Genomic DNA, 115343 nt, shown 5'->3' on the forward strand with positions numbered 1-115343 from the left:
GCCGATGGTAGTGTGGGAGATCCCATGTGAGAGTAGGTCGTCGTCAAGCTTTAAACACTAGAAGCCCCACATAGCCAGCGCTGTGTGGGGTTTTTTATTGCAGACAAGCATGTGACATTAGGTTGTCTCAAGCTTTAAATACTAAGAAGCCCCACATAGCCAACGCTGTGTGGGGTTTTTTTATGCCTGAAATAATCCTATGCAGGTAACTCGCCTCTTGCTCAGCCATTGACTGGCGCCTGTCTCGTGCCTCGACGCGTCGGCGTCACTGGCAGAGTAAGAGGCTTATCAGATGAGATGGGTGGTTCCATCTGTGTCGGCGCAAGGCCTCAGAGCAGAGACGTTTCTGTTGTCATAGGTGTAATTTCTCAATGATTCTGTTTTCGATGTGATTCTTATGAACGAGTTTCTTGTTGTGTTATTTAGGCTGACGCGTCGAGGCACGAGACAGGCGCAAGTAAATGACATTACAAGAAGCTCGGCAGTGGTTGTCTCATATGACCTTGAGGAATGAGGCAGGCGCAAGTAAATGACATAACAAGAGGCACGCTAGCTGGGTTGTTCCAATTGCGTCAGTGTCAGAGGCTTATTGACCTGATTTGATGCGTAGGTATATTAAACAAATAAGATTATTTAAGTGCGATGAGAGCAGTTTGGTCGTGCAAGGGAGGTTTTCCGCTGCATCCATGCAGCTCGGGTTCATCATGAAAAGTGGACAGAGCCCCCGTCCTGGGGGAATCGCAAATCCCTTTGCCCTCTGTCTAGAAATAATTTAGTACAATAAAACATCAAATACAATACCTTTTTGCATGATATTTGACCTTTTTGTCCACATTAATTTTAATTTTTAATGAACCTATGAGGGGAGGAATATCTTAGTGTTGGTTAAAGTAGGCATATTTTTTGTATCAGCTCTGATCTTTACTCATTTTTGAAGTTGGGGTTGCGTATGTCATGGATGTATTTGTTGATTGCAGGTGTGCTTGAGTGCATGTGGGCAATTGGTTTGAAGCAGAGTAATGGTTTTACAAAATTTTGGCCTTCAGTAATTAGCGTTGTATTAATCATAGTAAGTTTATTTCTACTTTCCTTGGCCATGAGGACCATTCCCGTCGGCATGGCTTATGCTGTTTGGACTGGGATAGGAGCAACTTCGTTGGTTGTTATTGGTATGCTGTTTATGGGAGAGCCTGCAGGCATTGCTCGCATTGCGTGTTTGTTAATGATAGTTGGCGGTATTGTAGGTTTGCAGCTTATAGGCGAGACCTAGCCATTTTTCTTTTCTTATTTTCTAGAAGTTATGACAATAAATTTCATAACTTCTTATTTTTTTATTTCCCCTCAATCACGTTATTCTGTCTTTATATTCTAATGTGAAGTTAGCATGGCTCACTAAAAACCGCATTATTTCGCATCAATTCAGGGCGAATGGCCGTAGTCCGGTGCGTTTTTTCTCTTTCCTATCAAATTTACATCACTATTGATTTTTTAAAGTTTAAAAAAATCATATTTTTCAGTCTCTTAATTTTAAAGAATTTTAATTTCTCTTAAAGAATGAATTTGGCAGAGTTTTTGCTTTCTTATAAAGAAATTAATATTCCTTTTAGGTAACTCTTTTGTGCTTATTGAAGGTATTACGAGTGTAATGAAATTTCAGTTTCGTGGGCTTGAAGTCTATCGATCTGGTTTAGTTGTGAATTTTTAAACAATACAGGGAGCAGAACATGGCAACATCTTGGCGTTATTCAGCATTAGCAGAGAGACACCGACAGCTAGGGTCTAATCTTGAAGATTGGAATGGCATGGGTACAGCGTGGACTTATAACACTGATCTTGCTGCTTCACATGAGGCAATCAGAACGAAAGCAGGTTTGATGGATGTTTCAGGGCTAAAGAAAGTTCATTATGTAGGGCCTCATGCTGAGAGCCTGCTTGATTACGCGACGACACGCGACATATCTAAGTTATATCCAGGCAAATCCGTTTATGCGTCCATGTTAAACGAGAGCGGCAAGTTTATTGACGATTGTATTGTTTATCGCACTGGACCTAATGCTTTTATGGTGGTTCATGGTGCAGGTACAGGTTATGAAATGCTGATTCGGTCTGCTCAAGGTCGACAGGTAGCAGTGTTGTTTGATGATGATATGCACGATATTTCTTTGCAAGGCCCTGCTGCAGTAGACTTTCTTGCAGAACACGTCGAGGGCATTCGTGACTTACCTTACTTTCATCACACGCAAACGCGTTTATTTGGTTGCCCTGTGATGATTTCTCGAACAGGTTATACGGGTGAGCGCGGCTATGAGATTTTCTGCAAGACGGCGGATGTTGGTCTTCTTTGGGATACGATTCTAGAAAAAGGTGCCTCTTTTGGCATTATTCCATGTGCTTTTATGGCGTTGGACATGCTTCGTGTTGAAAGTTCTCTTCTTTTCTTCCCTGATGATAATTCTGAAACATTTGCTTTTGAAGATGAACCTGCTGGCGATACGTTATGGGAGCTTGGTTTGGACTTTACTGTGTCCAAAGATAAAACAGAGTTCCGTGGTGCAACCGAGCATTTTCGCTTAAAAAATAAAGAGCGTTTTAAAATATTCGGTGTGTTGTTAGAAGGCTCTACGGCTTCTCAAGCTGGCGATACTGTCTGGGCAGATGGAAAGCAAGTTGGCTTAATTACCTGTGGGATGTACTCAGGGTTGACTAAGAAATCGATGGCCATCGCTCGTTTTGATATAGATTACGCTGAGCAAGGTAAAGTTCTAGAGGTGAAAGGCAGTCTAAATGTACCTGCAATTGCTCATAACTTGCCATTTGATGATCCAGATAAGAAAAAGCGCACCGTGAAAGGGTAATTTTGCGGAGTGGTATTTCTTCACGCTATTGGCTGTGAATGACAGCCAATAGACGATGACTTTCTATTTTATCGTTCGATCATGTTATGAAGAGGAGGATGATCATGCAGTCCGAAGCGCCATCAGCAGTGACAAGTCGACCTGTTTACGCTCCCATTATTATTGATTCCTGTTCCGACAATGATGTTTTCATTTGTGAAAACCTTATGTCAGAGCAGATGCAATCCTTGTATTTAAAAAGCAAATGCCCAGCTAAGACTGCTCTGTGTATCACATCAGATGATACTGATATCGCTGTCGATGGTGTGGCTGAAAAACCAATAAAATTCCAAAAAATAAGCGATTTTCTTGGTTCTTTACCATCACTTGTAAAGCCAATGACGCTAAGAAGTCGAGTTTATTTAGAAGGTTCTGAGCCTTTTATGTGGCGACTATACGGTATGTTTTTAGCACAGGGGATGGTTGCAGAGCAGATAAATATGCAATCCCCCGTTAGTAATAAGCGAAGCCTGTTTTGTACGCATTGTTTTAGTGTGACAGACGATGTAACAACAACCGTTGCGCCTTGTTCAGGTTGTGGCCGCTTATTGCATGTGAGTGATCACTTTTCAAAACGCCACGCAGCGTACTTCTGTTATCAGGTAAACGCTGAAGACCCAAATGATGTTCCCCAAGTGCAGGAGTTGACGTGATGAGTGCCGATAAAATACAAGTCAAGGTAACTCGAATCGTTGATGTTGCCCCTAAAATTAAGGAATTCACTCTTGTCGGTGTAAACCGAACTTTGCCTGAGTTTTCTCCTGGTTCTCATGTCATGGTAGAAATGCAAGGGCAGGAGAAAACTTACCGTAATGCCTATTCACTGTTAAATGACGCGTTGGATTCTAGCGAATATCGAATTGCAGTGCGCTTGCAAGATGAGTCTCGTGGTGGCTCTGTTTATATGCATCAATCAGTAAAAGAAGGGGATGTGTTGTCCGTTACACCTCCGATGAATTTATTTGCACCATTGTGGCATGCAAAGAAACATCTGATATTTGCCGGCGGAGTGGGTATTACGCCTTTTATGTCTTACATTCCTGAGTTTCTTAGACAGGGAGTGAACTGTGAATTGCACTATATGTTCAGAGGATTACAAACCGGCGCATACCAAGAGGTTCTACAGCAAGAGTTGAAAACGACACTGTTCATTTACGATGCTGATAAAGAGCAACGATGTGATATAAAAGAGGTTTTGAAGTGTCAGCCATTGGGGACACATGTATACATTTGTGGACCCGAAAAGCTGGTTGAAGGGGTTGAGCAAGCCGCCATTGAGTTAGGCATTCCTCTGTCTGTTATTCATTCTGAAGCCTTTGCGGCGCCAAAGCCAGGCACACCTTTTAAAGTGGAAATTAAATCAACCGGTCAGGTTGTTCAAGTTGGTGAGCAAGACACCATGTTGGAAGCATTGGAAACGGCTGGACTGGCTATTCCCAACTTATGTCGTGCTGGCGTCTGTGGGCAATGTAGCTGTGCTGTTGAACAAGGTGATTTGGATCATAGAGATAATTATTTATCCGATAGCGAAAAGTCACTGGGTGCCATGGTCATGCCTTGTGTCTCTCGTGCCAACAGCGAACGAATTATCTTAGATATTTAGGAGTAAACAGGTCATGCGAGTAGCACCAAAACCAGTTCAAAGTTTCCGAGATGATTTCACTTACAGTAACAGTGACGAAGCAATAGAGCGCTTTCCGTTTCCTTTTGTTGAAGACGAATATCGTTACTCGGTAAACATCGAATCGCACACGCCCAAAGGCGGAACCGATTCTATCTATGAACATTTTATTGATATTGACGAGCATTATCTTTCTGAGATGGCGGAAAGAGCCATTGTGTTAGAAGAGAATCCGCGACGCTGTTTGTCTATGGGTCACATGGCATTGGCGGGCTGGGATTTTCTTGAAAGAATGATGGTGTCTCTATCAACCGACTACCCTCAGTATTTCTCTTTACGTCGTGATAAAGACCAATGGCATTGGGAAAATACGTTACTCGATATTCAGCAAGACTTTGTTTTTGGTGATGAAAGCACGTTACCAATGTCGCCTTTGGACTATATGGGGCGTCAGGTACAGGGCGATTTTGCTTTGCTTGATCAGCGCGATAACGATCTGTTCATGGATGCCGGCATGATTACCTGTCCTGCCGACTGGTCACTGGCGTTTGACGCCGGCATGAGTTTTAGCGAGTGGCATGGGCCAGTTCCCATGGCGCACAGTGCTGGTATTTTCGATAGAGCATTAAAATATCTGACTGCTATTCCTATTGGTAGTCCTGCTCGACGTCTCAATTGGACATTAACAGTGAACGCACGAATGGATACGTCGCCTGAAAAGTATCCAGATTGGGGGCATGAACGAACCACGGTAACCGCAGAGAATGTGGCTCAAAAAGTGTATCTGCGAGTCGAGTTACAGATTATGGACCGCATGCCACGCAGTAATGCACTCTTGTTCGTTATTCGTACTTATCTCATTAGCTTAGAAGACATTGCGACGAATCCCGAATGGGCGAAGCGTATGCACCGAGCAATGAAAACCTTACCTCAGCCACTGATTGACTATAAAGGCCTGACTCGTTATCACCATCTTGTTGTCGACTATCTTGCACAGTTTGACCGCTAACTGTATTGAGATATACGAATTAACTGTTGCTTATCGACCGTCTTTATTAGGGCGGTTTTTTTTCGTCCTAAAAAACTCGCTTGATTATAAAGCACACAATACGGGCAGGCTTGAAGGCGAGTGGTCATTAATTTGTCCATAATGGACCATTAATTAAGTATTTTTTCCTTTATTTAAAAGTCATGGCATCGTTTTACTTTTAAGTGTTTGATTTATTGTGACTTTTTATAATTGGCATAAAAAATGCTATTCTTTAAAAGAAATAAAAATTACTGATATGAATTTTTATTTAATAATTTCCAGTTAAGAAGAAACAGATCAGCAACACAAAAACCTACAAACAATTGCTTAAGAGGTATGTGTAATGGAACCAACAGCTCCAACAATCGAACAGTTGCAAGCTCTCATAGAGACGACAACAACAATTAATATGGAAGTCTTTTATTGGTGGTGTACCGCCTTTATGGTCATTATCCATGTGGGGTTTTTAGCTTATGAAATGGGAGCGTCACGATTAAAAAATACGCTCGCATCTGGTGTTAAAAATATTCTGGCTTTTGCCTTTATTATTCCTACCTTCTTCTTTTTCGGTTGGTGGATCTACCTAGCTATGTACAATGGCTTTACGCCAGATTTCGCAGCAGGGGCCGGTGGTTTGCCTTGGTCGACATCGATGGGTCCTAATATGTCTGATCACGCCAGTGGTATATTCTGGGGTGCATTTGTGCTATTTGCTGCGACCACAGCATCGGTTTTTTCTGGTGCCGTCATTGAGCGTATCAGAATGAGCTCTTTTCTTGTGTTAGCTATTATCCTTGGCTCAGTTGTTTGGATTTTAGGTGCATCTTGGGGATGGCACCCAGATGGTTGGTTAACCACAGAATGGGGTTTCCATGACTTTGGTGCGGCTGGTTGTGTTCATATGGTGGCCGGTTTCTTTGCATTAGGTGTCACCATGAATCTAGGGGCTCGAATTGGGCGCTTCGCTGAAGATGGTACCCCGGTTGATATCAAAGGGCACAATATGCCCATGACAGTAATCGGTCTGATGCTTATTATTGTTGGTTTCTTTGGTTTCCTTGGCGGCTGTATGATTTATAACGGCAGCGGTGAATGGACAACGATTTTCGGTACACCGGTTACGTTGTCTGCAGTTAGCTTCAATACACTAATGGCGGCGTCTGGCGGTATTATTGGTGCTTACTTTATTACGCGTCAACCATTTTGGATGATGTCCGGTGCTTTGGTCGGTGTTGTGTCTTGTGCTCCAGGCTTGGATCTATATTACCCACCCCTTGCTTTCTTAATCGCTTTGATTGCCAGTATGATTGCCCCATTAACAGATCGCTTCCTAACGAAACGATTTAAGTTAGATGACGCGGTTGGCGCATTTGCTGTCCATGGTATGGGTGGTTTTATCGGTCTTGTGGCATTAGGTATATTCAGCGGTTTTCCTAATATTGCAGAAGGAACGCCAAATATTTCTTTCTCAGGACAATTAATGAGTGCAGTAGTTATGGCGCTTCTTGGTTTTGTTCCTGGATTTGGGTTGTCGTATGTAATGGCGAAAATGGGCATGTTACGAGTACCGCCTAAAGCTGAAGTGGCAGGTCTTGATTTAGTAGAAGTTCCATTAGAAGCGTACCCTGAATCTAATCCTTCATCTAAAAACAATACGTTAACACCAACTTCTGCACCTACAGAACCAACTTCAACAGTTACCGCTTAATAAGGAGAACTATATGAATGCAAGTCCAATTACATCATGGGAAGGGGTAGCGGCTTACTTTACGTTTGCGAATAACCCAACGGCCATTTCTATTATTTTAACATTATCGATATTAGCAACCCTTGGCATCATTGTTGCCAGTGTTGTTCATGAAAATAAAACCTATATTGATTATAAATAAGAGTGTTTTATTATAAGAGTATAGATAGATACAAAAAAGGCCTCATATGAGGCCTTTTTTTATCTCTAATATCGTTAAGTGATTTATTTGCTTAGATTTTTTTGACTGTTATCTAACATGGTTTGAATTTTTTGTGTGGCCTCTTGAGTTTGCAAAGCCAGTTTTTTGACCTCGTGAGCTACAACAGCAAAGCCTCGACCTGCGTCACCGGCTCGGGCAGCTTCAATGGCGGCGTTCAACGCGAGTAAATTTGTACTGCTCGATATATGGGTGATGACTTCAACTATATGGGATATTTCTTGGTAGTTAGTTTGCATGTTTGTGTATTCTTGTTGCTGAGCTACTTCGGCTTTTTTCTCGGTAGAAATATCCCGTGCACTACCAACGACTCTCAGTAAAACACCGTTTTTATCACGAAGGCAAGCACCGCACTCTCTGAACCAAATATAGTGGCCAGCTTTGTGTTTCATACGGTATTCCGTGACATATTGATAATTAGAGTCATCACTTTGCATGAGTTGACCGAAAGCAGTCATGGTTGCATCAAGGTCATCGGGGTGAGCTACGGCAAAGTAGCTATCCCAGCCATTGGGAAATTCTGCCTCGTTATAACCAATAAGTTCGCGAAATTTAGACGACCAAGTAATGACGTTATCTTCGTGATCGGGGTCACCATTAATGACGCTAAGATCCCAGTACCCCTCAGAGATAACAGTCTGTGCCAGCGTCCAAGCGTTTTGGTTTTGCGTACTAATACGATACTGCTCAGATAAACGAGCCTGTTCTTGAATCAAGGTTTGAATTTGATGCTGTAGCTTGGTGTTATTATTTTCTTGCTCTTGTTGTTGTGCTTTTAAATAACGAATTTCATTCAGTCGCTGCTCTTTTTCCTGTTTATCGATGAGGTTTTTTTTATTAGCGTCTTCTGCTTTTGTTTTTTGATATTGAGAAAGCTGTTGTATCTTTTTTTCTAAATAAGACAGAGTTAGCTTTTCATGTTTTTGGGTTTGGTAATCTGGAGGAAGAAGTGAGTCAATTTTTTCAAATAAACTATTAAGGGAATGTTTTGATGGGCCAAATAAACGCATTTTATTTATCCTCATTAATGACTAATAATGTAAATATAATTCCTATTATTAAACCATAGATAAGAAATAAATTGAGATATTTAAGTGACCTTGATTGTAATTATTTAATGAAAAGTGCTAAACCAATTCTTAATGATGGTTTAGCACTTTTGGAAGGGAGTTAAATCATTTGTCGGATAAGTAAGCTTCTAAGGAATCGTCTAACGCATCAATCCAAGGTGTATGATGAGGTGGTGACATGGTTCCTGTCATTAATGAACGATAAGAGTAGTTTCTAAAGTTCATAATGTCGTCTTTCTTATGGTGCTTCCATTCAAGGAAAGTTTGACGGACACCCTCGATATCAAAAGTGGGATAGTCTGTAGCCTCAATAAGCTCAAGAATATAATCTCCTTGAAAAGTGAACATTTCTTCTGCTGTTTCCAGCGTTAATTCTCGTTCACGCCATGCCAGACTATTATCAATCATGTCTTGTTTAGATGTCGGTAAGGCAATCTTACCCATGATGATATCACGCACATACCAAGCCTGAGCATCAAACATATTGAATGTATACCATTGATCCTGCATACCAAGATAAAACATTTGCGTATTGTTTTCCCACACTACGCCTTTATATAGATCAAGAGGCCATAGGCGGTTATCTGTTTTTAGGCGTAGAGATTCTTCTAAGAAAGGGAAGTGATGCAAGTAACCCGTGCATAAAATGATGGCGTCAATTTGCTTACTTGTACCATCGACAAAGTGTGCAATATCACCCTCAACCTTAGTTAAAAGCGGTTTTTCTTCCCAGTTTTCAGGCCATTTATAACCCATTGGGGCGGAGCGATAACAAGATGTGATCGATTTAGCGCCATATTTGTAGCACTGAGACCCTATGTCTTCCGCTGAGTAGCTGCTGCCAACGATCAATAAATTTTTGTCTTTAAATTCAAGTGCATCACGGAAATCATGGGCATGAAGAATACGACCGCCAAAGCTTTCAAATCCTTCAAAAGAGGGCACACGTGGTGTTGAAAAGTGCCCAGAAGCAACGATCACGTTATCAAATATTTCTGAATACACCACGTCTTTGTTATTGTCATGTACGGTAACAGTAAACTGCTTTGTGGTGTCATCAAAGGTTATATTGTGTACAGGGGTATTGAAGCGAATGTATTTTCTGACGTCGGCTTTTTCAACTCGACCTTTAATGTAGTCCCACAATACTTCTCGTGGAGGATATGACGCTATGGGCTTGCCAAAATGCTCTTCGAAACTATAGTCTGCGAATTCAAGGCATTCTTTTGGCCCATTTGACCAAAGATAGCGGTACATACTGCTGTGAACAGGCTCTCCATTTTCATCCAATCCGGTACGCCAAGTATAATTCCATTGCCCACCCCAGTCATTTTGTTTTTCGAAACAAACAAGCTCAGGGATGGCTTCGCCTTTCGCTTCTGCTGATTGAAAGGCTCGTAATTGTGCTAAGCCACTTGGGCCTGCGCCAATAATGGCAATACGCTTTTTCATGCTTTTCTCCGACGGTAAGTTGGTTGCGATTTCATTCTCTGATTCGAGGAATAACATAAGGGTAACAATAAATGAGTGTGTCTTAAACACCTCAAAGAGAATACAACAAAAGGGGTAGTCTAAATTTACGGGTTAATATGATGTGTTTTCTGATAATATTGTGTCGATTTTTCCGGTTATTTTACCGTCATAACGTCTCCATAATTACCCCTTCAATACTCAGTACAGCCCCTGTTGCGGAATAAATACCTTGGCCTTTTTCAATGACATTCAAGTAATGACCATCAACATGCAGAAGGCGGTAATGTAACTCAAAGTAACGACATTCTTGTAAAGCGACTTGTACTTTCCCCCAGACTTTCTCGGCATCTTCTGGGTGGATTAGGTCACCAAAAGATAATTGTGGTTGATTAATCAGCTGACTAGGCTGATAGCCGGTTAATGCTTTACAACCTTCACTGATGTATTCCATTGACCAGTTATGATTGTTTCTTCCGCGATACAAAATGGCGGGCATACGGTCAACTAAACCAGACAAATTCCGATGATTGGCTTTACCTATTTCAGTTTTTTGTATGCGAGTCGTGACATCTCTGAGTGTAGCGGTGAGTGAGCCAAAAAAAGTATTGTATGAGTGCTGTAAGTGTATTTCGCACCATTTTATGTCCCCATCAGAGACCAATAACCGAATCAGCAGCTTGGATACACTGTGGTGTTTTGAGTGCTGGGGTTGAGTCATTCTATCAATGGCGTGCTGCCATTTCTGATGATCGTCTGGGTGAAGAAAGGCGGTAAAACGAGTTGTGGCGTTCAGTTTATGTTGAGCACTGAGTTGTCTCCAATAATCATTACTGTAATGAATAACCGAGTCTTGATCTAGCATTAGTACAGCGTCGGTTAAGCTATCAAGAATACGATCCGGTTCAAAGCCAAAACTAGATGGTTTTGTTGTCTGATTAAAAAAGCCTTTACCAAAAGTTAATTTATTCCAAAGAAAAGTCAGCATTTTTATGTGCCCAAGCAGCCAATGCGAGACGTGAACCAAGATTCAGTTTGCGCAGTAAATTTTTGACGTAAACTTTCACCGTACCATCGCTGATACCCAGTTCTCTGGCGATCAATTTATTGCTCATGCCTTTAGCTATTAACAAAAGTGTCTGTCGTTCTCTTTCTGTTAAATCGCCAGTGCTGGAGGTTGTCTGTAGAACGGGAGCCGCCTCTGAAATATGTCTTGCCAGCATGGTGACGCCAGCCGGATCAATAGCAATATTGCCAAGAATTACGGATTCTAATTTTTGCAAAATATCATCTGGGTCAGAATCTTTTAGCAAATAGCCATCGGCTCCAGAGGTAATCGCTTCAAAAAGCTCATTACTGTCATCAGATGCGGTAATAATGACTACTTTGAGAGCGTTGTTTCGCGCCTTAGCTTCTTTTAGCAATACCAAGCCAGACAATTTTGGCATGTGAAGATCAAGGAGCAACAGATCAATAGTCAGTGACGCCATGGTGTCTAGAAAATCATGGCCGTTATCAAAATCTGCAATGACTCGAAAAGCCGGACTGTCGTTTAAAAGCGCTACGATACCGCGACGAAATAAAGGATGATCGTCTACAACCACGACTTGGCTTGCTATTTGGTATTCTGTTAACTCGCTCACAATGTTGACCCTTTGATTAAGAGCTCTACGGAAGTGCCACCGTTTTTTCGCGCTGTAACAGTCAGTTGCGCCGGTATTTTATCTGCTCGCTCTTGCATGATAAGCATACCGAAGCGGCCTTTGTGCTGGTTGTTTTTGGGTATCCCTATGCCGTTGTCTTCAATTCTAATGATGAGGTCATTCTGAGGGGATTGCGTGATTTTGAGACGAGCATGGCTCGCATCAGAGTGGCGTACCACATTGCTTAAGGCTTCTCGGATGATATAAAGCACTTGAATGTCGGCAGCGGTGTGGGTGTGATGGCTGACGCGGTTATCCACTTCAAAGACAATACTGGAGCGTTGTTCGAATTCTTCCACCGCGATTAAAATGGATGGAATAAGCTGTCCTGTTTGTAAGTTAAGTCGAGAGGTTGCAATTAGGTCTCGAGACTGACGATAGGCTAGCTTCACCTGGGTGGCTATATCGTCACTGATGGTTTTGGCTGTTGGGTTGGTTTGCTCGTCACAAAGGTCAGCTAGTTGGCAAGATTTGATTCTAAGATAACTTAAGGTTTGTGCCAGCGTATCATGCAACTCTGCCGCATGGGAGGTCTGAGTTTTATCAATAGCATGCTCAATGCTCACTTGGTGCTGTTGCCAAATCGTCAGCCCTTTTTCCAGTGCTATCGCTAAGGGTTGTAAACAAGCGTCGATCTTTTCTTTGGATGGTGTGGCCTGATCAAAGCATACGATCAACCAAGCGTTTGAACTCAACTTTTGTTTGGTATTTTGGCAAGGAATTTTCTGCACATGCATAGGCGAATTTGATAATGGAGCAGGGCGATCAGCCGCATGGTGAGTTAATTGATAGCGCACTTTTTGGAGCAGAGACGGCGATGGATTGAGCTGATTAGCGTGTAGAAGTTGGGTGTGCTCTTTTCTACTAGAAGGCGACACAATATAGAGATCACCATTTAGCGTTTCTTTAATGATGACTTGCCAATTGGTCAACGCGTTCCTGAGCGTAGCGTCTACATCGGTGGTCACCGCCAATTCCAAAATCAAGCTGGTGACATCGTCACTGGGTTTGTGGTTGTGGACGATCGGTTTGAAGAACCACCAAGAAAGGCCATGCCACCAAGATAAAAAAGAATTCGCCATAATTTTGAAGACCATTTGTTAGAACACTTGGTTAAGAATAAAGTCTAATCATATTGATTCAAATGAGTAGCAGAGAGTGTGCCAATGTACTGCAACCTTGGCGGCCTTTGATCGATTACTCCCTAAGGAATACCCCTTTCTGACAATTGCACAAAAAAACACTATAAGTAAAAATTTTTCACTGTAGAGAATATGGCGGCGCTTTTTTTGAAGCATCATTGAAATGCACCAAATGTGTTCTCTTTAAGCTGAGTTGCACTTGAATCGTCCAGTATATGATCAATGCAACTATCTCTATTTAGCGTGTCTATTGTTTGGAGTGTCACCATGGATAAGCTGCAAAATGCGCTTATGGAACCAAAAGAACGCCACCAAGTGTATCGTGTGCAGGGTCAAGAAGCTTTAAGGCTGACCATCAAGCAGGGTGAATGTATCGAGATCACTTCCCCTGATCGTCAGCAAGGCTGTGAAATTCTGCTGATACCAGAGAGCATTTTGCCTACGTGTTTCACCGAGCACCCAACCGCGCCAGCGAGTCGTGCTCGTGCTCAGCTAGCCCAACAATCAACCAGTGCGCAACAACTGTCGACTCAACTGTCATCATGGGGCATCACTGATGCGCATCTTGAAAGCGCTTACTGTTTTGATGCCAATGAGTTACCCAACATGATATTCGATCAAGCGACCGCGCTTATTGTGTTGTGTTGTGGCGAAAATATGCCAGTTGACGAACAGCAACCGGTGACTGAGCTGTATGTAAAACACGGGTCAAGTGATCGAAACAATGACTTACCCGCTCCCTTAGCTGAGGTGAAAAATGAGTATCGCGTTCCGCGCTGTAATGCCGTCAGTTATCAAGTAAAAGCCGGTGAGTGGATACAAATTATCGATGTAGAAGGACGACAATGTTCTGATTTTGTGGCACTGGATTACCAGGCTTTGCAGCAAGGCAAAGAAATCATATTAGATGAGGTCGGAACACGAAGCGACACCGGACGAAGCACGCCGCTGCCTGGTATTTATTCTAAATTCACAGACCCATATCAACAAAATATGATGGAGCTGGTTCAAGATACGGTAGGTCGTCATGATACCTTTATGTACGCTTGCAATGCTAAGTTTTATGAAGAAAGTGGTTACTTTGGCCACGCTAATTGCACCGATAACATCAATCGGGTTCTCAAACCATTCGGCGTTAAATCGCGCTTTGGCTGGCCTGCTATTAACTTTTTCTTCAATACCGTCGCTAGCCAGTGTGGTGCGATTGGTTTTGCCGAACCTTACTCTCGAGCGGGCGATTATGTATTAGTGCGCGCGAGTCGAGACATGCTCTGTGTGTCGACGGCCTGCCCGGATGACATTGATCCTTCAAATGGCTGGAACCCAACAGACATTCACATTCGCATTTATGGCGCGGAGCACGATTTTCCTCGTGCAATTGGATACAGACTCACTCCAGAGGAACTACCTCGTATGACCAAGCAAACAGGTTTTCACCCTAGTACATCGCAATTAACCAAACAATTTACCGAGTACCGTGGATACTGGGTGGCATCAGAATATGATAATTGGGGGGCGAAAGCCGAATATCTTGCCTGTCGTGAACGTGTGGCCATGATAGATTTATCCCCGCTGCGCAAACTGGAAATACGTGGCCCAGATGCGGAAGATTTTTTGCAGTTAGCGCTCACTCGCAATGTGCGCCGAGTATCGGTGGGCGAAATTGTATATTCAGCCATGTGCCATGAAACAGGTGGGATGATTGACGACGGCACCTTATTTCGTCTTGGCGAGCAAACGTTTCGTTGGGTGTGCGGTGATTCATACGGTGCGATTTGGCTGCGAGAACTTGCCGAGAAAAGAGGTTTTAACGTCAGTATTCAAGAGTCGACCGACCAAATTCATAATGTTGCTGTGCAAGGTCCGCGTAGTCGAGAGCTGTTGCAAAAGCTCATTTGGACACGGGAATCGCAGATAGATTTTGTTGATCTTAAATGGTTTCATTTTTTAATTGGTCGATTGGGTGGTCCAGACGGTATCCCACTCATGGTGTCAAGAACGGGTTACACCGGAGAGTTGGGTTTTGAGGTTTGGTGTCATCCTGATCACGCGACAAAAGTGTGGGACGCTATTTGGCAAGCAGGGCAAGCGTTTGATATTGCGCCATTAGGGTTTGACGCTCTGGATATGCTGCGCATCGAAGCGGGACTTATTTTTGCTGAGCATGAATTTTGTCCTGAAACCAACCCTTTTGAGGCCGGCATTGGGTTTACCACACCGCTAAAAACACAGCAGGAGGACTTTATCGGACGCGCGGCTATTGAGCAGCAAAGTCCAGCGAGTAGAAAGAAGCTGGTCGGCTTGCGGCTTGAAAGTAACGACCTAGTTCACCACGGTGATCAAGTATTCAATGGGCGTTATCCTGTTGGGCTAGTCACCAGCTCTATGGTGTCGCCTTTGTTGAAAGGCCAATTAGCCATGTGCAGAGTTTCGCCTGCTTTTTCTGAAGTCGGCACAGAGCTAGAAATTGGCCAGCTAGACGGACAGCAAAAGCGTATTAAAGCGATTGTTACTGGTTTGCCTTTTTATGATCCAGAAAGAACAAAAGTAAGATCTTAGATCGCCACAAGTTGGCGTTTAAAAGATGAGAATAAATACCCATATACAGACAACAGTAACGAATAAATGAGGATGGTATGTCGACTTCTAAAGAGTTCATTTTAAAAGCATCGTGTGATGCAACCAGTGGTATTGTGGCGTCGGTGTCCACGTATTTGGCGGAGCATGATTGCTATATTTCTGAAATGCATCAGTTCGATGACGAAGAAAATCAACGTTTTTTCATGCGTGCTGTGTGTCGAATTGAAGGCGATGAGCAGACCATTGACTCGATCAAAGCCGATTTTGATGAACACGTAACGTCCTTCAACATGACATGGAACATCTACGATACCAATGAGCATGTGAAGGTGTTGCTCATGGTGAGTAAGTTTGATCACTGCTTGGACGATTTGTTATACCGCCATCGCAAAGGTGAATTGCCCATGGAAATTGTAGCAGTGGTTTCTAATCACAAAGATCTACGTCCGATGGCAGAGCGAGAAGGCATTCGTTTCGTTCACTTGCCTGTCACCAAAGAAAATAAACGTGAACAAGAGCTTGCCCTACTGGATATAATCGCCGAAACAGGCACTGAGTTGGTGGTACTTGCCCGTTACATGCAAATCTTGTCCGATTCTTTATGTCGCGAACTGAATGGTCGAGCGATCAATATTCACCATTCTTTCTTGCCCGGTTTTAAAGGTGCGAAGCCTTACCATCAAGCCCATGAGCGCGGGGTAAAACTGATCGGCGCAACGGCTCATTATGTAACGTCGGATCTGGACGAGGGGCCAATCATCGCGCAATCTGTGCAGCCTGTGGATCATACCTATTCCCCAGAACGATTGGTGGCCGTGGGTCGTGATACCGAAACCGTGGCTTTAGCGACGGCAGTGAAAATGCACCTTGAACACCGTGTTTTCATGCACAACAATAAGTCTATCGTATTTAAATAAATCGATTGTTTGTGTTAGCAGTGCTAGTGCGCACCGTGCTTTGGAAGGGTGCGCGCTTCTTGTGTTAGCCACTGATTAAGTTGACTGATGGCGTCCTCGTTCCTTCGGCTTTCTTTATAGGCAAGATTAAAGCGAACATTGGTTCTATAAGCGCGACAGGGAAGTTTAATCAGCGGCGTTTCGTCGTTTTTTTCGTTCATCATGTAGTCGTTCACCAAGGCGATGCCAAGTGAGTGCTTCGCCGCTTCATAAGCCAGCATAAGGTGACTGAAACGATGGAATTGAATCTGCTCTGGTAGGGGGAGGTTCATGTTAGCAAACCAGCGTTTCCAATCTTCAATGTGGCGATCATAAATACTGTATGAAGTGATCAGTGGAAATTGAGCCAGTAAATCAGGTGACTCTTTTAAGGCCTCTGATAATTCATGATCTGTGGTCACCCCCAGCTTGCTTTTGATCATGTCATAAAAAGGCACGCTGCAGACCGCAAACAATTCTTCCACATAAAAAGGCTCAAATTTAAAGCCACGTTTTTCTGTATCGACGGTGATAAAAAAGTCTGCCGTGCGATCAGACAATTCTGGCGTGCTGTGGCTCATTTCGATGCACAGTTCTAAGTGTGGGTATAAGTGCTTTAAGTCGGGCAACCTTGGAATCAACCAATACACGGCAAAAGAGCTGTACACCGCCAAGCGAATCTGGGTTTTTTGTTGCCCTTTCATTCGGTTCGTCGCGTCTTCAATTTGCGCCAAAGAATGGCTGATGGAATCCAGGTAGTATTTTCCCTCCTTTGTGAGCTCCAAACGTCGACCTTGGCGGTGAAACAAGCTCTCCCCAAGATGATTTTCTAGCAGGCGTATCTGGTGCGAAATCGCGCTTTGACTGACGTTTAACTCTAACGCCGCAAGGGAAAAGCTGTTTAAGCGAGCAACAGCTTCAAAGATGGGTAATGTTTTCAAAGGAGGGAGCATTTTTATTATCCAAATAACTAATACTAAATGTAAATATATCATTTTATCTAATAAAAAGAAGTGGCTAGACTGCACGCAAATTAAAGCAATAGGAAGGAGAGTCACAATGTCAGGTCGTACCGTCAGCAGCGCTATTTTAGTGTTGGTATTAGGCAGCTTTTTTGCCACCTTGTGCGATGTTTTTATCAAAATGGCAGGCCCAGATGTCGCTGTGTTTCAGTTGACGTTTTTTCGTGCCGTTTTTATGTGCATGATCTTGCTTCCAATCGCTTTGTTTAAATATCAACGAATGGAAAAATCAACGGCGCTCATAGGCATTAAACTGCATTTTTTACGTGGTAACTTATGGGTACTAGCTGGTGTGCTGTTGACGATTTCATTGGCCGCTTTGCCACTTGCCACCGCCAATGCGGTATTTTATACAGCGCCTATTTTTATCATGTTGCTGGGGGCTTTTTTCTACAAAGAACGTTTGAGCATTCATGTGATCGCAGCGGCATTGCTGGGCTTTGTGGGTATCTTGATCATTTTAAGGCCTACTGAGATCACCTTTGGCATGATCAGCGCGATATTGTTTGCCGTGGTGTTAGCAGCAAACAGTCTGTTGATCAAAAAAATACCGCAAGAGCAGAGCATGATGTATGGGTTATGCATCACTCAATTGTTTGCCTTGCCATCGGCGGGTGCACTGGCATGGTGGGAAGGAGCGAGCTTTGACCCTGATATTCTCATCTTCGCCGCCCTATCATCGGTGTGTTCTATTTCGTACAGCGTGGCATGCTTGGTTGGGTATCGTTATGTGGCGTCAAGCCAAGTTACCAGCGCGGAATACTCCGGTTTGATTTTTGCCTTTTTGCTTGGCTGGTGGTGGTTCGGTGAAACCCCAGATTGGGCGGTGTTTATCGGCTCTTTATTCGTGATTCTGCCTCTGTTGTATTTGAGCCACCAGGACATTAGGCGCATCCGCAGAAGTCAATCTATGACCAATACACGAGCCAATTTAAGTGCGGGTTAGTTCCCCGCACAGAGATTTTTGATCATTTGTTCGCGCATTTGCACTAAATCAGATTGGTCTAAATAGATACCATCAATGAACAGGCGAGCCAAACCATGCAGGCTCGCCCACGTGGTTTGACCGATTCTCAGGGGCGTGTTGTCGCTGGGAAGAACCGCTTCCTTTTGTAATTCTGCTACCCATTCTAACCATGTCTTAAAGGTTTGCTTTGAGGCGGCTTTTAATGATTCACTCGGTTCTCCTGCTTTCCACAGGGTTCTGCCATACATTAAATCGTAAGTTTCACTGTTCTCCAGAGCGTATTCTAAATAGCTTGCTACATAGTGTTCGAAGGCGTGTCTTGAGTTTTGTGCGCTCAATTGAGATTGGTTCAGTAACAACAGCAAGCGTTGCTCTTGTTCACGAAAGCTCATCTCAGCCAATGCGCACAGCAGAGCATTTTTGTCTTTAAAATGATGATAGGGCGCGGTACGAGATACGCCGACTCGATCAGCTAATTTGCGCATACTAAGACTTTCAACACCTTGCTCTTTAACGATCTGTGAGGCTGCGCTAAGTAATGAGGTGGTCAAATCACCATGATGATAGTTTTTCTTTGATGTCGTCATGCAGCGATTAAAGCGACAAATCTTGACAATGTCAAAATTGATATTTATCTTGACGGTGTCAACATAATAAAAAACATCATTTTGACCTTCTAAAAACAATAAATAAGGCGAGCCTCATTATGAAACCATCTGTTTATCCGCATCTCTTTCAGCCCCTCGATCTTGGTTTTACGCAATTAAAAAATCGTATCATCATGGGGTCCATGCACCTTGGCCTAGAGGAAGCAAAAGGCGGCTTTGAGCGCATGGCTGTATTCTATGCGGAGCGTGCCAGAGGCGGTGTGAGCTTGATTGTCACGGGTGGTATTGGGCCGAACGCAGAAGGCGGCGTGTATGCTGGGGCGGCTTTGATGGTCAGTGATGAAGATGTGAAGAGTCATCGTCTTGTTACCGACGCCGTACATGCCGAAGATGGAAAAATTTGTATGCAGATCCTTCATACCGGGCGCTATGCGTACAATCCTAAATTGGTTGCGCCGTCGCCCTTAAAAGCTCCCATTAACCCTTTTTCACCTCATGAATTGACGGCTGAAGAGATAGAGCAACAAATTGACGATTTTGTTCGTGCGGCAGTGTTGGCTCAAAAAGCGGGTTACGATGGTGTGGAAGTGATGGGCTCAGAAGGGTATCTGATTAACCAATTTGTCGCCACACGCACTAACCAAAGAGACGACGATTGGGGCGGCGATTACGATGATCGTATCCGTTTACCTTTAGAAATAGTACGACGAATTCGAGCGTCGGTGGGCGAGCATTTTATCATTATTTATCGTCTGTCCATGCTGGATTTGGTTGAGCAAGGCAGCAGTTTGGACGAGGTGATTGAGTTGGGGCTAGGAATCGAAAAAGCCGGCGCCACTTTGATCAATACCGGGATTGGCTGGCATGAAGCTCGCGTTCCGACCATAGCGACTAAGGTGCCAAGAGCAGCGTTTACTTGGGTGACGGCGAGATTACGACAAGCTTTACATGTGCCGCTGATCACCTCTAATCGAATTAACATGCCAGAAGTGGCAGAGGCCGTGTTGGCTCGAGGCGATGCGGATCTAGTGTCTATGGCTAGACCTTTTCTCGCTGACCCTGAATTTGTTGTGAAAGCCGAGCAAGATCGAGCCGACGAAATCAACACCTGCATTGCCTGTAACCAGGCCTGTTTAGACCACGTGTTTGATCACAAAATGACGTCTTGCTTGGTAAACCCCAGAGCCTGCCATGAAACCGAAATTATTCTTACGCCTACCGATACGCCAAAACGCATCGGCGTTATCGGCGCTGGCCCTGCTGGCTTGGCGTTTGCGGTCAACGCGGCGAAACGCGGTCATCATGTGACCTTGTTTGATGCTGCTGAAGAGATTGGTGGTCAATTTAATATCGCCAAACGCATTCCAGGCAAGGGTGAGTTTTACGAAACCCTGCGCTATTTTGCTCGTCAAATTGAATTGACGGGCGTAGAGCTACAACTCAACACCCGGATGGATGCGGATTTGCTCGCTGATTTGGCGTTTGACGAGGTAGTGATGGCGACGGGCATAGTGCCAAGACCATTAAGTATAGATGGTATCGATCACCCTAAAGTGCTGAGTTATCTTGATGTCATGCAGGGGCAGCCAGTTGGAAAGCGTGTGGCGGTTATTGGTGCGGGTGGCATTGGTTTTGATCTGTCTGAATACTTGATCCACTCCGCCAACAAGCAAGACGCGTCTATAGAAGCTTTTATGCACCAGTGGGGTGTCGACATGACGATGACGGCTCGTGGCGGTATGGAAGGAATCAAGCCGGTATTTAAACCGGCTACGCGTGAAGTGTTTTTGCTGCAACGTAAAAAGAAAAAAGTCGGTGCGACCTTAGGTAAAACGACTGGCTGGATTCATCGCACCGAACTACAGAAAAAAGGCGTTACCATGTTGTCCGACTGCGAGTACCTTAAAATTGACGATCAGGGCTTACATCTTTTGGTAGCGGGTGAAGCCCAGTGTTTAGAAGTCGATAATGTGGTGATTTGTGCTGGGCAGTTACCCAACAAGACTTTAGGTGAGCCGCTTGCAAGCCCAGTGCATTACATCGGTGGCGCGGATGTGGCGTCTGAATTAGACGCCAAGCGCGCGATTAAGCAAGGCACCTTGCTTGCTCTTGAACTTTAGCCGTATCTGCCATTAGCAGAAGGGTTAGCGAGCAGCATCACAGATATTACTGTGATGCTGTATCGTTTGGCTCGCCGGTTTTGAGAATGGCTAGCAAATCTTCTCGTTGAATACTGCCTTTTAATGCCAAGTCCAGTTGATACTGGTATTCGTTATTCCAGTCTGTGGTTCTTGGCACCAAGCTTGATAAATCCTCCATGGAAGACTTCATCACTTTTAAATACGCCTGAATGTTTTGCTCTTGATTGATTAAGATGTTTTTAAGCGCCGTGGCGCTACTGTGTCTCAAATAAAGCTTTAAAATGTCATTCTGTTCTTCGATGGCTTGGATTTTCTTATTTTGTTGTGCCATCGAGGTTTCGAGCCCTGTGAGCAGCTCACCTTGTTCAGTGACTGTTATTTCTAAAGGAGAGGCGTTTGCTGAGGGTTGCATTAAAAAGAAAGTCACCCCAGAAGAGGCGCCAACACTCAACAAAAAGCAAAGTACAAACCCAAGTGGTAGCATCAGCGACTTTTTCTTTTTGGGTGTGTCGTCTTCTGGTTTTTCGTCGACAGCAGGTTTTGATGCCATATTATTTCCCCCTTTATTGGACTCAATTTCTGTCGTAATTGTGTCCTTATTTACTTAAAAAGAACAAGGCTTTTATATCAGCAAAGTGTTTCTGATTTTTTTATATAAGATGTTCACAGTTTTGTTTTGGCGTAAGTCCACGTAAAATAGCGCACGATTTCTCGGAGTAATGTGAAAAAAGATGAATAACCTACTAATTTAGTCGGGTAAATACTTGATAAAAACAGTAGGGTTTGTGTACTATTTGTTCCAACAGAATAATCTCAATTGGATAGCTTATGCGCCTGACAACAAAAGGTCGTTATGCGGTAACCGCCATGCTGGATCTGGCATTGCATTCAGATCAAGGCCCCGTGTCTTTATCTGATATTTCAAGCCGCCAAGGAATATCTTTATCTTACCTTGAGCAGTTGTTTTCAAAACTTCGTAAAAAGTCTTTGGTGAACAGCGTTAGAGGTCCTGGTGGTGGGTATCGATTGAATCGCTCTAACAGTGACATTTATGTTGCACAAATAGTCGATGCTGTGAATGAGTCTGTCGACGCAACCGGATGTAAAGGGCGCAGTGATTGCCAAAGCGGCAATACTTGTTTGACCCATCATCTTTGGTGTGACTTGAGCGACCAGATTCACGATTTTTTAAATCAAATCAGTCTAGAACAGCTAGTGCGTCGTAGTGATGTACGCCAGGTTGCTGAGCGGCAACAATTTGAAAACCGACAACGAAGTATTGAGAGCGACAAAATCAGTGCTGCAATCCTTGATTGAGTAAAGAATTAATGAATTGAACATAATGCACTGAATTCACAGTGCGTTCGTTCCTTTGATAAGTGAGTTTTTATATGACTGAGCAGATAGATAAAGCGCTGGCACGGGAATACGAAGCGGGCTTTGTGTCTGATGTAGAATCAGAAACCTTTGCCCCTGGTCTAGATGAAGATGTCATTCGACGTATCTCTGCCATGAAGGGTGAGCCTGAGTGGATGCTAGAGTGGCGTTTGAGTGCGTTTCGTGAGTGGCTCGAAATGGAAGAACCTGATTGGGCGCTGGTGGATTACCCGAAAGTCGACTTTCAGGCTATTTCTTATTATTCCGCCCCTAAAAGCATGAAAGACAAGCCTAAATCGTTAGATGAAGTAGACCCTGAATTGCTTCGTACCTATGAAAAACTAGGTATTCCGCTTATTGAGCAACAAATGCTGGCGGGTATTGCGGTTGATGCTGTTTTCGATTCTGTGTCAGTTGTGACTACGTTCCGAGAGAAATTAGAAGAAGCGGGTGTCATCTTTTGTCCTATTTCAGAAGCGATTCACAAACACCCTGATTTGGTCAAAAAATACATTGGCAGTGTCGTGCCTAAAAAAGACAACTACTATGCAGCGCTTAACTGCGCCGTTTTCACGGATGGATCTTTTGTTTATATTCCAAAAGGCACTCGTTGCCCGATGGAGTTGTCCACTTACTTCCGTATTAATGAGCAAAACACAGGGCAGTTTGAGCGCACCTTAATTATTGCCGACGAAGGCAGCCATGTCAGCTATCTTGAAGGCTGCACCGCCCCTCAACGTGATGAAAATCAGTTGCACGCGGCCGTGGTTGAATTGGTGGCGATGGACAACGCCGAGATCAAATATTCGACCGTGCAAAACTGGTACCCTGGCGATGAAAATGGCAAGGGCGGTATCTACAACTTTGTGACCAAGCGTGGCATTTGTCACACCAGTGCCAAAATTTCTTGGACACAAGTGGAAACCGGTTCTTCAGTGACTTGGAAGTATCCAAGCTGCATCTTAAAAGGCGATAACAGCGTCGGTGAGTTTTATTCTGTCGCCTTGACTCGTGGACGCCAGCAAGCCGATACCGGTACTAAGATGATCCATCTAGGAAAAAACACCAAATCCACCATTATCACCAAAGGCATTTCGGCAGGTCGCAGTAATAACAGTTATCGCGGATTGGTCAGAATGAATCCAGGCGCACACGGAGCACGTAACTTTACTCAATGTGATTCCTTGTTGATTGGTGATCAATGTGGTGCTCACACCTTCCCCTATGTGGAAAGCCGTAACCCTTCGGCGATCATTGAGCATGAAGCCACTACCTCTAAAGTAAGCGACGAACAGATGTTCTTGTGTCGTCAGCGTGGTCTTGATCCTGAAAAAGCCGTGTCCATGATAGTGAACGGTTTTTGTAAGGAAGTATTCAAAGAACTGCCCATGGAATTTGCCGTTGAAGCGGGCAAATTACTAGAAATAAGCCTTGAAGGCTCTGTAGGTTAAGGAATTATTAAAAATGTCGAACACCAAGAGTTTGTTGACGATACAAGATTTGCACGCCAGCGTAGAAGAAAAGAAGATCATTAAAGGTCTGAACCTAGATGTAAAAGCTGGTGAAGTGCATGCCATTATGGGGCCAAATGGCGCCGGCAAAAGTACACTAGGCTATGTGTTATCCGGCCGTGATGGTTACAGCGTTGAAAGTGGCTCTGCTACGTTAGATGGAAAAGATCTGCTAGAGATGGAAACCGAAGAGCGCGCTCGCGCTGGTTTGTTTCTGGCTTTTCAATACCCAGTTGAGATTCCAGGCGTAAGCAATTTAGAGTTCCTGAAAGCGTCTGTAGATGCTCAGCGAGAAGCCCGTGGCGAAGATGCTATTACCTCTGCAGAATTTTTGAAAGAAGCCAAAGCCGCTTGCAAACAAGTGAATTTGCCGGTGTCTTTCTTAAAGCGTGGCGTTAACGAAGGCTTTTCAGGTGGTGAGAAAAAACGCAACGAGCTTATGCAGATGTTATTGCTTAAGCCAAAGCTTTGTATTCTTGATGAAACTGATTCTGGTCTGGACATCGATGCTCTTCAAGTGGTTGCCGAAGGGGTAAACAGTCAGCGTTCTGCCGATCGTAGTTTCATCGTCGTGACCCATTACCAGCGTCTGTTGGATTACATTAAGCCCGATTTTGTGCACGTATTATCCGATGGCAAAATCGTTAAAAGTGGCGATGCTTCTTTGGCGCTTGAGCTAGAAGCGCAAGGTTACGCTTGGTTGCAAAAAGAGCCAGCCGAAGACGAACTTGAGGGGTAAAGCATGAGTGAATGGTTAGACAGCGCCATCGCTCGAGCGCAGGGAATAGACGATTGGTTAGCACCAAAGCGTGCCCACGCCCTTGACCTTTTGGCGAAGACTTCATGGCCAACACGCAAAACAGAAGCGTGGCGTTACACGCCGCTTCGACCTGTTGAGCGTTCAACGGCCAAAGCAATTACTGATACGGTTACCTTGTTGCCTACTGCCATTGCAGACTTTTCTGCTATTGAATTGGTGTTTGCCAATGGTAGGTTTGACGCTTCACAATTGGAGTCAAACCTACCCGAAGGTTTGTCCGTATCCTTAGGTCGTGATCTGACAGAAGCAGAACAGTCTGCCGCGCTAGGTGTATTTTCTACTATCAAGCCAGAGCGTCATATTTTTGGTTTGGTGAATGATGCGCTAGCAGAAGACGTATTGGTTGTCTCTGTGGCCGAAGGCGTACAAATTGACCAGCCTATCCGCATCAGCAGTTTGCTAAGCGAAGGCGCTGAATCTCATACCCGAGTACAAGTTAATTTGGCGGCAGGCTCCTCGTTAACCGTTATCGAAGACGTGCAATCCCATGGCGACAGTTTGCTTACCGCGTTTGTTGAGTATCAGGTAGCGGCCAATGCCATACTTGAGCATTACCGTTTTGCCTTGCAAACCGGCAACAATATTGCCATTGGTGGTAGTCATTTTAATCTTCTCGATCATGCCAAAATGCACAGTACCATCGTAGGGTTTGGTAGTGATTTGTCTCGTTTGGATACCGACATTATTCATGCGGGAAAATACGCCGATGCTAAGCTGAATGCCATGTATCTGCTTGACGGCAAAGAATTATTTGACCTGCACGCCACGGTAGAGCACGCCAGTCCGAATGGCACCACGGAAGAAAACGTCCGTTGTATCGTAGCTGACCGTGCCCGTGCTGTGTTTAACGGTCGTATCCACATTCACCCAGATGCACAAAAAACCTTGGCTGAGCTGAATAACCGTAATTTGTTACTGTCTGACAAAGCAGAAATCAATACCAAGCCAGAGTTAGAAATTTATGCCGACGATGTGAAATGTGCCCACGGTGCTACCGTGGCGCAAATCGATAAGCAGGCGTTGTATTACTTGCAAACCCGTGGTGTAAGCCGAGCTAGAGCACAAGTTATGCTGAATTTTGGCTTCATTAACGAGTTGATTGATTTAATGCCAAATGCAGCGTTAGCGGAATGGGTTCGTCCTATGATTCGCGAACGTTTTCTGCAAATGGAAGTTAACTAAGGCGAGAATCGAATGAGTTTTGATGTAGCGGCTATCCGTGAACAGTTCCCGATTTTGAAGCGTGAGATCGATGGTAAACCTTTGGTGTATCTCGATAACGCGGCGACAACACAAAAACCACAATGTGTAATCGATGCTCTGGTGGATTATTACACCACGTGTAATTCGAACGTACACCGTGGCGCTCACCGTTTGGCGGATGAAGCAACACGTCGTTTTGAAAATGCGCGTGACATTGTGAAAGTCTTCTTGAACGCCCCTAAGCGTGAAGAAGTGATTTGGACCTCTGGAACCACGGAAAGTATTAATATTGTGGCCAATGGCTTGGGGCAGTTGTTGTCTCCAGGCGATGAAGTCATCACTACGGGCATGGATCATCATGCTAATTTGGTGACATGGCAGCAAGCTTGTAAGGCGTCTGGTGCGATTTTAAAAACCGTACCAGTAACCGACGATGGCGAGCTTGATCAAGCGGCTTACGACGCGCTACTCAATGATAAAACTAAATTCGTGGCTTTTCCTCATGTATCCAATGCATTGGGCACTGTGAATCCGGTTAAAGCCATGACCGCCAAAGCGAAGCAGGTGGGCGCTTGGGTTTTAGTTGATGGCGCACAAGGCGCGGCACATGGTTGGGCAGACGTTCAAGACATTGGCTGTGATTTCTATGTGTTCTCTGGCCATAAACTTTATGGCCCTATGGGTGTTGGTATTCTTTGGGGGCGTGAATCCGTTCTTGAAAGTTGGCCTGTATGGCGCACTGGTGGTGAGATGATTGCTACTGTGACCTTGCAAGAGTCTACATGGAATGTATTGCCTTACCGTTTTGAAGCGGGCACACCAAATGTGGGTGATGCCATTGCCCTAGGTGAAGCCATTCGTTGGTTTAGCGCTCTTGATCATGATGCGGTAATCGCTCATGAAGAAGCCTTGCTGGATCACGCTACGGCATTAGCAAAAGACTTTGATGGTCTGACGATTATCGGTAATGCCAAAGAAAAAATTGGTGTATTGAGTTTCGTGCTCGACCAAGGCCACCCTGCGGACATTGGTTTTCTGCTCGACCGCCAAGGTATTGCCGTGCGTACGGGCGATCACTGTGCGCAGCCGCTTATGGCGCGCTTTAATGTGCCTGGAACGGCTCGTGCGTCTTTCGCTATTTACAACACAATAGAAGAAGTTGATGCCTTATTTGTCGCATTGAGAAAAGTGCGATCCATGTTGGCTTAGGAGAGTATGATGACAGTCGCAACATTTGATCCTGTCTCTAGCGTGTCTTTAACCGCTTCTGCACAGAAATATTTTGCTTCAAAGCTAGTAAAACAACCCGGTAAATTGATCCGACTTAGTACCAAAGAAAGTGGCTGTACAGGGTTTGCTTATGTGCTGGACATCGTAGACGCCGCTTTACCAGAGGACACAGTGTTGGCTTTTGGTGAAATCAATCTTGCGGTAGCGTCCCAGTCTGTTGGCATGTTGCAAGGCACCGAAATTGACTTGGTACGCGAGGGCGTAAACGAAGTCGTCAAATTCAAAAACCCTAACGTTGTAGCTGAATGTGGCTGTGGCGAAAGCTTTAGTGTGAGTTAAGTCATGCAAAAAATGGTAGTGACAAATCGTGCTTGCCCAGCGCGAAGAGTGCCCAGCGGTGAGCCGACGAGCATTCCAGAAGGTCAGTTTATTACAATCAATCAAAGCCTAGGTGGTAATTATACCGTTACTTGGCAAGGTAATATGCTGCGCATCGATGGCACCGACGCTGAAGCCATTGGCCAAGAACCAGAAGTGTTAGATTTTGAAGATAAAGGCACAGGATCGATTGATGTCGAGCAAGTGTGGCAAGCTCTAGACAGCATTTATGACCCTGAAATCCCTATTAGCCTAGTGTCCCTTGGTCTGGTTTATAAAGTGTCCGTTGATCAAGTGGAAAATACGGTCGGCATCGATATGACGTTGACCGCACCAGGCTGCGGCATGGGGCCTGTATTAGTAGGTGATGTGAAATACCGTGTTGCTAAAGTGCCGAATGTGAAAAGTGTTTCGGTAGACTTAGTATTTGATCCACCTTGGTCTCGTGAAATGATGAGTGAAGAAGCGCAACTGGAAGCCGGACTTTTTTTCTAGTGGTCGCATTTTGATCGCTTCGGTCATTGCTTAAAATCGCATACAATAATAAACGGCCTTAGTGGTTTGCTAAGTGCCGTTTTTGTTTGAATAGACTCAGTGCAAAAGAGGTTCTCATGGCGTTACCTAGTACGGAAGACATCGTAGACGATTTGTCATTTTTTGACGATTGGGAAGATAAATATAAGTACATCATTGATTTAGGAAAATCCTTACCTGAATTTGATGAAGCATGGCGTACTCAAGAGCGTTTGGTTAAAGGTTGTCAAAGCAGCGTGTGGATTCAACCTGGTAACGAACAAGATCCGCTCAAGGGTGAAGTCTTGGTGTTTTCAGTTGACAGTGACGCCATCATTGTTCGAGGGTTGCTGGGTTTAGTGTTAGCGGCATTGAACAAAAAAACACCACAGGAGATTCTGGACTTTGATATAACGGCGTATTTTGAGGAATTGGATCTTGAAAGACACCTTAGCCCAACCCGTGGCAATGGTTTGCGTTCAATTGTGAATCGTATAAAAGGTATCGCACAAGCCGCGGTGTAAGGGTTCTGTTGATGGCTTGCTGTTTTTCTGTGTTAAAGATTGTTTTGGAGAGCGTTACATGAACACCCCGGTTTATCTTGATAATTCTGCCACTACGCCGGTTGACCCAAAGGTTGCTGAAAAAATGATGGCATGCCTGACCCAAGATGGGAACTTTGGAAACCCGGCGTCCCGTTCGCATTTGTTTGGTTGGCGTGCGGAAGAAGCGGTAGAAGAGGCTAGGTTGCAGGTCGCCAATCTTATCAAAGCCGACTCCCGTGAGATTGTTTGGACATCAGGGGCAACCGAAGCTAATAACTTGGCGCTTAAGGGTGTGGCGCATGCTTATCGTCAAAAAGGTCGACACATTATTACCTCGATGATCGAGCACAAGGCGGTGTTGGACCCTTGTAAACAGCTTGAAAAAGACGGTTTTGAGGTCACTTATTTACGGCCAGATGTGCATGGTGTGATTTCACCAAGTCAGGTTGAAGAGGCCTTGCGCGACGATACTATTTTGGTGTCCTTGATGCACGGCAATAACGAATTGGGTGTATTAACAGACATTGCAGCAATTGGTGAGATGACTCGAGCTCGTGGTGTGTTTTTCCATGTGGATGCGGCGCAGACCACAGGTAAGGTGGCTATCGATGTGAACGCCATGAAGGTCGATTTAATGTCCTTGACCGCCCATAAAACCTATGGGCCAAAAGGCGTTGGTGCCTTGTATGTTCGACGTGCCCCAAAAGTGAAGCTTGAGGCACAAATTCACGGTGGTGGCCATGAGCGCGGTATGCGTTCTGGTACATTAGCCACCCATCAAATTGTGGGTATGGGTGAGGCATTTTATTTAGCGTCTAAACACATGACAGAAGACTCTGCTCGAATTAGTGCGCTACGTGAGCGTCTATGGTCGTCTTTAAGTGAATTGCCAGGTGTTCATTTGAACGGCGATGCGCAACATCGAGTGGCGGGTGTGATCAATGTGGGCTTTGCGGACGTGGATGGCGAAGTTTTGTTGATGTCTTTGAGTGATGTGGCGGTGTCTTCGGGTTCTGCTTGTACATCGGCCAGCTTAGAGCCTTCTTACGTACTACGGGCGATTGGCTTATCAAATGAGTTAGCGCACAGCTCGTTGCGTTTGTCTGTTGGGCGCTTTACCACAGAAGAGGAAATTGATTTTGCGGCAGACACCATTAAAAACGCCGTCAAGGCCTTAAGGGCAACGAAGTGACAAGGTAAATACGCTTTTTATCGTACTGAAGATAAATAATCTTCGTTAGATCGTACAATTTTCATAAATAGCTGCGTATAATATGCGCGCTAAAGTTTTATGTCCTGAGTCATGCAAAGCGTGTCTCTTTTTTACTTATTTTGGAGTTATACCATGGCGTTAGAACGTACTCTATCTATCATCAAGCCAGATGCTGTTGCTAAAAACGTAATCGGTGAAATCTACACTCGTTTTGAGCGTGCTGGTTTTAAAATCGTTGAAGCGAAAATGATTCAACTAGACGACGAATTGGCTGGCGGTTTTTACGCTGAGCACAAAGAGCGCCCTTTCTACAAAGATTTGGTTGCTTTCATGACGTCTGGTCCTGTTGTTGTTTCTGTTCTTGAAGGTGAAGGCGCTGTTCTTCGTCACCGCGAACTAATGGGTGCAACTAACCCTAAAGAAGCGACTGCTGGTACTTTGCGTGCAGATTACGCAACGTCTATCGATGCAAACGCTGTTCACGGTTCTGATTCTGTTGAATCGGCAACTCGTGAAATCGCTTACTTCTTCGGTAAGTAATTGACAGCTAGGACCTTTATGTCCGAACTGATTTGTAAAAGCGGGCGTTAGCCCGCTTTTTTACAGAGGCTTCTGAAAAGACCGTTCTTTTCAGAGGCTTTTTTCGTTTACACTTAACGCTATACACAGCAAGCGACATTGAATTATGACTGACATCAAAAAAATAAACCTACTAGGTTTGTCCCCAGAAAAACTGATCGAGTTTTTCGAATCCATTGGCGAAAAGAAATTCCGCGCGACTCAGGTGATTAAATGGATTCACCAAAAAGGTGCGGAGAGTTTCGACGAAATGACCGATGTCAGTAAGGCTCTGCGCGCTAAGTTAGAGCAAATTTGTGAAATTCGTGGCCCAGAAGTGGTGTCGCAAAATATTTCCGCGGATGGCACCCGTAAATGGATTATTCGCACAGAAGGCGACAAAAACGACTGCGTTGAAGCTGTGCTGATTCCTGATGGAGACAGAGCGACCTTGTGCGTGTCGTCTCAAGTGGGTTGTTCATTGGATTGCAGTTTTTGCTCAACCGGTAAACAAGGGTTTAACCGTAACTTGACCCCTGCTGAGATCATTGGTCAGGTGTGGATAGCGATAAAATCCTTCGGCCCTATGGACCCCAATGGCCCTCGTCGTGTGACCAACGTGGTAATGATGGGTATGGGTGAGCCTTTGATGAATTTTGAACCCGTAGTCGATGCCATGATTCTAATGATGCACGATCATGCATACGGTTTGTCCAAGCGCCGTGTGACTTTGAGTACATCTGGAGTGGTGCCAAAAATTTATGAATTGGTCAAACGTACTGATGTCTCTCTGGCGGTATCTTTACACGCGCCGAATGACGCTCTGCGTAACGAATTGGTGCCAATTAATAAAAAATACCCGATTGCTGAATTACTCGAAGCGTGCCAGTTCTATTTGGCGAATCTGCCAGACAAACGTCACATCACCATCGAATATACCTTGATGTCTGGTGTGAACGATAACGAAGAGCAAGCTCATGAGTTGGCGGAATTGTTGCAAACATTGGAATGTAAAATCAACTTAATTCCGTTTAATCCTTTCCCGCATTCTGGTTATGAAAAGCCATCGAACAACCGCACACGTCGTTTTCAAAAGATTCTGGCCGATGCTGGTTATACTGTGACGGTAAGAACTACCCGTGGTGATGACATTGATGCAGCATGTGGTCAATTGGTTGGGGACTTTCACGACAAAACTCGCCGCAGCCAAAAATACATTGAACTAAGAGAGATCAATAGCTAGTGTAAATATTTACTATAATTCTGTGTAAGACAAGGATGTCTGTATGCGATTTAAGTGTTGGGTGCTGTTATTATTCAGCCTACTATGTGTTTCTTGTGCGTATCAAACCGTGCCTGCTCGGTCTTCAAATGTTGACGAATCCGAGCGATTATCGGTTGCTCAAGCGCATTTATTATTAGGGCAATGGTCCCTGGCCAAAAGTCAATTAGACAGAATAAAGCGATCCCGCCAGGATGCGTCTTATTGGCGGTTGCTGAGTTTGTATTGGTTGAGTGTCAAGCAATACGATGAAGCGCTTGCAGTTCATGAAACGGCGTTGCAAAAATACCCTGATGACGACTTTCTATGGAATAATTATGGGGTCGTATTGGGAGAGCAAAAACAGTGGCAAGCTTCTTGCGAGGCGTTTGAATTCGCCAATAAAAATAGCGCATTTAAGCGTCAATCGGTACAAATTAACCTTTCACGCTGCGCACTGCGTCAGGAACGCGTAAACTTAGCTGAAATCTATCTACAACACGCAAAAGAAATTGCCGATTTGCCCCTGATTGGTTTGATGACGGAGCTCAATCTTGTTTTAATACAGGGCAATATTGACAATGCTCGCCTACTTTTTAAAAACATCCAGGCTGATAAAGAAATTGCCCGAGGATCGGTGCATTTCGATGAATACAATTGTCTGTCGTGGCACTTAATAGCACACGAGACTGACCTTACACTGTATTCGTCTGCGAGCTATTTTACATGCCTGAACGGCTCAAGGTAACAACATGACAACTGAACCACAAACGGATTCTTCTATAGATGCTCTCTACACTGACGCGATAAATATTGGTGATACGCTAAAAGAGAAGCGCTTAACATTACAACTAGACGAAGAAGACATTGCCAAGGCACTGAAAATTCCACTTGATCAAGTTCGTGCCCTTGAGGCCAACCAGTTTAATTATTTTCGCTCAATAACCTTTGCTCGCGGCTTCCTAAAAAGCTACTGCCGAGTGCTCAGTATTGATTCTAATCCCATATTGGAAGCCTTTGATGCAGAACAAAAAACGCCTGAAACCACATTAAAACCCGTCGACAAAGTAAACAAGCAAACCAATTTGGGTGATCCCATTGTGATTTTGATCTCAGTGGTCATTGTAGCCGTGTTGGTCTTTTTGGTTTTTTGGTGGCCATTTCAAACCACAAAAAGCAGTGAGTCTGGTTTAGCTTCAGAGCAAATTAATGAGGCAGTGGAGCCTCAGATGGATACTGATGACCTTGCTTTAGAGGGGGAAGACTTAACATTACTGACTGAATCAAACGCGGCTGTCGAAAGTCAAGGTAGTGAAACGCTCGATAGTGACCTATTAGCGCCCAGTAAGCCATTGAGTCTGCTTGATAATGGTGATGTCGTGACGGGACTTTCTGCCGAGACCATGGCGATTTTAGAAGAAGCTGGGGTTAATCCAAGTGAAGTCGTGCGTGCAACCGCAAAAGTGGCGCCAGAACCCACTCCTATGGAACCTACACCACCTTCGTATTCTGAAGATATTGTCATTGCTTTTGAGGCGGACTGCTGGACTGAAATACGCGATGCAAGCGGGCGCATCTTGTTTTCTGGTGTGAAGACAGCTGGTAACGAATTGACGTTAACTGGTAAAGCCCCTTACCGCGTAGTATTAGGTTATACCGATGGTGTGACCTCTGTGATTTACAAAGGCGAAGAATTTGATTTTTCTTCTTTTACCCGCAATGGATTAGCTCGATTTGAGCTCAAGTAGAGACTCTTATGCATTTTGAATCCCCGATAAAACGCCGACATTCACGCCAAATTATGGTTGGGAATGTGCCTGTTGGTGGTGGCGCGCCAATCAGTGTTCAGAGTATGACCAACACAGAAACTTGTGATGTGGATGCTACTGTGGCGCAGATTCGCGCCATTGCTGATGCTGGTGCGGACATCGTTCGTGTGTCTGTTCCATCTATGGAGGCGGCGGAAGCTTTTAAGAAAATTCGCGAGTCAGTGTCTATCCCTTTGGTTGCAGACATTCATTTTGATTACAAAATTGCTTTAAAAGTAGCGGAATACGGTGTGGATTGTTTGCGTATCAATCCGGGTAATATTGGCAATAAAGACCGTATTCGAGCGGTTGTGGATTGTGCCCGTGATAAGAATATCCCTATTCGTATTGGCGTGAATGCTGGCTCGCTCGAAAAAGATCTGCAAAAGAAATACGGTGAGCCTACCGCGGACGCGCTTGTTGAATCAGCGTTTCGTCAAATACAGTATTTTGACGAGCTGGATTTTCATGAGTACAAACTTAGCTTAAAAGCGTCAGATATTTTTATGACAGTAGACGCGTACCGGAAAATTGCTAATCAGATTGATAACCCTTTGCACCTTGGCATCACCGAAGCCGGTGGTTTACGCTCCGGTACAGTGAAGTCTTCCATTGGTCTTGGTTTGCTGCTCATGGATGGCATTGGCGATACGTTACGAGTTTCTCTTGCCGCAGATCCTGTTCAGGAAATCAAAGTTGGCTGGGATATGTTGCGCAGTTTGAAACTACGTAATCGTGGTATTAACTTTATTGCGTGCCCGAGCTGTTCACGTCAAAATTTTGATGTGATCAAGACTATGAATCAGCTGGAAGAGCGATTAGAAGACATCGTCATTCCCATGGATGTGGCTGTTATTGGTTGCGTGGTGAATGGTCCAGGCGAAGCCAAAGAAGCCGATATAGGTTTGGCTGGTGGCTCACCAAATAACTTAATCTACCAAGACGGCAAACCGAACAGCAAAACCAAAAATGAAACATTGGTTGATGACTTAGAAAAAATGATTCGTAAAAAGGCCCTCCTTAAAGAACAGGAATTGGCCAATATTATTGTAAAAAATTAAGGATCCATTGTGGCTCGTAAAATTCAAGCGATCAGGGGCATGAACGACATTCTGCCTGATCAATCTTCGGTTTGGTTGTATTTAGAAAAAACCGTGGCGGAAGTGGTTAAGTCTTATGGATATCAGCAAATTCGCTTTCCAATAGTTGAAAATACGGATTTGTTTAAACGTGGCGTGGGTGAAACCACAGATATCGTTGAAAAAGAAATGTACACCTTTGAAGACCGCAATGGTGAGTCGTTGACTTTACGGCCTGAAGGCACGGCAAGTTGCGTGCGTGCGGCGGATCAAGCGGGTTTGTTGTTCAATCAAACACAACGTTTGTGGTACATGGGTCCTATGTTTCGTTATGAGCGTCCGCAAAAAGGCCGCTATCGCCAGTTTCATCAAATTGGTGTGGAATCTTTTGGTATCGCATCAGCGGATATAGACGCGGAATTGATTATTTTATCGGCGCGTTTGTGGAAAAAGCTGGGTTTGCTGGAGCATGTTGAGTTGCAACTTAACACCATCGGGCTAGCCTCTGAGCGTGAAGCTTATAAAGCGGCTTTAGTGGAATATTTAACTGAGTTCAAAGAGCAGTTAGACGAAGACAGTCAGCGCCGCTTGACCACAAATCCACTGCGCATTTTGGATTCTAAAGACGAGGCGACTCAAGCTGTATTGCAAAAAGCGCCTAATTTGGAAGATTTTATTGGCGAAGAATCTCAAGCGCACTTTGAGCGTTTGCGTGCTATTTTAGCGGCGAACGGCATTGCTTCCGTGATCAATCGTCGTCTGGTGCGTGGGCTTGATTACTACGGCAAAACGGTTTTTGAATGGGTAACTACGCATCTCGGTTCTCAGGCGACCGTATGTGCCGGTGGCCGTTACGATGGTTTGGTTGAGCAGTTAGGTGGTAAAGCCACACCGGGAGTGGGTTTTGCCATGGGCGTCGAGCGCCTTGTGTTGTTATTAGATACGCTGAATTTGATCCCTGATGAAGCGAAATTCTCAACCGACGTGTTTGTAATCAGCATGGGTGACGACGCTGAGTTGGCTTCTTTTGTAATGGCTGAGCAGTTGCGTCATGCCATTCCTAATTTGGTGGTATTGCGTCATTGCGGTGGCGGGAATTTTAAGAACCAAATGAAAAAGGCCGATAAATCGGCTGCACGCTTCACTATTATTTTGGGTCAAGATGAAGTCGAGCAGCAAGTGTGTCAGGTGAAAGATATGTCAAGCGGAGAGCAACAAACACAGCCGCTTGACAGCGTGGTTGAGTACATTCGCAGCAAACTGTAATACCTGTTGCTAACGCTATAATTGGATAGCATAGCGCGCTGTTTGTTTATGGATAAGCGGCGCCTTGAATGAGGAATTAATTGTGTCTGATTTGAAGACAGAAGAAGAACAAATCGAAGCGTTTAAAGCTTGGTGGAAGAAAAACGGTGTCATGCTGGTGATCGCTATCGCGCTTGGTTTAGGTGGTTATTTTGGCTTCCAAGCATGGAAAGCCAGTCAAGAGAACTATACCAGTGAGGCGTCTTCTTTGTACCAGAACTTGGTACAAGCCGCGGCGGATTTAAGCGATGAAGACAACCAACAAACGGTTACTTTTATCGCCAATCAACTGTCTGAAGACTATGGTGATACAGGTTATGCCATGTTTGCGCAATTGTTTCTAGCGCGAGTGGATGCAGAGCAAGGTAACTTTGATGGAGCGATTGACGCACTAGATAGCGCTATAGCGAAAACAGACGATGTGACCTTTGTGTCTATTGCTAACTTGCGTGTTGCTCGCCTGATGTTGCAAAAAGAAGCGTACGATAACGCCATGTCACGAGTCGAGAAAGTATCTGCCGATGAGTTTACTGTGCAAAAGCAGGAGTTGATTGGTGATGTATTACTGTCACAAGGCGATCGTGATGGTGCACGTGTCGCTTATGAAAAAGCCAGCCAAGCATTGGGTGCAGGTGTTAGTCATCCTCTACTTGAAATTAAACTTAAGGATTTGGTGAAAGGCTAATGATGAGCAAGTCTCTGTTTTCTGTCGTACTGCTTGCCGCTCTGGCGATCCAAGGTTGTTCCAATGCTCGTCCTGATTTGCCAAAACCACCTTCTGTAGAAAGCAAGGTGGACTTGAAAAAGTCATGGCGTACTGGTGTTGATGGTGACTTTGGTGAGACCAGTGAACGCTTTAATCTAGTGGCTGAAAGCGGCTCGCTTTTTTTGGTCACGCAAGAGGGTACTCTTTACGAACTTGGCCAAGAGAAAGGCAAGGAAAAAGACACTTATGAAACCGGGTTCAATGCCAGCTCAGGAGTGACGCGCCAGGGAGATACTCTGTACTTTGGTACATACGATGCTCAATTGCTTGCGGTATCAATGTCTAATAAAACTATATTATGGCAAAAAACGCTCAGTTCAGAAATTTTGTCTGAAGCCACCTACGCGGCAGGTAAATTGGCCGTGCAAACGGCTGATGGTTGGTTGAATGTGCTGGACGCAACAACAGGAGAAACGCTATGGCGTGCAAAGGAAGATTTGCCTTCGCTAACAGTTCGTGGTACAAGCGCACCGGTTATTGCACAAGGTAAGGTAATGGCTGGGTTTGCCAATGGCAAATTGAATGCCTATTCCTTGCAAGATGGCCGCACTCTCTGGAGTTATGAGGTGGGTAAGCCAGAAGGGCGTTATGAAATTGAGCGATTAAGCGACATTGATGGTCGTTTGGTCGTAAAAGAAAACGTTGTTTATGCGGTCGCTTATAATGGCACCTTGGTGGCTTTATCCATCGAAAGCGGTCGACCTCTGTGGCAACGCAGCATATCCAGTTCTGTTGGTGTAGCGGTAGAGGGCGAGTTGCTGATTGCCGTCGATATGAAGAGCAATGTGATGGCCCTGAATGCGAAAAATGGCACAGAAGTATGGGAAAATACCCAGCTTGTGGATCGCGATTTGATTACGCCGACGTTTTTTAGAGACTACGTGGCTGTGATGGATCGTGGTGGTTATGTGCATTTACTTGACCTGATCACAGGCGAAATCGCTGACCACAGAATGGCTGATAACGATGTTCCGCCTGGAAGCCGAATGGTGGCCAGTGATAAAAAATTGTTTATTCTTACGCCGAGCGCTAACGTGACGGCATTGAGCTATTGAAATCAGTCTTGATTTTCATATAGCGAATTTTTAAAGGGGCTGCCATCTCTTGTGAAAGGGATGGTGGCCGCTTTGGTATTTTTATAGGTAAAAAAATGATTCCAGTTATTGCATTGGTAGGTAGACCCAATGTTGGCAAATCCACGCTCTTCAATCAATTGACGAGATCCCGTGATGCTTTGGTTGCCGATTATCCAGGCTTAACCCGTGACCGTAAATACGGCGATGGTAAGCTTGGAGAACATGAATTCATTGTAATTGATACCGGTGGTATCAGCGGTGATGAGCAGGGCATTGACGAAAAAATGGCTCGACAGTCTTTATTGGCGATTGAAGAAGCCGACGCGGTTTTGTTCCTTGTTGATGGTCGTCATGGTTTGAATCCTGCGGATGAAATGATTGCCAATCATTTGCGTCGTTCCAATAAGCCTATTTCTCTAGTGGTTAACAAAACCGATGGTATTAACGAAGACATTGCGTTAGCCGATTTTTACTCTCTTGGTTTTGGAGAGTTACACCCAATTGCCGCCTCACATGGTAAAGGGGTTCATGTTCTGATTGATAAGGTTATGTTGCCTTTTGCCGAACAGGTTGAGGAGGCGAAAAGTCAAATCAGTCTGGAGTCACGAGGTATTCGTATTGGCGTGGTAGGCCGTCCAAACGTGGGCAAGTCCACCTTGGTGAACCGCATGTTAGGGGAAGACCGTGTTGTTGTGTACGACATGCCGGGCACCACACGAGACAGTGTGTATATTCCTTATATTCGCCACGACAAAGAATATACTTTGATTGATACAGCGGGTATTCGTCGTCGTAAGCATGTCAAAGAAGCGGTGGAAAAATTCTCCATTGTCAAAACCTTGCAGGCTATCCAGGATGCCAATGTGGTGATTGTGGTGATCGATTCCCATGAAGACTTAGTTGAGCAAGATTTGCACATGATTGGCTACGTGTTAGACGCGGGGCGCGGCGTGATCATTGCCATTAATAAATGGGACGGCCTGAAAAAAGACGACCGTGAACACATTAAGAGCGAAGTAGAACGCCGCCTAGGTTTTGTTCCTTATGCCAAAGTGCATTATATTTCTGCTCTACATGGTACTGGTGTGGGCGATTTGTACGATACTATTCAAAGCACTTACGACTCTTGTTATGCCAAATGGTCAACCAACCGTTTAACGCGGATTTTGGAAGATTCCGTGGCGGAGCATCAGCCGCCTATGGTCAACAGTCGTCGTATTAAGTTGCGCTATGCTCACCAAGGTGGGTCGAATCCGCCTCGCATTGTGGTGCATGGCAATCAGACAGATTCTTTGCCTGGCAGTTACAAACGCTATCTGGAAAACAAATTCCGTACCGTGCTCAATATTACTGGCACGCCGATTACGTTTGAATTTAAGTCGTCTGAAAACCCATACGCACCTAAAAAATAACACTCAATAGCAGCGTGCTTTTAAGTGCGTCATAAAAATCCTCAATGGCTTTTCTAAACTAAGCCCTTGGGGATTTTTTTGTGTTTTTTGCACATAAATATAGAAAATCGCTTTCTAATTGTAAGGTTATTTACTATTCTCGCGCCAAGGACATTCCCGTTTTTTTGAAGCGTTCTCGCTTTCTTCTTTTGTTCAAAGGACATCTATGAAAATCGCAATTCTTTCTCGTAATCCTCGACTTTACTCTACCCGTCGATTGGTTGAGGCAGGTGAAAAGCTTGGCCATGAAGTGGATGTCATCGACACAATGCACTGCTACATGGACATTACCAGCAGCAATCCATCAGTGCGATACGATGGTAAACCCTTACCAAAATACGATGCGGTGATTCCACGAATTGGTGCGTCTGTGACCTTTTATGGTACAGCTGTGGTCAGACAATTTGAAATGATGGGCACTTACAGTATCAACGAGTCGGTAGCGATCAGTCGCTCTCGCGATAAACTGCGCTCTTTACAGTTGATGTCTCGTAAAGGTTTAGGTTTGCCTAAAACGGGTTTTGCTCATCATCCTGATAAAATTGGCGACTTGCTGAAAAACGTCGGTGGTGCACCTGTAGTGATCAAGTTGCTAGAAGGAACACAGGGAATTGGTGTGGTATTGGCGGAATCGAATAAAACCGCTGAATCGATCATCGAAGCTTTCATGGGGTTAAAAGCCAACATTTTGGTGCAAGAATACATCAAAGAAGCCGGTGGGGCCGACATCCGCTGTTTGGTTGTTGGTGGTAAAGTGATCGCGGCGATGAAACGACAAGGAGCAGAAGGCGAGTTTCGCTCAAACTTACACCGTGGCGGCACGGCCTCACTGATTCGCTTATCGCCGGAAGAGCGTCGCACCGCCGTTGAAGCGGCCAAGGTCATGGGGCTAAACATGTGTGGCGTGGATATTTTACGTTCCAACAACGGGCCTTTAATCATGGAAGTGAACTCGTCACCTGGTCTAGAGGGGATTGAAACCGCCACAGGCAAAGACGTTGCTGAGATGATTATTCAACACATTGAGAAATCCGCCTTGCAGGGTAGCACCAAGACCAAAGGAAAAGGCTGATGAGCGACGATATTCTAACCATTGGTGACGTTGAGATTCCACTGGGTGGTACAGCGCGTATTAAACTGCCGATGGTGAAACTTTACACCGACACCAATATGTCCATGCCGGTGTTTGTGAAGCGCGGCAAACGTCCAGGCCCTACCTTGTTTATTAGTGCGGCCATTCATGGTGATGAGTTAAATGGCATCGAAATCATCAGTCGCATCATTCAGAGCAAATCCCTAGAAAATATTCGAGGCACCTTGATTGCGGTACCTGTGGTGAACGGTTATGGCGTGTTAAACCAAAGCCGCTATTTACCTGACCGCCGAGATCTTAACCGGTCTTTTCCTGGCTCTAAAAGAGGGTCATTAGCAGGACGCGTTGCCGATCGCTTTTTAAGTGAAATTGTCTCAAAAGCGGACTATGGCATCGACCTTCACACTGGCAGCTTGCATCGTACCAATTTGCCACAAGTGCGAGCCAACTTGGATGACGCGGAAACCCTAGCCATTGCGAAAGCCTTTGGGGTGCCGGTCTTGATGAACTCGAACCTACGTGATGGCTCTTTGCGAGAATGTGCCAACGACGTGGGCGCAAAAGTAATCTTATACGAAGCCGGTGAAGCGCTGCGCTTTGATGAGTTGTCAATCCGTGCTGGTGTGAAAGGCGTGGTCGGGGTGATGCGTTATTTGAGCATGTTGCCAAAATCGCGTAGTAAAAAGTCCTTATCCGAACCACGAATTGCTCGTAGCAGTAGCTGGGTGCGAGCCACTGACAGCGGTTTTACGTCTCACATTAAGGCTCTTGGGGATCTGGTGGAAGCGGGCGATGTATTGGCTGAAATCAAAGACCCATATGGCGCTATTTTAGACAAGGTCGTGTGTAAAAATGGCGGTATTATCATTGGCAAGCAAAATATTCCTTTGGTGCAAGAAGGCGAAGCCATGTATCACATTGCTCACTTTACCTCACCCGATGAAGTGGCTGGGCACGTGGAAACCATGCAAGACGAATTGATGGATCAAGGTTTGTCGTAGTTATTATCGAGCATAAAGGTAATTCCTTTATGCTATTTTTGCCATAACTTGTATGTTTACCTGCTCTAAAAGTGGATATATAAAGGCAAAATAAGCGAATAAAGTAATAATCTTGTCATTGCTTTCTGAACGTGTTTTTTTCATTTATTTTTCATTAAACTTCCCTGAATTAACCTTCAGGGAAGCATCATGTTTATTTTACGTAGTCTTATTTACCTTTTCGGCATGGCGGGTATCGCACATCTCATTTCGTTGGAGGGCTATCAGCTCTTGTCCGATGCTCAATACTCAGAACATTCCTTAACGGAGTACCTGCAAGACGGCTTTACTTTATTAAGCTGTGTGTTGTTTCTTATTGCAGCGAAAATGGATGAGAGGCTGCATATGTCATCCACCTTGCTAGCTTGTCTGATGGCGATGATGTTTGTACGTGAATCGGATGCCTTCTTAGATGCCCATGTTTTTGATGGTGCTTGGCAGCTTATTGTTACCTTGATTATTATTTACGCGATTGTGTTTGTGTGGGGGCGTATCCCAGCCGCTTATCAGTCACTAAAAGCGTATTCCATGCAGCCTAGCTTTGGCATTTTTGTCGCTGGGATTGTGGCGGTTGTCGCCTTTTCTCGCATGATGGGGCGGGGTTCTTTTTGGCAGGCAGTGATGGGCGACTCTTATATGCGAGTCGTGAAAAACATTGTTGAAGAAGGCATTGAAACCTTCGGTTATTCATTGATTGTGATTGCAGCAGTGGAATTAACGTTAGTCTGTGTTCGACTTCACAGTAAGAAGAAATCACCTTACTTCATGGCGAAACACGCCTAAGTAATTGCTTAAGTAAGCATTAACCTAAATAGACATTTAATAGACGAAAAAAACCTTATGAAATCGCTTTACATGAAGCGACCACATAAGGTTTTTTTATGGCTCAGATCTTTTCTGGCTCAGAAACGTCGCTGTTTAGCGAGATTTCACTTTTGATTTGCGGCGTTTGGCTTGGCTGGGTGCGGCTTGTTCACCTGTGGCTCGGCTACCAGCGGGTTTGCCTGAATGATGATTCTTACGACGGGCTTTTTCTGCCACCGCATTTTTTTCGATAGTCGGACGGTTTGAGGTATGAGACGCGCCTGTCGCTTGGCCTGGTTTGGCTTTTTGTGGACGCTGACGAACTTGTCGGTCTTTTTCTTCCGCGGGCACTAGCTTGTTAAGGCCGTAGCCAATCAAGTCAGTACGACCCATCTTGATCAAGGTATTGCGCAGATCTTGCCAGTTTCTTGGGTCGTGATAGCGTAAAAAGCCTTTTTGCACCGTGCGCTGTTTGGCGTCTTTTGGCGTGTACACGTCTTCGCTTTTGTAGGTAACTGGCTTGAGTGGATTTTTGCCCGAGTGGTACATGGCGGTGGCCAGCGACATCGGTGACGGATAAAAGGTTTGTACCTGATCCGGTTTGAAGTCATTGGTTTTTAACCATACGGCAAGGTTTAGCATGTCTTCGTCGGAGCTACCCGGGTGCGCCGCGATAAAGTAGGGAATCAAGTGCTGCTTTTTGCCGGCTTCTTTTGAGTACTTATCGAACATGCGTTTAAAGCGGTCATAGGTGCCCATACCCGGTTTCATCATTTTCGATAAGGTGTCTTTCTCGGAGTGCTCAGGGGCAATTTTTAACAAGCCGCCCACATGATGAGTCACCAACTCACGCACGTATTCTGGGTCTTCCACGGCCAAGTCATAACGCAAGCCAGAGGCAATCGATACGGTATGAATGCCTTCTATCGCGCGGGTTTTGCGGTAGAGTTCTGTGGTCGGACTGTGATCCGTGTTTAGATTTGAGCAAATAGTCGGGTACACACAAGACAATTTACGGCACGAGGCTTGGACCTCGTCGTCGTTGCAGTTCAAGGTGTACATGTTCGACGTCGGGCCGCCAAGGTCTGAAATATGACCAGTAAATCCTGGCACTTTCGCCTTAATGTCTTCAATCTCGTTGAGGATGGATTCGTGAGAACGGGACTGGATCACTCGACCTTCGTGCTCAGTTATTGAGCAGAAAGTGCAGCCACCAAAACAACCCCGCATGATGTTGATCGAGGTTTTGATCATGTCGTAAGCTGGAATACGCGCTTTTTTGTATTTTGGGTGCGGCACACGAGCGTAGGGAAGATCAAACACGCCATCCATCTCTGGTGTTTCCAATGGAATTGGTGGTGGGTTTACCCAAATTTCTTTTTTGCCGTGTTTTTGGATGAGCGCACGAGCGTTATGCGGGTTGGATTCAAGGTGCAAAATACGCGAAGTGTGGGCATATAGTACAGGGTCTTTAGAGACCTTTTCAAACGATGGTAAACGGATGTAGGTTTTTTCTGGATCGAGTTTTTCGCCGCGGCGTAACGGTGCGGGAATGACCCGAATCGGCATCACATCCGAGTCTTCGTCGTCTTTGGTTTGGCATTTGCCTTCTGGAATGTATTCATATGGACTGTAAATTTGATCGACCTTACCGGGCCAATCGACACGGGTTGAATCGATCTCAGTAAAGCCGCCAGGTGGGGTGTTACGAACAATGGTGGTGCCGCGAATGTCGGTAAGCTCATCAAGGTTTTTGCCCATGGCCATTTGGTGTGTTACCTCCAGCATGGCACGTTCGGCGTTGCCATACAGCAAAATGTCAGCCGTGGAGTCGATTAGCACTGAGCGGCGCACTTCGTCGCTCCAGTAATCGTACTGAGCAATACGACGTAAGCTGGCTTCAATGCCGCCGATCATCACAGGCACATCTTGGAAAGCTTCTTTACAACGCTGAGAATAAACAATCACCGCGCGATCAGGGCGCTTGCCACCCACACCATAAGGCGTGTAAGCGTCGTCGTTACGGACCTTTAAATCCGCCGTATAGCGGTTGATCAAAGAATCCATATTGCCTGCGGTCACGCCAAAATACAGATTAGGGCGACCTAGACGCATAAAGTCTTCTGTGTTGCGCCAATCGGGTTGATCAATAATACCAACACGGTAGCCCTTTGATTCTAATAAACGACCCAGTACTGCCATACCAAAACTGGGGTGATCTACATAAGCATCCCCCGACACAATAATTACATCACAACTGTCCCAACCTAAGATGTCCATTTCTTCTCGGGTAGTGGGTAAAAAAGGCGAAACCCCGTAGCACTCAGCCCAATAAAGTGGATAAGAGAAGAGTTCTTTGGCGGTTTTATGTCGTTTGGTCATTATGTGCTCTTGGTATTGGCTGTGATAATAGAGAATCACGGTTTGCCACGAAAGTGGTACATGGCGTATCGGTCAAAAAATGTGCCGTATTATCCCAGAAAACGTCTGGGGTAAACAGCCTAATCTTGGACTCTGTTGGCTTTAGGATTATTGATGAAGAGGCGAGATGCGCCACACACTTTCTTCAAATACCTTATGGCCGCGCTCTTGATAACGTTCATGGGTGAGGGCCAAGTTTTCAGAGGCAATTTTTTGTATCCTGTCTCCCCACATGGCACGAATAGCGTCGTTTTGTACGGAAAAAGGCGGCCCTTGCTGATTGCCATCATAATGCAAACCGATCAACAGCACCCAAGCAGAAGGCGATAAACGGGCTTGAGTATGACGCACATAATCCGCCCGCTTGCTGTCGGGCATGGCGACCATGGCGGCGCGATCATAGCAGGCATCAAAGTCGGTTTCGGTGAAGTGAAAATAGTCCCCTTCAACGATGCGTAATGGCAGGTCGTTTACCGTGTGTATTTTTAAGTCGCCTTCATGGTGCGTTTCATAAGTGAAATCGTTATCGCCTAGGAATTGCACCACAGCAAGTGACGACAACTCCACGCCGGTTACCTGGTAGCCTTGTTCTGCCAGCCAAATCATATCGTTCGACTTGCCGCATAAAGGCACTAACACACGGCTGCCTTTTGCTAATGTAGGCCAAAACTCGATGAGTTTAGGGTTGATGTCGTCTTTATGAAAACCAATTTGTCCGGCTTTCCAGCGGTCGAGCCAAAATTCATTTGTAATCACGCTAACCTCATTATTTGTGGCGTTATGTTTTGTTAAACCCGCGTCGTCGATTATTGGATCAAAAGGGTGCTAGACTTAGCGCTAAATGTTGAGTCTTATTAGACCCATTATTTCACCCATTCTATTCGTTTTCATTACGGAATTATTATGTCTTTAGACCAAGCACCAGAGCACATTAAATTGGCTGTGGATCTAATTGAGCTACTTGAAGAGAATAACATCGCGCCTAGTGTGGCGGTGGATGCGCTTACCATTGTATTGCGCGATTTCCAGCAAAAACTTGAATCAATAGACTCGGACGATAGCAAATAGTTTCTTGATTGCCAGTTCGTTTAGTCTAACACCTTGCTTATAAAGTCTGTTTTGATACTTATCTTCATAACCTTTTACCCAGTAAAAAGAGCGTAATTTTGCACACACTTGACCAATTACACCGTGGCGAACTAAAGGGCATTGTTCGCCTACAACTTAGTGACAATTTAACCGACTTCCCTGAGGCAATCTATGACCTTGCCGATTCGCTGGAAGTATTAGACCTGTCAAACAACGCCTTGAGCCGTTTACCTGACGATTTATGTCGACTCAAAAAACTGCGCATTGTGTTCTGCTCGAACAATCTTTTTACCGAATTGCCCTCTTGTCTAGGGCGTTGTCCACAACTTGAGATGATTGGATTTAAAAGCAATCAAATCACACAAGTCTCATCGTCGTCGTTACCAACACACACTCGCTGGTTGATTCTAACGGATAATCAAATAACCGACTTACCCGATGATATGGGTCGACTCACGCGATTACAAAAATTGGCGTTGGCAGGAAATCAACTGCAAGCATTGCCCGACAGTATGGTCGATTGTAAGCGTTTGGAGTTGATTCGCTTGTCGGCTAATCAATTTGCCACTTTCCCCGATGTTTTACTGACGCTACCGCGCTTGGCTTGGCTAGCCTTCTCTGGCAACCCTTTTTGTGCGCCGCGCGATTCACATGATGAATTCAAAACCGTCGCCTTTGGGGATTTGGCTTTGCATCAGGTATTAGGGCAGGGCGCTTCGGGGGTGATTTCCTTAGCCACTTGGCAGCGCAACCTCTTTGGTTTTGATGACAAGGTCGCGGTGAAAGTTTTCAAAGGTCAAGTCACCAGTGACGGCTTCCCTGAAGACGAGTTAGACGCTTGTTTGGCTGTGGGTTATCACGAGAATTTGGTGACACCGTTAGCGAAAGTGCATAAGCCGGATTGTTCTGCCTTGGTAATGGGATTGATTCCGCCCCATTATACCAATCTGGGATTGCCGCCGAGTTTGGCGTCGTGCACACGGGATACGTTTGCAGAAGGTCAGATTTTATCGATTGCAACCATTGCCCGCATTGTCGAGCAGGTTGAACATCTTGTTGCGCATTTTTGCCAACAAAAAGTCAGCCACGGAGATTTATACGCCCATAACACCTTAATCAACGAAGAAGGGCATGTGTTGTTTGGCGACTTTGGTGCGGCGTCAAAATACGGCAATTTATCGACAGAGCGGCAGCTGGGCATAGAGCGGGTTGAGCGTCGTGCATTGGCTTTCTTTATTGATGATATGCTGAGTATTTGCGCTGAGAAAGACAAACAAAGCGAGGCTTATCGCACCTTAAGTGAGAAAGCGGATTTGCAGATTTAATAAGCAGAATAAAAAAGCCCTGTCGGCCACTTGTTATAAAATAGCATGACAGGGCTTTTAAAAAGAAATGAGTTTTACGCTAGGCTTTTGGCTTTTTCAGTCAAGCGAATGCTTTGGTCGCAAGCGTTGGCCAATTCTATGCCTTTTTTCACGAAGTGACGGCTAAAGTATTCTTTGTGCTCGTCGTGTTCGTGGAAGTTATGTGGCGTTAAAACGGCTGTTAGCACAGGAATTTCAGTTTCAAGTTGCACTTGCATCAAACCACTACAAACGGCTTGAGCGACGAAATCATGGCGATAAATACCACCGTCTACTACCAAGGCCGTGCCGGCAATGGCTGAGTAAAGGCCGCTTTTCGCTAATAGCTTGGCTTGTAATGGAATTTCGTAACCGCCAGGAACTGGAATAACATCGATTAAATCGAGGCTGTAGCCACGCTCGATTAACTCGGCTTTAAAACCTTCAACACAGTTTAAGACAATGTCTTCATGCCAAGAGGCGTGAAGAATAGCGATGCGTTTTGTTGCTGGTGTGAATTCAATATTCGTTGAGCTCTGATTCATTGTGTAATCCTAAAGTAACTAAGGTGAATCAGGGCGAACGGACAGGCAAAAACCCCACGATTAAATGAGATACCTAAATAGACACACACTGAAAAACAGCGAGTGGCTGAGGACTTGTCTGACGCGCTCTCTATCATCCGGACTGTAACCGTCGGCTCTGGAATCACACCAGATCTGCTGGACCCTAAAAGGAAGACTCCTTGAAGGCGCTCGCGGGCTTAGAGAGGCTATTTAGCCATCATCTTTACCGCCGGTGGGGAATTTCACCCCGCCCCGAGAACGAAGTCGGAATAAACCGACAAACGCAATATACTCGCTTTTTGCGGCGCCTGTCAAAGCGAGTTTTTGGTAAAATTAACCCTATTCATTTTACAAACCCTTGTTGTAATATTAAACAGCCGTTCAACATTAATGAATCAACAGCGGAGTGAGAATGGGGTCTTATACAGAGCAGGCACTAAAGCGTACAATAGAGCGTCCAATTGCTAAAATGCTTGTTCTTGGCAGTTGTTTGTTGCTGTCCGCGTGCAGCGTCATCGAGAAAGGTTCACCAGTAGAATCTATTATATCTGAAGAAATCGCTGAGATTTCTAATCTAGATCAAACCAATGTTGCTGCTTATTCCTGTGACGGACAAACTCTTGATATTCATTTTCATAGCAATCAAGCTCAGCTTTCTTGGCAGGGCGACGAGTACTTTTTGACCCAAGCGGTCAGCGCATCAGGTGCGTATTTTCTGGGTGAAGGCTTATCTTTTTGGGTGCATGGCGACCATGCTGTGTTGTCTTTTCATCATGCTAACAAGCAAGCGTGCCAGCTGATCCAAGTAAATTCCTAAATCGTCCTGAACAGCTCTCATCTTAAATCCCAGTGTTTTCATCCCGCCGGTTTTGCAATCCGTGTACAATGGCACCATTCGCGCTAAATGGCGCCTGAGCAAATTGTAGAGACAGTATGAGTAAGTTATTTGTAATGGGCATGGGGCCTGGGGACCTTGGTTTGGTTGCGCCCAATGCCACCAAAGCGTTGTCGGTTTGTAGCGATTGGGTTGCCTATGGTTATTATTTGGATTTATTAGGTGAACTCAGCGAAGGTAAGACCTTTCATAATCTACCCTTGGGGGAAGAAATAGGTCGTGCTCGATTGGCGTTAGACCTTGCTGCGCAGGGTAAAAATACCGCGCTTATTTCCAGTGGTGACATTGGTATTTACGCCATGGCAACCTTGGTATTTGAACTGCTTGATATGCAATTGCAAGGCAAAGAAGACCACCCAGAATGGCTCAATGTAGACATTGAAGTGATCCCTGGAATTTCGGCGATGCAAGCCGGTGCCAGCCGCGTTGGTGCCATGTTAGGCCATGATTTCTGCACCATTTCCTTATCCGATTTATTAACGCCATGGGAGACCATCGACAAGCGCTTGCACGCCTGCGGCGCAGGGGATTTTGTCGTGTCGTTTTACAATCCCGTATCGAAAAAGCGCGACTGGCAATTGAATCACGCTCGCGATGTCTTGTTGCAATATCGTCCTGCCAGCACACCGGTGATGATTGGTCGTCAATTAACACGTCCTGAAGAAGTCATTACCTTTACCACCTTGGGCCAACTCGACGCCAAAGACGTTGATATGTTTACCATGGTCAGTGTGGGAAATTCAGACACCAAACACATCGTCAATGGCGACAAGTCTTGGATTTACACCCCTCGCGGTTACTCGAAAAAGCTATAAATATTGAGCAAGGTTAATAGTATGACAGTGTATTTTATTGGCGCAGGGCCGGGCGACCCAGACTTGATGACGGTAAAAGCCGTTAAGTTAATAGAGCGATGCCCCATCATTCTTTATGCGGGGTCTTTGATTCCCACGCAAATTATCGACAGCGTACGTCATTCAGCCGAAGCCATTTACGACACGGCACAAATGAACCTAGACGAAACCACTGCCGTGATCGAAAAGGCCGCGCAAGAAGGCAAAGACGTGGCGCGTTTGCAGTCTGGCGATCCTGCTTTGTATGGAGCGATTGGCGAGCAGATTCGTCGCCTTGAGGGTTTGGATATTGACTACGAAGTGGTTCCTGGCGTCAGCGCTGTTGCTGCCTCTGCCGCCATGTTGCGCAAAGAATTGACCTTGTCGGGTGTGTCGCAAACTGTGATTATGACCCGTTACGAAGGCAAAACACCGTTTCCTGAGCGCGAGCGCTTGCCGGCGTTAGCGCAAAGTGGTGCAACCTTGGCGATACATTTGGGCATCACCCGTATACATAAAATCGTCGACGAATTGCTTCCACACTATGGCGCAGATTGCCCAGTGGCTGTGTGCTATCGCGTCGGTTGGCCAGACCAAGATTACGTGGTGGGCACTTTGGCGGATATTGTGGTCAAAGTACGTGAGAAAAAATTTACACGCACCAGTCTTATTTTGGTCGGCCGAGTGTTAGATACTGACGACTTCGCCGATTCTTATCTTTACGATAAAAGTCAGGCGCACATTTTTCGAAAAATTCATCGTCATCGTGACGAACAAAAATAAGAGCAAGGATTCATTATGCAGCTGAATAAAATCCCTACGACCATAGTTACTGGCTTTTTGGGCAGTGGTAAAACCACCTTATTATCCAATGTGCTTAAGCAAGCCGCAGGCAAACGCATCGCGGTGATCGTCAATGAATTTGGCGAATTAGACATAGACTCAGACTTGCTACGTTCTTGTCCGATTGACTGCGCCGATGATGGCCAAGAAGGCGGTCAACGCAGCGACGACGGCTTTTACGAACTGGCAAACGGTTGTATTTGTTGTACGGTAGAAGAAGAATTTTTGCCCGTTATGCAACAGCTCGTGGCGCGCCGCGCCGACATCGATCATATTCTGATTGAAACCAGCGGCTTGGCGTTGCCAAAGCCTTTGGTGCAGGCCTTTAACTGGCCAGGCATTAAAGAGCATTGTACTGTGGATGCGGTGATTACCGTAGTCGACGGCGCCGCCGTGGCCGCCGGTCGCTTTGCCGATGACGAAGACAAGGTGCAGGCTCAACGTCAAGCGGACGAAAGTCTAGATCACGACCCGAGTTTGCAAGAACTACTGGATGATCAGTTAAGCGCCGCGGATTTAGTGGTCGTCAGCAAAAACGATCTGTTAAACGATGAACAACGCACCCGCGTGCAAAAAATCATCACTAATGAAGTACCCGATACGGTGAAAACCGTGTACATCGAAAATGGCGAAACAGCGCTGGATGTTTTGTTAGGCATAGACGCCGAAAGTGAAAGCCGCATCGACGAAGTGCACAACCATCACGATCATCATCATGCTCATGGTGCACATCACGATCACGCCCACGACCATTTCGATTCTTTCGTCGTGACGTTAGGCGAAGTGCAATCGGACTTGTTGCAAGAAACCTTGTCGGAGCTGGTGGAGAAGAACAATATTTTCCGTATCAAAGGCTTTGCGGCCGTGCATGGCAAGCCTATGCGTCAGGTTTTTCAAGTGGTCGGAACCCGTTTAGATCGTTATTTCGATCGTTTATGGCAGCCGGACGAAGTGCGTAAAACGCAATTGGTCTTTATCGGCAAAGGCATCGAAAAAGAGCAAATTGAAAACGTATTACACGACGCGTTAAGCGCTTAGTTGCTTCGTGCATTTATTAGCCGCCAAACCGGGTGGATTTGTTGACGACGAAGGCATTGTCGATTTAGGGCAAACGCCGGCCGATTTGGTGATCTTGGCCGCGGCCGACAGCGTTCTTGGTGCGCTCGGTAGCGCCTTAGATCATGGCATCAATACCTTATCTGAAGGCGCTTTTCCGAGTGTTCGACTGGCCAATTGGATGCAGTTGGTTAAACCCGCTGCGTTCGATTTGTATGAGCACAAGGTGCTCGACCACGCTCGCGTCGTGGTCGTTTCCTTGTTAGGTGGCGAGCATTACTGGGCCTATGGTTTCCAACAATTGCAGTATTGGGCAAAGGCCAAACCGGATCGAACCCTGATTATTGTGCCCGGTGACGACGCTCCTGATCCTTCCTTAACCAAGGCTTCCACTGCGCAGCCTGAAGACGTGCATCGGGTGTGGCGATATTTGCGTGAAAGTGGCCAAGCCAATTCCTTACAGCTGTTTCATTTCCTTGCGGATCAGTATTTTAATCTGTCCACTGAGTGGCAAGAGCCTGCGCCTTTGCCCAGTGCATTGATCTACCACGCAGGTCACGCGTCGAGCTTTTTAACATGGCAACAGCATTACGCCGAGTCGATCCAAAACGGTCTTCCTGTGGTGGTTGTGGCGTTTTATCGCTCTCATTTACAAAGCGGTAATACCCAGATGTTCGATGGTTTGCTAAGCGTGCTAGAGCAAGAAAATATGGTGCCGTTGGCGGTGGCGGTGAGCTCGTTAAAAGACGATGTGTCGGTGGGCTTGATTGAATCGCTGGTGGAACGAACCCATGCCAAGGTGATTCTGAACACCACAGGCTTTGCCGCAAATCGAGTGGGCAGCCCCGATTTGGCCTCGGAGCCGACGGATTTTCAGTCGGCCTTTGCGTCGCCGATTCCCGTACTGCAGCTGATCCTATCCGGCAGCACTGAAGAAGATTGGCAAGCACAAACTCAAGGGTTGCGCAGTCGAGACGTGGCGATGCAAATCGTCTTGCCCGAAATGGACGGACGCATCATTACCCGCGCGATCAGTTTTAAAGCGTTGAGTCATTACAACGACACCGCACAAGTGGACTTGGTGCGCTATGAATTGCACGAAGAGCGCGCTCGCTTTGTCGCACAACTCGCCAAGCGTTTTGCCAACCTCGCCATCAAGCCTAATCATGAAAAACGCATCGCCTTTGTGTTGGCGAATTACCCCACCAAAGATGGCCGCATTGGTAACGGCGTAGGGCTAGACACGCCTGCCTCGACAATCAATTTACTCAAGGCGTTGGAACACGCCGGTTATCCCATCGCCGATGTGCCAGAACATGGCAACGCCTTAATTGAAGCCTTGCTTGGCGCGGTAACGAATAACCCAAACACCTTGCACGAAAGAGGGTGCTGGCAAAGTTTGGCGTTGGACGATTACCTTCACTATTTTTACCAGTTGCCATTAGAAAGCCAAAACGCGGTGTGGGATCGTTGGGGAGCGCCAGAAAACGACCACAAATGCCGCGAGCAAAACGGCGAACGCCGCATCATGTTGGCGGGCATTCGCCTTGGCGAAACCTTTGTTGGTATTCAGCCCGCGCGGGGTTTTAACCTCGATTTGGCAGCCAATTACCACGATCCAGATTTGATTCCGCCCCACAGTTATTTGGCGTTTTATTTCTGGCTGCGTCATGTTTATAAAGTAGATGCCTTTGTGCACGTGGGCAAACACGGCAATCTAGAATGGCTGCCGGGCAAGGGCACAGCGTTATCCGACCAATGTTGGCCAGACATCGCCTTGGGGCCCATGCCGAATTTTTACCCTTTTATTGTTAATGATCCAGGTGAGGGCGCACAAGCCAAGCGTCGCACACAAGCCACCATTATTGATCATTTAATGCCGCCGATGACACGCGCCGAAACGTACGGTGACATGGCCGAGCTGGAAAACTTGGTGGACGAATATTATCAAGCCATGGGTATGGATATTCGTCGAGAAACTTGGTTGCGCGAACAAATTCTTGAAAAAGTCCAAACGACGCATTTGCTGGAAGAGTTAATCGGTATTGAATCGGACAATGACGATTCGGTGCTGGAAGGCTTAGATACCTATTTGTGCGAGATAAAAGAAGCGCAAATTCGCCACGGCTTGCATCGCCTTGGCGAATTACCAGAGAAAGACAAACTGGCTGATACGCTGGTGGCCTTGTTGCGTTTACCTCGTGGTAAAGAGGCGACCAGCCAGGGCATTCTTCATGCGCTGGTAGAAGACTTGAGTTTATCGCAAGACGATTTTGATCCCATGCAAAGCCTACGCATTCCTTGGCTTGGCAAGCAACCAGACGCGTTATCAGCGATCAGTGAGGCTCCATGGCGAACTCATGCCGACACCAAAGAGCGGTTAGAGCTTTTCGCTAAATCTCTCGTTATGAGTTATTTATTGGGTAATGGAGCCATAGCGTCGTTAGCTCAAGAGTGCCCAAAAACAGCGATACTTTTATCGCACAGTAAAAAAACTCTTTTGCGCGCTTTAGAACAAAGCGCTCATGACGAAATTCATGCTTTGCTAACCGGATTAGAAGGCGGTTTTATTCCTCCCGGCCCCAGTGGCGCGCCGACAAGAGGGCGGTTGGATACCTTGCCAACCGGGCGTAACTTCTTCTCCGTGGATAACCGCGCCATTCCGTCACCTGCGGCGTGGGCGATTGGCCAACAGTCTGCCGAAGCCCTGATTCAGCGGCATCTTCAAGAGCACGGCGATTACCCGAAAGATTTAGGGCTGTCCGTGTGGGGAACCGCCACCATGCGAACCGGTGGCGACGACATTGCACAAGCGTTTGCACTGATGGGAGTACGTCCGATTTGGGCGCCGGGGTCAAACCGTGTGACCGATTTTGAAGTCCTGTCTTGTATGCAGCTTGGTCGCCCGCGAGTAGATGTAACACTTCGAGTATCCGGTTTTTTCCGTGACGCTTTCGCGAATGTCATGCGACTCTACGACGCAGCGGTGCAAGCCATTGTCGACTTTGAAGAGCCGGGCACAGGCAACACCATTCGAGCCAATGTACAAGCGCGCAAACAAACCTTGCTTGATCAAGGCATGGACGAAGAGCTCGCGAACCGTCAAGCGACGTATCGTGTTTTTGGCAGCAAGCCCGGTGCGTATGGCGCAGGCTTACAAGGCTTAATTGACGAACGCTGCTGGGACACCAAAGCCGATTTAGCGGAAGCCTACGTAAACTGGGGCGGCTATGCCTACGATGGCAACACCTACAATAAAGAGCAAGATGGTGTGGAAGCGAAATCCGCCTTTGTTGAACGCTTGTCTCAGCTTGATGCCGTGGTGCAAAACCAAGACAACCGTGAACACGATATTTTAGATTCCGACGATTATTATCAATTTCAAGGCGGCATGACCAACGCGGTGATGGAATTCAGCGGCCAAGCGCCGAGCGTGTATCACAGCGATCATTCCAATCCCAGCGCACCGAAAATTCGTACTTTAAAAGAAGAGCTGAATCGCGTGGTGCGTTCGCGGGTGTTGAATCCGAAATGGATCGACGCTATGCAAAGCCACGGCTACAAGGGCGCGTTTGAAATGACCGCCACGGTAGATTATTTGTTCGCTTACGGTGCGACAACGGACTTGGTTGCGGATTATCAGTATGAGCAAGTAACCGATCGCTTATTGCTTGATCCAGACAATCAGGCGTTTATGCGCGATAATAATCCTCATGCGTTAGAAGAAATGGGCGAGCGTTTATTAGAAGCGATTCAGCGCGGTATGTGGCAAAACGCCGAAATACATCGTCAAAAAATACAGTCCTTGTTGCTTGATTTAGATCAGCAGCAGGAGCAAGAAGATAAACGTCAGTAACCTTGGGCAGAGGCTTGCTGGTAACCTTATGGGCATTCAGTAGTTGAACGCCGATCAGAGTCGACAAAGAGAGAGACAATGAGCAAGACAGAATCAGTCAAAAAACAGGGCATCATGATTTGTGGTCATGGCAGCCGAGACAAAGACGCCGAACGCGAATTCGGCTTGGTGGCAAAAGGACTAAAAGAGCGTTTTCCCCATTTGCCAGTAGAATATGGCTTCTTAGAGTTTTCCGCGCCGAACATTCACATGGGGTTAGACAGCTTATTGAAGCAAGGGGTAGAAGAAATTTACGCTGTGCCGGGTATGTTGTTCGCGGCGACCCACGCAAAAAACGACATTCCTTCCGTATTGACCACCTACGAAGAAAAGAACCCAGGATTGACCGTCACTTACGGCCGTGAGCTTGGCTTGCAAGACGACATGATCGAAGCGTTTCAAGCGCGTATTTATGAATCCCTTGGCTTAGATCCAGAGAATCCCCCCGCCAACTTATACGACACCTTGTTGGTCGTGGTTGGCCGCGGCACATCAGACACAGGTGCCAACGCAGAAGCCGCGAAACTGACCCGCATTGTTAATGAAAACATGGGCTTTGGTTGGGCCGACACCGTGTATTCTGGCGTGACTTACCCATCGGTGGGTGTTGGTTTAGAGAACCTCATGAAACTGGGCTACAAACGCATCGTGATTGCGCCTTATTTCTTATTTACCGGTCGATTGATTAAGCGTATTCAAGGTTATGTGAACAAGGTGGCCGAGGCGAATCCGGCCATTGAATTTATTCAAACGCCTTATTTGAGCGACCATTCAAGAGTCATCGATGCCTTCCAAAATCGTGTGGAAGAAATCATGCAGGGTGAAGAGCCGACCGGTGAAGAAACCTTAATGAATTCATTTAAACGCCGCTTAGCCGCCGGCGAAGTAGACGTTCATCATCACCACGCGGAATTTGTCGACCCACTAGACGACACGCAGGGCTTATCCGACTTTGATGCGAAACACGCCACCTTCACTGCGACAGACAACAAGCCATCGTCTGTTCTTAGTGCGCATGGCCATTCACATTCTCATGGACACAGTCACGATCATTCGCACGGCCATAGCCATTCACACGGTCATTCTCATGGTCACAGTCATGGTGTTTACAAACACATTGGCCACCCAATGGGACCAAGAACTATGATCGGCGAAGGCATTTGCTGCTGCTTCATGGGGCAGTTCACCGATGAGATTCTAGAAGAAGAAAAGCACAAAATAGACGGCGACTGCACCAAAACAGCGTTTGCTCATAGGTCATAATCAGGCGTCACTCCATTTATCCTCAGCATTGCTAAAGGGATAAGTGGAGTTAACTTCTTTCTCATGACTGCCAAAGTCAATGTTTAAACCATTGTGCTAGTCTTCGAGCGACTAAGCGTGCAGCCGCGTCATGTGCTTCAGATTCACGAATTAAAGCTGACCAATCTAAGGTGAGCTTTTCTTTTCCCAAACTAACGGCCATGACGGTGTTGTTTTTAATCGCTGATTGAACCGCCCAGCGAGATAAAATGCTCACGCCAAAGTTGGACGCGATTAATTCGATGACCGCGTCGGTGACTTCAACCACTGTGACTAAATGCGGAACGACCCCAGAGGGACGAATGAAGCGTTCATATTCAAAACCTGGTTGGGCCGTTTTGCTGTAAGTTAAATAGTCTTCACTCTCTAGGTCGGTTGCGTCTACAAAGGCTTTGCTTGCCAAAGGATGTGTCGGGTGAGTGATTAAAACAAGCTCGTCTTGAAAAACGGGAACAGAGTCGATGCTGGGTGTTGCTAAGTGCCCTGGAGCTAAAATCACATCTACGTCGCCATGTTGAAGGTTCCGGAGCGGATTTTGCGTTGCAGACGCCACTAATTCTAATTGAATGTGGGGTTCTTTTTCCGACATCATTTTTAAAAACGCGGGTAGCCAGTGATAGCAGCTGTAAGCAGCGATGCCAATACGAACAACGGTGGTTTTATTGCTCGCCATTTGTTGGAAATCGAACTCCGCTCGTTGTAATGCTGGGATAATCTGTTTGGCCGTTTGTGTCATAGCACGGCCAGAAGGTGTTTGCTTTAAGCGACGACCTTCGCGCTCAAATAGTAACCCACCCAAACGTCTCTCCGCCTCAGCAAGTCTGTGACTCAATGCGGACTGTGTGACACCAAGTGCATCGGCAGCTTGTCGTATAGTGCCAGTCTGATCGATCGCATTGAGCATTTCCCAGTGTTTTATATCAAGTCTCATTGTCTTATCTCGTTTTATTCGACTCTTCATTTGATATGGGTTTGATGAGATTTACATGAATACTATTAATCAATATCTTATATTATTCATTATTTTCTTCATCAGCTTTCTATTATGGTTGCGCCATTAACCAAATGGAATACGAAAAATATGAAAAATCAATCAAACATAGGTGGCCAATATTTTGTGCTGCTGTCGGCCTGCTTTTATGGATTGAATCCCTTTTTTGCCCAGCAGTTGTTTGAAGATGGATTGGGGGCAGCAATGGTCAGTTTGTATCGTTTTATTTTGCCGGCCTTGTTCTTCATGTTTTGTTTGCGTACGCCACGAGAAAATAGACTTGAGGTGTTCAGAAGTCTGGTATTGGGGGTGGCGAGTGGTGTGGCGATTTTTGGTTACTTCCATGCCCTAGAAACGATTCCTGCGGCTACGGCGATTTTAATTTACTACAGCTATCCTTTTTTTAGTGTCTTGATTGGCTGGTGGCTTTTTAAACGAACGCCATCGCAAAACACGCTGGTGTCAGCTGCTTTAATACTGATTGCAGTGTCATTAACCATAAGGCCGGAGTCTTTGCCAGCAGGGGTTTGGTTGTCAGTTGCTGCTTGTTTTTTGGCGCCTGTGGCGGTGGCGACACAAGTTCAATATTTGTCGAATCCGAAGCAAACGATACCAACACGCAGTCGAGTAGCCTGGATTACCATGGGTCATGTGTTGGTGCTCTTTCCCATTGCGGTGTGGCATGAGCCAGAACAAATATTGCCTGTGTCCATGGTGGGTGTTGTTTCTGTGTTTGGTATCGCTTTATTAGCGGCAGCGTTGCCTCAGATACTGTTTATGCTGGGAGCGCCAAGGTCATGCGCGGATAGAAATGCGTTAACAGGATCACTTGAGTTAGTCGTCGCTTTCCTAACCGGGGCGTTGTTATTAGGTGACCCTTTGGATCGATTTGAATTAACCGCTATGGCGCTGATTGTACTGGCGCTGTTCATTAAGCAAGGACAAGCAAAGTCAACCACATATTCGACAGTTCACAATACTGCTTAATAAAACACCTTGGATGCTTGTTTTTTCACGTAGCCATTTCTCATGCTGGAAGAGTGGGATAGACTAATAGTCGCTTTGGCATTGAGAACACGCGCCATTAATTGCCGTCGATTAGGAGACGCAATTTGACTAAAAAATCGTTTATATTTTCTCCACAAACTCTGCAGAAAATCGGTGGTGTTAGCCAGTTATCTTACGGTATTCGCGTTTTTATCGCCCTGTGCGGCGCGATGGCGTTGAGTTGGAGTATCGACAAAATTGATTGGGTGATTCCGCTTTTTTTAGGCGTTATTGCCAGTGCTTTAGCGGAAACCGAAGACGGTTGGCAGGCACGTGTTCGTACTCTTTTAATCACCTTGGTGTTGTTCCTTTTAACTGCGTTTGGCGTGCAGGCCTTAATGCCTTATCCGTGGGCCTTTGGCAGCTGCCTTGCCGTCGTCGCGTTTTCTTTGACTATGACCGGGGCGCTGGGTCGGCATTATTCGGTGATTGCTCAGGCAACGCTGATTTTGGCAGTTTACACCATGATAGGTTTGAACCAAGCCACCCACGAGATGCCCATATGGTATGAGCCTGCGTTGTTGACGCTAGGGGCTTTGTGGTACGGGATTTTGTCGATTATCTGGGCCGCGCTTTTTGTCCACGTTACCTTGCGTCAGGCTCTGTCATCGCTCTATGTGGAGATTGGTTTATACCTGAAGCTAAAGTCGAAATTCTTTCCTCCGCCGTCCAGTGCTGCAGTGGATACGTTACGACTGGAATTGGCGCAGCAGCACGGTCAAGTCGTGGTGGCGCTCAATAAGGTGCGTGAAATCTTAGTCAGTCGCATTGGCAGCAGCCCAGGCAATCCGCGTTTGGGACGCTATATTCGCTTTTATTTCATCGCTCAAAGCATCCATGAGCGGGCGAGCTCTTCCCATTATAATTATGCCGATTTGGCTGATACGTTTTTTCACAGTGATATCTTGTTTCGTTTACAGCGCCAGTTGTCTGAGTCGGGCACCAGTTGTCGAAAAATAGGCGAAGCAATTCGAGGCGAACACGCGATCGATCTACGAGACAGCGAAGAAGCAGTGGCGGGCGTGTTGAAATCGATGGCATACCTTGAGCGTGAGGCGCAGCCAGTTCAGTGGCGTTTATTTCGTTCGTTAAGGCAATTGACCGACAACGTGGTGGGATTGCAACAAGAGCTTGATAAGATTCCGAAATTAGAAGATGAATCCTTGACCGACGCGTCAGTGCAAATCCCTCAGCCGAGAGTGACATTACGATCCATCTGGGCGCAAATAACCGACCAATTCACACCTAAATCTCAAGTGTTCCGACACGCTGTGCGCATGTCCATTGCCCTAACATGCGGTTATGCCATTATTCAAAACGTGGACATCGATGTGGGTTATTGGGTGCTATTAACCACCTTATTTGTTTGTCTGCCGACCTTTGGTTCAACGCGAAAACGCTTATATGAACGTATTGCGGGCACGGTCGTGGGCTTGGTCGCGGCCTGGTGTTTGATTACCTTATTTCCCATGCAACCGGTTCAGTTGGTGTTGACCGTAGTGGCGGGGGTGGTGTTTTTCGTGACTCGAACGAATCGCTATGTGTTGGCAACGGCCGCTATTACGCTCATGGTCATTTGTTGTTTTAACCAAGTGTCGGATGGTTATGATGTGATTTTACCGCGCCTTATCGATACCCTGATTGGCAGCACCATTTCTTGGCTGGCGGTGTTCTTTATCTTACCAGATTGGTCTTACCGACAACTGCCGATGACCTTTGCCGAAGGCATGCGTCGTAGTGCGGAATATCTACGAGAGCTGATGCGTTTCTACCAAGAAGACAGTGTTGACGAGCAGGTATATCGTCGCAGTCGCCGGCGGGCTTACAACGCTGATGCATTGCTCACCTCGACGCTGGTGAACATGCAACAGGAGCCGGGTCATTATCGTACCGATACCGAATTGTGGCAGCGCTTGGTGATCCGCAGCCACACCTTGTTTAATTACATTGCGGCTTTTAGCGCACATCGTGGCAAGTTGATCGAGCAACCAAGTAATCGCATTTTGGCAGAGGCCAGCGCCTATATTGTTAAGAGTTTGGAAGACATAGCCCAATGCTTAGAAGACAAACACTTGGTGACCTTTAATCTGGCCGTGTTCGAGGAATGGCAGGCGAAATTAGAAGTCGGTGCTGCAGAAGAAGATGAGCGCCATTATTTTGTGCAATCGCAGTTACAATCGCTTTTTGATCAATTAAAAGAAGTGCGGCGATTAACGCACGAGCTTCAACTGCAAGTACACGGCGATAAGCTCAAAACCATATCGTAGCGACTTTTCGTTGTTAGCTTTTTATCGTTCGCTATTTATTTTAAATAAAGTCAAACAAGACAACCGCCAAGGAAAACGCCTACAATAGAGGCGTTTTTACGTTTAGTTTCAAGCGTTTGTTCTCGACTTTAGGATGCAGGTAGCCCCATGACATGTCTCGCCCATAGCAACTTTCCTTTTACTGCGGTAGCGGGGCAGGACACCCTCAAATTGGCGCTGATTTTATGCGCGATTAACCCACACATCGGCGGTGTGTTAATCAGCGGTCCCCGTGGTTCTGCGAAAACCACGTTAGCGCGAGGTTTATCTGGTGTGATGCCAGCGCTAACTATAGACGGTGAAGCGGTTCCTTTTGCGACCTTGCCCTTGGGGGCGAGCGAAGATCGGTTGCTCGGTTCTCTAGATCTAGAGCAGGTATTACAAGACAAGCAAACGGTGTTTAAACCAGGTTTATTAAGCCAAGCCAATGGCGGTGTTTTGTATGTGGATGAAGTGAATTTACTCGCTGACAATCTAGTAGATCAACTGTTGGATGTGTCGGCCAGCGGTGTGAATCGCATTGAGCGCGATGGCATCAGTCATCAACACGAGGCGCGCTTTTTGCTGGTCGGCACCATGAACCCTGACGAAGGGGAGTTACGCCCCCAGTTACAAGATCGCTTTGGATTAATGGTTGAATTGAGCAATCAATACAGCTTGGAAGAGCGGGTCCAGATTGTGCGTTTGCGGGAAGAATTCGACCAAGATCCGAGCGCATTTTGCGAGGCGTTTAAATACAAACAACGTAATCTAAAAAACAGCATTCGCTTGGCAAGAGAGGCACTTCGCCACCTTCGTTGCAGTGACGAACTGCGCATGGACATTGCGCGGCGCTGTCAAGCGGCCAATATCGACGGCGTTCGCGGCGACATCGTTTGGGTGCGTGCCGCCATGGCGCATGCCGCATGGCGTGGAACGGCGGCGGTATCGATGAGCGATGTGAACGCAGTGGAAAACCTTGTCTTAGCCCATCGTCGTCAAGTAAAGACGCCGCCACAAAATACGCCACCACTCAGCCCAGCGCCGTCACGTCGTCCTGACGCGAGTAAAGCGCAGCCGCCTTCTCCTTCACCGACTCCTTCAGAGCAGTCAAATCAGTCTGAACAAGCCAGCCAAGGGGATTGGGGGAATATGCCGCCGCAAACCATGGCTAGTCGTGCGCCGATTACCGTATCAGTCAACGAGCCGAAACAAACGTCATTAAGCCAGAATCGATTGGGCGAGGTGACGCCGGGAAAGCGTAAAGGGCATCAGATGGGAGGTTATCGACCGGATAGCGCAACAAAAGGTCAAGGCGTTGATTGGTTTCGTAGCGTGATCACTCAGCCGCAGGATTGGCCGCCGAAACACCTCGCTTACAAGCCAGGGAAAACGGGTCAAAGTGTCTTGCATTTGGTGTTGCTCGATACGTCCGCTTCGACCTTGAGCCAAGGGGTATTTGCTAACGCCAAAGGGGTAATTTTAGACATCGCTCAGCGCGCGTATTTGGCGCGGGAGCAGTTGGCGATTATCGGCTTTGGCCAAGACAATGTGTCGTCGATTTTGCCCAAGGTACGCGCGCCCAAAGACATCGCCGATTTACTTGATAATATACAAGCCGGTGGCGGTACGCCGTTTCGTGTTGCTATAAAAAATGCCAGTGAGTATTTAATCAAGCAACACAAAACCAGCCCTGAACTTCACAGCCAAACCTATTTATTGACCGATGGGCGTACCCAAGCGGACGTATCCGACTTGAATTTACCAGGGCACACTGTGCTTATCGACACAGAGCAGGCTGCGATCAAACGCGGTCGCGGCCAAGACATCGCCCAGCATTTGGGCGCTCAATATGTATCACTGACTTCGCTTTTAGAGACTGCTTTATGACTGCTACTGTTGCCCATTGCCCCGCGTTATTCTTAACGGCGCCGGCATCGAATCAAGGTAAAACGACCATCACAGCGGCGTTAGCGCGTTACTTCACCCATCAAGGCAAGGTGGTTCGGGTGTTCAAAACCGGGCCTGATTACCTTGATCCGCAAATTCTTGCTCAAGCGTCGAAACAGCCAGTTGAGCAGCTCGATATTTGGATGGCGGGGGACGACTACTGCCAAGACAAACTTTATCAAGCGGCGCAGGTCGCGGATTTGATTTTAGTCGAAGGCGCCATGGGCATGTTCGATGGCGAGCCGTCGAGCGCCGATTTAGCGGCGCGTTTTGGCATTCCCATGGCGATTGTCATGGACGTAAAAGGCATGGCGCAAACCGCTGCCGCCCTTGCTACTGGCTTGGCGAATTTTCGCGACGATGTCAAAGTGGCAGGGTTAATTGCCAACCGTTGCGGCAGCGAACGCCATGCGGAATTGATCCGCGATGCGTTACCGGCGAATCTGCCACTGTTAGCGACGCTTAAACGGGATGAAGAGATCTGCTTACCGGAACGTCATTTGGGGTTGGTGCAAGCGGAAGAAGTGAAAGACGAGCTTGAAGTTCGTTTTGAAGCCGCCGTGGAATGGCTAAAAGAAACTCGCGATGACGGCTTATTGACCTTGCCGGCTCCCGTGGCGTTTTATCCTGCTCAGCAGCAAGAGGAATCGAATCACGACGCAGCAAGCGCATTAAAAGGCAAGACCATTGCTGTGGCTCGTGATGCGGCGTTCAGTTTTATTTACGATGCGAATCTCATAGCGTTAAAAAACATGGGCGCTAAAGTGGTGTTTTTCTCACCATTAACAGACCAAGCCTTACCAGAGGCCGACGCCCTTTGGCTGCCGGGCGGTTATCCTGAACTACACGCCAAAGCCTTGTCGGACAACACAGCGATGCGCGCAGCGATCCACACGTTTTATGAAACTGGCAAAGGCATTTTGGCCGAATGCGGCGGCATGTTGTACAGCTTGGACGATCTGACCGATTTAGACGATGCTTGCTACCCCATGGTTGGCATCTTGCCCGGTCAAGGAGCAATGCGCGGCAAACGCGGTTGCCAAGGCATGCAAACCGCGGTTTTGCCGCAAGGGGATATTCGCGGTCATGCCCATCACAGATCTCGCAGTGCCAATACGCCAGAGCCGGTCGGTTACGGCCGTCGCCAGCGTCATCCTGCACCGGGGGAAGCGATTTATCAGCAAAAAGGCTTAACCGCGAGCTATCTGCATTTGTTTTTCCCGTCCAATCTTGACGCCACGGCGAAGCTTTTCTTAGCCAGTCATAAGGCGCACTAATACTCATGTGGCCTGAAAGCGCAGAAACGCCCGCCCCATTACGCAGTGGTTTAACCACAGGTACCTGCGCAACCGCCTGTTGCGTGGCAGCGGCTCAGGCGCTCTTTGCCGATCAACAAATGACCACGGTAAGTGTGACCTTGCCCAAAGGTAAAATCGTCGAATTGCCTATTATCTTGTATCAACCGCTTGACGATTCACAGCTTAAAAAAGCCATAAAAACAGCGACTATTAAAGACGCCGGCGATGACCCCGATGCCACTCACGGCGCAACGGTGTTTGTTGAACTTCGTCTGGCGGCAGAAAAAGGCGTGCGTTTTCATGCGGCAGAAGGGGTAGGAACTGTGACGCGCACGGGTTTATTACTGGACGTTGGCGAACCGGCGATTAACCCCGTACCGCGCAAAATGATGACTGAACACTTAGAAGGTTTCGCTGCCACCTACGGGTATCAAGGTGGCTTTGACGTGTCGGTGGGCGTGGTGAATGGCGAACAGATCGCACAAAAAACCATGAATCCTCGGCTTGGCATTGTAGGTGGTTTGTCGATTTTAGGCACTACGGGCATAGTGCGACCATTTTCGTGCGCGGCGTATATTGCCTCGATTCATCAGGGTATCGACGTGGCACGATCGAATAAATTAACGCATTTGGCCGCCACCACAGGCAACGCCAGTGAAGACGCCATTAAGCGCCATTATCAGCTCGATGACATGGCGCTGATTGAAATGGGGGATTTTGTTGGCGCTGTGTTGAAGCACATTCGAAAAGTTGAGCAGGCCCATTCGATTCAGTTACACAAGCTCAGCCTCTGCGGCGGCTTCGGGAAAATCAGCAAGCTTGCTCAACATCATATGGATCTAAACAGCCGAGTATCGAGTATTGATCTGGGGGCGTTGGCTGAATTGGCCGCCTGCTTAGGCGCAAGCGTTGAACTGCAAGCACGCATGAGCCACGCCAACACCAGCGTGGAAGCGCTTGCTTTTGCTCTAGAGGAAGCCATACCGCTGGCCGATGCCGTGTGTCAGCAAGCTTGCGACTTTGCACGGCAATACATTCCAGCGCACATGGCGTTAGAGGTGTGGGCGATTGATCGAAAAGGGCGTTTTGTGGGCTTTGCAACCGACCGTCAGCCAAAAGACAGCGAATTAAAAAACGGCCAGGAGTCAGATTAATGAAAGTATTATTGCTCGGTGGCACCGCCGATGCGCGACGTTTGGTCGATGCTTTACACAAAGACGGGTTACACCAAACCGGTTTGCAGGTCATTTATAGCCTAGCGGGCTTGGTTCGTATTCCCAAAGTGGACTGTCAGCTTGTGGTCGGCGGTTTTACGCAATTTGGTGGTTTAGCAACCTATTTACGAGACAACGACATTGGCGCTATCCTCGATGTAACCCACCCTTATGCCCAAACCATGAGCCAAAAAGCCGTCGATGCCGCTTGTGCAGTGGGCATTCTTTGCTGGCGTTTTCATCGTCCTGCTTGGGAAAAAGAAGCGCAAGACAATTGGACAGAATACAACACCGACGAGGATGTTTTAGCACAGCTTTCCCATTACCGAGTGCCGTTATTAAGTGCAGGTCAAATGAGTGAAGACTTACTTGAAAAGATTATCCAATTACCCAGTATTAAGCGTGCTGTATGGCGAACGGCTGTGGCTCCGACATTTTCTATGCCAGATAACATCACGTGGATAAAAGCCATTGGGCCGTTTTCCTTAGACGATGAACGCCAGTTGTTAATAGAACAGGGCATTGATGTGATCGTCACCAAGAACAGCGGCGGCCAAGCCACGTTCGCCAAATTAGAGGCCGCCCGTGCCTTGTCGATTCCCGTATTGTTACAGCGTCGTCCGGTGTTGCCAGCGGCGGATCGAGAATTCAGTGACCTAGAAACCTGCCTGCAAGCCTGTTTAGCGGCTTGGGGCTCGGCTTCTCTTCGTCAACGCCAACAAAAAGACAGTCAACAATGATAAAAACAGACATAACCACCCGCCATTATCAATACGAAAACAACCCGCAAGCCATCGAGCAAGACAGCTTTCGTCAAATTCGCGCTTTAACCGATTTGTCGGCGTGGAGCCAAGATCAGCAGCAAGTGGTCATGCGCATCGTGCACAGCCTAGGCTTGCCTGATGTGGCCACTCAAGTGCGTTTTAGCGCCAATGCGACTCAAGCTGGGCGAGAGGCGTTAGCGAACCATAAAGCGATTTTGTGCGATGTGGAAATGGTGAAACAAGGCGTGACCAAACGCATGATCACGAAAGAGCCTTTGTGTTTTTTGAACGACCCACGCACAGCGAATCTTGCGAAACAACAGGGCGAGACTCGCTCTATGGCGGCGTTGAATTTGTGGCAAAACGATCTCGCGGGTAGCGTGGTGTTGATCGGTAATGCTCCGACAGCCTTGTTTCGTTTGTTGGAAATGATTGAACAGGGCGCTCCTAAGCCAGCGTTAATTATCGGCATGCCGGTTGGTTTTGTTGGCGCGGCTGAATCGAAAGACGCCCTGTGGCAGGCCCATGAAAAGTTAGGGGTTGAGTGCATCACCTTACTGGGACGAATGGGCGGCAGCGCGGTCACTTCGGCCAGTTGCAACGCCTTATTGCGCTGTAATCTGGGTGAATATTATTAATGATTCTCAAGGGTGAAAGCATGAAAATTCATGTCATCGGCCTTGGGGTCAATGAACACGCCAACCTAGATGCGATGGTACAGGCTGTGTTGGCCAGTTTGTCTGCTCAAGACATAGTACTGGGTGCGCCTCGCCAGCACGAAACCTTGGTGGAGCATAAACATCAGGCGCAATCTTGTGATTTGCCTAAGCTGAGTGAGTTGGACAACCATTTTGCTCAGTGGCATCAAGAAGGGGTTCGACAGGTAGTGGTGTTGGCGTCGGGCGACCCTTTATTTTATGGCATTGGCGCTTGGCTTAAACGCACCTTTGCGGCAGAGAACCTGTGCTTTTATCCGAATGTGTCTAGCGTGCAAGTGGCGTGTCATCGTTTAGGTTTATCTTTGCAAGACGTGCAAGTGGTGAGTTTGCATGGTCGTCCATTGGCGACGTTGCGTCGGTATTTGCAATCCAACAAAACGCTGGTGCTACTGACCGACCAACACAGCCAACCCCATCATATTGCACAAGAATGCGTGCAAGCGGGTTTGGGTGAAAGTGAGTTATCGGTCTGTGAAGCCTTGGGTTATGAGCAAGAAAAAGTACGCTCTTTTTTGGTTAAAACCTTGCTTGATGAGACATTCGACTTCGATCCGCTCAATGTTGTGGTGGTAAAAACCAGTTCGCAGAAGTCATTTTATCCCAGCTCGGTGGGCATTCCTGATGGATCTTTCGTGACCGACAAGGGCGAAGGAAAGGGCATGATTACCAAGCGCGAAGTGCGGTTGGCGATTTTGTCGTACATGACTATCGAGCAAGGCGATACGGTGTGGGACATAGGTGCGGGCTGTGGCGGCGTGAGCGTAGAATTCGCCTATTGGCATCCGCGTAGTCAGATTGTCGCCATTGAACATCACCCTGAGCGTTTAGCCTGTTTGGCGGCGAACCAAGATCGTTTTGGCGTTATGCAGAATTTGTCGATCGTGTCAGGTCGAGCGCCAGAGGTCTTTGCCGATGTACTTGCCAATCAAAAGTATCGTCCTAATAAGGTTTTTATCGGCGGCAGCGACGGTGAACTGGCGCAGCTAATGGCACAAGTCTGGGCGCTATTGCCCCTTGGCGGTGGCTTGATGGTCAGCGCGGTGACCGAGGACACCAAATATCAGGTGATGCAATTTGCGCAAACACGCGAAAGCGCCCAAGACGCCGAGGAACAAAGCCTGCAAGTAGCCGTTGCCAAAGGCGAGCGGTTGGCAGGGCAGCGCGTATTTCGCCCTAATCTGCCTGTGACACTTCATCATTTTATCAAGACAAACCATAAGGAAAACGCACAATGAGTGCCTCTGTGACAGTACAAAAAACAGGTCGATTCATTGGTGTGGGCGTTGGCCCCGGTGATCCTGAATTGATCACCTTAAAAGCCTTGCGCCTGATTCAAAGAGCGTCTGTGGTGAGTTATCTTGCCAATGCAGAAGGAGGCTCTCAAGCTAAGAATATTGCCGTGGAAGCCTTTGATGGTGTCACCCACGAACAAACGCATATTGCTATTGTGATGCCCATGTCGACCGATCGCTCCCAAGCGAATGAAGCCTATGATGGCGGTGCCAAGGCCATTGCCGCTGAGTTGGACAATGGGCGTGATGTGGTGTTTTTATGCGAAGGCGACCCATTATTTTTCGGCTCTTTTGCCTATCTATTAGAGCGCTTGGAAGGCAATTTTGAATGCCAAGTGGTGCCGGGTGTGTCGTCTATTAATGCCGCGTCGTCCGCATTGAATCATCCATTGACCGTGTTGAAAGAATCCTTTGCTGTGGTCAGTGGTCGTCATTCTGCAGCGCAAATTGATACCGCTTTAGAACAGCATGACAGCGTGGTGATTATGAAAGCGGGTCGGGCGCGCCCTCGTATTCTTGCCGCGCTGCGCAAAACCAATCGTGTGCAAGACGCCAAATATTTAGAATACATTGGCCGCGACAACGAGCGCATTGTGCGTGATGTCACCACCTTGGAAGACAAAGCGGGACCGTACTTTTCTTTGTTTGTGGTGACGAAAAGCGAGCGAGGCACACGGTGATACGCATTATTGCCCTGACGCCCGCAGGTCATCAACTTGCTCAACGTATAGAAGCTAACTATTGTCACCTTAACGGGCTAGAAGCCAAAGTAGATTACAAGCCAAAGCCGTTTGCTGAATCCGTGCAGGCAGCGTTTCAACGGGGCGAGCGTTTGGTGTTTATTTGTGCTACCGGCATCGTAATGCGCACCTTGGCGCCGGTGATTGCCAGCAAGTATCAAGACCCGCCTGTTTTGGTTTTAGACGAAGAAGGTAAATTTGTGATTCCGCTGTTATCCGGCCATGAAGGCGGCGCCAATGAGTGGGGCGCACAAGTGGCGAGTCATCTTGGCGCACAATTGGTGGTGACCACAGCCAAGCCTTACCTGAACCCTGTTTATACTTTGGGAATGGGTTGCGAACGAGATTGTCCATTAGACTTTTTAGAATCTCTGATGCTCGATGCGTTAGCGCAAAAAAACCTTACTCCAGCCGACATTCAGTCACTCAATAGCATCGACATCAAAGCAGACGAAACCCACTTAATCGCCTTAGCGGAAAAATACCACTGGCCTTTTCAGACTTACAGTACTGAGCAACTTACTCCGATGGAACCCCTGCTGAGCACGCGATCTGACTATGTTTATAAGACAGTTGGTGTCTACGGCGTGGCCGAATCCGCCGCTCTGCTAGCAGCTCACAAAGTGGCTAGCAAAACAAACGACACAGAACCAGAATTGATACTAAATAAAATCAAAAACGCCAAAGCAACCTGTGCTTTGGCGAGAGGGTTTGCTGGTTAAATAAGAAAAAAGGCATTACGACGAGGTAGGCGGAAGTTTCGAGGAAGAATGCCTTTTTTTAGGTCGCTGAAAAAGGCAAGGATGGGTTACTCATAGTTCTTTTTCGCTTTGGTGACTTTTTCTAAATAATATTGTGATTCCGCTCTTGGGTGGTCGTAGCGCAGTTTTCGGTAGACTTCGCTGGTGGAGGTTCTGTTCAGTTTGCTCATGGCGGTGGTGCGGTTGCTGTCGAAGGTTTTGAGTACGTTGCCCGTGCCGCCATTGTAAGCAGAGATCATCGAGTATTCTTGGCTGAGCTTGTTGTTAACTTTGGCGAGGTAGCGGGTTTGCAGTATGTATAGGTAGGCGCTACCGATGTCGATGTTTTGCTCAGGGGAAAAGAGCACATCTTTAGTGGGTTGGCCGGATTTTTTCTTCACTAAATTGTACACATCTTTGCCGGCGGTGGCGGGTACGACTTGCATTAATCCATAGGCGTTAGCGGGGCTTACAGCGTAAGGGTTGAACGAGCTTTCTGTTTCTATGATGCCGTAAATCAGTGCGGGCGACAGGTTATAACGATTCGCCGCGGCGATCACATAGTCGCTGTATTTTTCTTGACGCAAATGCTGATGCTGTTCGACCAAATTAAACTGTACCGAGTACACGGTTTTGCCATTTTCTTGGCTGGTTTTCAGCCGATTTGCTACTAGGTATTTGGCGTAACGTTCGGCGCGCCAGCGATATTTTACCAACTTACCGTCGTGATCCATGACTTGTGGGTACAAAAAAGGCACGCCATCCACATCGGGTGCTGAACTGGAAAATATATCTGTTTTGCTTGGATCAGAAGTGGTGAGCAATGTGGTGGTCACCGCGTCCACTAAAGCGTCTCTTGAGCCATTGGTGGTTAAGGTTTCAACCTGAACGGTGCCGCCGTCAAAATCCACTATGGTTCTGGCTTGGTAATTGTTGGTGTATTTTACGTACTGTTTTTTGGCTGGTAACGCGGCGTTGTTTTTGCCCCAGCGTTGGTTCACTTCGTCACCAAGATTGCGATATAGGGTGCGAATCATCTTGATATCGGCGTTGATGAAGCTTTGGGTGATTTTTGCTTGTTTGGCGATTGCCTTGAGGTCGTCTAGATCGTCGGCACTTTTCACCTGATCAGACAATTGATTTACGGACTCGACTGAGTCGAACGACAGCAAAGACTGGCAGCCGGTTAATGTGAGCAATAGAAAACTCGCCGTGAGCGTGGCGGTGGTTCGAGTTTTTATCATTAACATGTTTAAAGTTACCTGTCTTTTTTGTCGTTCTGTTAAAAGTTAATCTAGTGTTGCTAGCTTGTCTGTATAGATGCCTTTCGCGCTTGATGCAGTTTTTTGTAGCTTTCTATTAAACGCAAATGAGGTTCTATGCCTTCTAGTGCCATGCTGGTTTTGCTTAATCCGTAGAAGCGAACTGTGCCGTTAACGGAGCCGACCACGTTATTCATTACTTGATCGCCAAACATACGGCGGAAGTTGTGAATAAAGTCGTCCAGTTCTAATTCGTCATCTAGGGTGACTTCTAGCACCGCGCTCATGGCTTGATAAAACAGACCGCGCTCGACGGTATTGTCGTTGAATTGTAAGAATTCACCGACCAGTTCCATGGCGTCTTCGTGTGCTCCCAAGGCCAGATAGCTGAGGATTTTCAGTTCCATAATCGTGAGTTGACCCCACACAGTGTTTTCATCGAAAACGATGCCGATCAGCGTTGGGATATCGGTGTAGTTATCCAGCTGGCTCTCTTCAAGACGATTGACTAGGTCTGTCAGCTGTTCGTCGTCTAGAATATGGAGATTGAGAATGTCTTCACGGTAGTCCAGCGCCTTGTTAGTGTTGTCCCAAACAAGGTCTTCTACTGGATACACTTCGGAGTAATCCGGCACCAGAATACGACACGCCGATGCGCCCAGCTCGGTAAACTCTGCCACGTACACTTCTTTGCCCATCTCTTCGAGAATGCCAAACAGTGCGGCGGCTTCTTCTTCGTTACTGCCAGAAAAGTCCCATTCGCAGAATTCGTAGTCGTGTTTGCTGCTAAAGAAGCGCCACGAAATGACGCCCGTTGAGTCGATAAAATGCTCGACGAAGTTTTCCGGCTCGCTCACCGCCATGCTGTTAAAGGTCGGCTTGGGAACGTCGTTTAGACCTTCGAAACTGCGACCCTGCATGAGTTCCGTCAAGCTGCGTTCAAGAGCTACTTCAAGGCTTGGGTGTGCACCAAAAGACGCAAACACACCGCCGGTTTTAGGGTTCATCAAGGTGACATTCATTACGGGAAATTGGCCGCCAAGAGAGGCGTCTTTGACGACAATCGGGAAGCCTTGAGCTTCAAGCCCTTGAATACCGGCGAGGATATTGGGGTATTTTTCCAGCACCGACATGGGCACATCAGGTAAGACGATTTCTTCTTCGATGATTTGGCGTTTTACGGCGCGCTCAAAAATCTCTGACAAGCATTGTACGTGGGCTTCTTGCAAATTATTGCCCGCGCTCATGCCGTTGCTAAGAAATAAGTTTTCGATCAAGTTCGATGGAAAATACACGGTTTCGCCATCGGAATGACGCGTGTAGGGAATCGCACAAATACCCCGTTCGGCGTTGCCTGAGTTGGTATCGATCAGGTGCGAGCCAAAAAGTTCGTCGTCAGGGTTGTAAATATCGAGGCAGTAATCGTCTAACAAACCCGCTGGTAAGGCGTCGTCGTCTTCGAGGAGAAACCATTTTTCGCTTGGGTAATGCACGAAATCGCTGTTGGCAATCTCGGTGCCGAAGAATTGGTCGTTGTAGAAAAAATTATTGCTCAAGCGTTCGATAAATTCACCGAGGGCAGAACACAAGGCGCTTTCTTTGGTGGCACCTTTGCCGTTGGTGAAACACATGGGCGAGGCCGCATCACGAATGTGCAGCGACCAGACGTTGGGGACGATGTTGCGCCACGAGGAGATTTCGATCTTCATACCAAGATCGGCCAGCATGGCGGTCATGTTGGCGATGGTTTGTTCGACCGGTAAGTCTTTGCCCAAAATAAAGGTGCTTGAAGCGCCATCGGGTTGGCCCATGAGCATGGCATTGGCATCGGCGTTTAAATTGGCGACGGCGTCGATTTTGAATTCAGGGCCAGTCTGCACGACTTTTTTGACCGTACAACGGTCGATCGAGCGTAAAATGCCGGTTCGGTCTTTTTCGGATAAGTCGTCAGGCAATTCGACTTGAATCTGAAAAATCTGATTGTAACGGTCTTCAGGATCGACAATGTTGTTTTGCGACAGGCGAATGTTATCGGTAGAGATGTCGCGAGATTTACAGTACACCTTAACGAAGTACGCTGCACATAACGCCGAAGAGGCGAGGAAATAATCGAATGGACTGGGGGCTGAGCCGTCGCCTTTGTAACGAATAGGCTGGTCGGCGGTGACCGTAAAATCATCAAACTTGGCTTCCAGTCTGAGATTGTCGAGAAAGTTAACATTGATTTCCATTGAATAGTATTTCCACAAAATTGGCGATGGTGCGGCTCATGAGTTTGAGTGCGATGGTGTGTCATGAGTTGGTAAAGACAATTATCGGTGATAGGTGGGGGCCGAGTAAAATCAAATCGCTGTTTGTTAACGGTTTTAAACAAAAACACCAAAAGACACATTGAGCCACAATAGCGGTTTACAGACATCGATCTATGCTTTGTAATGGGTTTTTAGCTGCGTATGTGCAGCATTGATGAGGGATCTTGGGTTATGGGGCGTTATTTGTGTGTTGCCATCTTGGCATCGGTGTTTACTAGCGGATGCGCTTTTTCAGACGACGTGTCGGAGCATCGCTCTTTGGCGTCGTTTAAGGGTGAATCGGCTTGTTATGACCGAAAAACGGAACCTTACACCGCCGTGGTAGACACGCATTTGCACTATCGCCCTTTTGATGGTCGCGCTATCCCGTTTAACGAAATGAACGATTATCTGTCTCGTACTACGGTGCGGTTCGCTAATGTGTATGGCATCGGCCAGATGTTGCCGTCGAACTCCAGTTGTTCCAATTATTTAAAATGTCCTGGCACGCCGGTGGCGCCAACCACCCGCAACGATTTTGTCAACGCGGCTAATATGATCGAGCATAAACCAGAAGGATTGCATCTTACCTTGTCGATGACCTTTACGGATTTGTCTAACCCTGAACCGACGGTCGCGCTGATGGAGTTTTACGACAAAGAATACCCAGGGCTATTTCATTGGATGGGTGAAGTGAACTTGGTGAAACAGGCGCAATTTTTTAATCGTCACCAAGCCGCAACGCCCAAAGACATCACCAAATGGGAAGGTTTTATGGCGCAATTACGCTTGAGAAACGACCCCATCACCATTCATTCGGATTTAGGCAATGACGATGACCCCACGATGTATTTGCCCCTGATGGAAAGGGCGCTGGCTTTGTATCCAGATAACAAAATTGTGTGGGCGCACATGGGGATGTCTCACGAATTGACGACCATGAAGGCGACTCAGCACATTGGGATTATGTCGCGCTTATTAGACGCCTATCCGAATCTCATGATCGATATTTCATGGCGTATTTTGGACGATTATTACTTTAGTAAACGAGGCAATCAGGATTTGTACGTGGCCTTTATGAATGACTATTCCGAGCGTATTTTGCCTGGTTCGGACTTTGTTGCTTTTCGGGGTAATAATTTTCATGTGTATCAGCAAGAGCTAAATGCGACGAGTCGTATTCATCAGTTCTTGGACGACAACGCGTTTCGGAATATTGCCCTTGGGCAGAACTATTTTGACCTACTCAAACTGGATTATCAGGCACCACAAATATGCCCATGACCATCGCGTTAAAAGACGTTAGTGCGGTCGAAGTGACTTGCTCAAACTGTCAGGCCTGTTGTTGTCGGTTGGAGGTGATGATCATCACCGATACGGGTGTGCCAGACAAACACATTTCAGTCGACGAGTGGGGCGGCGAAACCATGTTACGCCTCGAGGATGGGTGGTGTTCTGCGGTGGACAGAGATACTTTTCGCTGCACGATTTATGAGAATCGCCCATGGATTTGTCGAGAGTTTGAAATGGGGTCAGATGAATGCAAAGACGAATTTAATGTAATTCGGTAATAAGCCTCATCCGGTGTGTCGGCACGACGTACCGGATGAGGTGTCACAAATTGGTTATTCAGTGACCGGACAAAGGACACAAATTTTATTACCAGAAGGATCTCTTAAATACGCTAGGTAAAGCTTCATTCGGCCTAGGTCACGAACGCCCGGCGCGTCTTCACAAGCCGTGCCGCCACTTTCAAGTCCTGCTTTATGCCAAGCGTCGGCCATTTCTGGTGTGGCGGCAGAAAAACCAATGGTTGAACCGTTTCCATGTGTAGCCGCTTCGCCGTTGAGTGGCTTGGTGATCATAAACAAGCCAGTATCGGTTTGGTTAATATATCGACCTTTGCGATCAATCGTGCCTGCTTTGTAACCCAAGGCTTTAAAGGTAGCGTCGTAAAATGTTTGCGATGCTTGAAGGTCGTTGGCGCCTAGCATAATGTGACTGAACATAGTGGCTTATCCTTACTCTTAGCGAGCGTATTAAAATGATTCGTTATTATTGTCATTGAGCGTCTTGTTATCGCACAGGACCAAGCTTTATTCAAATACAAAAAAGAGGCAAAAAGATGCAAGCCATGAGTATGGGATTTAACGAAGAATACGCCGAAGACGCGCCCAGTATTGACGAGGTGACGGCCTTAGCAGGCGTAGCTGTGCTGGAGTTCGGTGCGCCTTGGTGCGGTCATTGTCAGGCGGCGAGTGCGGCGATAAAAGCGGTGTTGTCTCAGTACCCTGAACAGGTGCACATTAAAGTTTTTGATGGCAAAGGCAAGCGTTTGGGGCGACAGTTTGGCGTCAAATTGTGGCCAACCTTGATTTTATTAAAAGAGGGAGAAGAAATAGGACGGTTAGTGCGTTGTACCACGGAACAAGAAGTGAGGGATTTGTTGGCGCTTACGCCATAATATCGATGATGCTGCCGAGGGTTTTGTCGTATGAGCCCAGTACCTTGGCATTGGCTTGCGCTTCGGTCACGCTGCTGTTGGCGTCGAGTAGACCATTGCGAATATCGGCGTCTGTATTTGTCATTTCGTTGGCTTGATTCGCCCTTGGCAAAGACGCACTGGCAACCTGCTGGCTCGCCTGATCCAACTTTTGCTGACTGCGTTGTAAGCCTTGCTGGCTATAGGTAAGTGCCGAATTGTTAATTTGCATAAAATGACTCTTATTGACGAATAAAAACAGCATACCATTGATGTGTGCTCTTTTCGATCGAAGACTGTTAAAGCCGATCGAAGTCTGTGTTGAATGCTTTTTTGCAACGTCTATTTGCGTTGTTAAAAGATCAGAAAATAACCATTGTATCCATGTGACTTCCTCTTATAATGCGCCTACTTTTATGAGGTGCTGACGGCAGCACTTCTCTTCTTAATCCGCTCTCCTTGAATAGAGTGTCAATTCAGCCCAATGCGGCAAAGTGGTATCAAAATGAGTGATGTTTTCAGTATCGGCTTTTTAATCATTGCTGGTGCTTTATTTGCCATGTCTGAAATCGGCATGGCCGCAGCGCGAAAAATAAAGTTGCGAGTGTTGGCAGACGAGGGCAATGTCAAAGCCTTAGCCGTACTAAAGTTACAGCAAAAGCCGGGCGCGTTTTTTGCGATGATTCAAATCGCACTGAATGCGATTGCGATTTTGGGCGGTATTATTGGTGAACAAACACTCACGCCTTACATCAAGCAAGTGGTGATTTTGGTGTATTCCGGCCCTTTGTTAGAGCAAATCAGTTTTGTGTTGTCGTTTTTGAGCCTTACTTCTTTGTTTATTTTGTTTGCGGATTTACTGCCAAAACGTTTGGCCATTATTATGCCCGAAGCTGTGGCGATTCGAATGGTCACGCCCATGCTGTGGGTGACCTTTTTATTAACGCCCGTGGTGTTCTTGTTCAACGGCCTTACCAATATGATTTTACGTTTGTTTAATGTGCCAATTGAGCGTGAAGAAATTGTCACTACAGAAGACATTGTTGCCATGATGGACGCGGGCGCGGAGGATGGCAGTTTACAAAGTCAGGAATATCAATTAATCGGCAATGTGTTCGAGCTCGAAACACGCAATATCGCCAGCACCATGACGCCACGTGATCAGATTATTTATTTTGATATTGATGATAGCAGCGAAGAGATCAGCCAGAAAATCATCGATCATCCACACAATGACTTTTTAGTGTGTAATGGCAGTTTGGATAAAATTGAAGGGATTATCGAGTCGAAAGAAATTCTACGTTTGGTGTTAAAAGGCGAGAAGGCGCAAATTAAGCCAGAGAAAGTCGATAAGGAAGTGTTTTATTTACCGGAGACACTCACTCTGTCGGAAGCACTAAACGCGTTTCGCGTCGCGCCGCAGGCTTTTGCGGTGATCGTTAATGAATACGCCACCATTGTGGGCATTGTGACGGTGAAAGATCTACTCGGTGGCTTTATGGGCGGCTTGCTAACGCCACACGACGAGGAACAAATTGTACAGCGCGACGAAAGCTCTTGGTTGATTGAAGGGTTAACGCCAATTAACGATGTGATGCGCCGCCTTGATATTGAAGAGTTCCCCGATCGTAGCCAGTACGAAACTTTGGGCGGTTTTATTACTTATAGCCTGAAACGCTTGCCAAAACGCACGGATTTTTTTGTCCATGAGGGCTATAAATTCGAAGTGTTGGATTTGGAAGGGGTTCGCGTTGAGCAACTTTTAGTGACCAAACTCAAATAAGCCGGGGTCAATCCTCGACTTTTCGGCGCTAAATCACTATATTCGCCCCACTTTATGTTTATACTTTTTTTCTTTTTTTAAGGCTTTCTTTTGATTTCCACGGCAAATATCACCATGCAATTTGGCGCAACGCCATTGTTCGAAAACATCTCAGCAAAATTTGGTAACGGTAATCGTTATGGCCTAATTGGCGCTAACGGCTGTGGCAAATCCACCTTTATGAAAATCTTGAGCGGTGCGCTTACACCAACGTCTGGCAATGTGTCGATTACGCCGGGTGAAAAAGTCGGTACTTTGAGCCAAGACCAGTTTGCGTTTGAAGAATACACCGTGGTGGATGCTGTGATCATGGGCGATGTGGCCCTTTGGAAAGTCAAACAAGAACGCGATGCGATCTATGCCAAGCCAGAAATGAGCGAAGAAGACGGCATGCGCGCGGGTGAATTGGAAGCCGAGTTTGCTGAAATGGACGGCTACAGTGCAGAAAGTCGCGCTGGCGATATTTTGCTTGAAGCTGGCATCGAAGAAGCGTTTCACTTTGGTTTAATGAGTCAAGTTGCGCCAGGTTGGAAATTGCGTGTGTTATTGGCGCAGGCGTTGTTTGCTAATCCGGATATTTTGTTACTTGATGAGCCTACCAACAACCTAGACATCCATACGATCAATTGGTTAGCTGGTGTATTGAATCAGCGTAAATGCACCATGATCATTATTTCCCATGACCGTCACTTTTTGAATTCTGTGTGTACTCACATGGCAGACATCGATTTTGGTGAGCTGCGTATTTATCCGGGTAACTATGAATATTTCATGGAAGCCTCGTCTTTGATTCGTGAACAGCAGTTGATTGAAAACGCGAAGAAAAGTGCCGAAATGGACGATCTTCAGGCGTTTGTTAACCGCTTTTCTGCCAATGCTTCAAAAGCCAAACAAGCCAGCTCTCGGGCGAAAAAGTTAGAGAAAATCGAGTTGTCGGAAGTTAAACAGTCAAGCCGTATGACACCGTCGTTGAACTTCAAGCAAGACAAAAAATTGCATCGTCATGCCCTGATTTTGGAAGATTTAGGTCACGGTTACGATGAACTTTTGTTTTCTGGTGGCGACATGATTCTGGAAGCGGGTTCGCGTTTGGCGATCATCGGTGAAAACGGCGCGGGGAAAACCACCTTTTTGCGTTGCCTAATGAGCGAGTTAGAAGCTAAGCAAGGTGAAATCAAATGGGCGGAAAACGCGGTCATTGGTTATTGCCCTCAGGACAGTACGAAGGATTTTGACTGTGATCTGACCCTGTTCGATTGGATGTCTAAATGGCGTACCGTCAAGCATGACGATCTAAAAGTCCGCGCCATGTTGGGTCGCTTGTTGTTTACTGCCGATGACTTCAACAAAAAAGTACGCGTTTGCTCTGGTGGTGAAAAGAACCGCCTGTTGTTTGGCAAATTGATGATGGCCGATTTAAATGTACTGGTCATGGACGAACCGACCAACCACATGGACATGGAAGCGATCGAAGCGTTAAACAACGCGTTGATGGATTTTGACGGCACGCTGATTTTCGTCAGCCATGACCGTGCTTTTGTGTCTTCCTTGGCAAACCGTGTGATTGAAATCAAAGGCCAGAAAGTCATCGACTTCCAAGGCACTTACGATGAGTACCTTGCTCACCAAGGTTAATCATCGAATTTATTTTATTCGCTGTATCAAACCGCTGATAACGTTATGTTGTCAGCGGTTTTTTTATTTCAACGTTCTGCCATTTAACTGCCATCTCATTGTAATCGCAATGTCATCTTGTACCAGTAAATTCTTCTGCAGCTTCCTTTTGCAGGGGGGAGCAATTGACTCGTATTTCATACAAAAAATTCAGCCATTCGTTGGCTCTCTCTTAAAGATAATAGGGCAGTGTTATGAGCATTAAAGTGCATGCAAAATTAGGTTTTGATGAATTAGATGAATTGGTCCGTCCAGCACCCGAAGTGGTTGAATTTGAGCAAGTGGCGAACAAAATGGTTTCTCGTCGTGGCTTTTTAGGTGGCGGTGCGGCCGTTGGTGCCGGCGCTTTCGTGATGGGGTCTACTACTTTAGCGGCAAGTAACGCCTTGGCAGCGGGCAGCTCAGAGTCTCGTCTTGCTTTTGACATGGTGAAAGCCAACTCACTGGACACCATTACAGTACCAACCGGTTATAAGTGGGACCTAGTGGCATCTTGGGGTGACCCACTGTTCAGCAATGCGCCAGCTTTTAATGGCATGACCGGTGGTTCTGGTGCGTCTCAAGAATTGGCGTTTGGCGATCACAACGACGGTATGGCGTTTTTTGCTAAAAACGGTAAGCAAGTATTGGCAGTGAACAACGAGTACACCAATGAATTTACGCTTCATCCAAATCGTGATGGCGGTATGCCAACCACAGCGGATGATGTGCGCAAAAACAAAGCCGCGCACGGTGTGTCTATTGTGGAAATCGATCAACGCGGTGGCAAATGGGGCATTGTTCAAGATTCGCCTTACAACCGTCGTATTACCGCCGACACAGAAATGGACATTACTGGGCCTGCTCGTGGTCACAAGTGGATGCAAACCTCTGAAGACCCTAAAGGTCTTGTGGCAAAAGGTACTTGGAACAACTGTGGTAATGGCCAAACCCCTTGGGGCACTTACCTGACGTGTGAAGAGAACTTCAATGGTTACTTCACCGCCAATGATAAGAATTATGTGATGCCAGACGCTTTTAAACGCTACGGTATCAGCACGGAAGGACGTTATAATTGGGCGATGGCAGACAGCCGCTTCGACCTTGTTAAAGAGCCGAATGAGCCAAACCGCTTTGGTTATGTGGTAGAGATCGATCCGATGGATCCTACTTCTCGTCCAAAAAAGCGTACGGCACTCGGTCGTTTTAAACACGAAAACGCTGAGGTAACCATTGCGTCAAATGGCCATGTTGTGGTGTATTTAGGCGATGATGAGCGCGGTGAGTTCTTGTACCGTTTTGTGTCTAAACACAAGTATTTAGCCGGTGGTAATAACCTAGATTTATTGGAAGAGGGCACCTTGTATGTGGCTAAATTCCACGATAATAATCGCGGCGAATGGTTGCCATTGACACCTAAAACTACCGGTATGACAGACGCAGAAATTGCGATTCATACTCGTATGGCGGCGTCTAAAGTGGGCGCGACGACCATGGATCGTCCTGAGTGGGTGGCTGCTCATCCTCATAAAGCAGAAGTGTATTGTTCATTGACGAATAACAAAAACCGCGGCGTAAAACCAAACGCGGGTGGTGATGCAACGCCAGCCTCTGGTGTGAATCCTCGTGTGAAAAACAACTTCGGACAAATCGTGCGTTGGATGCCAATGAGTGGCGATCATACTCATACGGAATTCAAATGGGATTTATTTGTCTTGGCGGGTAACCCAGCCGTATATGACGATGCCTACGCTGGTTCTAGCAATTTGAATCAAGACAACATGTTCAACTCACCAGATGGTTTGAAATTCGACTCGAAGGGACTGTTGTGGATTCAAACCGACGGCAACTACTCAAACGAGAAAGAATTTAAAGGCCAAGGTAATAACCAAATGTTGGTGGGCGATCCTGAAACTGGTGAAATTCGTCGTTTCCTTGTGGGGCCAAAAGAGTGTGAAATTACCGGTGCGGCATGGAATGCTAGCCGCACGACTATGTTTATTAGTGTTCAGCATCCTGGTGAAAAAGGTAACTCCCATTGGCCAAATGGCGGTATGACTGTACCGCGTTCCAGTGTGATTGCTATTTCTCGTGAAGACGGTGCTGTAATCGGGTAACTTTCCTACAACAGAGTATGTTTCAAAGCTGGCACGATGCATCGTGCCAGCTTTTTCGTTTATGCGTCTTAGCAAACGAAATAACTGTGCGGTTTTTATGGTATATCGAGGTTTTAAGGGCGAATGCGTTTATTGATGTTCACATATTTGCGTTTAATACACTGATATACATCATAGAAAGGTATAAAATATATTTATGACTTCTTGTTTTGCTATGAAGAGTAGACCAGTCTTGATAACGTGTGTGTTACATATAGAAACATTTCTGTTTTCAATGTTTTGACGATCTATGTATCTTTTTTGCAGATTACCTCTATTGGTGTGTACTTTTTTGGTGAGTACCACAAAGGGCTAACGAATTAAAATGACAAGCGAGCATTAATGGGTGTTGTATTCTCTAAATCGTTGTTTCTAAAACAGGCTGCTTTGACCCTGGTGCTTGCTGTTGTGTTGAGCTTAATTAGCAGTGCTATTCAGTTTTTTGAAGGGGCACAACTACAAAAAACTCAGATAAATCAAGATTTTGAAGAGTTGTTAGCGGTTGTTGAAAAGCCTTTATCAGAAGCCGTGTTTCGTTTAGACATTGAATACGCACAACAGCAAATTGACAGTCTCATTATCATTCCTTCGATTGCTCAGGTAGAGGTGTTTGACGATGCTGGTTTACTGTTCGTAAAAGCAGGCTCGATTGATCAATCTTGTTCTTCTACCTGCCTTTTTTTAAGCGATTATTTTTTGTCAGATTTGCCGCTTTACCAACGTCAATTGCGTGTAGTCAATCCTACTTTTCAAGCAGGGCATTTAGCGATCACACCATATAAGCCCCATTTACTCGATGCCATATTTAGTGAGCATTCCCATATCCTTGTTTATAATTTAGGCAAGGATTTACTACTTGCATCGCTCATTTCTTTTGTATTTTATTTTCTTGTTACCTTTCCTTTAATGCGCTTAACCGATTCTTTAACTAAGGTGAAACGTAATGAGGGGTTACCCTTACCTGCTTCATTCCATCGTCAACACAGGTTTGACGAGCTTGGCAATCTTCATGCTACATTCGATGCTATGTGGCGCAAGCTAAACACCGCGTTAAGTGACTTAGAACGCAGCGACAGCCATACCAAAGCCATGATAGAACACGCGGCGGATGGTATTTTGTTGTTAGACGAACATAACAACATCATCTTAGCGAATAGTGCCGCTCAGGCGATGCTAAAGCGGGACAGCGCAGAGTTTCAATCCAGTTCCCTAAATGATTTACACACCACGGACACTTGGCCTGTCTTTGCAGATGTATTAAGTGGACTAAAAATCGATCAGCCTTTAACTGTCGAAGCCACTTATCAAATTGAAGCGATTGAATTGCCCGTAGAGATTCGCTTGGCGAAATATCAATTGCAAAATAAAGTAGAAATTCTGCTATTGATTCGCGATATATCTGAACGCAGAGAAGCCGAGGCGCACATACATCATCTTGCCTATTATGATTCGGTGACGGGATTGCCCAATCGTCAATATTTGGCTAAGCGACTTGAAGCCACTTTGCACAATAAACAGGGGAAGTCATCGCTTAGTTGCTCCGCAGTGATTTTTATGGATCTTGATCGCTTTAAAACCATCAATGATTCTTTAGGGCATAATGTAGGGGACCAGTTATTGATAAGCGTGGCATCCCAGTTATCGTCTCTTTTAGAGGACAACATAGTGTTTGCGCGCATGGGCGGAGACGAGTTTGCTTTTTTACTTACTAAGTTAGGCAGTAACAGGGAGCAGGTCGAAAAAGACGTGAAAGGTTTTGCCGACAGTATTATGTTTGCTTGTCAGCAAGTGAAAAAAGCGGGACACCACGAAGTACATATTACTGCCAGTTTAGGGGCAACGATTTTCATAGATACTGAGAGGTCCGCTGAAGCTATTTTAAAACAAGCCGACACTGCGCTCTATCGGGCAAAAGAGTCTGGACGAAATACCTTTGCGATTTATAAAGCAGAAATGCAGGCCGTGTCGGATGCGCGGTTAGAAATGGAAAAAGCCCTTCACCATGCTACTGAGTTCAAGTTATTCGAACTCTACTACCAGCCTCAAACGAACCACAAAAACGAACTGATTGGCGCAGAAGCCTTGATACGTTGGAAAGACGCTAAACGAGGCTTTATTTCCCCTGCTGAGTTTATTCCTGTGGCGGAAGAAATTGGCTTAATCGTTGAGATTGGTCACTGGGTGCTCAATCAAGCGTTATCTCAAGTGGCAATTTGGCTTAAAGAAGGAAAATGGCACCCTTCCTGGCGTATGTCGATTAATGTTAGCCCGATACAGTTCCAGCAAGCGGGCTTTTTGCCTATGCTCAAAGAGCAGTTAAGTAAACACAAGGTGCCAACAAGCTGTGTGGACCTAGAAATTACAGAAAATATGCTGCTCAATGATTTATCTTCTTCTCTTGAAAAAATGCACGCTATAAAAGGCATGGGAGTGCATCTTTCCATTGACGATTTTGGCACCGGCTATTCATCGCTGAAATACTTAAAATCATTGCCTATAGATCGCTTGAAAATCGACCAGTCTTTTGTAAGAGATTTATTAACTGATAAAAGTGATGAAGCCATTGTTCACGCTGTGATTGCCATGGCTAAAGCTCTACATATCAGTGTTTTAGCAGAGGGTGTGGAAACATTGGCGCATTTTGAGCGTTTATGTGAGGTAAATTGTTTCTATTATCAGGGCTATTATTTTGGTCGTCCTGTGCCCCCCAGCGAGTTTGAGGTCGCTTTCATTCAAGGCTCGAATCAACTTAAGACTCCTTTATAACTGAATGCCATCAGCGTACTATTGAAGGCTATTTTTTTTAAGGTTGATTCATGAGTACCCACCTTATACCCTTTGTAAGCCGTGCAGACGATAAAGAGCAGCGTCATTGGATCGCGACCTTGTCGGCTGCTATGCCGGAAGAAACCATTGTTCACCTCTCGGACCTTACGCAAGCGCAAAAGCAAGATTGCGATTTTGCGATTGTGGCAGACCCTGATCCCAAAGATTTAAATACTTTACCCGGGCTTAAGTGGGTTCACAGCTTGTGGGCTGGCGTAGAAAGAATGGTGAATGAGATGCCCTCAGCGCCATTTTCGATTGTGCGTTTAGTCGATGAGAACCTGTCAAACACCATGTCTGAAGCCGTGCTTGCTTGGACCTTATATTTGCACCGAGAAATGCCGATTTATGCAAAACAGCAAAAAGAACGCGCTTGGGTGCAACATCCGATTGTGCTCGCGAAAGAACGTCGAATTGGTGTTTTGGGGTTGGGTGCCTTAGGGCAAGCCAGTGCCGAGCGTCTTGTCGACAATGGCTTTTCAGTATCAGGTTGGAGTCGCACTAAAAAAACACTAAAGGGCGTTGACTGTTTTGATGGGGAAGATGGTTTAAACGCCATGTTAAGCCAGTCGGATATTTTAGTGTGCTTATTGCCGTTAACGCCGCAAACCGAAGGCTTGCTAAATCGCGATCGATTGGCTCTGTTACCAGCAGATGCCAAGTTAATCAATTTTGCCCGCGGTCCCATTATCGACGATGGAGCTTTGCTTCAGCTGCTAGATGAAGGGACTATTGCCCACGCCGTGCTGGATGTCTTTATGCATGAGCCTTTGCCTAAAGAACACGTTTATTGGCAACATGAATCGGTGACCGTGTTGCCTCACATTTCTGCGCCTTCTCATCCGGGCAGTGCCAGCGAAAGAGTGGCGGCGAATGTCCGTCAATATCGTCTTACGGGTATTGTTCCCGACGCAGTGGATTTTTCACGCGGATATTGAGTATTTTTAACGAATCTTCATCTAAATAAGTCTAATAAAGGAGCGTCATATGCCACATTGTATTGTTGAATACAGCCAAAATTTAGAGCAAGAAGTGCCACCAGCGGATTTACTCGAAGCGGTAAAAGAAGCGTGTATTGCTTCGGCATTGTTTTCCCCTCAAGACATTAAACTGCGCAGTTTTCCTTTTAAAAGTTTTCTTTCGGTGGGGCAAGAAGATGCTTTTATTCACGTCACTTTGCGAGTGTTATCTGGCCGTACAGAAGAGCAAAAAAAGCAACTTTCTCATTTGGTGCTAGAAGCCTTAACACAGTTTTCACTGAACAATGTAAGCTTGTCCGTTGAGGTGTGTGACATGGATAGAGCCACCTACGCAAAACAGGTTGTACTGTCCCAATAATAATGGTGCTAACACTCACCAAAAAGGTCGTAAATAATGAAAACCATTCTGTGCTCAATGATGCTTCTTCCAAGTTTGATTTGGGCGCAAGTTGACTCCAGTGACATTGTCGATACAGCGTCAGCGTTACAAACATCACAAAGTGATGAATTCCTTTCGAGCAAGAACGACACCCTTGTTGGGGAAGAGCTATCTTCAGACATCAGCGCTGAAGAGGAGTATTCGCCAGAAGAACCCGAAGTGCCGGATTCGATTGCAACGCGTGCTCGTGCAGCCAATGGGCTTTTTCAGCAGCGAGAAAACAGAGAGATTGCCACAGTGAGCAATCCGTTTGTTTTAACGCCTCATAAGCCTAATTATTTTTTACCCATCGCGTATACCTCTAGCCCAAACGATCGAGCTTTTCTGGGTGATGCAGACAGCACAGAAAGTTTAGATAACATAGAATTTAAATTTCAACTCAGTGTGAAATTTCCTGTGGCCTACGATGTGGTGGGCCGCAACACCAGTCTTTGGTTTGCCTATACGCAGCAAGCCTATTGGCAGGCGTACAACAGTGATATATCCGCGCCGTTTCGTGATACCAATCACGAGCCTGAAGTCTTTATCGTGACCAAACCAAAGCACAGCTTTTTGGGCATCAAACCCAGTTATGTGTCCTATGGTTTTAACCATCAATCCAATGGTCAAACCGATGAGTTGTCTCGATCTTGGAATCGTTTTTATGTGGATTTCATGTTTGAGCAGGGCGACACCATTTTTTCCATCAAGCCTTGGTATCGTATTCCAGAGAGCGCTGAGATAGACGACAACCCTAATATCGAAAACTATTATGGCTATGGGGAATTTAACCTTATTCATGTGATCGACGACTACACGGTTGAAGTGATGTTACGAAACAACCTAAAAGCCGATGACAACCGTGGTGCCATTCAGCTTGGTTTTACCTTCCCTTTATGGGGTAAAACTCGAGGGTATGTTCAGTATTTTAATGGCTACGGACAGTCGTTATTAGACTACGATCATCAGACGCAATCCTTGGGTGTAGGTCTTATGCTGACAAATTGGTTGTAACTCCATTTCTGTCACTGAGTTGTCATCAGAGTGACACGGAACGGACATTTTACTGGTCTATGTTGAAATAACGACAAAACAGTAGGGTGACCGTGATGAACATACTGCAAAATATCCACGCCTTTGATGTGCAAACGTTTTATTGGTGTATGGCACGCAAACGCAGAATGCTGCTTACCCGAATCGGACGAACCGTGTCTTTCTCGGCTGATGGCCCCTTGTATGCATTGGCCGCTTTTGCGTTTTGGTTGCTTGGCTACGATACCCTGGTTTGGGTCTTACTGATGGGCTTTTCTCTTGAGCGCCTTGTGTATTTTATTTTAAAACGGGGTTTTAAGCGCAATCGACCTGCTGATGCACTGGACAATTTTAGCAGTTTTATCATTCCTTCCGATCAATTCTCTTTTCCTTCTGGGCATACCTCGGGTGCCTTCTTCATGGCTTTTTGCGTAAGTGAATGGTTCCCTAGTATGAACCTGATGTTGTATTTTTGGGCCGCTAATGTGGGCTTGTCTCGTATTTTTCTCGGGGTACATTTCCCTACCGATACGGTTATTGGCGCACTGTTGGGCTGTTTTTGTGCGGCGGTTGCCATTGGGGTTCTGGTATGAAAATACTCTATGGCGTTCAAGGTACTGGCAATGGTCATATCACTAGGGCGAGAGCCATGGCCGAAGAAATGCATCGTGTTGGAATGGAAGTGGACTTTGTTTTCTCAGGGCGTTCGCCACAGGATTATTTTGACATGTCTGTGTTTGGCGAATATAGGACATTCCAAGGGCTGAGCTTTGTCGCGCGAAATGGGCAATTGGACTTGTATGCCACCGTTAAAAAAGCCAATTTTAGGCGTTTTTATCAAGACGTGAGAGCCTTGAACACCCGAGGCTACGATTTAGTCATAACCGATTATGAACCTATTGTGTCATGGGCGGCAAAACGTCAGGGTGTTCCTTGTATTGGATTTGGGCACCAATATGCCTTTGCTTACGACATTCCACGCTACAAAAAAAATCTTATTGCGCAATGGGTTATGTCTCATTTTGCGCCTGCCGTGACTCAGTTGGGCGCTCATTGGCACCATTTCGGACACCCAATTTTACCTCCTTTGATTCATTCATCGTCTCTGGTAAACGCGCCCGATGCTTCGTCAGTGTTAGTGTATCTGCCGTTTGAAAACAGCGAAGCGGTACTGGAGTGGTTAGAAGCTGTACCCGATTATCGCTTTCGAGTGCACTGCAAAGACATCGAGCCGGGCGTGTACGACAACATAGAAGTCTTTCCTTTTGATCGGGAGATTTTCCAGAAAAACCTCAGTGAATGCGAATCCGTCTTGTGCAATGCAGGGTTTGAACTAAATTCTGAAGCCTTGCAGCTAGGGCGTCGAATTTTAGCCAAGCCGTTACAAGGTCAGATTGAGCAACATTCTAATGCGATTGCGATGGAAAAACTGGGTATTGGCAGCACCACCAATAAACTTAATGACACCATTATTGCCAACTGGCTTGAAACCAGTCGAGTAGTGCAGATTACTTATCCGAACGTCGCCGCGGCGGTTGTCGATTGGTTACAGTCTGGTTACGACGTCAGCTTAGCCGATTTATGCAAATCCTTGTGGCAACAAACGCCTAATGTACGTGGCATCGATTTTTCATTAGCGCCTTCATTAGCAAGCAAACCCGCTAAGTCGGGTCCAATAAAAAGCCTTACTGCTTAGTGTTCAGGCAGTAAGGCTTTACAGTCAATTTTGTAAAAGCGATGTTATGACGCTGTATTAAGCGCTTAACGTTTCTTTGAAGAAACTTACGGTTCTATCCCACGCCAGTTCAGCATTTTTTTCTTGATAACGAGCTGTCGAGTCGTTATGGAAACCATGGTTCGCCGTTGGGTAAATGTACGCTGTGTAATCTACCTTGTTGGCTTTGAGCGCTTTTTCGTAGTCTGGCCAAGTGGCGTTCACTCGTTGATCAAGCTCGGCAAAGTGCAATTGCAGCGGGGCTTTTATCTGGTCTAAATTGCCTTTTGCTGGGGTTCCATAAAAAGGTGCGCCGGCGTGAATGGTGTCTGGCATGGCCGCGGCTAAGGCGTTGGTTAAATACCCTCCGAAACAAAATCCTACCATACCGACTTTTCCTGTGGTCAGTTCATGATTTTTGAGTAGAGTGGCCGCATCCATGAAGTCACCTTCAATTTTGGCACCATCGAGTTCTTTTTGCATGGCTCGACCTTGGTCGTCGTTACCTGGGTAACCGCCGAGTGGGAATAGGGCATCGGGGGCAAAGGCCACAAAACCTACTTTAGCCAAACGTCGTGCAACGTCTTCAATATAAGGGTTCAATCCACGGTTTTCATGAGCAACGAGTACCGCAGGCGCTTTATTATCTACATTTACACCTTTTGGTATAACCAAATAGCCACGTGCTTTACCATGACCATTTGGCGAATCGTATTCCACATAGCTGGCAGTGATATCTGGATCATTAAATGAAATTTGTTCGGCGAGCGCGTAGTTTGGCGTGAGCGCACCGGCCACAACAGACAGAGTCAATCCTGTTACACTTAACGTGCCAAGACGGGAAAGGAAAGTACGACGGTCTATATCACCATGAGCATATTCGTCGTACCAATCGAAGGCTTCTTGAGGGATGGCTTTCACCGTAGCGGCTTCATTATGAGATTGATCTGTTGGTAAATTCATTGCATATCCTTCTTTTCGTAGTGAGTAAAAAACGGAATAAAAATAAGTAACGCCTTGTTTATATTAGAACTTATTTATCTTTTATAACTGAATTGATACGAAGTAAGAGCAAGCAGAGATGACATTTATTGATCTTTTTCAAATATCATCGCGTATCCAAAGCTATCAGTAATAAATGACAATTAATAGGCTTTAACGTGATTGCCTTTTTTCATCTACCCCATAAATAGAGCGCAATAGGAAGGGACAGTGATGACGCGTAAAATGCCCATTATTATTACCGGTGCGGGACAAAGATTAGGCCTTGCTAGTGCCAAGGCTTTGGTAGCTAAAGGTTACCAAGTCATAATCACTTATCGTAAGAAACGCGAAGACATTCACGTATTAGAAAGTTTAGGTGTGGTGTGTATACCTGCTGATTTTTCTACTTTAAGTGGTGTTGATGCTTTTATCGAACAGATTCAAAACCAATACACGGCGTTGGGTGGTATCATACACAATGCTTCAGAATGGGATTCAGAAGAGAGCAGTACAGACACTGCGCTTTTGATGGAAAAAATGTGGCAAGTGCATGTTTTAGCGCCGTATCGTATAAATCTTGCTTTTGAGACATTACTACGTGCGGGTGCAACCCAAGATGGTCAAGCAGACATCATCCATATGACTGATTATGTGGTGGAAAAAGGCAGCGATAAGCATATTGCTTATGCATCGAGTAAAGCGGGCTTAGCCAATTTGACTTTGTCTTTTGCCAAACGTTTTGCTCCACACATAAGTGTTAATTCGATTGCGCCTTCGCTATTGATGTTTAATCACGATGACGAACCAGAATATCGCACTAAAGCTTTGAATAAGTCTTTATTGCGCAAAGAGCCCGGTGAACAGGAAGGCGTTCTCGCCGTGCAATACATATTAAATAGTCGCTATATGACAGGTAGAACCTTGTCACTGGATGGAGGCAGACATTTGGTTTAGTGAAGCAAATGTCATTTCCTTTTTAAACGCCTCCAGATCATGAGGCAGGGTTAAGCAACGTAGGACAAAAAATGAAAGCCAATACAGCAGAACAAATTAACATCAATCGTCTTGTGTTGTCTGATGAGGCGGAAAAAGTACGCAATGCACTGATCAACAGTGGTTTAGAAACACCGATGATAGACAACGGTTTAACCACTGAAGAAAAATATCAGCGCATTAAAAACGCCTTTGAAGATGTGGTGACCACATTAGGGTTAGATTTAACCGATGACAGTTTGGCAGAAACGCCACATCGTATTGCTAAAATGTATGTCAAAGAGATTTTCTCTGGTTTAGATTACAGTGTGTTTCCAAAGATCACTGTGATCGAGAACAAAATGAAAGTAGATGAAATGGTAAAAGTCAGCGATATCAGCTTTACCAGTACTTGTGAGCATCATTTTGTTACGATCGATGGGTTGGCAAAAGTCGCTTATTTGCCAAAAGATAAAATCATTGGCTTGTCTAAGATTAATCGTATTGTGCGTTTCTTTGCCCAGCGTCCGCAGGTACAAGAGCGTCTTACGCAACAAATTTTAGTTACACTGCAAACCTTGCTAGAAACCGACAACGTGGCGGTAAGCATCAGTGCTGTGCATTATTGTGTAAAAGCACGCGGTGTGATGGACGCCAGTTCATCGACTCAAACCACAGCATTAGGTGGCTTATTTAAGCGCAGTGACAAAACCCGTGGCGAATTCTTAATGTCTTAATATATTCACGAGTGGATGTATTGGATTGTCAAAAAAGGGTCTGTTTTTACAGGCTCTTTTTTTATGTGCAAATCTCCTACGGAATGACACAATACGACCTATGAACATCAAATGCCTTTGTTTGGCTTAAAAATAGGTTTTAGGAACGACTATGTCAGAGAACAAAAACGTGTGGTTTCCAGCAAAGAAAAACGGCTGGGGGTGGGGTAAACCTTGCGCATGGCAAGGTTGGCTGGTCATGGTGGTGTACTTGGTAACCATCATCATTCTAAGCTATGTTATTGACCCTAAAGTGGAATTGACGAGATGGTCTATATCAATCGGTGTTAGCACGGCATTATTGATTTTAATGTATATCTGGAAAGGCGAAGCGCCGAATTGGCAATGGAAAGCCATCGATAAAAAGAAACGCCGCTTGTTTAAATAGCAACGGCTAAGATACTTGCTTTTTCTGGGCTGAGATTTGCCTTGGTGATACGCCAAAATGCTGATGGAAGCGTCGGCTGAAATGGCTCAAGCTTAAATAGCCCAATTCATAGCTCACCTCTGTTACCGAACGCTTTTCTTGTAGTCGCTGATAAGCGCGTCCCATACGACGTTGATGTTGATATTCTACGGGCGTGCAGCCGAGTTGCTTTTTAAAGCTGTCATAAAAGCGGCTGCGGCTCATGCAGGCCATTTTCGCCAATTCATTGGTATCGAGTGGTTGTGATAAGTGCGTTTCGATCCACTGCAGAACGCAGGTTAAACCACTGGCATCGGGCTCGTTTTGAGTAAATCTTAATAGTGCGTCTCGGCCATGGTGTCGAAGAATCCGCGTTACCAGTTCACTCACACCAAAGTCCACCAAAAGATCACGGTCTGGGTCGTTACGAATGAAGTCGCTGGTGAGTCGATCGATCACCTGTTGAGTCGCTTGCGTGTGCAATGTGTGTAGGTGCTGGTTTGGGTCGATAATGTGATTGGTAGGTAGGCTATTAACCATTATGTCGTTCATGCGGTCGCAAATTTGTGCGACCCTTTCTTTCGATATAGCAATGGTTAAGCAGGTCGTTGGTTTATGGTAATCGGCTTCAGGGAAGTCAATAAAGACTTCTTCTTGCGGCGCTAAAATAAAAGATTCATGGGGCAAAAAAGGAATATTATCATGAGCTTGGGTGTGCATTACCTTAGCTCCTGTCACCATACCGCAATACAATAATGTATCGGTTTTTAGACTGACTTTTTGAGCTTGTTCGTAGGTATCATAAATACTGAGCTCAGAATTGGGCCCAGCAAAACACACACGATTTTCCACTAACTGAATGGGCGCGCGTTTGTAACCTGACAGCGTTCTTTCTGTCGATGCAGATGTATCCATTTACCCACCTCTTTTTATCTTATTGTTTGGCGTGGTGCATTATTATACAAACATAATCACGCTTGTTTGTGCTGGGGTCAAGACTCTCAGGCGAATAGAAATGGATAGGGAGACAAGTTTCATGGACTCACAGGCAAGTTTTTTTCATTTTATGTTTTACAGTTATAGACAAGGTCAAACCTTGATATAAAAAAAACAATAATGGAGATGATGATATGATTTACGCACAGCCTGGTACTAATGGAAGCCTGATTTCATTTGAAGCTGAGTACGGAAACTTTATTGGAGGCGAATGGGTCGCCCCTGTTAAAGGCGAGTACTTTGATAATATCAGCCCAGTGAATGGCGAAGTATTTTGCCGCATTCCTCGCTCTACCGAAGAAGACATCAACCTAGCGCTAGACGCCGCGCACGCTGCTCGCGCGGCATGGGGCAAAACATCGGTTACCAATCGATCTAACATCTTATTGAAAATAGCCGATCGTATCGAACAGCATTTAGAAGCTTTGGCTGTGGCCGAAACTTGGGACAACGGTAAAGCGATCCGCGAAACCCTTAACGCCGATATTCCACTGGCTGCAGACCATTTCCGTTATTTTGCCGGTTGTCTGCGTGCGCAAGAAGGCAGTACCGCCGAGCTGGACGAACACACAGTCGCATATCACTTCCATGAGCCATTGGGTGTTGTGGGGCAAATTATCCCTTGGAACTTCCCGATTTTAATGGCTGCTTGGAAATTGGCGCCCGCCTTGGCTGCTGGTAACTGTGTGGTACTTAAACCTGCAGAGCAAACACCAGCATCGATTCTTGAATTGGTCAAAGTGATTCAAGATCTACTACCACCAGGTGTGTTAAACATCGTCAATGGCTACGGCAAAGAGGCGGGTCAGGCTTTGGCAACCAGTAAACGCATCGCCAAAATTGCCTTTACCGGTTCTACGCCAGTAGGGTCACACATTCTAAAATGCGCCGCAGAAAACATCATTCCTTCTACGGTTGAGTTAGGTGGTAAGTCGCCAAACATTTATTTTGCCGATATTATGAATCACGAGAAAGAGTTCGTCAGCAAGTGTGTTGAAGGTTTGGTATTAGCCTTCTTCAACCAAGGAGAAGTGTGTACTTGTCCGTCTCGTGCCCTAGTGCATGAATCCATCTACGACGAATTTATGGCGTTGGTAGTAGAACGTACTAAAACCATCAAACGTGGTAATCCACTAGATACCGATGTTCAAGTAGGTGCGCAAGCATCGCAAGAGCAATATGAAAAAATCCTGAGCTACATTGATATTGGTAAAGAAGAAGGTGCCGAGTTGTTAACTGGCGGTGGCGTTGAGACCATAGAAGGCTTGGATAAAGGCTTCTATGTGCAGCCTACCTTGTTTAAAGGCTCCAATGATATGCGTATTTTCCAAGAGGAAATTTTTGGCCCAGTAGTCAGTGTAACGACGTTCAAAGACGAAGCGGAAGCTCTGGCGATTGCCAACGATAGTGAGTTTGGCTTGGGAGCAGGAGTGTGGACACGAGATACTAATCTTGCCTATCGCATGGGACGCAACTTAGAAGCAGGTCGTGTATGGATGAACTGCTATCACCAATACCCAGCGCACTCTGCGTTTGGTGGCTACAAAAAATCCGGTGTCGGTCGTGAAACCCATAAAATTGCCCTTGAGCATTATCAACAAACGAAAAACATGCTGGTCAGTTACGATGTGAATCCGTTGGGTTTCTTCTAACCACTTAAGCCTTATTTTTAAAAACAGCTTAAAACTGTTCAAAGCCAAAAGACAGCAATCGTCTTTTGGCTTTTTTTGTGCTGAACAAAGGTCAATCACGCTGAGGGCCTTACTCGACTAGCCTCGTTGCGGCATTTACTTGACTGTTTGCTCACTTAGATTTGATTTCACAGAGAAAAAATAAGTTTCCTATTGGAAACTTAATCTCATAAATGATAATTTTTAAGCCAGTTGTTACTCGCTGTTTTTTTAAATTACGGGCATAAACGCTTGTTGTAGAGGAAATTCGTATGGCCATCAGTTTATTTGATCTTTTTAAAGTAGGAATTGGACCTTCAAGTTCGCACACCGTAGGGCCTATGGTTGCCGCGAACCAGTTTGCTCATCAATTACTCGAACGTGGTCTGATCGACGAAGTCAATAGAATCAAGGTTGATCTTTATGGTTCCTTGGGGGCAACCGGAAAAGGACATGGCACGGGAACAGCGGTACTGATGGGGTTAGAGGGCGAATTACCAGAAAGCATTGATCCAAGCGGTGTTAATCAGCGTGTACAAGATATAGAACAGGCTTCAAAGTTGGTTTTGTTATCTACTCACTCAATCGAAATTCAGGTTCAAGAGGACCTGATATATCACAGAATCGATCGATTAGACTTTCACGCCAATGGTATGGTGTTAGTCGCTTTTGATGAGCAACAAGCTATTCTTCATCAGGCGACGTTTTATTCCGTGGGCGGTGGTTTTATCGTCGAAGAAGACGAGGACGGTAAAGTAGCTTTGGTAGAAGATACCACCTTGTTGTCGTATGAGTTCAATGACGCAGAAACCTTGATTCAGCTTTGTAAAAAGCATGATAAAAGCATTGCACAAATTATGTTGGAAAATGAACAGCACTGGCGCAGCGAGGCCGAGATCAAGCAAGGCATATTGTCTATTTGGTCGACCATGAAAGAGTGCGTGCAAAACGGTATGCAAAATGAAGGCATTTTGCCGGGTGGTTTAAAAGTGAAGCGCAGAGCGGCCAGCTTGTATCAAGATTTAAGCAGTAAAACGAGAATGGACATGATCACGCCGTCGTTAGGCGCAATGGATTGGGTCAACCTATATGCCTTGGCAGTAAACGAAGAAAACGCGGCAGGTGGCCGTGTGGTAACCGCACCAACGAACGGTGCAGCAGGGATTATTCCAGCGGTTTTGCACTATTACTGGGAGTTTTGTCCTCGCTCTAGCGAAGAAGGAGTGATTACTTTTTTTCTTACGGCAGCAGCGATTGGCATGTTGTTTAAAAAGAATGCTTCCATTTCTGGTGCAGAAGTTGGATGCCAAGGTGAAGTGGGTTCTGCTTGCGCTATGGCAGCGGCAGGTTTGGCAGCCGCTACTGGAGGAACGCCAGAACAAGTGGAAAACGCCGCAGAAATCGGCATGGAGCACAATTTAGGGTTAACCTGCGACCCAATAGGCGGCTTAGTACAAGTGCCTTGTATTGAACGCAATGCCATGGGAGCGATTAAAGCTATTAATTCCGCCAGCATGGCGTTGCGTGGTGACGGAACCCATTATGTTTCCCTTGATAAAGTTATTCGCACCATGCGTGAAACCGGTAAGGATATGAACGATAAATACAAAGAGACGTCTCGTGGTGGCTTAGCCGTTAATGTGATCGAGTGCTAAAAAAGTGTGGCGAATTGAGTAGTATTTTTCTCGTAACATTTCTGTCATAAAAATGTAGTATATTTTGTTTTCAGTGTCTTTTAGAGGCACTTTTTTTGACATATTTTTAGTCTGTTGGTCAAACGTTATCAGGGGTTTTTATCTATAGAGTCCCAGTGTAGAATGACGCGAAATTAACATATTACAAATATGTGACGGGACGAATTGAGAGCCAAATACAATTTAGTGCGAGGAATAGCATCTCGTTGTGCTTTACTGATCAAACAGTAGTGAGCCAACGGTTTGGCATAGTTAAATTATTGAAAGAAGAGCCCTAATGGATCTTACAAATAACCCTAAAGATAAAACCTCTTTATTAGATGGTAATGAATTTGTTCGTGTTTTAATTGCCTTAGCGTTTGTGCTTGCTGCTGGCTTTTATGCCTCAATGAGTGGAATGGAAGTCTCCAATTTGTCAATTTTGGCGATTGCGGCTTCGATCGGCGCTTATATGGCTGTCAATATCGGTGCGAATGACGTGGCCAACAATGTTGGTCCGGCCGTTGGTTCCAAAGCCTTGTCTATGGGCGGTGCCATACTGATTGCTGCGATTTTTGAGGCGTCTGGTGCATTGATCGCTGGCGGGAGTGTGGTTGGAACTATCAAAAATGGCATAATTAACCCGAATGCCATTGGTGAAGCTGAAACCTTTGTTTGGGTTATGATGGCTGCGCTATTGGCAGGAGCTATCTGGCTTAATTTAGCGACATATCTTGGCGCCCCTGTGTCAACCACACACTCTATTGTAGGTGGTGTACTGGGAGCGGGAATTGCCGCGGGCGGTTGGGATATCGCCAATTGGGATAAAATGATCGCCATTGTGGCAAGCTGGGTTATTTCACCTGTAATGGGAGGTGTGATTGCCGCTTTATTTCTAATGTACATCAAGCGTTCTGTTACTTACAAAAACGATATGATTGATGCCGCTAAAAAAGTTGTGCCTTTGTTGGTTGGCGTAATGGTATGGTCTTTCTCAACCTATCTAATTCTTAAAGGTTTGAAGAAAATATGGCAACTCGATTTTATTACGGCTGCACTGGTTGGCTTTGCTATTGCTTTAACGGCGTATTTTCTTGTTAGACCTATGGTTGACAAAGCCGCTTCGGCATTGAAAAACGACAAAGACTCGGTGAATAGTTTATTTACTTTGCCATTAATTGTGTCTGCGGCGTTGTTGAGTTTTGCCCATGGCGCAAATGATGTAGCGAACGCTATAGGGCCTTTGGCTGCGATTAACGATGCTTTGATGACAGGGATTGTGCATGGTAAGGCGTCTATTCCTCTTTGGATTATGTTGATTGGTGGCATTGGTATCGCTTTTGGTTTGGCTTTATTTGGCCCTAAGATGATCAAAACCGTAGGCTCAGAAATTACCGAGTTGGATAAAACACGTGCGTTTTGTGTTGCAATGGCTGCTGCGATCACTGTTATCATTGCATCTCAATTGGGTCTGCCGGTGAGCTCTACTCACATTGCCGTTGGTGGGATCTTTGGGGTAGGCTTCCTTCGTGAATATCTAAAACTGTCTTATGATAAGAAGTTGGCGTCTATTGTGTCTCACTCTGAGTCAGCCGGTCACGATGGCATACAGACCCAAGAGTTCGTTAAGCGCTTTAAGTTAGCTGATGTCGAAGAAAAGCGTGCCATTCTGCGAGAATTAAAAGCAGCGCAAGCCGCTTCTCCTATTTCGTCTAGAGAACGCAAAGGATTGAAAAAAGCCACCAAGAAGGAATTGGTTAAACGTTCTGCTTTATTGCGAATTGCCGCGGCTTGGGTGATCACTGTGCCTGCCTCTGCAACATTGTCGGCCGTATTGTTTTACATGTTGTTGGGCTTTTCTGTTTCTTGATAACCCCAATCTCATAACACAAGAAAGACCAGTTCTCTGGTCTTTCTTTGTTTCTAACGTCGCTTCTATGTTATAAGAATCATGGCTGCTCGTTTGATTGCCAGATTTTGGTGAAGTATCACGCCTTATTAGTCCGTTAAGCCTAACCAATGGAACCAGTATGTGGATTGTATTCGGTGTTATTGTTTTCATCGTTGGTGTGTCCGTTCTGCCATTTTTAAAGTGGCGACGAGAACAAAAAGAGCGTAGAGAAAAGCTATTTTCGCGTTTGTCTAAACGAGGTGACAACATTCTTAATGCACTTGACAAGGTGTCGGATCGCTACCTTACACGAGACACGAAAATCTTCATATTAGACCATCTTATTTCTGTTATTTCTGTTATTTCTGAATTAATAAAAGCCAACTATGAGTCTAGCTTCGTACTGCGAAAAGAAGAGTTGGTTCGTATGGCAACTGAGCTTAGCTTAGGTCAGCAAGTAACTTCGAAAGATATGGTTGCCAATCAAGAGCAGCTTGATCAAACTAATGAAGCGCTAGAATATTTGCTGAAAGAAGTACGTATAATGCCAGACAATTTTGGTGTGAGTCGTTCCGTAGTGAGGCATCATTTGTTACTGATTCGTTATGCTAACGCTTTGGTGTATCGAGATTTATTAGTTAGGCAAGCCAGACAAGATCTAGATAACGATAGGAAAAGTCAGGCACTGGAGAAGTATCGAGATGCTTTAGCGTTAATCGAAAAAAATGGCTCGGTTGCCAGCTCCAAGCGAGAAAAAGTAAGACTGAAGAAAATGATAAAAGACGTAGAGACTTTGCTGTTTAAGAAAGAACCCAGCGAAAGTCGCGTGGAATAATAAACGATAGCTTCACTTTATTCGCAACGTGGTTTAATGGACGTCCGGCCACAAACAATATTAGGGTAAACAACACTTTTTATGACAGCTGTTACCATAACCGTACTGATATTATTGATTGTTGGCTTTATTACTGTCGTAACGATTTTGCAGTTAAAAGAGCAGGCTCGTATTGAGAAACTTCGTCAAATAGCGGCCCTTAACAATCAAATTCGCCAAGTACGTCGCTACCTTGATGACATGCCACCACAGTATCAACCCAAGGACATGAGGCTTTGGTTATTGTCTCGTAAAATCGCCCTTTATGAAAAGCTACTGTCTCTCCAAGCCGATGGCACAATGGCTCGCCGACGTGATAATTTGGCCGAAGAAATGGAGACGTTTCAAGCCAGCAAGCAAAAACGACGAGCAAAACCTATTAGTGATGAATTGATGATACTCGATATTCGGCGTTTATTTGATTCATTCAAATCCTTTTTAATGTCTTCAAAAACAGAAAAAACCATAAGCTCGGACGTCGTTCACAGATATAATCGGTTATTGCATTTTTACCATTTTAAAGTTAGCTCAGATTACCATGCGTACCTGGCAAGGAAAGCGTTTTTAAGTGGCCAGTTTGATGAATCTACCGAATTATATAAAGAAGCGTTGGCGCAATTAAATCCCGTAAAAGACACTATAGAGGCACAGCCTGCGGTGGCAAAACTCAAAGATCTTTTACATGAAATTATTGAAGACATTGCCCTACAAAAAGCCGAAGCTGAAATCGCGAAACACGAGGATGTAAAAAAAGAAGCTGAATTAGACAATGAATGGGAAAATTATATAAATAGCGAATCGTTCCAACAAAAAAAGCGTTTTTAATCTGTTAAGGTAAGCTTCTTTTTACCTCTGTTGATCTAAAAGGAATTGTATGAACTTGGCATTACTCTCGGCGTTTATTCCCACTTTCTTTTTTGTGTCTATAACGCCTGGTATGTGTATGACGCTGGCCATGACGATGGGCATGACCATCGGCGTCAAACGAGCATTGTGGATGATGCTGGGTGAATTAACGGGCGTAGCGACTGTCGCTACCTTGTCTGCTATTGGTGTGGCGGCCTTATTACTTAATTATCCCAGTGTTTTTATGATGCTTAAATACCTAGGCGGTGCCTATCTTGCTTATGTTGGCCTGCAAATGTGGCTGTCAAAAGGCAAGATGGCCATTAAAATGGACAAAGAAGGCAGCCGACCTGCCTCGCGCCTTGAGCTTATTTCACAGGGTTTTGTTACTGCCATTGCTAATCCAAAAGGCTGGGCTTTTTTTGTTGCTTTACTGCCTCCTTTTTTAGATTCTTCACAACCACTCACCAATCAATTAGTGGTTTTAATCGCCATTATTTTGACCCTAGAGTGGAGCTGCTTGCTGATATACGCGGCGGGTGGCCGAACTCTTAAATCCATTCTGATGAAAAGCGGTAATGTGCGTATTATGAATCGTATTGCCGGTACTCTGATGATTGGGGTTGGCGTCTGGCTAGCTGCCGGTTAACTTTTTGATCGAGTAGTTTTACGTGCTCTCGTGGTTCTTTTGCTGTTACTTCCTTGCGGGCTTTTTCTTCTAGCAAAGGCTTTTTTACTGGGCGCGGGTAAATTCTGCAGCGCGTGAGTAGGAATGTCTTTTGATGCCTTGAGCAAATGGTGCAGGTTAGCTGCTAGATCGTCCATAAACACCTGATAGCTTGTTTCCCCTAAACTGATACGGTTGAGTATCGACTCCCACTGCGCTGTCATATCGGGAGTGACTAACTGTTCTGGTAAGCAGTCGATAAAAGCTCGACCGGTTTGGGTAGCTTGAATGGCTTTACCTTGTCTTGCTAAAAAGCCTCGTTTAAACAGTAATTCAATAATACTGGCACGAGTCGCTTCGGTCCCCAATCCATCGGTTTCTTTCAATATGGCACGAATGTCTTTATTAGAGACGAATCGGCTGATGCCGGTCATGGCGGCCAACAAGGTAGCATCGGTAAACATGGCGGGAGGCGTGGTGACTTTTTCTTTCACTTCGCCTTTTGTACACCACAAAGCGTCCCCTTTTTTGAGCTTAGGCAGTTCAGCTTGACTGTCTTCATCGCCGTCTTGTGGCTTGTTTTTCACCGGCAATAAAGCCTTCCAACCCAGTGATAACGGTGTGTTTCCTTTTGCTTCAAATACGCCCCCTGCAATGTCGAGTTTTATATAAGAAGCCAGATAGTCGTAATCAGGGTAGAACTGCATCAAATATTGTCGGGCAATGAGACTGAACACCAGAGCTTCGGTTTTCGACAGGGAAGCGACTTTGTGTGCTTGGGTTGTCGGTATGATAGCGTGGTGAGCCGTGACCTGTTTGTCGTTCCAAGCTTTGCTTTTTCGTTTGGCGTCTGCATTCAGAGCGCCTTGCTGAAGTGTTTTGCCTAGGCTGTCTGAATCGATACGAGTTAGCGCTGCTATGATTGCAGGTGCGTCTTTATGTTGTTGTGTGGGTAAGTAGCGGCAATCTGATCTTGGGTAAGTGATCATTTGATGACGCTCGTACAAGGTTTGGCAGGTATCCAGCACTTGCTGTGCCGACAACGAATACGCTTTGGCCGCATCAATCTGTAATGCCGATAAACTATAAGGCAAGGGCGCGGCTTGTTTTTTCTGTTTGTAGTGGGCATCGGCGACGGTGGCGGCTTTATCGGTAATACGCTGGGCAACATTGTTGGCGAGCGGTAAGCTGAGCACCCGGTTTTCTTCATCCATGTAAGGCAAGCAGGCCTCACTGGGTAGCCATTTAGCCTGAAATACGGCCCCTTGAGGCGTCTGAATATGCGCCCATACTTGATAAAAATTTTTTGCGACAAAAGCCTCTCGTTCCTTATCGCGTGCCACAACCAGCCCCAATACGGGCGTCTGCACCCGACCAATAGACAGCACACCTTGATAGCCTGCTTGTCGACCTTTGATGGTGTAGGCACGAGTAAGATTTAAGCCAAATAACCAGTCTGCTCTTGCACGACCCAGTGCCGAGCGCGACAAAGCAGAGAACTCGTTGTTCGGGCGTAAATTCTGTAAGGCTTTATTCACCGCAGATGGGGTTAGGTCGTTGACTAACAAGCGCTGGGTGGCTTTGAGTTTCTGCGCGGGTACTTTTGTATAGTGCAGCACCTCGTCGACCAGCAATTGACCCTCTCTGTCAGGGTCACCGGCGTGCACAAGCACAGTGGCTTTTTTAATCAGTTTTTTTAAAACGCCCAGCTGCTTTTTGGTGTTGGCTTTTTCTTGCCATTGCCAATCGGTTGGAATAATGGGTAAGTGATCCATGCTCCATGATTTATAGGCTGGGTTGTATTGATGTGGTTCGGCTTGTTCGAGCAGATGACCAATACACCAGCTGACACAATCACCATTAGGCAACCAAATGCAGCCATCTTCTTTTTTCTGTGGAGAAGGCAGTGCGGCCGCAATAGCGCGGGCAAGGCTAGGTTTTTCGGCAATATAAAGAATCATAATCACACTTACTGTTCATATATAAGGGCTATCCATTTAGAGCGACCAGACACTATATATAGTGTTTATCTAGCTCTAATGCCTTTATAGGTTAGGGGTTTTGTTGTCACAGATTGCTCAAGTAATCGATAAAATAATAGCCCTCTAGACCGCGATTTTCTTCTGTTAAATCTAAAGGTATATTCATCTAAATAGTAGTCGAGCTGTTTAGATTGAACAGCACCTTGATAGGTCCCTAACAACCAACGCTTTAGTAAAGAGGCTACTCTGTGAACCCCTGGCATGGTTTCGTGAGCAGGTATATTTGAACCAAGATGTACGGTCTTTTTTCTTGAGTATCCCATGCTATCAATGGAACCATAAGCCGCAGATCCGTCTGTATGAATTTGACTACCTGGTTCAATAACATCGACTATGAATTGCTCTATGTTGCTTTTCGTCGCTCTATCTACCTGTCGTAATCTGATACGACCAAACCCTTTTGGCTCAATTAACTCTATTGCGATCAACACAACAAACTTCTTCTTATCTTGTTGATTTATATTAACTAAGCCACCTATGAAGGTTTCATCTACCTCAATAATTCCTGATAACTTATCTCTTTCAGGATTGATCATTGCATAGCGTAATCGATGCAATATCGACCAAGCTGTTTGATAGCTTCCAAGTCCAAGTAAGCGCTGTATACCAAGCGCACTTACTCCATTTTTTTGATTTGTAAGATACCAAATCGCAGCAAACCAGTCTTTAAGAGGTGTTCTCGTTTTATCAAAAATAGTGCCTGCCGTGACAGACGTTTGCTTTCGACACTGAGTACATTTAAGTTTATTTTTAGCAAGGCTATAAGGTGCCTTGTGGGCCAAACAATTTGGGCATATGAAGCCATTAGGCCAGCGAAGCGTGTACAGATAATCACGACAAGCTTGCTCATCGTGGAACCAGTCAACAAATTGACTCCAATTTTTAGGGTAATCAATACCCGCCTTGAGTGAAGAAGATTTTTTGTTCATCACTACATATTGACATTGGTTGCTCTAAATGGATAGCCCTTTCATATATACAGTAAGTGTATCGAACGCAAAGCGCGCTGACCAGCGTCTTATGAATCGAAACAAACGATTAGATTGTTTCTTCGTCGTTATATTGGTTCGAACTGAACAATGGAGCATCGATAACAGTTGAACTGTCCGATAGAGTGTTTTCATCTGGGTGATCGATATTGTTGGCAAATAAAAAGCAGCTCATCGAAGAGACAAAGATAAAACTGACGAACAAAACACCCCAGTAGTCGATTTTCTTGTGATCGGCTTTGTTTGGGTTAGCAGGTATAAAAGTTTTGGTTTTCATTGTGATGCCCTCGTAATGATGCCTATTTATCAAATGATAATGAATATCATTTGATAAATCTATGAGAGCGATTGATTTTTATTCAATTATTTTTACGGAGGACAAAAAGCACATCTAAGGGCGCCTATGTTACACTTAACGCTCAATTTTTTCGTTAATGAATAAGAGAGTGTAAACATGTCAGAACTGTCGTTCGATTCGAATGAATCAAAAATCGCTTACGGTATTGGTCGTCAAATTGGTGATCAACTTCGCGGTAGCGATCTAGGTGAATTGTCTTTAACGCACCTTTTTGCTGCGATCGAAGACGCCCTAAACGGCGTAGAAATGCGTGTTCCCGGTGAAGAGTTGGAAGCGGCTTTTGCTGAGCTTCAAGCGAAAATGGAAGAAAAAGCGCGTGCCGGTTCTGAAGAAACCGTTAAAGCAGGCGAAGCTTTCCTTGCTGAAAACAAAGCAAAAGATGGTATTCAAGTAACGGAAAGTGGCTTGCAATTTGAAGTACTTGAAGAGGGTACTGGCGCGACACCAAAACGTGAAGACACAGTACGTGTTCATTACGAAGGTCGTTTGATCGACGGTCAAGTATTCGACAGCTCTATCGCTCGTGGCGAGCCAATTGAATTCCCTCTAACTGGCGTAATTGCAGGCTGGACTGAAGGTCTACAGTTGATGAAAGAAGGCGCGAAATACCGTCTAACTATCCCAGCAGAATTGGCTTACGGTGCACAAGGTGCAGGCGCTATGATTCAGCCTTTCTCTGTATTGCAGTTTGATGTTGAGCTTATTGCCGTTGTGTAATAAAAGCCGCTGAGCAATAAACACGGCGTTATATTGAACAGCCTGTTTAAGCAGCACAATAAAAAGCGAGTCGACCCTGTTTGGATGGCTCGCTTTTTATGTTTGCGCCTTTATTGAAGACCAAGCGTCGACTTAAATATCTCGTTCCATCCTCAGGTGCATTTTACCGGCTTCTAAAAAAACCTTGCCGTCGGTGGTAAAGTTCTGTTTATCGTAAAAAGGCTGTACGTCAACCTGTGCATGCAAAAATACCCGGCGAATGCCCATCTCCCGCGCCACCTTTATCGCTCGATTAAGCAACATTTCGCCGTAGCCTTGATGACGATACGAAGACAGCACCGCTAAGCGACTGATCTGCCCTTGTTCATCTAATCGGCAGGTGCCTGTGGGCACTGCTGTGGTGCCAAAAGACACAAAGTGTACGGCTTCTTGGTCGATGTCATCCCATTCATCTTCTGGATCAATACCTTGTTCTAGGATAAACACCTGCTTTCGCACAAAGCGGATTTGCTCTTTGCTACTGTTCCAGTCCGACGTGAGTATTTTCATATCCTAGCCCTTGTGTTTGTTTATTCTTCTGGTGCGATCAGCTCGATCAGCCCTTGTTGACGAATGAAAAAGCGTAATAAGGGTTCAAGTTCGGCGTCTTGTGAAAGGTCTAATGCAGAGAAATCAAATTCTACTTGATGGCAAACCGCTTCGACAAAACCGGTTAATGCAGCATTGACGAGCAGGTGCTCACCGTTACAAAACACCCTTATTTCGCCTTGTTCAGCGTTAGGGTGTTCAAGGTTTTGTTCTTGTGTGTAATAGCAAATTCGCGCGTCGCCGGGTCGTACAAAGGTGTGACCTTGGATTGCATTGGCGAAGCATTCGTTTACGTCGTCTTGGTTAAGTGGCGTTAAGAATTCAGGGTATTTGCTTTCGCTCATGGTTTCACCGAGCCATTGCGCCAACTGATCGGGCTGATTGATCAGGCGAGCCAATTGAGTCTGAAGATAGCCGATATCGTCTTTACTGATGTGCGCGCTGTGTTGACGAGCGGGTGTTTCTGGTGCGGCAAAGCGGTCTTTGGCGTTGTCAATTTCGCATAGTTTGTCACGAATGCCGGTGAGCACATCTTGCATGCTTGGAGCGCGAAAGCCGATGGAGTAGGTCATGCAATCGTCGTCTAAAGCGCGGCCATTGTGGGCAAAATTCGGCGGTAAATAAAGAATGTCACCGGTTTCTAATTCCCAATCCATGTCAGTATTCACGGGAAAGTTATCTAAAATATGCAGCGAGATGTTTTCAATGGCAGAATCTTGGTATTCGTTTGGTGCCAATACTTGCCAACGACGACGACCGCTGACTTGCACTAAAAATACATCATATTGATCGTAATGGGGGCCAACGCTCCCGCCTTCGGTGGCGTAACTGACCATCACATCGTCTAAGCGCCAGCTCGGTAAAAATTCAAATTGCTCTTTTAAGGCTTGTACTTCTGGCACCCAATGATCGACGGCTTGGATCAGTAGTGTCCATTCTTTTTCAGGCAAGTTAGCAAAAGTTTTCTCAGTAAAGGGCCCTTGTTTGGTTTCCCATGGCGTTTTGCCATGCTCGATTACAATGCGGGACTCAATTTCTTCTTCCATCGCCATGCCAGCCAATTCGTCGGCTTCCAACGGCAAAGTAAAATCCACCAAGCCGCCTCGAATCAATAGGGGCTTTTTCTGCCAATATTCATCAAGAAAGGTTTGCGCTGTCATGCCACCAAGAATAGTAAGCGGCGTCGTTAGGTCTGTCATGGGATGCTCATTAAAAGAAGAAATAAAAGGGTTAGTGCATTAGGGTAAAGCCGACAAAAAAGAGCCGATAAATCGGCTCTTTTTCTGCGGTAACCGTTTCGTAAAGGGTTAAATTAATTACGAATGGCTTTGGCTTGAGCAACGGCATTACCGATGTAAGTGCCAGGTGTCAGCTTTTTTAATTCTGCTTTGGCTTGCTCTGGCATGTCGAGCGTATCAACGAAAGCTTCGATGGTCGCTTGGTCAATAGTACGACCACGAGTTAGCTCTTTTAGCTTTTCGTAAGGCGATTCAATTCCGTAGCGGCGCATCACGGTTTGGATAGGTTCAGCCAAGACTTCCCATGCGTTATCAAGATCAGCATCTAGGCGAGGCGCGTTGATTTCTAGTTTGCTGATGCCTTTTAATGTCGCTTGGTAAGCAATTAAGCTGTGCGCTAAGCCAACACCAAGATTACGCAATACCGTAGAATCGGTTAAGTCACGCTGCCAGCGAGAAATAGGCAGTTTAGCACTCAAATGCCCCATAATGGCGTTAGCAATGCCCAAGTTACCTTCTGAGTTTTCAAAGTCGATTGGGTTTACTTTGTGCGGCATAGTAGAAGAGCCGATTTCGCCAGCAATGGTTTTTTGCTTGAAGAAGCCCATGGAGATGTAGCCCCACACATCGCGGTCGAAATCGATCAAGATGGTGTTGAAGCGGCAAATGGCATCATACAATTCTGCGATGTAATCGTGTGGCTCGATTTGCGTGGTGTAAGGGTTCCAAGTCAAACCCAAAGAAGTAACAAAGGCTTCCGCGTGAGCTTGCCAATCCACATCTGGGTACGCTGAAAGGTGAGCGTTGTAGTTGCCCACTGCACCGTTGATTTTACCCAAAAATTCCACTTGTTCAATTTGCTTAAGCTGACGGCTAAGGCGCGCCGCCACGTTGGCCATTTCTTTACCAACTGTTGAAGGGGACGCTGTTTGACCATGGGTACGAGACAACATAGGTTGTTCAGCGTGTTCAATCGCAAGGTCTTGAATGGCCGTAATCACTTTGTTTAACTCTGGGGAAATGCCTTCCGCTAAAGCTTCACGTAACATAAGCGCGTGGGACAAGTTGTTGATGTCTTCTGAAGTACAGGCAAAATGCACAAATTCAGAGATCGCAGCCAATTCAGCGTTATCTGCCATGCTGTTTTTGATGAAGTATTCAACGGCTTTGACATCGTGGTTGGTGGTTTTCTCAATGTCTTTAATGGCTTGTGCATCGGCTTCGCTGAAGTTATCGGCTAGCTGATCCAGTAGGGCACTGGCATCACTGCTTAGCGCAGGTACTTCGGTGATTTGTGGGTGGTTGGCAAGAGCCTGCAGCCAGCGAACTTCGACTATGACTCGCATACGTAGCAAACCGTATTCGCTCACTGAGCGACGCAGTACATTGGTTTTCGATCCGTAACGACCGTCGATAGGGGAAATTGCATTTAAGCTAGTTAATTCCATTGAGATAACGCCTCGAACATGGTTTTCAGGGAGCGGCTATTATAGGCAAAAGAGGCAAGGTAATACAGGGAAGAGGGAAAGGTATTGAGATAAAAAAAGCCCAGATTCTGTCTGAAAGACGGAGTCTGGGCTTGGTGTTACCGGCGTTACTTAGGTATTACAGTGACGCTAGTGCTGTATTGAAGGTGTTACTTGGACGCATGATCTTAGCTACTTCTGCAAGATCGATGTGGTAGTAGCCACTTAGACCGGCAGGTTTGCCTTGAACCGCGGCTAATTCAGCAACAATCGCCGCTTCTTTCTCAGCCAACTCTTTTGCTAATGGCGCAAACTTCGCTGCAAGTTCAGCGTTGTCAGTTTGTGCTGCTAGCTCTTGAGCCCAGTACATAGCTAGGTAGAAATGGCTACCACGGTTGTCCAATTCACCGGCTTTACGAGAAGGTGATTTGTTAGTGTCCAATAGTTTGCCTGTTGCTTTATCTAGGCAAGCGGCCAAGATTTTCGCTTTTTCGTTGTTGTGCTTGATGCCCAACTCTTCAAAAGACACAGCTACCGCCAAGAACTCACCAAGAGAATCCCAACGTAGGTGGTTCTCTTCCATAAGCTGCTGAACGTGCTTAGGTGCTGAACCGCCTGCACCTGTTTCATACATGCCGCCGCCTTCAAGCATAGGCACGATAGACAACATTTTGGCAGAGGTACCCAATTCTAGGATTGGGAACAAATCTGTTAGGTAATCACGTAGGATGTTACCGGTTACCGAAATAGTATCTTTACCACGAATAATGCGTTCCATAGAGAAGCGAATAGCATCGTTGTAATTCATGATGCGAATGTCTAGGCCATTTGTGTCATGCTCTTGTAGGTAAAGTTCGACTTTCTTGCGAAGCTCATTATCGTGTGCACGTTCTTCTTCTAGCCAGAAAACCGCTGGAGTGTCTGATTGACGAGCACGAGTTACGCCCAGTTTCACCCAGTCGCGAATTGGTGCGTCTTTAGTTTGGCAAGCACGCCAGATGTCGCCTTTCTCAACATCGTGTTGCATTAGTACGTTGCCTGCAGCGTCAACAACGCGCATCACACCGTCTTCTTTCAACTCGAATGTTTTGTCATGAGATCCGTATTCTTCTGCTTTTTGTGCCATTAAACCAACGTTTGGCACCGTGCCCATGGTAACGGGATCAAAAGCACCATTGGTTTTACAAAAATTGATGGTTTCTTGGTAAATGCGTGCGTAAGTGCTGTCTGGAATAACCGCTTTCGCATCGTGTGCTTTGCCATCACGGCCCCACATTTTACCAGAGTTACGGATCATTGCTGGCATGGACGCATCAACGATGACATCGCTTGGTACGTGTAGGTTAGTAATGCCTTTATCAGAATCAACCATCGCCAATTCTGGGCGAGTAGCGTAACAGGCTTCGATGGCTTGTTTGATTTCTTCTTGCTGCGCTTCAGGCAAGCTTTGAATTTTATCGTAAACGCTGCCTAAACCGTTGTTTGGGTTTACGCCGATTTCTTTGAACAAATCACCGTATTTTTCGAACACATCTTTAAAGAAAACGGTAACGGCGTGGCCAAAGACGATAGGGTGAGACACCTTCATCATAGTGGCTTTTAAGTGAACAGACCACATGATGTTGTCTGCTTTGGCTTCTTCTAGGGATTTTTCAAAGAAAGCGCGCAACTTAGTGCAGCTGATTTTCATGCTGTCGATGATTTCGCCTTCAAGAACAGGCAAAGATTTTTTCACATCAACAGAGCCGTCTTTGGCAACGAATTCAATGTTAATGGTTTGAGCAGAAGGCATGGTGACAGACTGCTCAGAAGAGTAGAAATCGCCATCACGCATATAATCGGCATGAGAAATAGACGTTTTGCTCCATTTACCCATAGAGTGTGGGTTTTTACGAGCGAAGCCTTTTACTGCCGCTGGCGCACGACGGTCTGAGTTACCTTGACGCAAAACTGGGTTTACTGCAGAGCCAAGCACTTTTGAGTAGCGAGCCTGAATGTCTTTGTCTTCGTCTGATTGTGGGTTTTCTGGGTAGTTAGGGAGATCATAGCCTTGTGCGTTCAGTTCTTTAATCGCCGCGTAAAGTTGTGGCAAAGAAGCACTGATGTTTGGCAATTTCACGATATTCGCTTCAGGGTTAGCGGTTAAATCACCCAAGAATTTTAGGCCGTCTTCTGCTTGTTTGTCAGCAGGTAGGCGATCGGAAAAAGCAGCAAGGATACGGCTTGCTAAAGAAATATCGGTCAACTCAAGAGAGATGTCGGCTTCTTTTGCGAAAGCGCTAAAGATAGGAAGCAAGGATGCGGTTGCTAATGCTGGTGCTTCATCGGTCAATGTATAGTAGATGGTTTGTTTTGACATGTATTTCCCCTAACATTTCAGGCTGTTGGCCCATTGAATCGAAGATGACTTTTAGTCGCCTTTCGCTGCTGTACATGACCTGTTCACGTCGCCATGATCAGGCCAAAAATTTGCTCGATATACTACCTAAAAAAGCAAGATAGAGATATCGGCTCTCAGATATACTCAAAATTGATTTGAATTATTCGCTAGTATTTTCTTTGTTCTGATATTAACTCTTTGTTGTGAAAGTAATTATTTACAAACACTGGTTTAGCGACGAGCATCGAGCGCAGCCAATAAGGCTTTGCGCTTAAAAATCAAATGCCAACGCTTGCCGCCCAATTGACGCCACAGCATAGCAGCGCGAATGCCAGCCATAAAAATCGCGCGAACTTGATTGGCGATTTGCGGTTGCTGTAAATGACGACTATCGCCACGAACCTGAATACGAAAAGATAACTTGCTCAAGGTGTCTTGATACATTCCAGACACAGACGCCACCATATTTTCGTGTAAAACACTGTCGTAGTGGGCTTTTTTCTGTTCAATTTGAGCGATTCTCTGCCCTATGGTGGACAGCATATCAGGCTCTTTTGACAGTTTGTTTTCTAGGTGAATCAAACTTAGAGCATAACGCAAGGTGTCTGGATTGACGCGGCTGCGCTCTTTGCCCAACGCATCACGAGCAATATTGCGACCTAGGGCTAGGTTGCTTTGACAATCCCATTGGCCGCCGTAAATGTCTTCGGTAGAAGAAGCATTAACCATCAGTAGACTGTTCAGCATGGGTTCTAAACTGGCATTGTCTACTTGTCCCGTTTTGGCCAACACGGCGACCAATTCAGCCGCCTGAAACACGGCGGATAGGGCGATGGTTTGCTCTTTTTCTCGGCTACTCATGTCTCGTTCTCTTTGGGTAAGGTGGTTGATTATTTATTAAACGCCACATTAATGATGCCGCCACCAAGACAGATGTCGTCGAGGTAGAAAACCACCGATTGACCTGGTGTCACAGCGCGCTGTGGCTCGACAAAAGACACTTCGATGCGTCCGTCTGCTAGTTCTTCTATGGTACATTCTTGGTCTGGCTGGCGATAACGACACTTTGCTTTGCAGGTCAGTGGTAGGGAAGGTTTCTCGCGAGCGACCCAGTCAAAACCATCGGCAATCAGGTGAGTTTTGAACAAGGATTCATGCTGGCCGCCTTGGGTGACGATCAAGACATTGCGATCGAGATCTTTTTCCACCACATACCAAGGGTCGTCGGAATAATTGGCCAAACCGCCGATGCCTAAGCCTTGGCGCTGACCTATGGTGTGGTACATCAAACCGTGGTGACGGGCGATTTTATCCCCTTCGAGGGTTTCGATGTCGCCAGGTTGAGCTGGCAAGTACTGCTCTAAAAAGTCTTTAAAGCGACGTTCGCCGATAAAGCAAATGCCGGTGCTGTCTTTTTTGTTGTGAGTGATCAGCTCGTATTCTTCGGCTAGGCGTCTTACTTCTGGCTTTTCTAATTCGCCTACTGGAAATAGGGTTTTGGCGATTTCGTCTTTGCCGACGGCGTATAAAAAGTAGCTTTGATCTTTGTTGCCGTCTAGGCCTTTGAGTAACAAGGGCTCGCCCTGTTCGTTTTTACCACGACGCACATAGTGACCTGTCGCAATAAAATCGGCATTTAATGCCATGGCGTACTCTAAAAAGGCTTTGAACTTGATTTCTTTGTTGCACAAAATATCTGGGTTAGGGGTGCGTCCCGCTTTGTATTCTTCCAGAAAATGCTCGAATACATTGTCCCAGTATTCAGCGGCAAAGTTCGCCGTGTGCAACTTAATGCCAAGCTTGTCAGACACCGCTTGTGCATCGGCTAGGTCTTCTTTAGCGGTGCAGTATTCCGTGCCGTCGTCTTCGTCCCAGTTTTTCATGAAAAGACCTTCCACCTGGTAGCCCTGTTTCATCAAAATAAGCGCTGAGACAGAGGAGTCGACACCACCAGACATGCCCACAATGACTTTTTTATCGTGATTGGCTGGTTGATTCGTTAGGTATTGGTTTTCATTCATGACCGATTATTTCTCATTAAGCGAAGAGGACGAACCTCGGTAAATTGGATGGCGCATTGTACTGTATTTTTACGATGTCGGCATGGGAGATAAATAACGGTCCGACAAAAAATCTAAGGCAATAATGGGGTTGTTTTGCGAATCTTCAATGCAGGTTTTAATTAATGGGCTGCGATGGGGTAGGGCCATTATTTCAGCGTAGGTAAGCCAATGGCTAGATACTATATCGTCATCCAGTGGCTCGTTGGTTTCATTAAGCGGCTCGCATACAAAACACAAACGATGGTAAGTGTCTGCACCTTCAAATGGCGTAAAGGCATAAAGTCCTAGTAAACCGACGGGTTTGACGAGCCAACCAGATTCTTCTCTGGTTTCGCGTATTACGGCTTCTATAGCACTTTCGTTATTTTCGATGTGTCCGGCGGGCTGGTTGAGCACGAGTTTGCCGTCCTGCCACTCCTTGACCATGAGATACCGTGTTTCTTGGGGTGTCGCTCCGTCTTTTTTGATCAGTGCGGCGACGGTCAGATGAGGCAGTCTTCCTCTTTCTTTGTTGCTCAAAGTGATTAACCTCGTTGATGAGTTGGTCGGTGGGGGCAATGTGCTGCCATTCGCCCACGGCAGTGTCGTCGATGGTGTAGGGGCCAATGGCGTAACGAATCAGTCTTAACGTAGGAAAGCCGACGGCGGCCGTCATACGGCGCACCTGACGATTTTTGCCTTCGCGAATTTGCAACGATAGCCAGCTGGTGGGAATGCTTTCACGAAAACGTACGGGCGGCACTCTGTCCCAAACGGGAGGAGAGGCCATGCGTTCTGCTATGGCGGGTTTGGTTAAGCCATCTTTTAGCTCGACGCCCTGACGAAGTTGTGTCAGAGCCTCATCAGACAGTTCGCCTTCCACTTGCACCCAGTAGGTTTTAGGCAGCTTAAAATCGGGCGATGCGATGATGTGCTGAAAAGCGCCTTGGTTGGTGAGCAACAGCAAGCCTTCTGAATCGTAATCGAGACGACCTGCAGGGTAAAAATTCGGCGCCTCTATGTATGATGCCAGCGTCTCTTTGTCACCTTCGGCCGAAAATTGGCTGAGTACGCGAAAGGGTTTGTTAAATAAAATTAATGGAGAAGACATGCACTCTACAAAGGGTCGAATAAAAATGGGTAAAAATAAGCTGTTTGGGAAATAAGTCGACAAGCAACGTCTTACTTCTCACAGAGGAAATAAGATAGCAAATTCGCTCGAAGTTGGCGATGCGCCTTTTTATCAGTGCAGCGCATTGTTCTTTTGGTTGGCGTTATTAGTCAGTGCAACTAAGAATCAGTAGGATTAATCCCTATAGCATGCAAGCCTCTGTCGCCTGGTTCCACATCAAATGTCACGACTTGACCCGCTTTTAAGGTTTTATAGCCTTCTATATTAATGGCCGAATAATGGATGAACAAATCTTCACTGAACTCTTCAGACACGATAAAACCATAACCTTTAGCATTATTAAACCATTTCACAGAACCTTGATGCATGAGTGACTCCTTATTCATTCGGCACAGTAAACGTCGTTTTCATGGTGCAGCTTACAAAATAGGTGCAAACTGTTTTGAGCAAATCGGTGTTAGAATTTCATCTAAGCACATTGATTACACATTTGAACGCCTCTATAAAAGAGCGTAGAAGCCCTTTTCGTATTTGTAAAATTCAAATGGTAATCTTTAAGCTAGAAAACCACGTACATAAGTAGTAACAGCTCAGTTTGAGCTTGTTATGGACAAAAAGTAGCCTCAGAGGCATGGGATGATTACAGATCAACTAATTAAATTCGTATCTGAAGACGATGACCAATTCGGCCATTCAAACATTGCGATTGCACCACAAGAGATAGAGTTAACACCGCCATCTATGTATCAAGTAGTGATTTTTAATGACGACTATACGCCAATGGATTTTGTCGTATTTGTGTTACAACGGTTTTTTTCTATGGATGCAGAGAAGGCTAATCAGGTAATGTTAGAAGTACATATGAAAGGGAAAGGCGTTTGTGGCGTTTATTCTTTTGATATTGCTGAAACAAAAGTAGCCATGGTACAAGAGTTCGTGAAGCAAAATGAGCACCCCTTAATGTGTGACCTACAAAAGGTCGACTGATTCAGAGCGAGGGAATAGCAATGTTAGATAAAGAACTAGAGCAAACCCTAAACACAGCGTTTAAAGCGGCGCGTGACAAGCGCCATGAATTCATGACAGTAGAGCATTTATTACTGGCTCTCATCGATAACCACGCCGCTTCTAGTGTGTTAAAAGCGTGCGGCGTGAATCTAGACACTTTGGGCAAAGAGCTTGAAGAATTCATCGACAGCACTACGCCATTAATTCCAGACGATGACGACGAACGAGAAGTTCAGCCGACGCTGGGTTTTCAGCGGGTTCTGCAACGTGCCGTGTTTCATGTGCAATCTTCTGGTAAGCGTGAAGTGACGGGCGCCAATGTGCTGGTGGCTATTTTTAGTGAACAAGAAAGTCAAACCGTTTACCTGCTTAAACGCCACGGCGTTGCTCGTATCGACGTGGTGAATTTCGTCGCCCATGGTATTTCTAAATCAGGTGATGGGGCTTCACAGGACATGGAAGGCGAAGAGGAAACGGATGAAACTACAACCGCTCCTTTGCAAAAATTCGCCACCAACCTTAATGAAGAAGCCAAAGCCGGTAAGATCGATAAACTTATTGGTCGTGAATACGAAGTAGAGCGAGTCATTCAAACCTTGTCTCGTCGTCGTAAAAACAATCCATTGTTAGTGGGTGAGTCTGGCGTCGGTAAAACCGCTATTGCGGAAGGTTTGGCCAAACGCATCGTAGACGGACAAGTGCCAGATGTGATCGCCGATGGCGTGGTGTATTCCTTAGATTTGGGTGCCTTGCTTGCTGGAACAAAATACCGTGGCGATTTTGAAAAACGCCTCAAACAATTGTTGGGTGAGTTGAAAAAACTACCGAATGCGATTTTGTTTATCGATGAGATTCACACCATTATAGGTGCAGGTGCATCATCGGGCGGTGTGATGGACGCATCTAATCTGCTTAAACCAGTATTAAGCTCTGGCGGTTTGCGCTGCATCGGTTCAACGACGTTTCAAGAGTTTCGTGGTGTGTTTGAGAAAGACCATGCTTTGGCGCGTCGTTTCCAAAAAGTTGATGTGAATGAGCCGAGCGTCGACGACACCTACCAAATCCTCAAAGGCATCATTGGCGCCTTTGAAGATCACCATCAGGTAAAATACGAAGAGCCAGCCTTGCTTGCGGCAGCGGAATTGGCGCAACGCTATGTACCAGATCGTCATATGCCAGACAAAGCCATTGACGTTGTCGATGAAGCAGGGGCCTTTCAGCGTCTTCAGCCAGCAGATTCCCGTAAAGGGGTCATCACCGTAGCGGACATTGAAGACATCGTCTCTAAGATTGCTCGTGTGCCAGTACGAGCGGTGAACTCCGACGACAAACAAGTGTTGTCTAATCTTGAGCGCAACTTAAAAATGGTGGTGTTCGGTCAAGATAACGCCATTGATGCCTTGTCTGCGGCGATTAAATTGTCACGAGCAGGTTTAAAAGCCGAACAGAAGCCGATTGGTTCTTTCTTAATGGCTGGGCCTACTGGGGTGGGCAAAACCGAAGTCACCAAGCAATTGGCAAAGCAGCT

General features: G+C 46.0%; 104 protein-coding genes and 1 riboswitch (1 of these 105 running past the window's edge). Of the genes, 74 read left to right on the forward strand and 30 right to left on the reverse strand.

Annotated elements, in window-relative coordinates; genetic code table 11:
• The first annotated feature begins 949 nt into the window (after window positions 1-949).
• The 7 genes from J9B83_RS04670 (at window position 950) to J9B83_RS04700 (ending at window position 7434) form a co-directional block, all read left to right on the forward strand.
• Window positions 950-1270, forward strand: coding sequence for a DMT family transporter (locus tag J9B83_RS04670; RefSeq protein WP_211535582.1), 321 nt, complete (start codon window positions 950-952; stop codon window positions 1268-1270).
• A 454-nt stretch (window positions 1271-1724) separates the two neighbouring features.
• A complete protein-coding gene (locus J9B83_RS04675; RefSeq protein WP_211535583.1) occupies window positions 1725-2855 on the forward strand; it encodes an aminomethyltransferase family protein in 1131 nt (376 codons plus the stop codon).
• A gap of 104 nt (window positions 2856-2959) precedes the next feature.
• Window positions 2960-3547, forward strand: a complete 588-nt coding sequence (locus J9B83_RS04680) for a dimethylamine monooxygenase subunit DmmA family protein (RefSeq protein WP_211535584.1) — start codon at window positions 2960-2962, stop codon at window positions 3545-3547.
• A complete protein-coding gene (locus tag J9B83_RS04685; protein ID WP_211535585.1) occupies window positions 3547-4497 on the forward strand; it encodes a PDR/VanB family oxidoreductase in 951 nt (316 codons plus the stop codon). Before J9B83_RS04680 ends, J9B83_RS04685 begins: the two co-directional genes overlap by 1 nt.
• Window positions 4498-4510: 13 nt before the next feature.
• Window positions 4511-5524 carry a heme-dependent oxidative N-demethylase family protein gene (locus tag J9B83_RS04690; protein ID WP_211535586.1) on the forward strand — a complete coding sequence of 338 codons (1014 nt, stop codon included), beginning with the start codon at window positions 4511-4513 and terminating at the stop codon, window positions 5522-5524.
• Between the two features lie 364 nt (window positions 5525-5888).
• Window positions 5889-7253: an ammonium transporter gene (locus tag J9B83_RS04695; protein WP_211535587.1), complete on the forward strand. Its 1365-nt coding sequence runs from the start codon at window positions 5889-5891 to the stop codon at window positions 7251-7253.
• 13 nt (window positions 7254-7266) lie between these two features.
• Window positions 7267-7434, forward strand: a complete 168-nt coding sequence (locus tag J9B83_RS04700; RefSeq protein ID WP_211535588.1) for a hypothetical protein — start codon at window positions 7267-7269, stop codon at window positions 7432-7434.
• Between the two features lie 83 nt (window positions 7435-7517).
• Here the strand turns inward: J9B83_RS04700 and J9B83_RS04705 are convergent, their stop codons facing one another.
• The 5 genes from J9B83_RS04705 to J9B83_RS04725 form a co-directional block, all read right to left on the reverse strand.
• Complete coding sequence (locus tag J9B83_RS04705) at window positions 7518-8522, reverse strand: methyl-accepting chemotaxis protein (RefSeq protein ID WP_328797694.1); 1005 nt, start codon at window positions 8520-8522, stop codon at window positions 7518-7520.
• A 165-nt stretch (window positions 8523-8687) separates the two neighbouring features.
• Window positions 8688-10034 carry an NAD(P)-binding domain-containing protein gene (locus J9B83_RS04710; RefSeq protein WP_211535590.1) on the reverse strand — a complete coding sequence of 449 codons (1347 nt, stop codon included), beginning with the start codon at window positions 10032-10034 and terminating at the stop codon, window positions 8688-8690.
• Between the two features lie 187 nt (window positions 10035-10221).
• Window positions 10222-11040, reverse strand: a complete 819-nt coding sequence (locus J9B83_RS04715; protein WP_211535591.1) for a PAS domain-containing protein — start codon at window positions 11038-11040, stop codon at window positions 10222-10224.
• Window positions 11018-11695, reverse strand: a complete 678-nt coding sequence (locus J9B83_RS15995; protein ID WP_328797695.1) for a response regulator transcription factor — start codon at window positions 11693-11695, stop codon at window positions 11018-11020. Before J9B83_RS15995 ends, J9B83_RS04715 begins: the two co-directional genes overlap by 23 nt.
• On the reverse strand, window positions 11692-12837 hold the full coding sequence (locus J9B83_RS04725; protein ID WP_211535592.1) for a sensor histidine kinase: 1146 nt from the start codon (window positions 12835-12837) through the stop codon (window positions 11692-11694). Before J9B83_RS04725 ends, J9B83_RS15995 begins: the two co-directional genes overlap by 4 nt.
• 327 nt (window positions 12838-13164) lie before the next feature.
• On the opposite strand from J9B83_RS04725, the gene J9B83_RS04730 reads away from it, so the two are divergent.
• Window positions 13165-15456, forward strand: a complete 2292-nt coding sequence (locus tag J9B83_RS04730; RefSeq protein ID WP_236037119.1) for a DUF1989 domain-containing protein — start codon at window positions 13165-13167, stop codon at window positions 15454-15456.
• Between the two features lie 77 nt (window positions 15457-15533).
• Complete coding sequence (gene purU, locus J9B83_RS04735; protein ID WP_211535593.1) at window positions 15534-16394, forward strand: formyltetrahydrofolate deformylase; 861 nt, start codon at window positions 15534-15536, stop codon at window positions 16392-16394.
• 23 nt (window positions 16395-16417) lie between these two features.
• Here purU and J9B83_RS04740 read toward each other — a convergent pair whose 3' ends face one another.
• A complete protein-coding gene (locus J9B83_RS04740; protein ID WP_211535594.1) occupies window positions 16418-17365 on the reverse strand; it encodes a LysR family transcriptional regulator in 948 nt (315 codons plus the stop codon).
• Between the two features lie 106 nt (window positions 17366-17471).
• On the opposite strand from J9B83_RS04740, the gene J9B83_RS04745 reads away from it, so the two are divergent.
• Entirely contained in the window at window positions 17472-18380 is a 909-nt protein-coding gene (locus tag J9B83_RS04745; protein ID WP_211535595.1) for a DMT family transporter, read from the forward strand.
• Here J9B83_RS04745 and J9B83_RS04750 read toward each other — a convergent pair.
• Window positions 18377-18988 (reverse strand): TetR/AcrR family transcriptional regulator, encoded by a 612-nt coding sequence (locus J9B83_RS04750; protein WP_211535596.1) that lies wholly within the window; start codon window positions 18986-18988, stop codon window positions 18377-18379. The genes J9B83_RS04745 and J9B83_RS04750 overlap by 4 nt on opposite strands.
• 119 nt (window positions 18989-19107) lie before the next feature.
• Here J9B83_RS04750 and J9B83_RS04755 point away from each other — a divergent pair, with 119 nt between their 5' ends.
• Window positions 19108-21129, forward strand: coding sequence for an NADPH-dependent 2,4-dienoyl-CoA reductase (locus tag J9B83_RS04755; RefSeq protein WP_211535597.1), 2022 nt, complete (start codon window positions 19108-19110; stop codon window positions 21127-21129).
• A 46-nt stretch (window positions 21130-21175) separates the two neighbouring features.
• On the opposite strand, the gene J9B83_RS04760 is transcribed toward J9B83_RS04755, so the two are convergent.
• Entirely contained in the window at window positions 21176-21700 is a 525-nt protein-coding gene (locus J9B83_RS04760; protein ID WP_211535598.1) for a flagellar basal body-associated FliL family protein, read from the reverse strand.
• 278 nt (window positions 21701-21978) lie between these two features.
• On the opposite strand from J9B83_RS04760, the gene iscR reads away from it, so the two are divergent.
• From iscR to J9B83_RS04865, 21 genes are all read left to right on the forward strand, one after another.
• Window positions 21979-22467, forward strand: a complete 489-nt coding sequence (gene iscR / locus J9B83_RS04765) for a Fe-S cluster assembly transcriptional regulator IscR (protein WP_211535599.1) — start codon at window positions 21979-21981, stop codon at window positions 22465-22467.
• Window positions 22468-22541: 74 nt separating this feature from the next.
• Window positions 22542-23978 carry a Fe-S cluster assembly protein SufB gene (gene sufB / locus J9B83_RS04770; RefSeq protein ID WP_211535600.1) on the forward strand — a complete coding sequence of 479 codons (1437 nt, stop codon included), beginning with the start codon at window positions 22542-22544 and terminating at the stop codon, window positions 23976-23978.
• A gap of 13 nt (window positions 23979-23991) precedes the next feature.
• The gene (gene sufC, locus J9B83_RS04775) at window positions 23992-24777 is read left to right on the forward strand and encodes a Fe-S cluster assembly ATPase SufC (RefSeq protein ID WP_211535601.1); all 786 of its coding nucleotides are present in this window, start codon (window positions 23992-23994) and stop codon (window positions 24775-24777) included.
• A 3-nt stretch (window positions 24778-24780) separates the two neighbouring features.
• Window positions 24781-26040 (forward strand): Fe-S cluster assembly protein SufD, encoded by a 1260-nt coding sequence (gene sufD / locus J9B83_RS04780; RefSeq protein ID WP_211535602.1) that lies wholly within the window; start codon window positions 24781-24783, stop codon window positions 26038-26040.
• Between the two features lie 12 nt (window positions 26041-26052).
• A complete protein-coding gene (locus J9B83_RS04785) occupies window positions 26053-27270 on the forward strand; it encodes an aminotransferase class V-fold PLP-dependent enzyme (RefSeq protein ID WP_211535603.1) in 1218 nt (405 codons plus the stop codon).
• Between the two features lie 9 nt (window positions 27271-27279).
• A complete protein-coding gene (locus J9B83_RS04790; protein WP_211535604.1) occupies window positions 27280-27630 on the forward strand; it encodes a HesB/IscA family protein in 351 nt (116 codons plus the stop codon).
• Between the two features lie 3 nt (window positions 27631-27633).
• On the forward strand, window positions 27634-28164 hold the full coding sequence (sufT, locus tag J9B83_RS04795; RefSeq protein WP_211535605.1) for a putative Fe-S cluster assembly protein SufT: 531 nt from the start codon (window positions 27634-27636) through the stop codon (window positions 28162-28164).
• Window positions 28165-28280: 116 nt separating this feature from the next.
• A complete protein-coding gene (locus J9B83_RS04800) occupies window positions 28281-28706 on the forward strand; it encodes a SufE family protein (RefSeq protein ID WP_211535606.1) in 426 nt (141 codons plus the stop codon).
• A 58-nt stretch (window positions 28707-28764) separates the two neighbouring features.
• Complete coding sequence (locus J9B83_RS04805) at window positions 28765-29919, forward strand: IscS subfamily cysteine desulfurase (protein WP_211535607.1); 1155 nt, start codon at window positions 28765-28767, stop codon at window positions 29917-29919.
• Window positions 29920-30072: 153 nt separating this feature from the next.
• Window positions 30073-30480 (forward strand): nucleoside-diphosphate kinase, encoded by a 408-nt coding sequence (ndk, locus tag J9B83_RS04810; RefSeq protein WP_024022239.1) that lies wholly within the window; start codon window positions 30073-30075, stop codon window positions 30478-30480.
• Between the two features lie 145 nt (window positions 30481-30625).
• Window positions 30626-31741, forward strand: coding sequence for a 23S rRNA (adenine(2503)-C(2))-methyltransferase RlmN (rlmN, locus tag J9B83_RS04815; protein WP_211535608.1), 1116 nt, complete (start codon window positions 30626-30628; stop codon window positions 31739-31741).
• A gap of 43 nt (window positions 31742-31784) precedes the next feature.
• Entirely contained in the window at window positions 31785-32507 is a 723-nt protein-coding gene (locus J9B83_RS04820; RefSeq protein ID WP_211535609.1) for a tetratricopeptide repeat protein, read from the forward strand.
• A gap of 4 nt (window positions 32508-32511) precedes the next feature.
• A complete protein-coding gene (locus J9B83_RS04825; protein WP_211535610.1) occupies window positions 32512-33507 on the forward strand; it encodes a RodZ domain-containing protein in 996 nt (331 codons plus the stop codon).
• Window positions 33508-33515: 8 nt separating this feature from the next.
• Window positions 33516-34628: a flavodoxin-dependent (E)-4-hydroxy-3-methylbut-2-enyl-diphosphate synthase gene (ispG, locus tag J9B83_RS04830; protein WP_211535611.1), complete on the forward strand. Its 1113-nt coding sequence runs from the start codon at window positions 33516-33518 to the stop codon at window positions 34626-34628.
• Between the two features lie 9 nt (window positions 34629-34637).
• A complete protein-coding gene (gene hisS / locus J9B83_RS04835; RefSeq protein ID WP_211535612.1) occupies window positions 34638-35912 on the forward strand; it encodes a histidine--tRNA ligase in 1275 nt (424 codons plus the stop codon).
• Window positions 35913-35994: 82 nt separating this feature from the next.
• Window positions 35995-36636 (forward strand): YfgM family protein, encoded by a 642-nt coding sequence (locus J9B83_RS04840; RefSeq protein WP_211535613.1) that lies wholly within the window; start codon window positions 35995-35997, stop codon window positions 36634-36636.
• Window positions 36636-37772, forward strand: a complete 1137-nt coding sequence (bamB, locus tag J9B83_RS04845; RefSeq protein WP_236037120.1) for an outer membrane protein assembly factor BamB — start codon at window positions 36636-36638, stop codon at window positions 37770-37772. Before J9B83_RS04840 ends, bamB begins: the two co-directional genes overlap by 1 nt.
• 95 nt (window positions 37773-37867) lie before the next feature.
• Entirely contained in the window at window positions 37868-39205 is a 1338-nt protein-coding gene (gene der / locus J9B83_RS04850; protein ID WP_211535614.1) for a ribosome biogenesis GTPase Der, read from the forward strand.
• Between the two features lie 205 nt (window positions 39206-39410).
• On the forward strand, window positions 39411-40316 hold the full coding sequence (gene rimK / locus J9B83_RS04855; RefSeq protein ID WP_211535615.1) for a 30S ribosomal protein S6--L-glutamate ligase: 906 nt from the start codon (window positions 39411-39413) through the stop codon (window positions 40314-40316).
• A complete protein-coding gene (locus tag J9B83_RS04860; protein WP_211535616.1) occupies window positions 40316-41338 on the forward strand; it encodes a succinylglutamate desuccinylase/aspartoacylase family protein in 1023 nt (340 codons plus the stop codon). The genes rimK and J9B83_RS04860 overlap by 1 nt, the downstream gene beginning before the upstream one ends.
• 189 nt (window positions 41339-41527) lie before the next feature.
• The gene (locus J9B83_RS04865) at window positions 41528-42160 is read left to right on the forward strand and encodes a hypothetical protein (RefSeq protein ID WP_211535617.1); all 633 of its coding nucleotides are present in this window, start codon (window positions 41528-41530) and stop codon (window positions 42158-42160) included.
• Between the two features lie 135 nt (window positions 42161-42295).
• On the opposite strand, the gene J9B83_RS04870 is transcribed toward J9B83_RS04865, so the two are convergent.
• A complete protein-coding gene (locus J9B83_RS04870; protein WP_211535618.1) occupies window positions 42296-44563 on the reverse strand; it encodes a YgiQ family radical SAM protein in 2268 nt (755 codons plus the stop codon).
• A gap of 147 nt (window positions 44564-44710) precedes the next feature.
• Window positions 44711-45358, reverse strand: a complete 648-nt coding sequence (locus J9B83_RS04875) for a class I SAM-dependent methyltransferase (protein ID WP_211535619.1) — start codon at window positions 45356-45358, stop codon at window positions 44711-44713.
• A 147-nt stretch (window positions 45359-45505) separates the two neighbouring features.
• Here J9B83_RS04875 and rsmS point away from each other — a divergent pair, with 147 nt between their 5' ends.
• Entirely contained in the window at window positions 45506-45670 is a 165-nt protein-coding gene (gene rsmS / locus J9B83_RS04880; protein WP_211535620.1) for a pleiotropic regulatory protein RsmS, read from the forward strand.
• 98 nt (window positions 45671-45768) lie between these two features.
• On the forward strand, window positions 45769-47016 hold the full coding sequence (locus J9B83_RS04885; RefSeq protein WP_211535621.1) for a leucine-rich repeat-containing protein kinase family protein: 1248 nt from the start codon (window positions 45769-45771) through the stop codon (window positions 47014-47016).
• A gap of 74 nt (window positions 47017-47090) precedes the next feature.
• Here the strand turns inward: J9B83_RS04885 and J9B83_RS04890 are convergent, their stop codons facing one another.
• Entirely contained in the window at window positions 47091-47579 is a 489-nt protein-coding gene (locus tag J9B83_RS04890) for a 6,7-dimethyl-8-ribityllumazine synthase (protein ID WP_211535622.1), read from the reverse strand.
• Window positions 47580-47700: 121 nt separating this feature from the next.
• Window positions 47701-47864: riboswitch (FMN riboswitch) on the reverse strand.
• A 148-nt stretch (window positions 47865-48012) separates the two neighbouring features.
• On the opposite strand from J9B83_RS04890, the gene J9B83_RS04895 reads away from it, so the two are divergent.
• The 6 genes from J9B83_RS04895 (at window position 48013) to J9B83_RS04920 (ending at window position 56385) form a co-directional block, all read left to right on the forward strand.
• Window positions 48013-48417, forward strand: coding sequence for an MliC family protein (locus tag J9B83_RS04895; RefSeq protein WP_211535623.1), 405 nt, complete (start codon window positions 48013-48015; stop codon window positions 48415-48417).
• Between the two features lie 116 nt (window positions 48418-48533).
• Entirely contained in the window at window positions 48534-49310 is a 777-nt protein-coding gene (gene cobJ, locus J9B83_RS04900; protein WP_211535624.1) for a precorrin-3B C(17)-methyltransferase, read from the forward strand.
• Window positions 49311-49331: 21 nt separating this feature from the next.
• Window positions 49332-50111 carry a precorrin-4 C(11)-methyltransferase gene (gene cobM, locus J9B83_RS04905; protein ID WP_211535625.1) on the forward strand — a complete coding sequence of 260 codons (780 nt, stop codon included), beginning with the start codon at window positions 49332-49334 and terminating at the stop codon, window positions 50109-50111.
• A gap of 15 nt (window positions 50112-50126) precedes the next feature.
• Window positions 50127-51209 carry a cobalamin biosynthesis protein CobW gene (cobW, locus tag J9B83_RS04910; RefSeq protein ID WP_211535626.1) on the forward strand — a complete coding sequence of 361 codons (1083 nt, stop codon included), beginning with the start codon at window positions 50127-50129 and terminating at the stop codon, window positions 51207-51209.
• A gap of 7 nt (window positions 51210-51216) precedes the next feature.
• The gene (gene cobN / locus J9B83_RS04915) at window positions 51217-55083 is read left to right on the forward strand and encodes a cobaltochelatase subunit CobN (RefSeq protein WP_211535627.1); all 3867 of its coding nucleotides are present in this window, start codon (window positions 51217-51219) and stop codon (window positions 55081-55083) included.
• A gap of 78 nt (window positions 55084-55161) precedes the next feature.
• Complete coding sequence (locus J9B83_RS04920; protein WP_211535628.1) at window positions 55162-56385, forward strand: sirohydrochlorin chelatase; 1224 nt, start codon at window positions 55162-55164, stop codon at window positions 56383-56385.
• A 76-nt stretch (window positions 56386-56461) separates the two neighbouring features.
• Here the strand turns inward: J9B83_RS04920 and J9B83_RS04925 are convergent, their stop codons facing one another.
• Window positions 56462-57355: a LysR family transcriptional regulator gene (locus J9B83_RS04925; protein ID WP_236037121.1), complete on the reverse strand. Its 894-nt coding sequence runs from the start codon at window positions 57353-57355 to the stop codon at window positions 56462-56464.
• Between the two features lie 150 nt (window positions 57356-57505).
• Between J9B83_RS04925 and J9B83_RS04930 the strand changes: the two genes are divergently transcribed.
• The 10 genes from J9B83_RS04930 (at window position 57506) to J9B83_RS04975 (ending at window position 69446) form a co-directional block, all read left to right on the forward strand.
• The gene (locus tag J9B83_RS04930) at window positions 57506-58402 is read left to right on the forward strand and encodes a DMT family transporter (RefSeq protein WP_211535629.1); all 897 of its coding nucleotides are present in this window, start codon (window positions 57506-57508) and stop codon (window positions 58400-58402) included.
• A gap of 125 nt (window positions 58403-58527) precedes the next feature.
• Window positions 58528-60729, forward strand: coding sequence for a YccS family putative transporter (gene yccS, locus J9B83_RS04935; protein WP_211535630.1), 2202 nt, complete (start codon window positions 58528-58530; stop codon window positions 60727-60729).
• A 147-nt stretch (window positions 60730-60876) separates the two neighbouring features.
• Entirely contained in the window at window positions 60877-62637 is a 1761-nt protein-coding gene (locus J9B83_RS04940) for an ATP-binding protein (protein WP_211535631.1), read from the forward strand.
• Window positions 62634-63974, forward strand: coding sequence for a cobyrinate a,c-diamide synthase (locus J9B83_RS04945; RefSeq protein WP_211535632.1), 1341 nt, complete (start codon window positions 62634-62636; stop codon window positions 63972-63974). The genes J9B83_RS04940 and J9B83_RS04945 overlap by 4 nt, the downstream gene beginning before the upstream one ends.
• A gap of 5 nt (window positions 63975-63979) precedes the next feature.
• On the forward strand, window positions 63980-65149 hold the full coding sequence (locus tag J9B83_RS04950) for a cobalt-precorrin-5B (C(1))-methyltransferase (RefSeq protein ID WP_211535633.1): 1170 nt from the start codon (window positions 63980-63982) through the stop codon (window positions 65147-65149).
• Entirely contained in the window at window positions 65149-65949 is an 801-nt protein-coding gene (locus J9B83_RS04955; protein ID WP_211535634.1) for a precorrin-6A/cobalt-precorrin-6A reductase, read from the forward strand. Before J9B83_RS04950 ends, J9B83_RS04955 begins: the two co-directional genes overlap by 1 nt.
• Window positions 65946-66611, forward strand: a complete 666-nt coding sequence (locus J9B83_RS04960) for a precorrin-8X methylmutase (RefSeq protein WP_211535635.1) — start codon at window positions 65946-65948, stop codon at window positions 66609-66611. Before J9B83_RS04955 ends, J9B83_RS04960 begins: the two co-directional genes overlap by 4 nt.
• A 20-nt stretch (window positions 66612-66631) precedes the next feature.
• The gene (gene cbiE, locus J9B83_RS04965; protein ID WP_211535636.1) at window positions 66632-67927 is read left to right on the forward strand and encodes a precorrin-6y C5,15-methyltransferase (decarboxylating) subunit CbiE; all 1296 of its coding nucleotides are present in this window, start codon (window positions 66632-66634) and stop codon (window positions 67925-67927) included.
• Entirely contained in the window at window positions 67924-68664 is a 741-nt protein-coding gene (gene cobI, locus J9B83_RS04970; protein ID WP_211535637.1) for a precorrin-2 C(20)-methyltransferase, read from the forward strand. The genes cbiE and cobI overlap by 4 nt, the downstream gene beginning before the upstream one ends.
• Complete coding sequence (locus J9B83_RS04975) at window positions 68661-69446, forward strand: cobalamin biosynthesis protein (RefSeq protein WP_211535638.1); 786 nt, start codon at window positions 68661-68663, stop codon at window positions 69444-69446. The genes cobI and J9B83_RS04975 overlap by 4 nt, the downstream gene beginning before the upstream one ends.
• Before the next feature lie 86 nt (window positions 69447-69532).
• Here the strand turns inward: J9B83_RS04975 and J9B83_RS04980 are convergent, their stop codons facing one another.
• Window positions 69533-70714 (reverse strand): murein transglycosylase domain-containing protein, encoded by a 1182-nt coding sequence (locus tag J9B83_RS04980; RefSeq protein WP_211535639.1) that lies wholly within the window; start codon window positions 70712-70714, stop codon window positions 69533-69535.
• Window positions 70715-70767: 53 nt separating this feature from the next.
• Window positions 70768-72957 (reverse strand): OsmC domain/YcaO domain-containing protein, encoded by a 2190-nt coding sequence (locus J9B83_RS04985; RefSeq protein WP_211535640.1) that lies wholly within the window; start codon window positions 72955-72957, stop codon window positions 70768-70770.
• Window positions 72958-73209: 252 nt separating this feature from the next.
• Between J9B83_RS04985 and J9B83_RS04990 the strand changes: the two genes are divergently transcribed.
• Complete coding sequence (locus tag J9B83_RS04990; protein ID WP_211535641.1) at window positions 73210-74301, forward strand: amidohydrolase family protein; 1092 nt, start codon at window positions 73210-73212, stop codon at window positions 74299-74301.
• Window positions 74292-74588: a YkgJ family cysteine cluster protein gene (locus J9B83_RS04995; protein WP_236037122.1), complete on the forward strand. Its 297-nt coding sequence runs from the start codon at window positions 74292-74294 to the stop codon at window positions 74586-74588. The genes J9B83_RS04990 and J9B83_RS04995 overlap by 10 nt, the downstream gene beginning before the upstream one ends.
• A gap of 54 nt (window positions 74589-74642) precedes the next feature.
• Here the strand turns inward: J9B83_RS04995 and J9B83_RS05000 are convergent, their stop codons facing one another.
• A complete protein-coding gene (locus J9B83_RS05000; protein ID WP_211535642.1) occupies window positions 74643-75026 on the reverse strand; it encodes a VOC family protein in 384 nt (127 codons plus the stop codon).
• Between the two features lie 116 nt (window positions 75027-75142).
• Between J9B83_RS05000 and J9B83_RS05005 the strand changes: the two genes are divergently transcribed.
• Window positions 75143-75481 (forward strand): thioredoxin family protein, encoded by a 339-nt coding sequence (locus tag J9B83_RS05005; protein ID WP_211535643.1) that lies wholly within the window; start codon window positions 75143-75145, stop codon window positions 75479-75481.
• Here the strand turns inward: J9B83_RS05005 and J9B83_RS05010 are convergent.
• Complete coding sequence (locus J9B83_RS05010; protein ID WP_211535644.1) at window positions 75471-75731, reverse strand: hypothetical protein; 261 nt, start codon at window positions 75729-75731, stop codon at window positions 75471-75473. The two genes, J9B83_RS05005 and J9B83_RS05010, sit on opposite strands and share 11 nt — an antisense overlap.
• Before the next feature lie 273 nt (window positions 75732-76004).
• Between J9B83_RS05010 and J9B83_RS05015 the strand changes: the two genes are divergently transcribed.
• The 9 genes from J9B83_RS05015 (at window position 76005) to J9B83_RS05055 (ending at window position 88082) form a co-directional block, all read left to right on the forward strand.
• Window positions 76005-77282, forward strand: a complete 1278-nt coding sequence (locus J9B83_RS05015) for a hemolysin family protein (protein WP_211535645.1) — start codon at window positions 76005-76007, stop codon at window positions 77280-77282.
• Window positions 77283-77372: 90 nt separating this feature from the next.
• On the forward strand, window positions 77373-78956 hold the full coding sequence (locus tag J9B83_RS05020; protein WP_211535646.1) for an ABC-F family ATPase: 1584 nt from the start codon (window positions 77373-77375) through the stop codon (window positions 78954-78956).
• Window positions 78957-79189: 233 nt separating this feature from the next.
• Complete coding sequence (locus tag J9B83_RS05025) at window positions 79190-81091, forward strand: PhoX family protein (RefSeq protein WP_211535647.1); 1902 nt, start codon at window positions 79190-79192, stop codon at window positions 81089-81091.
• A gap of 381 nt (window positions 81092-81472) precedes the next feature.
• A complete protein-coding gene (locus J9B83_RS05030) occupies window positions 81473-83896 on the forward strand; it encodes a putative bifunctional diguanylate cyclase/phosphodiesterase (RefSeq protein WP_211535648.1) in 2424 nt (807 codons plus the stop codon).
• Window positions 83897-83946: 50 nt separating this feature from the next.
• Window positions 83947-84894 (forward strand): 2-hydroxyacid dehydrogenase, encoded by a 948-nt coding sequence (locus J9B83_RS05035; RefSeq protein WP_211535649.1) that lies wholly within the window; start codon window positions 83947-83949, stop codon window positions 84892-84894.
• Between the two features lie 49 nt (window positions 84895-84943).
• The gene (locus J9B83_RS05040) at window positions 84944-85294 is read left to right on the forward strand and encodes a 5-carboxymethyl-2-hydroxymuconate Delta-isomerase (RefSeq protein WP_211535650.1); all 351 of its coding nucleotides are present in this window, start codon (window positions 84944-84946) and stop codon (window positions 85292-85294) included.
• A 36-nt stretch (window positions 85295-85330) separates the two neighbouring features.
• Window positions 85331-86368 carry a phospholipase A gene (locus J9B83_RS05045; RefSeq protein WP_211535651.1) on the forward strand — a complete coding sequence of 346 codons (1038 nt, stop codon included), beginning with the start codon at window positions 85331-85333 and terminating at the stop codon, window positions 86366-86368.
• 95 nt (window positions 86369-86463) lie between these two features.
• On the forward strand, window positions 86464-86979 hold the full coding sequence (locus J9B83_RS05050) for a phosphatase PAP2 family protein (RefSeq protein ID WP_211535652.1): 516 nt from the start codon (window positions 86464-86466) through the stop codon (window positions 86977-86979).
• Window positions 86976-88082, forward strand: a complete 1107-nt coding sequence (locus J9B83_RS05055; RefSeq protein ID WP_211535653.1) for an MJ1255/VC2487 family glycosyltransferase — start codon at window positions 86976-86978, stop codon at window positions 88080-88082. The genes J9B83_RS05050 and J9B83_RS05055 overlap by 4 nt, the downstream gene beginning before the upstream one ends.
• A 57-nt stretch (window positions 88083-88139) precedes the next feature.
• Here J9B83_RS05055 and J9B83_RS05060 read toward each other — a convergent pair whose 3' ends face one another.
• Window positions 88140-89063, reverse strand: a complete 924-nt coding sequence (locus tag J9B83_RS05060) for a dienelactone hydrolase family protein (protein ID WP_211535654.1) — start codon at window positions 89061-89063, stop codon at window positions 88140-88142.
• 252 nt (window positions 89064-89315) lie between these two features.
• Between J9B83_RS05060 and folM the strand changes: the two genes are divergently transcribed.
• The 3 genes from folM (at window position 89316) to J9B83_RS05075 (ending at window position 91220) form a co-directional block, all read left to right on the forward strand.
• Window positions 89316-90038 carry a dihydromonapterin reductase gene (gene folM, locus J9B83_RS05065; RefSeq protein WP_211535655.1) on the forward strand — a complete coding sequence of 241 codons (723 nt, stop codon included), beginning with the start codon at window positions 89316-89318 and terminating at the stop codon, window positions 90036-90038.
• Window positions 90039-90109: 71 nt separating this feature from the next.
• The gene (gene folE, locus J9B83_RS05070; protein WP_211535656.1) at window positions 90110-90793 is read left to right on the forward strand and encodes a GTP cyclohydrolase I FolE; all 684 of its coding nucleotides are present in this window, start codon (window positions 90110-90112) and stop codon (window positions 90791-90793) included.
• Window positions 90794-90944: 151 nt separating this feature from the next.
• Entirely contained in the window at window positions 90945-91220 is a 276-nt protein-coding gene (locus J9B83_RS05075) for a hypothetical protein (RefSeq protein ID WP_211535657.1), read from the forward strand.
• A gap of 6 nt (window positions 91221-91226) precedes the next feature.
• Here J9B83_RS05075 and J9B83_RS05080 read toward each other — a convergent pair whose 3' ends face one another.
• A complete protein-coding gene (locus J9B83_RS05080) occupies window positions 91227-92153 on the reverse strand; it encodes a helix-turn-helix domain-containing protein (RefSeq protein WP_211535658.1) in 927 nt (308 codons plus the stop codon).
• Window positions 92154-92368: 215 nt separating this feature from the next.
• Here J9B83_RS05080 and exaC point away from each other — a divergent pair, with 215 nt between their 5' ends.
• The 6 genes from exaC to J9B83_RS05110 all read left to right on the forward strand — a co-directional run bounded on the left by exaC (window position 92369) and on the right by J9B83_RS05110 (window position 99837).
• Window positions 92369-93886 carry an acetaldehyde dehydrogenase ExaC gene (gene exaC / locus J9B83_RS05085; protein WP_211535659.1) on the forward strand — a complete coding sequence of 506 codons (1518 nt, stop codon included), beginning with the start codon at window positions 92369-92371 and terminating at the stop codon, window positions 93884-93886.
• A 290-nt stretch (window positions 93887-94176) separates the two neighbouring features.
• Window positions 94177-95559 carry an L-serine ammonia-lyase gene (locus tag J9B83_RS05090; RefSeq protein WP_211535660.1) on the forward strand — a complete coding sequence of 461 codons (1383 nt, stop codon included), beginning with the start codon at window positions 94177-94179 and terminating at the stop codon, window positions 95557-95559.
• 316 nt (window positions 95560-95875) lie between these two features.
• Window positions 95876-97447 carry an inorganic phosphate transporter gene (locus J9B83_RS05095; RefSeq protein WP_211535661.1) on the forward strand — a complete coding sequence of 524 codons (1572 nt, stop codon included), beginning with the start codon at window positions 95876-95878 and terminating at the stop codon, window positions 97445-97447.
• 160 nt (window positions 97448-97607) lie between these two features.
• The gene (locus J9B83_RS05100; RefSeq protein WP_211535662.1) at window positions 97608-98303 is read left to right on the forward strand and encodes a hypothetical protein; all 696 of its coding nucleotides are present in this window, start codon (window positions 97608-97610) and stop codon (window positions 98301-98303) included.
• Window positions 98304-98384: 81 nt separating this feature from the next.
• On the forward strand, window positions 98385-99167 hold the full coding sequence (locus tag J9B83_RS05105; protein ID WP_211535663.1) for a hypothetical protein: 783 nt from the start codon (window positions 98385-98387) through the stop codon (window positions 99165-99167).
• 49 nt (window positions 99168-99216) lie between these two features.
• Window positions 99217-99837, forward strand: a complete 621-nt coding sequence (locus J9B83_RS05110; protein ID WP_211535664.1) for a LysE family translocator — start codon at window positions 99217-99219, stop codon at window positions 99835-99837.
• On the opposite strand, the gene J9B83_RS05115 is transcribed toward J9B83_RS05110, so the two are convergent.
• From J9B83_RS05115 to J9B83_RS05125, 3 genes are all read right to left on the reverse strand, one after another.
• The gene (locus J9B83_RS05115) at window positions 99834-101816 is read right to left on the reverse strand and encodes a DNA topoisomerase III (RefSeq protein ID WP_211535665.1); all 1983 of its coding nucleotides are present in this window, start codon (window positions 101814-101816) and stop codon (window positions 99834-99836) included. The genes J9B83_RS05110 and J9B83_RS05115 overlap by 4 nt on opposite strands.
• A gap of 65 nt (window positions 101817-101881) precedes the next feature.
• The gene (locus tag J9B83_RS05120) at window positions 101882-102826 is read right to left on the reverse strand and encodes an IS1595 family transposase (RefSeq protein WP_211535666.1); all 945 of its coding nucleotides are present in this window, start codon (window positions 102824-102826) and stop codon (window positions 101882-101884) included.
• Between the two features lie 109 nt (window positions 102827-102935).
• Window positions 102936-103163 (reverse strand): hypothetical protein, encoded by a 228-nt coding sequence (locus J9B83_RS05125; protein WP_211535667.1) that lies wholly within the window; start codon window positions 103161-103163, stop codon window positions 102936-102938.
• Window positions 103164-103340: 177 nt separating this feature from the next.
• On the opposite strand from J9B83_RS05125, the gene J9B83_RS05130 reads away from it, so the two are divergent.
• Entirely contained in the window at window positions 103341-103961 is a 621-nt protein-coding gene (locus J9B83_RS05130; RefSeq protein ID WP_211535668.1) for an FKBP-type peptidyl-prolyl cis-trans isomerase, read from the forward strand.
• 132 nt (window positions 103962-104093) lie between these two features.
• On the opposite strand, the gene J9B83_RS05135 is transcribed toward J9B83_RS05130, so the two are convergent.
• From J9B83_RS05135 to J9B83_RS05175, 9 genes are all read right to left on the reverse strand, one after another.
• Window positions 104094-104510, reverse strand: a complete 417-nt coding sequence (locus J9B83_RS05135; protein ID WP_211535669.1) for a GNAT family N-acetyltransferase — start codon at window positions 104508-104510, stop codon at window positions 104094-104096.
• Between the two features lie 20 nt (window positions 104511-104530).
• Window positions 104531-105748, reverse strand: coding sequence for a cupin domain-containing protein (locus J9B83_RS05140; RefSeq protein ID WP_211535670.1), 1218 nt, complete (start codon window positions 105746-105748; stop codon window positions 104531-104533).
• 113 nt (window positions 105749-105861) lie between these two features.
• Window positions 105862-107235, reverse strand: a complete 1374-nt coding sequence (gene purB, locus J9B83_RS05145) for an adenylosuccinate lyase (RefSeq protein WP_211535671.1) — start codon at window positions 107233-107235, stop codon at window positions 105862-105864.
• Between the two features lie 157 nt (window positions 107236-107392).
• On the reverse strand, window positions 107393-109612 hold the full coding sequence (locus J9B83_RS05150; protein WP_211535672.1) for an NADP-dependent isocitrate dehydrogenase: 2220 nt from the start codon (window positions 109610-109612) through the stop codon (window positions 107393-107395).
• 252 nt (window positions 109613-109864) lie between these two features.
• Window positions 109865-110494, reverse strand: coding sequence for a high frequency lysogenization protein HflD (hflD, locus tag J9B83_RS05155; RefSeq protein ID WP_211535673.1), 630 nt, complete (start codon window positions 110492-110494; stop codon window positions 109865-109867).
• A 29-nt stretch (window positions 110495-110523) separates the two neighbouring features.
• Window positions 110524-111654: a tRNA 2-thiouridine(34) synthase MnmA gene (gene mnmA, locus J9B83_RS05160; RefSeq protein ID WP_211535674.1), complete on the reverse strand. Its 1131-nt coding sequence runs from the start codon at window positions 111652-111654 to the stop codon at window positions 110524-110526.
• Window positions 111655-111723: 69 nt separating this feature from the next.
• A complete protein-coding gene (locus J9B83_RS05165) occupies window positions 111724-112092 on the reverse strand; it encodes an NUDIX domain-containing protein (RefSeq protein ID WP_328797696.1) in 369 nt (122 codons plus the stop codon).
• Window positions 112058-112786, reverse strand: a complete 729-nt coding sequence (locus tag J9B83_RS05170) for a pseudouridine synthase (protein ID WP_211535676.1) — start codon at window positions 112784-112786, stop codon at window positions 112058-112060. The genes J9B83_RS05165 and J9B83_RS05170 overlap by 35 nt, the downstream gene beginning before the upstream one ends.
• Window positions 112787-112965: 179 nt before the next feature.
• Entirely contained in the window at window positions 112966-113175 is a 210-nt protein-coding gene (locus tag J9B83_RS05175) for a cold shock domain-containing protein (RefSeq protein WP_211535677.1), read from the reverse strand.
• Window positions 113176-113443: 268 nt separating this feature from the next.
• On the opposite strand from J9B83_RS05175, the gene clpS reads away from it, so the two are divergent.
• Both clpS and clpA read left to right on the forward strand, forming a co-directional pair.
• Complete coding sequence (gene clpS / locus J9B83_RS05180; RefSeq protein ID WP_211535678.1) at window positions 113444-113794, forward strand: ATP-dependent Clp protease adapter ClpS; 351 nt, start codon at window positions 113444-113446, stop codon at window positions 113792-113794.
• A gap of 20 nt (window positions 113795-113814) precedes the next feature.
• Window positions 113815-115343, forward strand: partial view of an ATP-dependent Clp protease ATP-binding subunit ClpA gene (clpA, locus tag J9B83_RS05185; protein WP_211535679.1) — the 5' portion only. It continues 727 nt past the right edge of the window; the window shows 1529 of its 2256 coding nt (coding positions 1-1529); the start codon lies at window positions 113815-113817; its stop codon lies off the right edge, out of view.

The sequence above is a fragment of the Marinomonas vulgaris genome, assembly GCF_018145875.1.
Taxonomy (GTDB): Bacteria; Pseudomonadota; Gammaproteobacteria; order Pseudomonadales; family Marinomonadaceae; genus Marinomonas; species Marinomonas vulgaris.

Coding starts and splice junctions, on each gene's coding strand:
- bamB (WP_236037120.1), top strand. CDS start 36,636: ATGATGAGCAAGTCTCTGTTTTCTGTCGTACTGCTTGCCGCTCTGGCG.
- J9B83_RS04955 (WP_211535634.1), top strand. CDS start 65,149: ATGAAAGTATTATTGCTCGGTGGCACCGCCGATGCGCGACGTTTGGTC.
- rimK (WP_211535615.1), top strand. CDS start 39,411: ATGAAAATCGCAATTCTTTCTCGTAATCCTCGACTTTACTCTACCCGT.
- der (WP_211535614.1), top strand. CDS start 37,868: ATGATTCCAGTTATTGCATTGGTAGGTAGACCCAATGTTGGCAAATCC.
- folE (WP_211535656.1), top strand. CDS start 90,110: ATGAAAGCCAATACAGCAGAACAAATTAACATCAATCGTCTTGTGTTG.
- purB (WP_211535671.1), bottom strand. CDS start 107,235: ATGGAATTAACTAGCTTAAATGCAATTTCCCCTATCGACGGTCGTTAC.
- ndk (WP_024022239.1), top strand. CDS start 30,073: ATGGCGTTAGAACGTACTCTATCTATCATCAAGCCAGATGCTGTTGCT.
- J9B83_RS04950 (WP_211535633.1), top strand. CDS start 63,980: ATGTGGCCTGAAAGCGCAGAAACGCCCGCCCCATTACGCAGTGGTTTA.
- J9B83_RS05000 (WP_211535642.1), bottom strand. CDS start 75,026: ATGTTCAGTCACATTATGCTAGGCGCCAACGACCTTCAAGCATCGCAA.
- J9B83_RS04820 (WP_211535609.1), top strand. CDS start 31,785: ATGCGATTTAAGTGTTGGGTGCTGTTATTATTCAGCCTACTATGTGTT.
- J9B83_RS04980 (WP_211535639.1), bottom strand. CDS start 70,714: ATGTTAATGATAAAAACTCGAACCACCGCCACGCTCACGGCGAGTTTT.
- J9B83_RS05140 (WP_211535670.1), bottom strand. CDS start 105,748: ATGACAGACCTAACGACGCCGCTTACTATTCTTGGTGGCATGACAGCG.
- cobI (WP_211535637.1), top strand. CDS start 67,924: ATGAGTGCCTCTGTGACAGTACAAAAAACAGGTCGATTCATTGGTGTG.
- J9B83_RS04825 (WP_211535610.1), top strand. CDS start 32,512: ATGACAACTGAACCACAAACGGATTCTTCTATAGATGCTCTCTACACT.
- J9B83_RS04740 (WP_211535594.1), bottom strand. CDS start 17,365: ATGCTCCCTCCTTTGAAAACATTACCCATCTTTGAAGCTGTTGCTCGC.
- J9B83_RS04785 (WP_211535603.1), top strand. CDS start 26,053: ATGAGTTTTGATGTAGCGGCTATCCGTGAACAGTTCCCGATTTTGAAG.
- J9B83_RS04985 (WP_211535640.1), bottom strand. CDS start 72,957: ATGGAAATCAATGTTAACTTTCTCGACAATCTCAGACTGGAAGCCAAG.
- J9B83_RS04790 (WP_211535604.1), top strand. CDS start 27,280: ATGACAGTCGCAACATTTGATCCTGTCTCTAGCGTGTCTTTAACCGCT.
- J9B83_RS05090 (WP_211535660.1), top strand. CDS start 94,177: ATGGCCATCAGTTTATTTGATCTTTTTAAAGTAGGAATTGGACCTTCA.
- J9B83_RS05135 (WP_211535669.1), bottom strand. CDS start 104,510: ATGAAAATACTCACGTCGGACTGGAACAGTAGCAAAGAGCAAATCCGC.
- J9B83_RS04990 (WP_211535641.1), top strand. CDS start 73,210: ATGGGGCGTTATTTGTGTGTTGCCATCTTGGCATCGGTGTTTACTAGC.
- J9B83_RS05105 (WP_211535663.1), top strand. CDS start 98,385: ATGACAGCTGTTACCATAACCGTACTGATATTATTGATTGTTGGCTTT.
- hflD (WP_211535673.1), bottom strand. CDS start 110,494: ATGAGTAGCCGAGAAAAAGAGCAAACCATCGCCCTATCCGCCGTGTTT.
- J9B83_RS04925 (WP_236037121.1), bottom strand. CDS start 57,355: ATGAGACTTGATATAAAACACTGGGAAATGCTCAATGCGATCGATCAG.
- J9B83_RS05040 (WP_211535650.1), top strand. CDS start 84,944: ATGCCACATTGTATTGTTGAATACAGCCAAAATTTAGAGCAAGAAGTG.
- J9B83_RS04750 (WP_211535596.1), bottom strand. CDS start 18,988: ATGACGACATCAAAGAAAAACTATCATCATGGTGATTTGACCACCTCA.
- J9B83_RS05175 (WP_211535677.1), bottom strand. CDS start 113,175: ATGCATCAAGGTTCTGTGAAATGGTTTAATAATGCTAAAGGTTATGGT.
- J9B83_RS04680 (WP_211535584.1), top strand. CDS start 2,960: ATGCAGTCCGAAGCGCCATCAGCAGTGACAAGTCGACCTGTTTACGCT.
- cbiE (WP_211535636.1), top strand. CDS start 66,632: ATGAAAATTCATGTCATCGGCCTTGGGGTCAATGAACACGCCAACCTA.
- J9B83_RS05060 (WP_211535654.1), bottom strand. CDS start 89,063: ATGAATTTACCAACAGATCAATCTCATAATGAAGCCGCTACGGTGAAA.
- J9B83_RS05075 (WP_211535657.1), top strand. CDS start 90,945: ATGTCAGAGAACAAAAACGTGTGGTTTCCAGCAAAGAAAAACGGCTGG.
- cobJ (WP_211535624.1), top strand. CDS start 48,534: ATGAGTAAGTTATTTGTAATGGGCATGGGGCCTGGGGACCTTGGTTTG.
- rlmN (WP_211535608.1), top strand. CDS start 30,626: ATGACTGACATCAAAAAAATAAACCTACTAGGTTTGTCCCCAGAAAAA.
- J9B83_RS04870 (WP_211535618.1), bottom strand. CDS start 44,563: ATGACCAAACGACATAAAACCGCCAAAGAACTCTTCTCTTATCCACTT.
- sufB (WP_211535600.1), top strand. CDS start 22,542: ATGACTGAGCAGATAGATAAAGCGCTGGCACGGGAATACGAAGCGGGC.
- J9B83_RS04860 (WP_211535616.1), top strand. CDS start 40,316: ATGAGCGACGATATTCTAACCATTGGTGACGTTGAGATTCCACTGGGT.
- J9B83_RS04895 (WP_211535623.1), top strand. CDS start 48,013: ATGGGGTCTTATACAGAGCAGGCACTAAAGCGTACAATAGAGCGTCCA.
- J9B83_RS04695 (WP_211535587.1), top strand. CDS start 5,889: ATGGAACCAACAGCTCCAACAATCGAACAGTTGCAAGCTCTCATAGAG.
- J9B83_RS05015 (WP_211535645.1), top strand. CDS start 76,005: ATGAGTGATGTTTTCAGTATCGGCTTTTTAATCATTGCTGGTGCTTTA.
- J9B83_RS04760 (WP_211535598.1), bottom strand. CDS start 21,700: ATGGCATCAAAACCTGCTGTCGACGAAAAACCAGAAGACGACACACCC.
- J9B83_RS05120 (WP_211535666.1), bottom strand. CDS start 102,826: ATGAACAAAAAATCTTCTTCACTCAAGGCGGGTATTGATTACCCTAAA.
- J9B83_RS04960 (WP_211535635.1), top strand. CDS start 65,946: ATGATAAAAACAGACATAACCACCCGCCATTATCAATACGAAAACAAC.
- sufD (WP_211535602.1), top strand. CDS start 24,781: ATGAGTGAATGGTTAGACAGCGCCATCGCTCGAGCGCAGGGAATAGAC.
- J9B83_RS04995 (WP_236037122.1), top strand. CDS start 74,292: ATGCCCATGACCATCGCGTTAAAAGACGTTAGTGCGGTCGAAGTGACT.
- J9B83_RS05130 (WP_211535668.1), top strand. CDS start 103,341: ATGTCAGAACTGTCGTTCGATTCGAATGAATCAAAAATCGCTTACGGT.
- J9B83_RS04920 (WP_211535628.1), top strand. CDS start 55,162: ATGAGCAAGACAGAATCAGTCAAAAAACAGGGCATCATGATTTGTGGT.
- J9B83_RS04805 (WP_211535607.1), top strand. CDS start 28,765: ATGAACACCCCGGTTTATCTTGATAATTCTGCCACTACGCCGGTTGAC.
- J9B83_RS04690 (WP_211535586.1), top strand. CDS start 4,511: ATGCGAGTAGCACCAAAACCAGTTCAAAGTTTCCGAGATGATTTCACT.
- J9B83_RS05010 (WP_211535644.1), bottom strand. CDS start 75,731: ATGCAAATTAACAATTCGGCACTTACCTATAGCCAGCAAGGCTTACAA.
- J9B83_RS05115 (WP_211535665.1), bottom strand. CDS start 101,816: ATGATTCTTTATATTGCCGAAAAACCTAGCCTTGCCCGCGCTATTGCG.
- clpS (WP_211535678.1), top strand. CDS start 113,444: ATGATTACAGATCAACTAATTAAATTCGTATCTGAAGACGATGACCAA.
- sufC (WP_211535601.1), top strand. CDS start 23,992: ATGTCGAACACCAAGAGTTTGTTGACGATACAAGATTTGCACGCCAGC.
- J9B83_RS05025 (WP_211535647.1), top strand. CDS start 79,190: ATGAGCATTAAAGTGCATGCAAAATTAGGTTTTGATGAATTAGATGAA.
- J9B83_RS05030 (WP_211535648.1), top strand. CDS start 81,473: ATGGGTGTTGTATTCTCTAAATCGTTGTTTCTAAAACAGGCTGCTTTG.
- J9B83_RS04940 (WP_211535631.1), top strand. CDS start 60,877: ATGACATGTCTCGCCCATAGCAACTTTCCTTTTACTGCGGTAGCGGGG.
- J9B83_RS04700 (WP_211535588.1), top strand. CDS start 7,267: ATGAATGCAAGTCCAATTACATCATGGGAAGGGGTAGCGGCTTACTTT.
- J9B83_RS05035 (WP_211535649.1), top strand. CDS start 83,947: ATGAGTACCCACCTTATACCCTTTGTAAGCCGTGCAGACGATAAAGAG.
- J9B83_RS05095 (WP_211535661.1), top strand. CDS start 95,876: ATGGATCTTACAAATAACCCTAAAGATAAAACCTCTTTATTAGATGGT.
- J9B83_RS05110 (WP_211535664.1), top strand. CDS start 99,217: ATGAACTTGGCATTACTCTCGGCGTTTATTCCCACTTTCTTTTTTGTG.
- J9B83_RS05100 (WP_211535662.1), top strand. CDS start 97,608: ATGTGGATTGTATTCGGTGTTATTGTTTTCATCGTTGGTGTGTCCGTT.
- J9B83_RS04730 (WP_236037119.1), top strand. CDS start 13,165: ATGGATAAGCTGCAAAATGCGCTTATGGAACCAAAAGAACGCCACCAA.
- ispG (WP_211535611.1), top strand. CDS start 33,516: ATGCATTTTGAATCCCCGATAAAACGCCGACATTCACGCCAAATTATG.
- J9B83_RS04705 (WP_328797694.1), bottom strand. CDS start 8,522: ATGCGTTTATTTGGCCCATCAAAACATTCCCTTAATAGTTTATTTGAA.
- J9B83_RS04725 (WP_211535592.1), bottom strand. CDS start 12,837: ATGGCGAATTCTTTTTTATCTTGGTGGCATGGCCTTTCTTGGTGGTTC.
- J9B83_RS05170 (WP_211535676.1), bottom strand. CDS start 112,786: ATGTCTTCTCCATTAATTTTATTTAACAAACCCTTTCGCGTACTCAGC.
- J9B83_RS05005 (WP_211535643.1), top strand. CDS start 75,143: ATGCAAGCCATGAGTATGGGATTTAACGAAGAATACGCCGAAGACGCG.
- J9B83_RS04745 (WP_211535595.1), top strand. CDS start 17,472: ATGTCAGGTCGTACCGTCAGCAGCGCTATTTTAGTGTTGGTATTAGGC.
- J9B83_RS05045 (WP_211535651.1), top strand. CDS start 85,331: ATGAAAACCATTCTGTGCTCAATGATGCTTCTTCCAAGTTTGATTTGG.
- iscR (WP_211535599.1), top strand. CDS start 21,979: ATGCGCCTGACAACAAAAGGTCGTTATGCGGTAACCGCCATGCTGGAT.
- sufT (WP_211535605.1), top strand. CDS start 27,634: ATGCAAAAAATGGTAGTGACAAATCGTGCTTGCCCAGCGCGAAGAGTG.
- J9B83_RS05050 (WP_211535652.1), top strand. CDS start 86,464: ATGAACATACTGCAAAATATCCACGCCTTTGATGTGCAAACGTTTTAT.
- J9B83_RS04865 (WP_211535617.1), top strand. CDS start 41,528: ATGTTTATTTTACGTAGTCTTATTTACCTTTTCGGCATGGCGGGTATC.
- J9B83_RS04930 (WP_211535629.1), top strand. CDS start 57,506: ATGAAAAATCAATCAAACATAGGTGGCCAATATTTTGTGCTGCTGTCG.
- J9B83_RS04710 (WP_211535590.1), bottom strand. CDS start 10,034: ATGAAAAAGCGTATTGCCATTATTGGCGCAGGCCCAAGTGGCTTAGCA.
- J9B83_RS05055 (WP_211535653.1), top strand. CDS start 86,976: ATGAAAATACTCTATGGCGTTCAAGGTACTGGCAATGGTCATATCACT.
- J9B83_RS04685 (WP_211535585.1), top strand. CDS start 3,547: ATGAGTGCCGATAAAATACAAGTCAAGGTAACTCGAATCGTTGATGTT.
- J9B83_RS04945 (WP_211535632.1), top strand. CDS start 62,634: ATGACTGCTACTGTTGCCCATTGCCCCGCGTTATTCTTAACGGCGCCG.
- J9B83_RS04715 (WP_211535591.1), bottom strand. CDS start 11,040: ATGCTGACTTTTCTTTGGAATAAATTAACTTTTGGTAAAGGCTTTTTT.
- folM (WP_211535655.1), top strand. CDS start 89,316: ATGACGCGTAAAATGCCCATTATTATTACCGGTGCGGGACAAAGATTA.
- J9B83_RS04890 (WP_211535622.1), bottom strand. CDS start 47,579: ATGAATCAGAGCTCAACGAATATTGAATTCACACCAGCAACAAAACGC.
- J9B83_RS04670 (WP_211535582.1), top strand. CDS start 950: ATGTCATGGATGTATTTGTTGATTGCAGGTGTGCTTGAGTGCATGTGG.
- exaC (WP_211535659.1), top strand. CDS start 92,369: ATGATTTACGCACAGCCTGGTACTAATGGAAGCCTGATTTCATTTGAA.
- cobM (WP_211535625.1), top strand. CDS start 49,332: ATGACAGTGTATTTTATTGGCGCAGGGCCGGGCGACCCAGACTTGATG.
- J9B83_RS04800 (WP_211535606.1), top strand. CDS start 28,281: ATGGCGTTACCTAGTACGGAAGACATCGTAGACGATTTGTCATTTTTT.
- cobW (WP_211535626.1), top strand. CDS start 50,127: ATGCAGCTGAATAAAATCCCTACGACCATAGTTACTGGCTTTTTGGGC.
- mnmA (WP_211535674.1), bottom strand. CDS start 111,654: ATGAATGAAAACCAATACCTAACGAATCAACCAGCCAATCACGATAAA.
- J9B83_RS05080 (WP_211535658.1), bottom strand. CDS start 92,153: ATGGATACATCTGCATCGACAGAAAGAACGCTGTCAGGTTACAAACGC.
- J9B83_RS04755 (WP_211535597.1), top strand. CDS start 19,108: ATGAAACCATCTGTTTATCCGCATCTCTTTCAGCCCCTCGATCTTGGT.
- rsmS (WP_211535620.1), top strand. CDS start 45,506: ATGTCTTTAGACCAAGCACCAGAGCACATTAAATTGGCTGTGGATCTA.
- J9B83_RS05125 (WP_211535667.1), bottom strand. CDS start 103,163: ATGAAAACCAAAACTTTTATACCTGCTAACCCAAACAAAGCCGATCAC.
- purU (WP_211535593.1), top strand. CDS start 15,534: ATGTCGACTTCTAAAGAGTTCATTTTAAAAGCATCGTGTGATGCAACC.
- J9B83_RS05150 (WP_211535672.1), bottom strand. CDS start 109,612: ATGTCAAAACAAACCATCTACTATACATTGACCGATGAAGCACCAGCA.
- J9B83_RS04675 (WP_211535583.1), top strand. CDS start 1,725: ATGGCAACATCTTGGCGTTATTCAGCATTAGCAGAGAGACACCGACAG.